General features: G+C 66.9%; 105 protein-coding genes, 2 tRNA genes and 1 pseudogene (1 of these 108 only partly in view). 77 read left to right on the top strand and 31 right to left on the bottom strand.

Annotated elements, in window-relative coordinates:
• The 4 genes in view from allB to AWC12_RS12970 are tightly spaced (each overlapping or abutting the next) and all read left to right on the top strand, a layout consistent with a single transcriptional unit that may run on beyond the window.
• A protein-coding gene (allB, locus tag AWC12_RS12985) for an allantoinase AllB (protein WP_085174770.1) crosses the window boundary here: on the top strand, positions 1-690 show its 3' end. Its footprint begins 705 nt before the window's first position; 690 of the gene's 1,395 nt are visible here — the last part of the coding sequence; its start codon lies beyond the left edge, outside the window; its stop codon occupies positions 688-690.
• Positions 620-1,642 (top strand): allantoicase, encoded by a 1,023-nt coding sequence (gene alc / locus AWC12_RS12980; protein ID WP_085174768.1) that lies wholly within the window; start codon positions 620-622, stop codon positions 1,640-1,642. Before allB ends, alc begins: the two co-directional genes overlap by 71 nt.
• Positions 1,639-2,160, top strand: coding sequence for a hypothetical protein (locus AWC12_RS12975; protein ID WP_085174932.1), 522 nt, complete (start codon positions 1,639-1,641; stop codon positions 2,158-2,160). Before alc ends, AWC12_RS12975 begins: the two co-directional genes overlap by 4 nt.
• A complete protein-coding gene (locus AWC12_RS12970) occupies positions 2,157-3,212 on the top strand; it encodes an isopenicillin N synthase family dioxygenase (protein WP_085174766.1) in 1,056 nt (351 codons plus the stop codon). Before AWC12_RS12975 ends, AWC12_RS12970 begins: the two co-directional genes overlap by 4 nt.
• On the opposite strand, the gene AWC12_RS12965 is transcribed toward AWC12_RS12970, so the two are convergent.
• Complete coding sequence (locus AWC12_RS12965) at positions 3,205-4,347, bottom strand: iron-siderophore ABC transporter substrate-binding protein (protein ID WP_234813991.1); 1,143 nt, start codon at positions 4,345-4,347, stop codon at positions 3,205-3,207. The two genes, AWC12_RS12970 and AWC12_RS12965, sit on opposite strands and share 8 nt — an antisense overlap.
• Before the next feature lie 195 nt (positions 4,348-4,542).
• On the opposite strand from AWC12_RS12965, the gene ctaD reads away from it, so the two are divergent.
• Entirely contained in the window at positions 4,543-6,288 is a 1,746-nt protein-coding gene (gene ctaD, locus AWC12_RS12960; RefSeq protein WP_024446629.1) for an aa3-type cytochrome oxidase subunit I, read from the top strand.
• Between the two features lie 19 nt (positions 6,289-6,307).
• Positions 6,308-7,537: a phosphoserine phosphatase SerB gene (gene serB, locus AWC12_RS12955; protein ID WP_024446630.1), complete on the top strand. Its 1,230-nt coding sequence runs from the start codon at positions 6,308-6,310 to the stop codon at positions 7,535-7,537.
• Positions 7,538-7,612: 75 nt separating this feature from the next.
• On the opposite strand, the gene yczR is transcribed toward serB, so the two are convergent.
• The gene (yczR, locus tag AWC12_RS12950) at positions 7,613-9,055 is read right to left on the bottom strand and encodes a MocR-like transcription factor YczR (RefSeq protein WP_085174762.1); all 1,443 of its coding nucleotides are present in this window, start codon (positions 9,053-9,055) and stop codon (positions 7,613-7,615) included.
• A 63-nt stretch (positions 9,056-9,118) separates the two neighbouring features.
• Between yczR and AWC12_RS31090 the strand changes: the two genes are divergently transcribed.
• Positions 9,119-9,271, top strand: a complete 153-nt coding sequence (locus tag AWC12_RS31090; RefSeq protein WP_165762804.1) for a hypothetical protein — start codon at positions 9,119-9,121, stop codon at positions 9,269-9,271.
• A 60-nt stretch (positions 9,272-9,331) separates the two neighbouring features.
• Positions 9,332-10,015 carry a membrane protein YczE gene (yczE, locus tag AWC12_RS12945; RefSeq protein WP_234814000.1) on the top strand — a complete coding sequence of 228 codons (684 nt, stop codon included), beginning with the start codon at positions 9,332-9,334 and terminating at the stop codon, positions 10,013-10,015.
• Here the strand turns inward: yczE and AWC12_RS12940 are convergent.
• Positions 9,989-11,110: pseudogene (locus AWC12_RS12940) on the bottom strand (ROK family transcriptional regulator); the annotation flags it as partial. The gene yczE and the pseudogene AWC12_RS12940 sit on opposite strands and share 27 nt — an antisense overlap.
• A 129-nt stretch (positions 11,111-11,239) precedes the next feature.
• Here AWC12_RS12940 and AWC12_RS12935 point away from each other — a divergent pair.
• The 11 genes from AWC12_RS12935 to AWC12_RS12885 all read left to right on the top strand — a co-directional run bounded on the left by AWC12_RS12935 (position 11,240) and on the right by AWC12_RS12885 (position 21,211).
• A complete protein-coding gene (locus tag AWC12_RS12935) occupies positions 11,240-12,265 on the top strand; it encodes a substrate-binding domain-containing protein (protein ID WP_085174758.1) in 1,026 nt (341 codons plus the stop codon).
• Positions 12,262-13,251, top strand: a complete 990-nt coding sequence (locus tag AWC12_RS12930; RefSeq protein WP_085174756.1) for an ABC transporter permease — start codon at positions 12,262-12,264, stop codon at positions 13,249-13,251. The genes AWC12_RS12935 and AWC12_RS12930 overlap by 4 nt, the downstream gene beginning before the upstream one ends.
• A complete protein-coding gene (locus AWC12_RS12925; RefSeq protein WP_085174754.1) occupies positions 13,248-14,069 on the top strand; it encodes an ATP-binding cassette domain-containing protein in 822 nt (273 codons plus the stop codon). Before AWC12_RS12930 ends, AWC12_RS12925 begins: the two co-directional genes overlap by 4 nt.
• On the top strand, positions 14,066-14,965 hold the full coding sequence (locus AWC12_RS12920; RefSeq protein ID WP_085174752.1) for a sugar phosphate isomerase/epimerase family protein: 900 nt from the start codon (positions 14,066-14,068) through the stop codon (positions 14,963-14,965). Before AWC12_RS12925 ends, AWC12_RS12920 begins: the two co-directional genes overlap by 4 nt.
• A complete protein-coding gene (locus tag AWC12_RS12915; protein WP_085174750.1) occupies positions 14,962-15,627 on the top strand; it encodes a nucleoside/nucleotide kinase family protein in 666 nt (221 codons plus the stop codon). The genes AWC12_RS12920 and AWC12_RS12915 overlap by 4 nt, the downstream gene beginning before the upstream one ends.
• 46 nt (positions 15,628-15,673) lie before the next feature.
• On the top strand, positions 15,674-16,516 hold the full coding sequence (locus tag AWC12_RS12910; protein ID WP_085174748.1) for an ABC transporter ATP-binding protein: 843 nt from the start codon (positions 15,674-15,676) through the stop codon (positions 16,514-16,516).
• 159 nt (positions 16,517-16,675) lie between these two features.
• Positions 16,676-17,506: an NUDIX hydrolase gene (locus tag AWC12_RS12905; protein WP_085174746.1), complete on the top strand. Its 831-nt coding sequence runs from the start codon at positions 16,676-16,678 to the stop codon at positions 17,504-17,506.
• Complete coding sequence (locus AWC12_RS12900; RefSeq protein ID WP_024448997.1) at positions 17,503-18,180, top strand: enoyl-CoA hydratase; 678 nt, start codon at positions 17,503-17,505, stop codon at positions 18,178-18,180. Before AWC12_RS12905 ends, AWC12_RS12900 begins: the two co-directional genes overlap by 4 nt.
• Positions 18,181-18,189: 9 nt before the next feature.
• Positions 18,190-19,227: a class I SAM-dependent methyltransferase gene (locus AWC12_RS12895; RefSeq protein WP_085174744.1), complete on the top strand. Its 1,038-nt coding sequence runs from the start codon at positions 18,190-18,192 to the stop codon at positions 19,225-19,227.
• 26 nt (positions 19,228-19,253) lie between these two features.
• Complete coding sequence (locus AWC12_RS12890) at positions 19,254-20,399, top strand: THUMP-like domain-containing protein (protein WP_207576432.1); 1,146 nt, start codon at positions 19,254-19,256, stop codon at positions 20,397-20,399.
• Between the two features lie 83 nt (positions 20,400-20,482).
• Entirely contained in the window at positions 20,483-21,211 is a 729-nt protein-coding gene (locus AWC12_RS12885; RefSeq protein WP_024447833.1) for an esterase, read from the top strand.
• On the opposite strand, the gene AWC12_RS12880 is transcribed toward AWC12_RS12885, so the two are convergent.
• Both AWC12_RS12880 and AWC12_RS12875 read right to left on the bottom strand, forming a co-directional pair.
• Positions 21,201-22,748, bottom strand: coding sequence for an alanine/glycine:cation symporter family protein (locus AWC12_RS12880; protein WP_024447834.1), 1,548 nt, complete (start codon positions 22,746-22,748; stop codon positions 21,201-21,203). The two genes, AWC12_RS12885 and AWC12_RS12880, sit on opposite strands and share 11 nt — an antisense overlap.
• Before the next feature lie 115 nt (positions 22,749-22,863).
• Positions 22,864-24,150, bottom strand: a complete 1,287-nt coding sequence (locus AWC12_RS12875; RefSeq protein WP_024447835.1) for a BamB-related PQQ repeat family beta-propellar protein — start codon at positions 24,148-24,150, stop codon at positions 22,864-22,866.
• A gap of 84 nt (positions 24,151-24,234) precedes the next feature.
• Between AWC12_RS12875 and AWC12_RS12870 the strand changes: the two genes are divergently transcribed.
• On the top strand, positions 24,235-24,972 hold the full coding sequence (locus AWC12_RS12870) for an acyltransferase (protein ID WP_085174740.1): 738 nt from the start codon (positions 24,235-24,237) through the stop codon (positions 24,970-24,972).
• Positions 24,973-25,150: 178 nt separating this feature from the next.
• Positions 25,151-26,695 carry a glucose-6-phosphate dehydrogenase gene (gene zwf / locus AWC12_RS12865; protein WP_085174738.1) on the top strand — a complete coding sequence of 515 codons (1,545 nt, stop codon included), beginning with the start codon at positions 25,151-25,153 and terminating at the stop codon, positions 26,693-26,695.
• A gap of 32 nt (positions 26,696-26,727) precedes the next feature.
• Here zwf and AWC12_RS12860 read toward each other — a convergent pair whose 3' ends face one another.
• From AWC12_RS12860 to AWC12_RS12850, 3 genes are read right to left on the bottom strand one after another with little or no spacing between them, the layout of a single operon-like run.
• Entirely contained in the window at positions 26,728-27,954 is a 1,227-nt protein-coding gene (locus AWC12_RS12860) for a glycosyltransferase family 4 protein (RefSeq protein ID WP_110808634.1), read from the bottom strand.
• A gap of 2 nt (positions 27,955-27,956) precedes the next feature.
• The gene (locus AWC12_RS12855; RefSeq protein ID WP_085174734.1) at positions 27,957-29,525 is read right to left on the bottom strand and encodes a 1,4-alpha-glucan branching protein domain-containing protein; all 1,569 of its coding nucleotides are present in this window, start codon (positions 29,523-29,525) and stop codon (positions 27,957-27,959) included.
• On the bottom strand, positions 29,522-30,307 hold the full coding sequence (locus tag AWC12_RS12850; protein ID WP_085174732.1) for a class I SAM-dependent methyltransferase: 786 nt from the start codon (positions 30,305-30,307) through the stop codon (positions 29,522-29,524). The genes AWC12_RS12855 and AWC12_RS12850 overlap by 4 nt, the downstream gene beginning before the upstream one ends.
• A 196-nt stretch (positions 30,308-30,503) precedes the next feature.
• Between AWC12_RS12850 and AWC12_RS12845 the strand changes: the two genes are divergently transcribed.
• From AWC12_RS12845 to mnmA, 6 genes are all read left to right on the top strand, one after another.
• The gene (locus AWC12_RS12845; RefSeq protein ID WP_085174731.1) at positions 30,504-31,295 is read left to right on the top strand and encodes an electron transfer flavoprotein subunit beta/FixA family protein; all 792 of its coding nucleotides are present in this window, start codon (positions 30,504-30,506) and stop codon (positions 31,293-31,295) included.
• A 40-nt stretch (positions 31,296-31,335) separates the two neighbouring features.
• Positions 31,336-32,292, top strand: a complete 957-nt coding sequence (locus AWC12_RS12840; RefSeq protein WP_085174729.1) for an electron transfer flavoprotein subunit alpha/FixB family protein — start codon at positions 31,336-31,338, stop codon at positions 32,290-32,292.
• A gap of 186 nt (positions 32,293-32,478) precedes the next feature.
• On the top strand, positions 32,479-33,342 hold the full coding sequence (locus tag AWC12_RS12835) for a GNAT family N-acetyltransferase (RefSeq protein ID WP_024447843.1): 864 nt from the start codon (positions 32,479-32,481) through the stop codon (positions 33,340-33,342).
• On the top strand, positions 33,339-34,196 hold the full coding sequence (locus tag AWC12_RS12830) for a lysophospholipid acyltransferase family protein (RefSeq protein WP_085174727.1): 858 nt from the start codon (positions 33,339-33,341) through the stop codon (positions 34,194-34,196). Before AWC12_RS12835 ends, AWC12_RS12830 begins: the two co-directional genes overlap by 4 nt.
• 46 nt (positions 34,197-34,242) lie before the next feature.
• Positions 34,243-35,448: a cysteine desulfurase family protein gene (locus AWC12_RS12825; RefSeq protein WP_207576431.1), complete on the top strand. Its 1,206-nt coding sequence runs from the start codon at positions 34,243-34,245 to the stop codon at positions 35,446-35,448.
• A 2-nt stretch (positions 35,449-35,450) separates the two neighbouring features.
• Entirely contained in the window at positions 35,451-36,524 is a 1,074-nt protein-coding gene (mnmA, locus tag AWC12_RS12820) for a tRNA 2-thiouridine(34) synthase MnmA (protein ID WP_085174725.1), read from the top strand.
• Here mnmA and AWC12_RS12815 read toward each other — a convergent pair.
• Positions 36,521-37,168, bottom strand: a complete 648-nt coding sequence (locus AWC12_RS12815; RefSeq protein ID WP_085174723.1) for a sensor domain-containing protein — start codon at positions 37,166-37,168, stop codon at positions 36,521-36,523. The two genes, mnmA and AWC12_RS12815, sit on opposite strands and share 4 nt — an antisense overlap.
• 35 nt (positions 37,169-37,203) lie before the next feature.
• Here AWC12_RS12815 and AWC12_RS12810 point away from each other — a divergent pair, with 35 nt between their 5' ends.
• Positions 37,204-38,214 (top strand): uroporphyrinogen decarboxylase/cobalamine-independent methonine synthase family protein, encoded by a 1,011-nt coding sequence (locus AWC12_RS12810; protein WP_085174721.1) that lies wholly within the window; start codon positions 37,204-37,206, stop codon positions 38,212-38,214.
• 38 nt (positions 38,215-38,252) lie between these two features.
• Here AWC12_RS12810 and AWC12_RS12805 read toward each other — a convergent pair whose 3' ends face one another.
• Positions 38,253-39,869: a 4-coumarate--CoA ligase family protein gene (locus tag AWC12_RS12805; RefSeq protein WP_085174720.1), complete on the bottom strand. Its 1,617-nt coding sequence runs from the start codon at positions 39,867-39,869 to the stop codon at positions 38,253-38,255.
• A 37-nt stretch (positions 39,870-39,906) separates the two neighbouring features.
• The gene (locus tag AWC12_RS12800; protein WP_024447850.1) at positions 39,907-40,308 is read right to left on the bottom strand and encodes an MmcQ/YjbR family DNA-binding protein; all 402 of its coding nucleotides are present in this window, start codon (positions 40,306-40,308) and stop codon (positions 39,907-39,909) included.
• A gap of 203 nt (positions 40,309-40,511) precedes the next feature.
• On the opposite strand from AWC12_RS12800, the gene ligA reads away from it, so the two are divergent.
• The gene (ligA, locus tag AWC12_RS12795) at positions 40,512-42,629 is read left to right on the top strand and encodes an NAD-dependent DNA ligase LigA (RefSeq protein WP_085174718.1); all 2,118 of its coding nucleotides are present in this window, start codon (positions 40,512-40,514) and stop codon (positions 42,627-42,629) included.
• 3 nt (positions 42,630-42,632) lie between these two features.
• On the opposite strand, the gene AWC12_RS12790 is transcribed toward ligA, so the two are convergent.
• Entirely contained in the window at positions 42,633-43,301 is a 669-nt protein-coding gene (locus AWC12_RS12790) for an ACT domain-containing protein (protein WP_207576430.1), read from the bottom strand.
• 173 nt (positions 43,302-43,474) lie between these two features.
• Here AWC12_RS12790 and gatC point away from each other — a divergent pair, with 173 nt between their 5' ends.
• From gatC to AWC12_RS12765, 5 genes are all read left to right on the top strand, one after another.
• Positions 43,475-43,774 (top strand): Asp-tRNA(Asn)/Glu-tRNA(Gln) amidotransferase subunit GatC, encoded by a 300-nt coding sequence (gene gatC, locus AWC12_RS12785; protein ID WP_085174926.1) that lies wholly within the window; start codon positions 43,475-43,477, stop codon positions 43,772-43,774.
• Positions 43,771-45,255 carry an Asp-tRNA(Asn)/Glu-tRNA(Gln) amidotransferase subunit GatA gene (gene gatA / locus AWC12_RS12780; RefSeq protein WP_085174716.1) on the top strand — a complete coding sequence of 495 codons (1,485 nt, stop codon included), beginning with the start codon at positions 43,771-43,773 and terminating at the stop codon, positions 45,253-45,255. The genes gatC and gatA overlap by 4 nt, the downstream gene beginning before the upstream one ends.
• A gap of 18 nt (positions 45,256-45,273) precedes the next feature.
• Entirely contained in the window at positions 45,274-46,305 is a 1,032-nt protein-coding gene (locus AWC12_RS12775; protein WP_024447855.1) for an ATP-dependent 6-phosphofructokinase, read from the top strand.
• Positions 46,306-46,428: 123 nt separating this feature from the next.
• Positions 46,429-47,940 carry an Asp-tRNA(Asn)/Glu-tRNA(Gln) amidotransferase subunit GatB gene (gatB, locus tag AWC12_RS12770; RefSeq protein WP_024447856.1) on the top strand — a complete coding sequence of 504 codons (1,512 nt, stop codon included), beginning with the start codon at positions 46,429-46,431 and terminating at the stop codon, positions 47,938-47,940.
• Between the two features lie 18 nt (positions 47,941-47,958).
• A complete protein-coding gene (locus tag AWC12_RS12765) occupies positions 47,959-49,323 on the top strand; it encodes a sensor histidine kinase (RefSeq protein ID WP_024447857.1) in 1,365 nt (454 codons plus the stop codon).
• Between the two features lie 110 nt (positions 49,324-49,433).
• Here the strand turns inward: AWC12_RS12765 and AWC12_RS12760 are convergent, their stop codons facing one another.
• Positions 49,434-50,555, bottom strand: a complete 1,122-nt coding sequence (locus AWC12_RS12760; protein WP_085174714.1) for a PQQ-dependent sugar dehydrogenase — start codon at positions 50,553-50,555, stop codon at positions 49,434-49,436.
• Positions 50,556-50,703: 148 nt separating this feature from the next.
• Here AWC12_RS12760 and AWC12_RS12755 point away from each other — a divergent pair, with 148 nt between their 5' ends.
• On the top strand, positions 50,704-51,537 hold the full coding sequence (locus tag AWC12_RS12755; RefSeq protein ID WP_207576429.1) for a DoxX family protein: 834 nt from the start codon (positions 50,704-50,706) through the stop codon (positions 51,535-51,537).
• A gap of 3 nt (positions 51,538-51,540) precedes the next feature.
• Here the strand turns inward: AWC12_RS12755 and AWC12_RS12750 are convergent, their stop codons facing one another.
• Positions 51,541-51,939, bottom strand: coding sequence for a PH domain-containing protein (locus AWC12_RS12750; protein ID WP_207576428.1), 399 nt, complete (start codon positions 51,937-51,939; stop codon positions 51,541-51,543).
• Between the two features lie 246 nt (positions 51,940-52,185).
• Between AWC12_RS12750 and AWC12_RS12745 the strand changes: the two genes are divergently transcribed.
• The 4 genes from AWC12_RS12745 to AWC12_RS12730 all read left to right on the top strand — a co-directional run bounded on the left by AWC12_RS12745 (position 52,186) and on the right by AWC12_RS12730 (position 56,359).
• Positions 52,186-54,057 (top strand): acetolactate synthase large subunit, encoded by a 1,872-nt coding sequence (locus AWC12_RS12745; protein WP_024447861.1) that lies wholly within the window; start codon positions 52,186-52,188, stop codon positions 54,055-54,057.
• Positions 54,057-54,557, top strand: coding sequence for an acetolactate synthase small subunit (ilvN, locus tag AWC12_RS12740; RefSeq protein WP_085174710.1), 501 nt, complete (start codon positions 54,057-54,059; stop codon positions 54,555-54,557). The genes AWC12_RS12745 and ilvN overlap by 1 nt, the downstream gene beginning before the upstream one ends.
• A gap of 83 nt (positions 54,558-54,640) precedes the next feature.
• The gene (gene ilvC / locus AWC12_RS12735; RefSeq protein ID WP_200865017.1) at positions 54,641-55,642 is read left to right on the top strand and encodes a ketol-acid reductoisomerase; all 1,002 of its coding nucleotides are present in this window, start codon (positions 54,641-54,643) and stop codon (positions 55,640-55,642) included.
• A gap of 90 nt (positions 55,643-55,732) precedes the next feature.
• Positions 55,733-56,359, top strand: a complete 627-nt coding sequence (locus AWC12_RS12730) for a DUF3159 domain-containing protein (RefSeq protein WP_085174708.1) — start codon at positions 55,733-55,735, stop codon at positions 56,357-56,359.
• Here the strand turns inward: AWC12_RS12730 and wrbA are convergent.
• Together wrbA and AWC12_RS12720 are read right to left on the bottom strand one after the other, a co-directional pair.
• Positions 56,356-56,952, bottom strand: a complete 597-nt coding sequence (gene wrbA, locus AWC12_RS12725) for an NAD(P)H:quinone oxidoreductase (RefSeq protein WP_024449108.1) — start codon at positions 56,950-56,952, stop codon at positions 56,356-56,358. The genes AWC12_RS12730 and wrbA overlap by 4 nt on opposite strands.
• A gap of 32 nt (positions 56,953-56,984) precedes the next feature.
• Positions 56,985-58,415 (bottom strand): phytoene desaturase family protein, encoded by a 1,431-nt coding sequence (locus tag AWC12_RS12720; protein WP_207576427.1) that lies wholly within the window; start codon positions 58,413-58,415, stop codon positions 56,985-56,987.
• Between the two features lie 32 nt (positions 58,416-58,447).
• Here AWC12_RS12720 and serA point away from each other — a divergent pair, with 32 nt between their 5' ends.
• Genes serA through AWC12_RS12705 form a run of 3 tightly spaced genes read left to right on the top strand, consistent with a single transcriptional unit; the run spans position 58,448 to position 61,643 of the window.
• Positions 58,448-60,034 (top strand): phosphoglycerate dehydrogenase, encoded by a 1,587-nt coding sequence (serA, locus tag AWC12_RS12715; protein WP_085174704.1) that lies wholly within the window; start codon positions 58,448-58,450, stop codon positions 60,032-60,034.
• A complete protein-coding gene (locus AWC12_RS12710) occupies positions 60,031-61,041 on the top strand; it encodes a 3-isopropylmalate dehydrogenase (protein ID WP_085174702.1) in 1,011 nt (336 codons plus the stop codon). Before serA ends, AWC12_RS12710 begins: the two co-directional genes overlap by 4 nt.
• 38 nt (positions 61,042-61,079) lie before the next feature.
• Entirely contained in the window at positions 61,080-61,643 is a 564-nt protein-coding gene (locus AWC12_RS12705) for a YrhK family protein (RefSeq protein WP_207576426.1), read from the top strand.
• Here AWC12_RS12705 and AWC12_RS12700 read toward each other — a convergent pair.
• On the bottom strand, positions 61,640-62,851 hold the full coding sequence (locus AWC12_RS12700) for an MFS transporter (RefSeq protein ID WP_085174698.1): 1,212 nt from the start codon (positions 62,849-62,851) through the stop codon (positions 61,640-61,642). The genes AWC12_RS12705 and AWC12_RS12700 overlap by 4 nt on opposite strands.
• A 118-nt stretch (positions 62,852-62,969) precedes the next feature.
• Between AWC12_RS12700 and AWC12_RS12695 the strand changes: the two genes are divergently transcribed.
• The 4 genes from AWC12_RS12695 (at position 62,970) to AWC12_RS12680 (ending at position 65,592) form a co-directional block, all read left to right on the top strand.
• Positions 62,970-63,758, top strand: coding sequence for a fumarylacetoacetate hydrolase family protein (locus tag AWC12_RS12695; protein ID WP_024449114.1), 789 nt, complete (start codon positions 62,970-62,972; stop codon positions 63,756-63,758).
• Positions 63,755-65,239, top strand: a complete 1,485-nt coding sequence (gene gltX / locus AWC12_RS12690; protein WP_085174696.1) for a glutamate--tRNA ligase — start codon at positions 63,755-63,757, stop codon at positions 65,237-65,239. Before AWC12_RS12695 ends, gltX begins: the two co-directional genes overlap by 4 nt.
• Before the next feature lie 143 nt (positions 65,240-65,382).
• Positions 65,383-65,457: transfer RNA gene (locus AWC12_RS12685), tRNA-Gln, on the top strand.
• 62 nt (positions 65,458-65,519) lie between these two features.
• A tRNA-Glu gene (locus AWC12_RS12680) sits at positions 65,520-65,592 on the top strand.
• Positions 65,593-65,673: 81 nt separating this feature from the next.
• On the opposite strand, the gene AWC12_RS12675 is transcribed toward AWC12_RS12680, so the two are convergent.
• A complete protein-coding gene (locus tag AWC12_RS12675) occupies positions 65,674-66,375 on the bottom strand; it encodes an IclR family transcriptional regulator (protein WP_085174694.1) in 702 nt (233 codons plus the stop codon).
• Positions 66,376-66,413: 38 nt separating this feature from the next.
• Between AWC12_RS12675 and leuC the strand changes: the two genes are divergently transcribed.
• From leuC to AWC12_RS12660, 3 genes are all read left to right on the top strand, one after another.
• The gene (leuC, locus tag AWC12_RS12670) at positions 66,414-67,856 is read left to right on the top strand and encodes a 3-isopropylmalate dehydratase large subunit (RefSeq protein WP_085174692.1); all 1,443 of its coding nucleotides are present in this window, start codon (positions 66,414-66,416) and stop codon (positions 67,854-67,856) included.
• 21 nt (positions 67,857-67,877) lie between these two features.
• The gene (leuD, locus tag AWC12_RS12665; protein ID WP_085174690.1) at positions 67,878-68,471 is read left to right on the top strand and encodes a 3-isopropylmalate dehydratase small subunit; all 594 of its coding nucleotides are present in this window, start codon (positions 67,878-67,880) and stop codon (positions 68,469-68,471) included.
• Between the two features lie 201 nt (positions 68,472-68,672).
• The gene (locus tag AWC12_RS12660; RefSeq protein WP_024449119.1) at positions 68,673-69,326 is read left to right on the top strand and encodes an HU family DNA-binding protein; all 654 of its coding nucleotides are present in this window, start codon (positions 68,673-68,675) and stop codon (positions 69,324-69,326) included.
• Between the two features lie 87 nt (positions 69,327-69,413).
• Here the strand turns inward: AWC12_RS12660 and mutT1 are convergent, their stop codons facing one another.
• The 3 genes from mutT1 to cofC form a co-directional block, all read right to left on the bottom strand.
• Positions 69,414-70,316 carry an 8-oxo-(d)GTP phosphatase MutT1 gene (mutT1, locus tag AWC12_RS12655; RefSeq protein ID WP_085174688.1) on the bottom strand — a complete coding sequence of 301 codons (903 nt, stop codon included), beginning with the start codon at positions 70,314-70,316 and terminating at the stop codon, positions 69,414-69,416.
• A gap of 105 nt (positions 70,317-70,421) precedes the next feature.
• Positions 70,422-72,602, bottom strand: coding sequence for an RNA degradosome polyphosphate kinase (locus AWC12_RS12650; protein ID WP_024449121.1), 2,181 nt, complete (start codon positions 72,600-72,602; stop codon positions 70,422-70,424).
• A 63-nt stretch (positions 72,603-72,665) separates the two neighbouring features.
• A complete protein-coding gene (gene cofC, locus AWC12_RS12645; protein ID WP_024449122.1) occupies positions 72,666-73,313 on the bottom strand; it encodes a 2-phospho-L-lactate guanylyltransferase in 648 nt (215 codons plus the stop codon).
• A gap of 53 nt (positions 73,314-73,366) precedes the next feature.
• Between cofC and AWC12_RS12640 the strand changes: the two genes are divergently transcribed.
• The 3 genes from AWC12_RS12640 to AWC12_RS12630 are packed head-to-tail and all read left to right on the top strand — an operon-like array spanning position 73,367 to position 76,608.
• Entirely contained in the window at positions 73,367-74,362 is a 996-nt protein-coding gene (locus AWC12_RS12640; RefSeq protein ID WP_024449123.1) for an NAD(P)H-dependent glycerol-3-phosphate dehydrogenase, read from the top strand.
• 3 nt (positions 74,363-74,365) lie between these two features.
• Positions 74,366-75,475 (top strand): cystathionine gamma-lyase, encoded by a 1,110-nt coding sequence (locus AWC12_RS12635; RefSeq protein WP_024449124.1) that lies wholly within the window; start codon positions 74,366-74,368, stop codon positions 75,473-75,475.
• Positions 75,476-75,504: 29 nt separating this feature from the next.
• A complete protein-coding gene (locus tag AWC12_RS12630; protein ID WP_024449125.1) occupies positions 75,505-76,608 on the top strand; it encodes a D-alanine--D-alanine ligase family protein in 1,104 nt (367 codons plus the stop codon).
• 63 nt (positions 76,609-76,671) lie between these two features.
• Here the strand turns inward: AWC12_RS12630 and AWC12_RS12625 are convergent, their stop codons facing one another.
• Together AWC12_RS12625 and AWC12_RS12620 are read right to left on the bottom strand one after the other, a co-directional pair.
• Complete coding sequence (locus AWC12_RS12625) at positions 76,672-77,253, bottom strand: DUF3515 domain-containing protein (RefSeq protein WP_024449126.1); 582 nt, start codon at positions 77,251-77,253, stop codon at positions 76,672-76,674.
• Positions 77,254-77,263: 10 nt separating this feature from the next.
• Entirely contained in the window at positions 77,264-77,506 is a 243-nt protein-coding gene (locus AWC12_RS12620) for an Lrp/AsnC ligand binding domain-containing protein (protein WP_085174686.1), read from the bottom strand.
• Positions 77,507-77,581: 75 nt separating this feature from the next.
• Between AWC12_RS12620 and AWC12_RS12615 the strand changes: the two genes are divergently transcribed.
• Together AWC12_RS12615 and AWC12_RS12610 are read left to right on the top strand one after the other, a co-directional pair.
• On the top strand, positions 77,582-78,538 hold the full coding sequence (locus AWC12_RS12615) for a thiamine-phosphate kinase (protein WP_085174684.1): 957 nt from the start codon (positions 77,582-77,584) through the stop codon (positions 78,536-78,538).
• Between the two features lie 28 nt (positions 78,539-78,566).
• Complete coding sequence (locus AWC12_RS12610; protein WP_085174682.1) at positions 78,567-79,244, top strand: uracil-DNA glycosylase; 678 nt, start codon at positions 78,567-78,569, stop codon at positions 79,242-79,244.
• Between the two features lie 12 nt (positions 79,245-79,256).
• Here the strand turns inward: AWC12_RS12610 and rpmB are convergent, their stop codons facing one another.
• Entirely contained in the window at positions 79,257-79,451 is a 195-nt protein-coding gene (gene rpmB, locus AWC12_RS12605) for a 50S ribosomal protein L28 (protein WP_024449130.1), read from the bottom strand.
• Between the two features lie 207 nt (positions 79,452-79,658).
• Between rpmB and AWC12_RS12600 the strand changes: the two genes are divergently transcribed.
• From AWC12_RS12600 to AWC12_RS31345, 5 genes are all read left to right on the top strand, one after another.
• The gene (locus AWC12_RS12600; RefSeq protein WP_085174680.1) at positions 79,659-81,320 is read left to right on the top strand and encodes a fatty acid kinase ATP-binding subunit FakA; all 1,662 of its coding nucleotides are present in this window, start codon (positions 79,659-79,661) and stop codon (positions 81,318-81,320) included.
• A gap of 1 nt (position 81,321) precedes the next feature.
• Positions 81,322-83,583: an ATP-dependent DNA helicase RecG gene (gene recG / locus AWC12_RS12595; protein ID WP_085174678.1), complete on the top strand. Its 2,262-nt coding sequence runs from the start codon at positions 81,322-81,324 to the stop codon at positions 83,581-83,583.
• Positions 83,580-84,287, top strand: coding sequence for an HNH endonuclease family protein (locus tag AWC12_RS12590; RefSeq protein WP_085174676.1), 708 nt, complete (start codon positions 83,580-83,582; stop codon positions 84,285-84,287). The genes recG and AWC12_RS12590 overlap by 4 nt, the downstream gene beginning before the upstream one ends.
• Positions 84,288-84,451: 164 nt before the next feature.
• Complete coding sequence (locus AWC12_RS31350) at positions 84,452-85,096, top strand: hypothetical protein (RefSeq protein ID WP_207576425.1); 645 nt, start codon at positions 84,452-84,454, stop codon at positions 85,094-85,096.
• 65 nt (positions 85,097-85,161) lie between these two features.
• Positions 85,162-85,674 (top strand): hypothetical protein, encoded by a 513-nt coding sequence (locus AWC12_RS31345; RefSeq protein ID WP_207576424.1) that lies wholly within the window; start codon positions 85,162-85,164, stop codon positions 85,672-85,674.
• A 3-nt stretch (positions 85,675-85,677) separates the two neighbouring features.
• Here AWC12_RS31345 and AWC12_RS12575 read toward each other — a convergent pair whose 3' ends face one another.
• The 5 genes from AWC12_RS12575 to AWC12_RS12555 form a co-directional block, all read right to left on the bottom strand.
• Positions 85,678-86,874 (bottom strand): Dyp-type peroxidase, encoded by a 1,197-nt coding sequence (locus tag AWC12_RS12575; protein ID WP_085174674.1) that lies wholly within the window; start codon positions 86,872-86,874, stop codon positions 85,678-85,680.
• Entirely contained in the window at positions 86,867-87,367 is a 501-nt protein-coding gene (locus AWC12_RS12570; protein WP_085174672.1) for a copper chaperone PCu(A)C, read from the bottom strand. The genes AWC12_RS12575 and AWC12_RS12570 overlap by 8 nt, the downstream gene beginning before the upstream one ends.
• The gene (locus tag AWC12_RS12565; protein ID WP_085174670.1) at positions 87,360-88,781 is read right to left on the bottom strand and encodes a PepSY-associated TM helix domain-containing protein; all 1,422 of its coding nucleotides are present in this window, start codon (positions 88,779-88,781) and stop codon (positions 87,360-87,362) included. Before AWC12_RS12565 ends, AWC12_RS12570 begins: the two co-directional genes overlap by 8 nt.
• A 133-nt stretch (positions 88,782-88,914) precedes the next feature.
• Complete coding sequence (locus tag AWC12_RS12560; protein WP_085174668.1) at positions 88,915-89,451, bottom strand: hypothetical protein; 537 nt, start codon at positions 89,449-89,451, stop codon at positions 88,915-88,917.
• Between the two features lie 47 nt (positions 89,452-89,498).
• Complete coding sequence (locus AWC12_RS12555; protein WP_024449138.1) at positions 89,499-90,338, bottom strand: aldo/keto reductase; 840 nt, start codon at positions 90,336-90,338, stop codon at positions 89,499-89,501.
• A 147-nt stretch (positions 90,339-90,485) separates the two neighbouring features.
• Here AWC12_RS12555 and AWC12_RS12550 point away from each other — a divergent pair, with 147 nt between their 5' ends.
• The 14 genes from AWC12_RS12550 to smc all read left to right on the top strand — a co-directional run bounded on the left by AWC12_RS12550 (position 90,486) and on the right by smc (position 106,573).
• On the top strand, positions 90,486-91,601 hold the full coding sequence (locus AWC12_RS12550; RefSeq protein WP_085174666.1) for an alpha/beta hydrolase: 1,116 nt from the start codon (positions 90,486-90,488) through the stop codon (positions 91,599-91,601).
• 32 nt (positions 91,602-91,633) lie between these two features.
• Entirely contained in the window at positions 91,634-92,407 is a 774-nt protein-coding gene (locus AWC12_RS12545) for a DsbA family protein (RefSeq protein ID WP_085174665.1), read from the top strand.
• A complete protein-coding gene (locus AWC12_RS12540) occupies positions 92,404-93,039 on the top strand; it encodes a vitamin K epoxide reductase family protein (RefSeq protein ID WP_024449141.1) in 636 nt (211 codons plus the stop codon). Before AWC12_RS12545 ends, AWC12_RS12540 begins: the two co-directional genes overlap by 4 nt.
• Positions 93,040-93,107: 68 nt before the next feature.
• The gene (locus AWC12_RS12535) at positions 93,108-96,545 is read left to right on the top strand and encodes a pyruvate carboxylase (RefSeq protein WP_085174663.1); all 3,438 of its coding nucleotides are present in this window, start codon (positions 93,108-93,110) and stop codon (positions 96,543-96,545) included.
• Entirely contained in the window at positions 96,542-97,111 is a 570-nt protein-coding gene (gene rsmD / locus AWC12_RS12530; protein WP_085174661.1) for a 16S rRNA (guanine(966)-N(2))-methyltransferase RsmD, read from the top strand. The genes AWC12_RS12535 and rsmD overlap by 4 nt, the downstream gene beginning before the upstream one ends.
• A gap of 53 nt (positions 97,112-97,164) precedes the next feature.
• The gene (locus AWC12_RS12525; RefSeq protein ID WP_085174659.1) at positions 97,165-98,547 is read left to right on the top strand and encodes a cytochrome P450; all 1,383 of its coding nucleotides are present in this window, start codon (positions 97,165-97,167) and stop codon (positions 98,545-98,547) included.
• A 31-nt stretch (positions 98,548-98,578) separates the two neighbouring features.
• Positions 98,579-99,061, top strand: a complete 483-nt coding sequence (gene coaD, locus AWC12_RS12520) for a pantetheine-phosphate adenylyltransferase (protein WP_024449145.1) — start codon at positions 98,579-98,581, stop codon at positions 99,059-99,061.
• Positions 99,062-99,198: 137 nt separating this feature from the next.
• Complete coding sequence (gene sepIVA, locus AWC12_RS12515; protein WP_024449146.1) at positions 99,199-99,936, top strand: cell division protein SepIVA; 738 nt, start codon at positions 99,199-99,201, stop codon at positions 99,934-99,936.
• 65 nt (positions 99,937-100,001) lie between these two features.
• Entirely contained in the window at positions 100,002-100,619 is a 618-nt protein-coding gene (locus AWC12_RS12510; RefSeq protein ID WP_085174657.1) for a YceD family protein, read from the top strand.
• A complete protein-coding gene (gene rnc / locus AWC12_RS12505; protein ID WP_024449148.1) occupies positions 100,616-101,317 on the top strand; it encodes a ribonuclease III in 702 nt (233 codons plus the stop codon). The genes AWC12_RS12510 and rnc overlap by 4 nt, the downstream gene beginning before the upstream one ends.
• Positions 101,310-102,185, top strand: a complete 876-nt coding sequence (gene mutM / locus AWC12_RS12500) for a bifunctional DNA-formamidopyrimidine glycosylase/DNA-(apurinic or apyrimidinic site) lyase (protein WP_085174655.1) — start codon at positions 101,310-101,312, stop codon at positions 102,183-102,185. Before rnc ends, mutM begins: the two co-directional genes overlap by 8 nt.
• An 83-nt stretch (positions 102,186-102,268) precedes the next feature.
• Positions 102,269-102,694, top strand: coding sequence for an OsmC family protein (locus AWC12_RS12495; protein WP_024449150.1), 426 nt, complete (start codon positions 102,269-102,271; stop codon positions 102,692-102,694).
• Positions 102,678-102,962 carry an acylphosphatase gene (locus AWC12_RS12490; RefSeq protein ID WP_024449151.1) on the top strand — a complete coding sequence of 95 codons (285 nt, stop codon included), beginning with the start codon at positions 102,678-102,680 and terminating at the stop codon, positions 102,960-102,962. Before AWC12_RS12495 ends, AWC12_RS12490 begins: the two co-directional genes overlap by 17 nt.
• A 26-nt stretch (positions 102,963-102,988) precedes the next feature.
• Positions 102,989-106,573, top strand: a complete 3,585-nt coding sequence (gene smc / locus AWC12_RS12485) for a chromosome segregation protein SMC (RefSeq protein WP_085174653.1) — start codon at positions 102,989-102,991, stop codon at positions 106,571-106,573.
• A gap of 85 nt (positions 106,574-106,658) precedes the next feature.
• Here the strand turns inward: smc and fni are convergent, their stop codons facing one another.
• The gene (fni, locus tag AWC12_RS12480) at positions 106,659-107,684 is read right to left on the bottom strand and encodes a type 2 isopentenyl-diphosphate Delta-isomerase (RefSeq protein WP_085174651.1); all 1,026 of its coding nucleotides are present in this window, start codon (positions 107,682-107,684) and stop codon (positions 106,659-106,661) included.
• Positions 107,685-107,712: 28 nt separating this feature from the next.
• Here fni and ftsY point away from each other — a divergent pair, with 28 nt between their 5' ends.
• The 4 genes from ftsY (at position 107,713) to AWC12_RS12460 (ending at position 113,630) form a co-directional block, all read left to right on the top strand.
• Positions 107,713-109,143, top strand: coding sequence for a signal recognition particle-docking protein FtsY (ftsY, locus tag AWC12_RS12475; protein WP_085174649.1), 1,431 nt, complete (start codon positions 107,713-107,715; stop codon positions 109,141-109,143).
• 186 nt (positions 109,144-109,329) lie between these two features.
• Positions 109,330-110,703, top strand: a complete 1,374-nt coding sequence (locus AWC12_RS12470) for an ammonium transporter (protein ID WP_036466080.1) — start codon at positions 109,330-109,332, stop codon at positions 110,701-110,703.
• A gap of 35 nt (positions 110,704-110,738) precedes the next feature.
• Positions 110,739-111,077, top strand: a complete 339-nt coding sequence (locus AWC12_RS12465) for a P-II family nitrogen regulator (protein WP_011779408.1) — start codon at positions 110,739-110,741, stop codon at positions 111,075-111,077.
• 81 nt (positions 111,078-111,158) lie between these two features.
• Positions 111,159-113,630: a [protein-PII] uridylyltransferase gene (locus AWC12_RS12460; protein WP_085174647.1), complete on the top strand. Its 2,472-nt coding sequence runs from the start codon at positions 111,159-111,161 to the stop codon at positions 113,628-113,630.
• 19 nt (positions 113,631-113,649) lie between these two features.
• On the opposite strand, the gene AWC12_RS12455 is transcribed toward AWC12_RS12460, so the two are convergent.
• The coding region (locus tag AWC12_RS12455; RefSeq protein ID WP_133057333.1) for an HNH endonuclease signature motif containing protein at positions 113,650-114,765 on the bottom strand (1,116 nt) is incomplete at its 5' end.

Below are 114,765 nucleotides of genomic sequence, written 5' to 3'. Positions count from 1 at the left end.
GTCTCGAGCGCCCGCGTACTGCCGATCATCGCGGATGCCAGAGCATCCGGCGTGACCGTCACCGCCGAGACCTGTCCTCACTACCTCACGTTCACCGCAGAGGACGTCCCCGACGGCGGCACCGAGTTCGCGTCGTGCCCGCCGATCCGCCCCGCGAACAACCGCGACCTGCTGTGGGACGGACTTTCCGAGGGGACGCTCGACATGGTGGTGTCAGACCACTCGCCGTGCGCACCCGAACTCAAAGGCGGCGGCGACTTCGGCGCCGCGTTCGGCGGCATCAGCTCGCTGCAGCTCGGCCCTCGTGTGCTGTGGACTCAGGCGCAGGCCCGCGGGTTCGGCCTGCCCGATCTCAGCCGCTGGATGTCTGCGCGGCCTGCTGCGCTGGCCGGTTTCACCGACCGGGGCGCCATCCGCGCCGGGATGCGCGCCGACCTGTGCACGTTCGAGCCCGACACGCACGAGATGGTGCGCGGGAGCGACCTGCTCCACCGGCATGACGTCACGACTTATGAAGGAATGCCGTTGCGCGGCAGGGTCCTCCAGACCTGGGTGCGGGTCGGAGCGTATACGAACACCGCAGCCACTGGCCGATCTTGCCCGCGCTGGGGCCGATCTCATGACGCCGACAGCCGGCGTCGATCTCGCGTCCCGCATGCTCGGCGGCAGCGTCGTCGCGGCAAGCGATGAATCGTTCGGGTTCAAGGAGCGACTCGTCGACCCGGCCGAACCGGCGTTCGTTCCCGGCACCTACGACCTTCGCGGTGAGGTCGTCGACGGGTGGGAGACCCGCAGACATGCCGGACCCGACGGTGACTGGGTGATCGTGCGCCTGGGCGCGCCCGGACGGATCACCGCCGTAGACGTCGACACCCGGTTCTTCTCGGGGAACCAGCCGACGGCATGCCGCGTGGAGGCATGCGTCCTCGACCGCACTACGACACCCTGCGGGCCGGGTGTCGAATGGACCGAACTCGTTGGTAACGCGGCGCTGAAAGACAACGCGCACAATGTTTTCGAGGTGGACGACAGGCGCCGCTGGACCCATGTCCGGTTGCGGCTGGCCTCCGACGGCGGCGTGGCGCGCCTGCGTGTCTACGGCACGGTGGTCCCTGACCCGGCGGACTGGGAGGACGTCACCGTCGAGGTGTCCGGGCTCGAACAGGGCGGCCGGGTCGAATGGTGCAGCGACAGCTTCTTTTCGCACGCGTGCTCGGTGATCTCGCCCGACCGGCCGCGCAACATGGGCGATGGCTGGGAGACACGCAGACGCCGTGACATCGGCCCCGACACCCACGATGCGGTCATCATCTCCTTCGGCGTACCCGCCGACCTGCTGCGGATCGAGGTCGACACGTCCTACTTCGTGTTCAATTCCTCGCTCGCGGTGTCTGTGCTCGGGAGCCGATGCCATCCCGACGGCCGGCACGGCTGGGCGATGGTGCCGTTCGATGTTCCGATACTGGAGAAGACGACACTGGTGGCCGATGCCCGCCAACTGTTCCGGGTGAACGCCACCGGCATCACGGCGCTCAGGGTCGCGGCGTATCCGGACGGGGGCATCGCGCGGATACGGGCGTTGGGCAGGCCGACGGCCGAGGGCGTCGCGCTGATGCAGCGCCGGTGGAGGCGGTCCACATGACGGTACGAGCGTCGGACTGCGTCGGTTTGTGGCGCCGCACCCTCCTGGTAGAGGCGGACGGCTCCCGGGACACCGGAACCGACGTGACGTGGTTGCAGGGCGTCACGGCGTTCGTCGACTCACGCGGCTTCGCCGGCACATTGCGCGACGACGGCGGCGTCTTCGAGTGGCGACGCACCATCGACCTCACACCGGCCACCGAGCCGGACATCGGTGAGATGCGCTGGGAACAAGGCACTCTGGTGGAGACAGGGGTGCACGCCGATTACGTCGAGCACTGGGTCCGCGACGGTGCGGAGCGCAGGCCCTGCTGGGCCGTTTTCCTGACCGCGCCTGATGGTGGGCCCGGCCTGTTGTTGCGTGTGGGTGCGCGATTCGGGTTCGCCGGTGCAGGCGCGGTGGTAGTGGGCGAAGTCGGCGGGCGCGAATGGGATGGCATCGACGCCGCAGCCGATACTGTGCGCGCCAACGGTGTGCTCTGGACAGTCGACAGACGCGAGGGAGTCGCGGAACCATGAGTGGCGCAACATCTTTCACTTCTATTCCGGTGATCGACATCAGCGGTCTCCGCTCGGCGGTGGCCACCGACCGTGATCGGGTCGCCGAGGAGATCGGACGTGCGGCGCGGGACGTCGGCTTCTTCTACGTCAGCGGCACCGGGATCGACGACGGTCTGTTCGAACAGCTGCTGGACGCGACGAAGCGGTTCTTCGCGCTGCCGCTGGAAGAGAAGATGCGGACATACATCGGGCTGTCGCGATGCCACCGCGGGTACGTTCCCGTCGGTGAGGAGGGTGTCGAGACCGGAACCCCGGACGTCAAAGAAGCCTTCGACACGGCGCTGGACCTGCCCGCCGACGACCCCGACCATCTCGCGGGCAATCCGATGCTCGGCCCGAACACCTGGCCGGACCTGCCCGGTTTCGCCGACGCGGTCACGGCCTACTACCACGCCGTGCTCGACGTCGGTCATCAGCTGCTGCGCGCGTTCGCGGTGGCGCTCGGCGAGGACCCCGACGTGTTCTCCCGGCACGCCACCAAGACACCGAGCCAATTGCGGCTCGTCCACTATCCGTACAACCCCGACGCCGAAGATGTCCTGGGCATCGGCGCCCACACCGATTACGAGTGCTTCACGTTGCTCAAACCGACCGCCCCCGGATTGGAGGTCCTCAACGGGTCGGGGGAGTGGATCGACGTGCCGCCCGTCGAGGGCACCTACGTCGTCAACATCGGTGACCTGCTCGAGCTGTGGACCAACGGGACGTTCGTTGCGACGAGCCACCGCGTCCGCAAGGTCGTCGAGGAGCGTTACTCGTTCCCGCTGTTCTTCAACGTCGACTACGACACCGAGGTCAGACCGCTGCCGCAGTTCGTCCCCGCCGGTGCACCGCGACGTCCCGCCTTGCGCGCCGGGGAGCATCTGTTCGCTCAGACCGCGCAGACGTTCCGCTATCTACGCGACCGCGTCGAGTCCGGCGAACTCGTCCTGCCCGACGGCTCGCTGCAGACCGGCCAGTTCGGTCAGCAAGCAATCCATGGTGTCGTGGGTGGCGACCGCGTCAGTTGATCGGGGAGTTCAACCAGCGCAGGTCGGCGAGAATGCCCCTGGCGGCGACGATTCCCTCACCGGTCTGCCACACCTCGTTGTTCATCGCGAACACGCGATCGTCGCGGGTGGCCGACAACTTCTTCCATGCGTCGCTGTCCATCACCTTGGGCGCGCGCTCGCGCGCGGCCGCGGTCGCGAACGACACGTACACGATGTCGCCCTCGGCCGCCGAGAAGTCGGGGGAGTCGCCCAGGTCTTCGTCGGAGATGCCGATCTCGATATAGGGCTTGTCGGTGAATCGTTGTGCGAAAGGACGATCGACGCCCACATCGGCGAGGACACTCCCGGCGAAGTTGTCGGTACCGAATACCCGCATCGTGGTGTCGGTGAGTTGCACGACCGACGCCTGGAAGTGAGTTGCGTCGTTGTCCACCCCGGTCCTGTCGGCAGCACGGTCGAATTCCTCGATCAGCGCATCGGCGGCCTCCCGCCGACCGGTGGCCTCGCCGACCGTGCGCAGGTTGTCTTTCCACCCAGCCCCCGGCGCACCGCCGAACACGGTCGGGGCGATCTCCGACAGGGCCGGATACTGCTCGGGCGTCAGCGTCACCGAACCGAGGATGAGGTCGGGGTCGGCTTCGCGGATCGCCTGGAGGTCGGGATCGGTCCGGCTGCCGGCTGAGGGCAGCTCGTGCACGACGCCGCCCAGATAGGACGGCTGCGCGTCGGAGCCGTCGGGGACGGCGGCGGCGACGATGCGCGACTGAAGACCGAGCGCGCACAGGGCGTCCACCTGGTCGCCGGAGAGCGCCACGATCCGCTGCGGATCGGCACGAACCGTCGCCGTCTCCGGGATGGGCGGTGAGACCCCGTGACCGGTCGCATTGCGCACGGTGCGGTCGGGTGGTCCGTCATCGAGCCGCGCGGGCTCGGGCGCACACGATTCGTCGGGCCTGCGGTCGTTGCCGAGCACGCCGGCGCCTGCAATGCGCGTCGTACTGGTGATGACCGAACCGCCGCCGGAGCCCGAACCGGGGGCGTCCGCAGAGGAGCCGCAACCGTTGAGGGCGATGACGAGGACAGCGGTGCCAAGCGCTGCCGATCCTGCAGACCGGGAGATCCGATGGCCCGCCCGCGCTCCCCTGAACAGCACGCGCCGACCGTAACATCCTGTCGCTTCGCAGCAGCTCAACGCGTGTCGTGACATCACGCCGGCATCAATTACGACAGTTTGTAGGACCACCGCGACCTGAGGTAGATCAGGGGGCTAGGATTCAAAGGAACTCGTCGGCTCGTCGACGGCTCAATCCGGGTAACCGGTCAGTGTTACGGAAGGTTGGAGGACCAGTTGGTAGCCGAAGCGCCCCCAATCGGTGAGCTCGAAGCCCGTCGCCCCTTCCCGGCGCGGATCGGCCCCAAGGGCAACCTGATCTACAAGCTGATCACCACGACCGATCACAAGCTGATCGGCATCATGTACTGCGTCGCCTGCTTCGCCTTCTTCCTGATCGGCGGGCTGATGGCGCTGTTCATCAGGACCGAGCTGGCCGCGCCGGGCCTGCAGTTCCTGTCCAACGAGCAGTACAACCAGCTGTTCACCATGCACGGCACGGTGATGCTGCTGTTCTATGCCACCCCCATCGTCTTCGGATTCGCGAACCTGGTGCTGCCGCTGCAGATCGGCGCCCCCGACGTCGCGTTCCCGCGCCTCAACGCATTCTCGTTCTGGCTCTTCCTCTTCGGCGCGCTCATCGCCACCGCCGGCTTCATCACTCCGGGCGGCGCCGCCGACTTCGGCTGGACGGCCTACTCACCGCTGACCGACGCGATCCACTCGCCCGGCCCCGGCGGCGACCTGTGGATCATGGGTCTGGCCGTCGGTGGTCTCGGCACCATCCTTGGCGGCGTCAACATGATCACCACCGTGGTCTGCATGCGCGCACCCGGTATGACGATGTTCCGGATGCCGATCTTCACCTGGAACATCCTGGTGACCTCGATCCTGGTGCTGCTGGCCTTCCCGCTGCTGACCGCCGCCCTGTTCGGCCTGGCTGCCGACCGCCACCTCGGTGCGCACGTCTATGACCCCGCGAACGGCGGTGTGCTGCTGTGGCAGCACTTGTTCTGGTTCTTCGGGCACCCCGAGGTGTACATCATCGCGCTGCCGTTCTTCGGCATCGTCTCGGAGATCTTCCCGGTGTTCAGCCGCAAGCCGATCTTCGGCTACACCACGCTGATCTACGCCACCCTCGGCATCGCGGCGCTGTCGGTCGCGGTGTGGGCGCACCACATGTACGCCACCGGTGCGGTTCTGCTGCCCTTCTTCAGTTTCATGACGTTCCTGATCGCCGTCCCGACCGGCATCAAGTTCTTCAACTGGATCGGCACGATGTGGAAAGGCCAGTTGACGTTCGAGACACCGATGTTGTTCTCGGTCGGCTTCATCGCGACGTTCCTGCTCGGTGGCCTGTCGGGCGTGCTGCTGGCCAGCCCGCCGCTGGATTTCCACGTCACCGACAGCTACTTCGTCATCGCGCACTTCCACTACGTGCTGTTCGGCACCATCGTGTTCGCCACCTACGCGGGCATCTACTTCTGGTTCCCGAAGATGACGGGCCGCCTGCTCGACGAGCGCCTCGGCAAGGTGCACTTCTGGCTGACCTTCATCGGCTTCCACACCACCTTCCTGGTGCAGCACTGGCTCGGTGACGAAGGCATGCCGCGCCGCTATGCGGACTACCTGCCCAGCGACGGGTTCACGACACTCAACGTGATCTCGACGGTCGGTGCGTTCATCCTCGGCGTCTCGACACTGCCGTTCCTGTGGAACGTGTTCAAGAGCTGGCGCTACGGCGAGGTCGTCACGGTCGACGACCCGTGGGGCTACGGCAACTCGCTGGAGTGGGCCACCAGTTGCCCGCCGCCGCGGCACAACTTCACCGAGCTGCCTCGCATCCGTTCGGAGCGGCCCGCGTTCGAACTGCACTATCCCCACATGGTCGAGCGGATGCGCCGCGAGGCCCACGTGGGTCGTGCCCACGGTCCCGAAGACGGCGACGTGACACGGCTCGACGACGAGAACGTCCGCACCTGACGCCGGGCGGTTCACGGGGGTGACAACGTCGAGGGTGTCGGTTCTGATCACCGTCACCGGTCGCGATAAGCCAGGTGTCACGTCTGCCCTCTTCGAGGTGCTCGCGGGCCACGACGTGGAACTTCTCAACGTCGAACAGGTCGTCGTTCGTGGCCGGCTGACGCTCGGAGTCCTCGTCGCAGGCCCCGCCGGGGTCGCAGGCGGCACCGCACTGCGCGACGAAGTGCAGAAGGCGATCTGGAACGTCGGCCTCGACGTGACCATCGAGGGCAGCGATCACCTACCGGTGCTCCGAGATCCGTCCACGCACACCATCGTCGTGTTGGGCAGGCCGATCACCGCCGGCGCGTTCGGAGTGGTCGCGCGGGAAGCCGCAAAGCTGGGCGTCAACATCGACACCATCCGCGGGGTCTCCGACTATCCGGTGACCGGCCTGGAGCTCCGGGTGTCCGTTCCCCCGGGTGTTTACCGCGAGCTGCAGGCAATACTCGCGCGGGTCGCCGTCGAGGAAAGCGTCGACATCGCGGTCGAGGACTACAGCCTGTCACGGCGAGCCAAGCGGCTCATTGTCTTCGATGTCGACTCCACGCTGATCCAGGGCGAGGTGATCGAGATGCTGGCCGCGCACGCCGGCGCCGAGGCCGCCGTCGCCGAGGTGACCGAGGCCGCGATGCGCGGCGAACTCGACTTCGCCGAGTCGCTGCACCGCCGCGTGGCGACCCTCGAAGGCCTGCCCGCCGAGGTCGTCGACGAGGTGGCCGACCAGGTGGAGCTGACCCCGGGTGCGCGTACGACCATCCGGACCCTGCGGCGTCTGGGCTATCACTGCGGCGTGGTCTCCGGCGGTTTCCGGCAGGTGATCCAGCCGCTGGCCGAAGACCTCATGCTCGACTACGTCGCCGCGAACCACCTCGAGATCGTCGACGGCAAGCTGACGGGACGGGTGGTCGGACCGATCATCGACCGGCCCGGAAAAGCCAAGGCCCTCCGCGATTTCGCGGCTCAGGTGGGGGTGCCGATGGAGCAGACGGTGGCCGTCGGCGACGGCGCCAACGACATCGACATGCTCGCCGCGGCGGGACTGGGGGTGGCGTTCAACGCCAAGCCCGCGCTGCGCGAAGTGGCGGATGCCTCGCTGAGCCACCCGTACCTGGACACCGTGCTGTTCATCCTCGGGGTGACGCGTGGCGAGATCGAGGCGGCCGACGCGCTCGACGGTGTCGTGCGTCGAGTCGACATCCCGGACTGATCTCCCGCCGAAACTGCATTCCGCGCGGTGTTTTCGCGGGGTGGGCCGCGTGGAATGCAGTTTCGGCGGAGGTTGTCACACGACGACGGTGGTTGGTTCCGGGGCGGTGAGGCCCGTGACGCTGCGCCACGCGCGCGCGAGCAGTTCGATGGCTTCGACGAGCCGATCGTCGGGCAGCGTGAACGGCACCCGGATGAAGCGCTCGAGTGTTCCGTCGAGTCCGAACCGCGGGCCGGGCGGGATCTCCAAGCCCATCCGGGACGCGGCAGCCGACAACGCAGAGCTCATCGGCGCAGGCAGCCGCACCCACAGCGACAGCCCGCCCTTGCCGGGCACGGGCTCCCAGTCCGGCAGATGCTGATCCAACAGTCGCAGCAGCAGAGCACGTCGCGATCGCAGAATGTCGCGCCGTTCGGGCAACACCTCGTCTTCCGCGGCGAGAAGGCTTGCGGCAGCGATCTGTTCGACGATGGGGGTGCCCATGTCTATCGCCGGTCGCAGCGCACCGATCGTCGCCAGCGTGCTGCGGTCCGCACGGATCCAGCCGATCCGCAACCCGCCCCAGAAGGACTTCGACATCGAGCCCACCGTCATCACGAGGTCCCGCCGTGCCGTCACGACCGATGCGAACGGTGGCGGCACCTCCTCGTCGAGCCACATGTCGGTGATGGTCTCGTCGACGATGGTGCGGGTGCGGTTCTCACTGATGATCTGCGCCAACCGTTTCCGGTCCGCAACCGGCATCGTCATCCCGGTCGGGTTGTGATTGTCGGGAATCAGATAGGCCAGATTGGGCGTGAGCTGACGGATGGCGGCTTCCACCGCGTCGATCTCCCAACCGTCGGGGGCCAGCGCCACAGGCACGGGTCGAACGCCGCGGTTGGCCATCGCGGCGAGCGCGCCGTGATAGGTGGGCTGTTCGACGAGCACCCTGTCGTCGGGCTGGGTGTAAGTCGCCAGGATCAGCCCGATCGCGTGCAGCGCGCCCGTCGTCACCATGATCTCGTCAGGGTCCGTGGGAAGGCCACGCGCACAATATCTTTCCGCGATGGCCGAGCGCAGTGCGGGAACGCCGGTCAGCTCGATGCCGATATCGTGAAGATACGGCGTGACCTGTTCGGCGGCGTCGGCGAACGAGCGCGCGAGCGCAGCCGCGGGTCCGGCCAGGGTGGCGGCGGCGAGATTGGCCGCGGTGGACGTGAGGCGGACGGGCGCCACCGGCGCGACGGGCAGCGCGGTTGTGCTGCGCGCGCCGCGGCGGGCGTTGAGATATCCGTCGTCGCGTAATTGCGTGTAGGCGGCGGTGACGGTGGTGCGGGACACCCGCAGCGCGTCGGCGAGCGCGCGCTCGCTCGGCAGCCGCGCGCCCACGGGCAGCCGCCCGTCGATGATCAACAGGCGGATCGCATCGGAGAGGCCGATGTAGGCGGGCCCGCTGCGACTGGACGTCCGCCAGTTGCCGAGCTCGCGGACCATAAGGTCCACATCGAGCGATCTGGTAGCCAGTGCTTCGGTCATTGCGGCCAGTATCGCCCAACTGGATATTGAAGGGCAAGCCACTTCGAGAAGATCATTGGCTTTATGAGTCACTGGATATCTCGATTGGCACACCGACTGGCCGATCTCTACTACATGCCGCCAATGGGCGGCATGCTCGACGACCGCGACGCCGACGCCCGCCGCGTGCGCAGCGAGCTCGACGCCATCCGCATGCACTTCCCGGATCACGCGTAATTGTCCGGGCTGACGCGCACACTGGCGCTGCTTACCGGACTCTCGGGATATGGCCTGTCGATGGCGATGATGGTCCGAAGTGGCCTGGGACTGGACCCATGGGACGTCTTCCATCAAGGCCTGGCGCTGAGGACCGGGATGACGATCGGACTGGCCTCCGCGGTGGTCGGCGTAGCAGTCCTGCTGGCCTGGATCCCGTTGCGGAACCGGCCCGGCATCGGCACCGTTGCCAACGTCGTCGTCATCGCGGTCACCGTCGATCTTGCGCTGTGGCTTCTGCCCACGCCGGCATCCATGACGGTGCGAATCGCGCTGATGCTGGGCGCGGTGGTGCTGAATGCGTTCAGCACGGTCCTCTACATCGGCGCCGGCCTCGGCCCGGGGCCACGCGACGGGCTGATGACCGGGCTGGTCGTGCGCACCGGAAGGTCGGTTCGGTTGGTGCGCACCACGATCGAGGTCTCGGTACTCACCGTGGGCTGGCTCCTCGGCGGGACGGTCGGCATCGGCACGGTCGTGTATGCGTTCGGCATCGGGCCGCTGGTGCAGTTGTTCGTCCGGCTGACGCCCGACCGACTACTCGCGGTGAGTGGATGGGCCCGCGTGGATTCAGCCCAGCGAGGCGTCGATGCGGCGTGCGTCGAAGATGTGATCGGTCAGCATGCTCGTGAGCCCCACCGTGCCGGATCGGTCACCCAGTCGTGCGGGGACGATCTGCAGGCGACGGGTGGCCAGGGGCAGTGACCTCGCATAAACACTCTCGCGAATGCCCGCCATCAAGGTGGGAGTGCGCGCGGCCAGTTCGCCGCCCACGACCACGACAGACGGATTGAGCAGGCTCACCGCGTCGGACAGGGCGACGCCGATGAATCGGCCGGCCCGCCGAACGAGGCTGACCGCCAACGGATCTCCCGATTCGATGAGCCGCGCGACATCAGCGACGGCAGAGACCTCGCGGCCGCCGGCGCGGAGGTCGCGCATGAGTGCCCAGCCGCCGCCGTAAGCCTCGATGCATCCGGTGTTGCCGCAACGGCAGACCGGCTGCGGCTCGACGGTCTCCTCCGGCGGACTGATCTGGATGTGCCCGATATCGCCGGCCGCTCCGTCCGCGCCCCGGTAGATGAGTCCCTGCGCGATGATGCCCGCGCCGATGCCGGTGGCGACCTTGACCATGACCAGGGAGTCGCTGTCGGCGAAGTGGGCCGTGTGCTCGCCCAGCGTCATCGCGTTGGCGTCATTGTCCACGAGAACCGGACAGCCGAACTTCCCGGCGAACCAGGACCGGATGGGGTAGCCGTCCCAGCCGGTCATGATGGGCGGGCTCACCACTGTTGCGCTGGCGAAATCGACCGGGCCCGGCAGCGCGATCCCGATGCCGCGCACGAAATCCGCGGTGATGTCCGCCGCGTCCAGAAGTTCGGTGAACAAATTCTCGACGGCGCGCAACCATGGCTCCGGCCCGATGGTGATGTCGAGCACTTCACGAGCTTCCCGGGAGACCTGACCGCGCAGATCGGTGACCGCGACGCGCACCCCGGTCGCGCCCGCGTCGGCCAACAGCAGCGCGCCCTGGTCTGCGCGAAAGTAGAAGTGGCTCGGCGGGCGGCCGCGGGCCGATGTCGTCTGGCCGCTGGAGATCCATCCGGCCGCCTGCAGGGTGTCGAGCCTGGCGGCCACAGTGCTGCGGGATAGACGTGTCTTGTCGATGATGTCGGCCCTGCTCAAGCCTCCGGCGCGCCGGATGAGGTTCAGGACGTCGCCCACCGATCCGGTGCCCGGTGCGGAATCGTGCGACCCGGCTTCTGCCTCGACGGAACCCGTCTTGAGCACGCCATCCATGCCTCGTCCCTCCTCGTGGGACTCCTTTTTACCAGAAACCTTCCTCTTTTTGCTTGACAATAGACATATATATGAACTTCACTAGTCCGAAATAGAGACCACGTCGGTCTGCTCGCAGAGGAGAGGCACATGTCACATTCCATTTCCAAGGGTCGCGGAGCCGTCCTGGTGGCAACGGCCGGCGTGATGGCGCTGACTCTCGGCGCGTGTTCGGGCTCCACATCGAGCAGCGGTGGGTCGGGTCAGTTCGCCGCCGTGGTCAAGGGTCTGGACAATCCGTTCTTCCAGAGCATGGAATCCGGGATCAACGATCAGGCCTCCGACAGTGGAGTCGAGGTCACGGTTCAGGCCGCCACCTCCATCACCGACACCACCGGTCAGGCGGACAAGCTCAACGGGCTTGCGGGACAGAACTTCTCGTGCTTCATTGTCAACCCCATCACCGGCACCAACCTGGTGCAGGGCATTGCTTCGCTGTCGGCCAAGAACATCCCGATCGTCAACATCGACAGCCCGATCGACGCCGACGCCGCCACGGCAGCCAACGCCAAGATCGCGACCTACATCGGCACCGACAACAACGACGCGGGGGCGCAAGCCGCGGCCGAAATGGGCAAGCTGCTTCCGGGCGGAGGCACCGTCGCGCTGATCGGCGGCACGTCGGGGGACGTCACCTCCGCCGCGCGTCTCGACGGATTCACCGCAGCGGTGCCCCCAAACATCACCATCGTCGCAACGGTGGCCGCCGACTGGGAGCGCCAGATGGCCCTGACCCGGGCCACCGACCTGATGACCGCCAATCCGACGCTCAGCGCGTTCTTCGTCGCCAACGACGACATGGGGCTCGGCGTGGCGCAGGCGATCGCCAACAAGGGCATGACCGGCAAAATCAAGGTGATCAGCGTCGACGGCAACAAGGAAGCCTTCGAGGCTGTCAAGACCGGCGGCATCGACGCGGTCGTGGCGCAATTCCCCTACGTCATCGGCGCCATGGGCGTGGAGGCCTGCAAGGCTGCAGCCGCCGGAAAGGAATTGCCGGCCAACGTCAAAGCCCCGGTTCAGGTCGTCACCAAGGCCAACGTGGACGACGCACTGGCTTCGGCGCCCAAGCCGGCCGCACCGTACGACGATCCGTTCGCGGAGCTGGCCAAGTGACCGCCGCGGTCGTCGCCGATCCGCAGACCTCCGGCCGCAGCGGCAGGGAGCGTGCCGGCTGGCGAGCCGTCCTTGACCCGTCCAACCTCGCCACCTGGGCAGCACCCATCGCGCTGCTCGTCCTGGCCGTCGTGTTCCAGATCCTCAACCCGACATTCCTGAGCCTGGGCAACCTGCAGTCGATGCTGACCTCGGCGGCCATTCTCATCGTGCTCGCGATAGGGCAGACCTTCGTCGTCGCCACCGCAGGCATCGACCTGTCGATCGCATCGGCGATGACGCTGTCGGCGGTGGTGTTCGGGGTGGTGTTCGACACCGGACTTCTGGCCGCCGTGGTGGCTGCCGTCCTGACGGGCGTCGCGGTCGGTGCCATCAACGGTCTGCTCGTATCCCGCGGCAGGATAACCGATTTCATCGTCACCCTCGGCATGCTGTCGGCAGCCTCGGGCGCGGCGCTGATTCTCGCCGACGGCAAACCCAAGACGATCATCAGCGGACCGCTGCTGCAGCTGTCGACCGGCACCGTCTGGATCTTCGGCTACAGCTTCCTCATCGCCATCGCGTTGGCAGCTCTGGCGCACGTGGTGCTGTTCCACACGCGATTCGGCACCCACGTGCTGGCCACCGGCGGCAACACCGAAGCGGCCGCCGCGACCGGCGTGGCGACGGCGCGGATCAAGACGGCGGTCTACATCGTCGCCGGCAGCTCGGCAGGGATCGCCGCTGTGCTTCTGGTAGCCAGGGTCGGTGCCGCCGAACCGGCATCCAACACATCATTTCTGCTGAATTCGGTGGCCGCAGTGGTGCTCGGTGGGGTGAGCCTGTTCGGGGGGCGGGCCACCATAGCCGGTCCGGTGGTGGGCGCGCTCCTGCTGACCGCTCTGGTCAACGGCCTGACGCTGATGGGTGTCGCCCAGTTCTATCAACCGCTGTCGGTCGGCATCGTCGTGGTCGCCGCAGCCTTCCTGACGAGGTTCCAGAAATGACACAGGCCGCCGCGCGGCGTCCGCTCGCCGAGGACGTCCCCGACGACGCCCTGCTGAAAATCGTTGATGTGACATTGTCTTTCGGTCAGGTGCGCGCTCTTCGTGGGGTGACCGTGCATGCTCGCCGAGGCGAGGTGACAGCCATTGTCGGCGACAACGGCGCCGGAAAGTCGACGTTGATCCGTTGCGTGAGCGGTGTGCACACCCCCGACTCGGGCACCATCACCTTCGACGGCCAAACGGTGAACTTCCGCTCTCCACACGACGCCCGCGAGGCGGGCATCGAGACCGTGCATCAGAACCTGGCCCTCGTGGAAGACCTCACGGTGTGGCAGAACCTGTTCCTCAACCGCGAAATCATAAGGAAGCTAGGGCCTTTCGGCATTCTCAACCGACGCGCGATGCGCGCCGAGGCCGACCGCATGGTGTCCGGCCTCGCGGTCAACGTCCCTGCTGTCGAATCCCGGGTGCGACGACTCTCCGGCGGACAGCGGCAGGCCGTATCGATTTGCCGGGCAGCGGGATTCACCTCGAAGTTGATCATCATGGACGAGCCGACCGCCGCGCTGGGTGTGCAGGAGACCGCGAAGGTGGAGGAGCTGATCACCCGGCTGCGCGGCGAAGGCCACGCCATCGTGCTGATCAGCCACAACTTCGACCAGGTGCTGCGGCTGTCCGACGCGGTATGGATCATGCGTGCCGGCCACTGTGTGGCGGGACGGCGCACCGCCGACACCAACGGCGACGAGATCGTCGGGCTGATCACCGGCGCACGACCTGGCGATCATTCCCCGGCTTTGCAAGGAGAGAATCGATGACCCCGACCACCGACGTTCCCAACCCGATCGGCGTCCATGCGCTGGTATGGGTGGGCGACACCGGACCTGCCAGCGTGCAGACCGCGATCGAGCAGACCGTCAAAGCGGGCTACGACCTGTTGGAGTTCTCGCTGCACGACGCCGTCAGCATCGACCGGTCCAAGACCCGGGAACTGTTGACGGCCAACGGAATATCGGCCGCCTGCTCGCGTGGACTCGCGAAGGACGCCGACATTTCCAGCGAAGACCCCCAGGTGGTTGCGCGCGGAGCGGCGCTGCTGCGCGAGTCTCTCGCGGTCACCCGCGACATCGGCGCCACAGTGTTGACCGGGGCGCTCTACAGCGCCTTCGGCAAGGCGACGCAGCCGCTGACCGCTCGGGGCCGCGCCAACATCGTTGCTGTGCTTCGCGATCTGGCCGCCGAAGCCGAGCCGACGGGCGTCACGTTGGGACTGGAGATCTGCAACCGCTACGAGACCAACGTCGTCAACACCGCCCGCGACTGCCTGCGGCTCGCCGATGACATCGGCGCCGACAACGTCGTCGTCCACCTCGACACCTATCACATGAACATCGAGGAGGACGATTTCGCGACCCCGGTGCGCGAGTGCGGCGACCGCCTCGGCTATGTCCACATCGGGGAAAGCCACCGTGGCTACCTCGGTTCCGGAAACATCGACTTCGACGAGTTTTTCGGGGCGCTTGCCGACATCGGCTACCGCGGACCGGTGACCTTCGAGTCGTTCTCCTCGGCTGTGGTGGCCCCCGGGTTGTCCAACGACCTCGCGATCTGGCGCAATCTCTGGGACGACGGCGAAGACCTGGCCGCCCACGCCCGGCGGTTCGTGCACGACGGCCTCAGAAATGCGCAGGCCCTCACCGGCGCGCGGGGATGAGCGCAGAGGACACGCTCGATCGCCTCGTTGACGACGCCATCGCGCTGGCCGACCGTGCCCCACGCGCAGTTCTCGGAATCGCGGGGAGCCCGGGAACGGGCAAGTCCACGCTCGTCGAATGCCTGTTGGCGCGCATCGCGCAGCGCAGGGGTTCGGGATGGGCGGCCCACGTGCCGATGGACGGATTTCACCTGGCCGACGCCCAGCTGCGCCGTCTGGGCACGCTCGACCGTAAGGGCGCGCCGGAGACGTTCGACCCGGCGGGATATGCACACCTGCTGGAACGGGTGCGGGACGAGACCCAGACCGAGGTCTACGTCCCCGGCTTCGATCGCGACCTGGAGCAGCCGCTGGCCGCCGCACTGGTGGTGCTCCCCGGCGTCCGCCTGGTGATCACCGAGGGCAATTACCTGCTGCTCGACACCGAACCGTGGGCGCGGGCGCGGCGCGCGATGGATCGCGTGTGGTTCGTGGAGTCCGCCGAGTCGTTGCGCCTGGACCGCCTCGTCGCTCGTCACGTCGAATTCGGCAAACCTCCCGGCGCCGCACGAGCGTGGGTGGCCGACGTCGACCAGGTCAACGCGGCTCTGGTGTCGCCGACGGCGCGGGCCGCCGACCGAGTGATCCTCAACGGCGCGGCAGGCTGGGCGATTTCAGGGTGAACGAGCGCGGGGGTGCCCGCCGAACCCGGCTGACTACGATGGGCGGGTGCCTGTCGAGGAAGAAGAAGCAGCCGACCCCGACCTGCTGATCGACTTCGCGAAGGTCAGTCTGCGCCGCAACGGCCGGGTCCTTGTCGGACCCGTGACATGGTCGGTCGAACTCGACGAGCGCTGGGTGGTGATCGGTCCCAACGGGGCGGGCAAGACCTCGCTGCTGCGCATGGCCGCGGCCATGGAACATCCGTCGTCGGGCACTGCCTACGTGCTCGGTGAACGGCTCGGCCGGGTCGACATGTCCGAGTTGCGGTCCCGTGTCGGCCTGAGTAGCGCCGCCCTATCGCAGCGCGTTCCCGACGACGAGGTGGTGCGCGACCTCGTCGTGTCCGCCGGCTACGCCGTGATGGGCCGCTGGCGGGAGCGCTACGACGACGTCGACTACGAGCAGGCGATCGACATGCTGGAAAGCGTCGGAGCCGAACACCTCGCCGAGCGCACCTACGGCACCCTGTCCGAGGGTGAACGCAAGCGGGTGCTGATCGCGCGATCCCTGATGACCGATCCCGAGTTGCTGCTGCTCGACGAACCCGCGGCCGGCCTCGACCTGGGTGGCCGCGAAGAGCTCGTCGCCCGCATGAGCGACCTCGCCGCCGACCCGGACGCGCCGGCCCTGGTGCTGGTCACTCACCACGTCGAAGAGATTCCGCCGGGGTTCTCCCACTGCCTGATCCTGTCGGAGGGCAGGGTGGTCGACGCCGGTCTCCTGACCGATGTGCTCACCGCCGAGAATCTCTCCACGGCTTTCGGTCAGTCCATCGCCCTCGATGTGCTCGACGGACGCTACTTCGCGCGGCGGGTCCGAAGCCGCGCGGCGCACAGGAGGCGTGCATGACCACCGACGAGCGCTTGCGCGAGGAGCAGATATGACCGACGAGCGCTTGCGCGAGGAGCCGACATGACCGACGAGCGCTTGCGCGAGGAGCAGATATGACCGACGAGCGCTTGCGCGAGGAGCAGACATGACCGACGAGCGCTTGCGCGAGGAGCAGACATGACCGCAGATCCCCTGGTTCCGCGGCCCGCTGCGACTGTGATGCTGGTGCGCGATACGCCAGAAGGCATCAAGGTCTTCCTGATGCGCAGGCACGCGGCGATGGACTTCGTCGCCGGCGTCATGGTCTTCCCCGGTGGAGGCGTCGACGACCGTGACCGCAACGCCGACGTCGCCTGGCACGGACCCGACCGGACGTGGTGGGCGCAACGCTTCGGTGTCGACGAAGAACTCGCCGAGGCGCTGGTGTGCGCCGCAGCCAGGGAGACCTTCGAGGAGTCAGGCGTGCTGTTCGCAGGCCCGGCCGACGACCCGGACCTGCTGGTCGACGACGCATCGGTGTACCGCGAGCAGCGCGCCGCGCTGGAGAACAAATCGCTGTCCTTCGGGGAGTTCCTGCGCTCGGAGAAGCTCGTGTTGCGGACGGACCTGCTGCGGCCCTGGGCGAATTGGGTGACCCCGAAAGAGGAGCGCACCCGGCGCTACGACACGTATTTCTTCGTGGGTGCGCTGCCGCAGGGGCAGCGGGCCGACGGGGACAACACCGAGACCGACAAGGCCGACTGGGTGACCCCGCAAGCCGCGCTCGATGACTTCGCCGAGGGCCGCAGCTTCCTGTTGCCTCCGACGTGGACCCAGCTCGACGCACTCAACGGACGCACCGTCGCCGAGGTACTGGCGGTGGAACGCAAGATTGTGGCGATCGAACCGTCCCTGGAGGCCAAGAACGGCGGCAACTGGGAGATCGAGTTCTTCAACAGCGACCGCTACAACGAGGCGCGCGACAGGCGCGCGCCACAGGGATACACCGACGGGGCTCCGCTCACGTGAGGGAGTTCGTCGCCGTCATTGTCAATGAGGAAGGCGTCCACCCCGAGGTCAGTGCCGGGCGCGGTGTCGCAACACTGCTCCTGTCGCGGCCGCCCACCAACACCCTGACCCGTCAGGTTTACCGCGAGCTCACCGAGGCGGCGGCCGAGATCGGCGCCCGCGACGACATCGCCGCCGTCATCGTGTTCGGTGGTCACGAGATCTTCTCTGCAGGCGAGGACATGCCTGAGCTGCAGACCCTCACGCCCGACGAGGCCGCGGTGGCGGCGCGCGCCTGTCAGGAAGCGATCCAGGCGTTGACGGATATCCCGAAGCCCACCGTCGCCGCGATCACCGGCTACGCGCTCGGCGCAGGCCTGACGCTGGCCCTGTCCGCCGACTGGCGGGTCAGCGGCGACAACGTCAAGTTCGGCGCGACAGAGATCCTTGCGGGTTTGGCGCCGGTGGGTGACGGGGCGGGCCGGCTGGCCGATGTCGTCGGTGAGAGCAAAGCCAAGGACCTGGTGTTCAGCGGACGGTTCGTCGACGCGCGGGAGGCCCTGGAGCTCGGACTGATCGACGAGATGGTGGCTCCCGACGGTGTATACGACGCCGCGCTCGCCTGGGCGAAGCGCTTCGTGGACTATCCGCCGCAGGTGCTGGCTGCGGCGAAAGCATCGTTTGCAAGACGTTAGGCTGCCCTGATGACGGAAACGAAGGAACCAGGCGTCCACCCTGATGTCGCCGTCCCGGCTCCGAACCCTGATGTCGCCGTCCCGGCTCCGACGCCGCACGCGACCAAGGAACAGGTTGAAGCCGCGATGCACGACACGAAGCTGGCCCAGGTCCTCTATCACGACTGGGAGGCCGAGACCTACGACGAGAAGTGGTCGATCTCCTACGACCAGCGCTGCGTCGACTACGCCCGTGGACGATTCGACGCCGCGGTGCCCGACGAGGTCCAGCGTGAGCTGCCCTACGACCGGGCGCTGGAGCTCGGGTGCGGCACTGGCTTCTTTCTGCTCAACCTCATCCAGGCCGGCGTCGCCCGGCGGGGTTCGGTGACCGACCTGTCGCCGGGCATGGTCAAGGTGGCTACCCGCAACGGTCAATCGCTGGGGCTGGACATCGACGGTCGCGTCGCCGACGCCGAGGGCATCCCCTACGAGGACAACGCGTTCGACCTCGTGGTCGGCCATGCGGTCCTGCACCACATCCCCGATGTCGAACTGTCGTTGCGTGAGGTCGTGCGGGTGCTCAAGCCGGGCGGTCGCTTCGTGTTCGCCGGTGAACCGACGACGGTCGGAAACCGCTACGCCCGTGAGCTTTCCACCCTGACGTGGCATGCGGCGACCAACATCACGAAACTGCCACTGCTGGCCGACTGGCGCCGCCCGCAAGCCGAGCTCGACGAATCGTCGCGCGCCGCTGCTCTGGAGGCGGTCGTCGATCTGCACACGTTCGATCCCGCCGACCTCGAGAGAATGGCGAGCAACGCGGGCGCCATCGAGGTGCGCACCGCCAGCGAGGAATTCACCGCGGCGATGCTGGGCTGGCCGATCCGCACGTTCGAGGCGGCTGTTCCGCCGGGACGATTGGGTTGGGGCTGGGCGAAATTCGCGTTCGGCAGCTGGATGACGCTGTCGTGGGTGGACGCCAACGTCTTGCGCCGGGTGGTCCCGAAGGGCTGGTTTTACAACGTGATGGTGACGGGGGTCAAGCCGGAGGCTGAGAAGTCGTAGCCTTCGGCCTCGACGATGTCGGGTACCTGCGCAGCGATGCGGGCCGTCTGGCGTTGGCCGAGGTCGCGCGTTACGGCCTGACCGACTCCTCGCTGATCTCGGACATCGCTTCGGCGAGAACGTATTTCGGTAATCGCACCGCGATTCTCGTGGAGACCGTCAAGCTGCGTCGCAAGGCGGCGGCGAAATTCGCCCACGCTGCGGACTGGCTGTTCACCGATGACGCATTGCAGCAGGCGACAGCAGAACCGGTGGCCAGGCATCGCGCCAGACGTCTCGCCGGCGCCGTCGTCCATGACGCCACGTGCTCCATTGGCACCGAGCTTGCGGCGCTTCGTCATTCGGCCAGTTTCACCCTGGGCAGCGATACCGACCCGGTGCGGCTGGCGATGGCCGGCCACAACCTCGGACTCGACGGCCCTGCCGTTGCGCTCTGCCGGGCGGACGCGCTGCGGCCCGTGACCGGCAACGCGGTCGTCCTCGTCGATCCCGCCCGCCGCAGCGGAACACGTCGCCGCTTCGACCCGCGCGCCTACCTACCACCGCTCGACGAGCTTCTCGACGTGCTGCGTCACCGCGAGTTCGCCGTGAAGTGCGCTCCGGGAATCGATTTCACGATCGTCGGGCAGATGGGTTTCGACGGTGAGATCGAGGTGACGTCGCTAGGTGGCAGCGTCCGGGAGGCGTGCCTGTGGTCGCGCGGACTCGGAGGCGGGGGAGTGCGCCGGCGGGCCACGATGCTCGACACCGGGGAACAGATCGACAACACCGCGCCCGACGACTGCGGCGTCGCCGCCGCCGGACGCTGGATCGTCGATCCCGACGGGGCTGTCGTGCGCGCCGGTCTGGTCCGCCACTATGCCGTCCGGCACGGTCTGTGGCAGCTCGATCCCGACATCGCCTATCTGTCCGGCGATCACCTGCCCGACGGCGTTCGTGGCTTCGAGGTGCTGGAGATTCTGGCCTTCAGCGAACGTCACCTCCGCCAGGCGCTTTCCGCCCGCGACGTCGGGTCGGTCGAAATTCTGGTCCGCGGTGTCGACGTCGACCCCGACGCCCTGCGCGCACGGATGCGCCTGCGCGGCTCCATGCAGGCGACGGTCGTCATCACCCGGCTGGGCGCCGGTGCGGCAAGCCGGGCAACGGCATTCCTATGTCGTCCATCACGTTGAAAGCTCACGTACCCTGGCCGTAACGGCGCTGACACCAGCACCGAAATCTTGTGTATAGCCCCCCAATCCTGAGGACGTCGACGATGCGCATTCTCGCTGCTGCTCTGACAGTGGCCGGTCTCTCGGTCGGTTTGTCGACCGCGCCCACGGCGCTCGCCCAGCCGGTCGTTGCCGCCGACCCGTCGGCGTGCGTCGAACTGGGTGGCCTGGTCGACGCCGACCAGATCTGTCGCGTGCATACCGAAAACCCCACCTACCGGCTGGATTACACGTTCCCCGCCGACTATCCCGACCAGCAGGCGCTCACCGCATACCTCAAGCAGACGCGGGACGGTTTCGTCAACGTCTCCGAGATGCCCGGGTCGTGGAACCTGCCGTACGTTCTCGACGGTCGAGGAACCGGGTACCGCACCGGCCCCGAGGACGGCGGCACCCGCAGTGTGGTGTTCGAGATGTACGAGAACGTGGGCGGTGCGCATCCGCAGACGTGGTTCAAATCGTTCAACTGGGACGTCGCCAAAAAGGCGCCCATCACCTTCGACACGCTGTTCACACCGGGCGCTGAGCCGTTGAACGTCATCTTCCCGATAGTGCAGGCCGACATCTCGCGCCAGCTCGGCGTCGATGCTCCTATCTCACCGTCAGCAGGCCTCGACCCGGCCAAGTACACCGAGTTCGCCATCACCGACGACTCGGTGATCTTCTACTTCGGCCAGGGCGAGATCATGGCCGGCGCGGGCGGTGCACTGCAGGCCACCGTCCCGCGCTCGGCCATCGCGTCGATGCTGACGCTGCCCCCGGCTACGTCTTAGCCCGCTCCCGGTCTTTGCCGGTGGCAGGATCGTAGTTCTCCCAGAACGTCGCGTTCTGGATCCCGAGCGCCAGCGGGTCGAACACCGGATCCAGGCCGTCCCTCTTCTGCCTCTCGTAATCCCACAGGGCTTTGTAGGCGGGCTGCTGCAGGATCAAGATCCCGATGATGTTGAGCCACGCCATCAGCCCCACGCCGATGTCGCCGAGGGTCCACGCATCCGAGGCGGTCGACACCGCTCCCAGGGTGACCGAAACCAGGATCAGCGCCTGCAGCAGCATCGTCATGGTGGTGCCCAACGAGCCGGGCAAGAAGCGGGCATTCACCGTCGCGAAGCGACCCAGCATGAAGCGCAGGTTGGTTTCTGCCATGTAGTAGTAGGCCACGATCGTCGTGAAGCAGAAGAAAGCCAGCGAGATCGCGATGAAGCTGGATCCGGCGCCGCTCCACAACGTGTCGAAGCCGGTCTGAGCGAACGCGGGCCCGACCTCGGCGTCAGCGGGCAGGATGGTGCCGCCCTCGCGGATCACCGCGCCGTCGGCGGTTCCGCCTTCGAAAACCCGGTAAGCACCGGTGGACAGAATGAGAAAGCCGGTCGCCGAACAGACGAACAAGGTGTCCACGTACACCGCGAACGCCTGCACCAGCCCCTGCTTGGCGGGATGCGACACCTCTGCAGCGGCCGCCGCGTGCGGGCCGGTGCCCTGACCGGCCTCATTGGAGTAGATGCCACGCTTGACGCCCCACATCACCGCGAGCCCGATGATGGCCCCGAAGGCCGAGTCGATGCCGAAGGCGCTGGAGAAGATCAACGAGAGGATGGCCGGGATCTCCGAGGCGTTGAACAGAACGACCACCAGCGCCAGCACGATGTACACGACGGCCATGAAGGGCACGACGATCGAGGCGAACGTCGCGATGCGCTTGACGCCGCCGATGATCACGAACGCCAGCACGATCACCGTGCCGACCGCCACCCACCACTTGGAGAAACCCCATGCCGAACTCATTGCCGATGCCATCGAGTTCGACTGCACGCCCGGCAGCAGCAAACCCATTGCCAGCAGGGTGACCGCGGCGAATACGTATCCGTAGATCTTCATGGCTCCGGCTGCCGCTGTGTGGGAGAGCGCAGTGCTGAAGTAGTACGCCGGCCCGCCGCGGTACTCGCCGGTCAGTTTGTCGCGGTCTTTGTAGATCTGACCGAGGGTGCATTCCACAAACGAGGTCGACGCTCCCAGGAAGGCCACCGTCCACATCCAGAACAGCGCACCCGGTCCACCGAATGCGATGGCCGTCGCCACACCGGCGATGTTGCCGGTGCCGACCCGGCCGGCCAGCGACATGGTCAGGGCCTGAAAGCTGGAGACTCCGGAGGGCGACTTCTCGCCCTTGAGCATGAGCCGCACCATTTCAGGGATCTGGCGCACCTGGACAAAACGAGATCGAATGGAGAAGTACACGCCCGCGGCCAAGCAGAGGTACACCAGTGTCTCGTGCCAAACCAGGCCGTTGACGGTACTGAGGAAGTCAGACAATTCGCATCCTTCGTCATCGCATCGAGTGGAACTACCGCACGCATGCTCGCAGAGTCGGGCACGGCCGGTGTTGCATTACTGTGAAATCGCTGTTATCGGACCGGTCATTTTCCGGTCATTCCGGCGCGAAGCCGTAAATCTGGCCGTCGCTGGTCGCCGCGACCACGCGCCGGTCGTGCCCGATCGACACCCCGACCGGCCACCCACTGGCGTTCGGAAGCCGATAGGTGTTGAGGGTGCTGCCGTCGCCGAGGCTGAACACGAGGAGCGCCAAGCCCTCCGGGTCACTCTCGTCGCGCACGACGGCGTATCCGACCTCGGCGAGACTCGACGTCGTCAGCGGAGATGTGTCCTGTTGAGTCCAGACCTCTTCACCTTCCTCGGCGGTGTCGCGAATCGCGGTCAACCGCGAACCGGGTCCGCCGCCGGCGATGACCAAGCCGTCCGGGGTCACCGACGGGGGGGTCTGCGCGAGATAGTTCAGCGGCACCGCCCACTTCTCGGTGCCGTCGGCGCTGTTGATGGCCCACAGGTGCTCGTCACGGCCGTTGACGTAGACCGTCGTACCGTCCGCCGATAAGACCGGGCTGGCCAGCGGGCCGCCACCGACGACGTCGCTGGTCCATTCGCGCGTCAGCTCAGGGGTCTGGCCCTGCTGATAGCGCAGGCCGACCAGCACCGGCTTTTCGGCATCGGGCTCCCACAGCGTCAGCACGATCATGCCGGTGGCTTCCGAATAGGCCGGGGCCGCGGCCACCGGGCAACCTGGCCGGGCCAGCCGGCAGTCTGCAAGTCCGCGTTCGGAGTCGGTGGGGTCCAGCCCGTTGACCAGATCCAGCGACGTGCCCGCCACAGTGCCGCGGTGCGCGTCGAACACCAGCACCTGACCGAGATGGGTGACCACGAGCAGTCGGCCTGGAGCGACCATCCGGGTCGTCAGCGGCAGCCCGATCACCTGGGTGCGCCACCGCACCCACTGGGTCGAGGGGAAGGACTGCAGCAGACCCGGCTGACCGATGTAGAGATTATCGAAACCGTCGAACAGCGGGCTGGCGATGCCGCCGCCCTGTACGAGCCGAGTGCACCACCGCTGTCGGGCCCGGTTGTTGACCTCCCAGACCATCAGCGAGCAGCCCGCCTCGGTCTGCCCGTTGACGGCCAGGTAGTTGCCCGACCCGAGTGCGGCCTGAGCGGCGAGACTGCCTTTGACCGACCGACCCCACTCCAGCCGCAGATTCTCTGCCCCCGCGACCGGGGCGGAACTCGTGTTCGCGGCGTCGGCGTACTGCGCCGACCACCCAGTGGCCGCGCGAGCGTCGACCCAGGAATCGGTGTCGCCGCAGCCGGTGAGCACACCGGTCGTCAGCGCCGTGACAGCCACCGCGGTGATTCGCCGGAGCACGAGATCCCTTCTGATCGCGTTGTAGTTCGAGCCCACGTGAGGGTAACCGCTGCACCGTGCCATGGGCGCGTAGGCTGTCCGGCCATGACGACGATGTGGGGCGCACCGCTGCACAAGCGCTGGCGAGGCTCGCGATTGAAGGATCCTCGTCAAGCCAAGTTTCTGACGATCGCGTCGTTGAGATGGGTCATCGCCAACCGCGCCTACACGCCGTGGTATCTCGTCCGATACTTCCGTCTGCTCAAGTTCAAGCTCGCGAATCCGCACATCATCACCCGCGGCATGGTTTTTCTCGGCAAGGGCGTCGAGATCCAGGCGACACCGGAGCTGTCGCAGATGGAGATCGGGCGGTGGGTGCACATCGGCGACAAGAACACCATCCGCTGCCACGAGGGCTCCCTGCGTATCGGCGACAAAGTGGTGCTCGGTCGCGACAACGTCATCAACACCTACCTCGACATCGAGCTCGGCGATTCGGTGCTGATGGCCGACTGGTGCTACATCTGCGATTTCGACCACAAGATGGACAGCATCGAGTTGCCGATAAAAGACCAGGGAATCGTCAAGGGCCCGGTGCGGATCGGGCCAGACACCTGGGTCGGGGTGAAGGTCAGCGTTCTGCGCAATACGACGATCGGCCGCGGCTGTGTGCTCGGATCTCACGCGGTGGTCCGCGGGGACATCCCGGACTACTCGATCGCCGTCGGCGCCCCGGCCAAGGTCGTGAAAAACCGCAAGCTGTCCTGGGAGACGTCGGCTACCGAGCGCGCCGAGCTGGCTGCCGCGCTGGCCGACATCGAACGCAAGAAGGCGGCGCGCTGACGACTCGGCCGAGGGACGAGGCCGACAAGGAAGAAACAGGCGCTGACGACTCGGCCGAGGGACGAGGCCGACAAGGAAGAAACAGACGCTGACGACTCGGCCGAGGGACGAGGCCGACAAGGAAGAAACAGACGCTGACGACGCGAGGCGATTCCGGGCGGGTCGTTCGCGCCAAGGAATGCATCGGCGCGGCACAGGTGACAGCATTTCCCCGGTGACCATAAGGACGCCCCAGACGATCTCCTATCCCGCTCCAGGCGCTCGGCCCTACCGCAGGGACGAGGAGCCGTTGGCGCCTCACGTCATCGTGCTGTTCGGTGCGACGGGTGATCTCGCGAAGCGCAAGCTGATCCCGGGTATGGCCTACCTGGACCAATCTGAACTGGCCCCGCACGTTCAGGTCGTCGGGACGTCGTTGGAGGACCTCACCGACGACGAGTTTCGGGCCCTGGCCAAGGAGTCCATCGACAAGTACGGCACCCACAAGCTCACCGATGAGCAATGGGAGAACTTCGCGAAGATCCTGACCTACGTGCCGCAGTCCGCGGGACCTGAGGCGCTCGCCAGTGCGGTGGCGGAGGCCGAGCAGCGGCTCGCCGTCGACGACACCACGGAAGTGCATCGGCTGCACTATCTGTCGGTGCCTCCGAAAGCGGCGCGGGCCGTGATCACGATGCTGCGCGAGGCTGATCTGGTGACGCGCTCGCGGGTGGTGATGGAGAAGCCGTTCGGCACCGACCTGGCCACTGCCGTCGCGCTCAACGACTTCGTGCACCAGACGTTCCGGGAGCGGCAGATCTTCCGGATCGACCATTTCCTCGGCAAGGAGGCGGCGCAGAACATCCTGGCGTTCCGCTTCGCCAATGGCCTTTTCGAGCCGATCTGGAACCGCAACTTCATCGACCACATCCAGATCGACATTCCCGAGACGCTAGGCCTCGACGAGCGGGCCAACTTCTACGAGAGCACCGGCGCGTACAAGGATATGGTCGTCACCCACCTTTTCCAGGTGATGGCGTTCGTTGTGATGGAACCGCCCACCGCGCTGGAGCCCAGGGCGATCAGCGAGGAGAAGAACAAGGTGTTCCGCTCCATGCTGCCGATCGAAAGTCGCGATGTGGTCCGCGGACAGTTCGTTGGCTACCGCGAACTTGACGGTGTGGCAAGGGATTCCGATACGGAGACGTTCATCGCGCTTAAGGTCGGTATCGACAACTGGCGCTGGGCCGGGGTGCCGATCTACCTGCGTACAGGCAAACAGATGGCCGAGGGCATGCGCATCATCTCGATCGCGTTCAAGGAGGCCCCGCGCACCATGTTCCCTTCCGGGTCGGGGGTCGGCTCGCAGGGCCCTGACCACCTGACTTTCGATCTCGCCGACGCCTCGAAGGTCTCGCTGTCGTTCTATGGCAAGCGGCCCGGACCGGGAATGAAGTTGGAGAAGATGTCGATGCAGTTCTCCACCCAGGAGACCGAGCAACTCGGCGACGTGCTCGAAGCGTACGAACGCCTGATCCTCGACGCCATGCGCGGCGACCACACGCTGTTCACCACCGCCGAGGGCATCGAATCCCTGTGGGAGCGTTCGATGGACCTACTGAACGACCCACCAGCGGTGAAGAGCTATCAGCCGGGAACCTGGGGGCCCAACTCCATTCATCAGTTGATCGCGCCCAATGCTTGGCGGCTGCCGTTCGAACGAGCCTGGCGGGAGAAGAAGTAGGCCTGACCGGGGCCTCCTCGTCGCGCGAGCGCTCACCGGTCCGGCAGGGGGCGCTCCTCGATCGGCCGCCTCGGCTGCGGCCGACGCACGGCGCGTTTTGCCGCCAGATACACCTGGGCCGTCTCGGCAGCGACCGTCTCCCAGGCGAAGTCTGAGGTCAGCCGGTCGCGCGCGGCGATCGCTCGCTGCTGGGCGGCAGCGGGGGAGTCGAGCACCGTGCGGACCGCATCGGCCAGAGCACCGATGTTGCTCGGCGGGTAGGAGATGCCGGTGACGCCGTTGATGACCGCCTCGCCGAGCCCGCCCGCCGTCGACGTGACCAGGGGCGTGCCGGTGGCTGCGGCTTCCAGCGCGACGATCCCGAAAGGCTCGTAGTGCGACGGCAGCACCGCCACATCGGCGCGGTGCAGGTGCTCGAGAAGCTGCGAGTGGTCAACGCGGCCAACGAAATTGGTCGCTTTGAGCACCTTGTGTTTACGTGCCTGCTCGCGAAGGAAGTCCAGTTGTGTTCCGTCGCCTGCGATCGTCAGGGTGGTGCCGGGGTGGGTGCGCCGGATCCTGGGCAGGGCGGCGATCGCGTCGTGTACCCCCTTCTCGTACTCCAGGCGGCCGAAATACAGCAGCTCGGCGGGCCCCGAATGCCGTCGCCTGTGGGCGAACGGCCACCCTTCGGTGTCGATCCCGTTCGGAATCACCGCGGTCTCGGCGATCTCCGGCCCGAACAGTGTGCTGATCTCATCACGCATGGACGCCGAACATGTGATCAGGGAATCGGAATCACGCACCAGCCATGACTCCAGCGCATGCACCTGACGGCTCACCGCACCGGAGACCCAGCCCGAATGACGACCTGCCTCGGTCGCGTGGATGGTGGAAACCAGTGGAACGTCGAAGAATTGGGCCAACGCAACGGCGGGCTGGGCGACGAGCCAGTCGTGCGCGTGCACGATGTCGGGCCGCCAGTCGGCGAGTACCAGTCCGGCGCGAATCATCGCGTGCCCCATCGCGAGCGTCCACGCCATCATGTCGGTGCCGAACGTGAACTCGTGCGGATCCTCTGCCGCCGCGATCACCCGCACGCCCTCGTGCACCTCGTCGGTGGTCGGATGCGTCTGCGGATCGGTGGCGGTGGGGCGCCGGCTGAGCACGACGACCTCGTGGCCCGCCATCGCGAGTTCGGTCGCCAGGTGATGGACGTGACGGCCGAGCCCGCCGATCACCACCGGTGGGTACTCCCAAGACACCAGAAGGATTTTCAGCTTCACGGGGCGGGTAGCCTTCGCGCGTCGAGCGCGCCGAACAGCCCGTCGGCGCGGTTCCACCCCTGGGCCAGCCGCTGCGCCTGTTCGTGGCGGCCGGAAGCTACCGCCGCGGCGATCTCTCGGGTCGCGTGCGCGTGCAGATGCGCCCGGTAGCGCGCATAGTCGGCCGCCGAGTCCTTGCTGACCATGAAAGGCCAGTCGCTGGAGACGGTCAGCAGCGTTTCGCGCAGAATTTGGTCGGCCACGAAATCCCTTGATACGGGCGAACCCAACGATGCGCCGTGCGCGAGGGCCTTGTCGACGGTGCTCAACGCCGACTCGACGACCTCGCTGTTGAGCTGCACCAGGTCGGCGACCTTCTCGCCCGACCACACCTGCCAGTCCTTACCCGAACCCCAGGAGCTGGGCGGCAATTCGACAGGTGAGCCGACGTAGCCGTCGCTGATTGCGTCGGAGAGCGTACCGACGCGGATTCCCGCGGCGGGCAGCGCGCGCAGCACCCGCTCCAGCCACAGCGGTCCCTCGTACCACCAATGGCCGAACAGTTCGGTGTCGAATGCGGCGACCACATGTGCGGGCCTGCCGATGCGCGCACTCTCGGCGGACAACCTCTGGCGAACCGTTTCGACAAAATCGGCCACGTGGACGTCCACCGCGGCGTCGGCGCGCGCGGGGTCGTAGGGTGCTTTGTCGTCGGAGGGCACGTTGCGGCCGGTCACTCTCGCGGGTTTGAGGCCGGTGGCGTGGTCGTAGGTGTGGAAGTCGCGGTAGGCGGCATGGCCGGGGTAGCCGGATCTCGGAGACCACACGCGGTAGCTGACCTGCAGGTCGCGGCCGAACGCCACGACGTCGGAATCGGCGACCGGCCGTCCCAGCGCGGTGTCACCGCGCAGTGAGGGGCCGTCCACCATGAAGTGACCCACCCCGGCGGCGGCGTAGCCGGCCTCCATCCCAGGTGCGTATGCGCACTCGGGCGCCCAGATTCCAGTGGGTGTGTGGGCGAACCGCGCTTGTGCGTCAGCGAGACCCTCCCGCAGCGCGAACTCGCGCAGCCGCGGATTAAGCAGCGGCTGGAAGGGGTGGGCAAGCGGCCCGCCCAGCAACTCGATGACCTCGCCGTCGAGCAGCTCGCGCACCAACGGACTCGCTCCGTGCCGCCACAGCGTGTCGAATTCGCCGAGTTCGCGGTCTGCCTCGGCGTACTCGCGGGTCCCGAACTGCCGCAACGCTTTCGGTTCTGATGCCGGTGATGTGCCGGAGGCGACGCGGGTCGACGCGGCCTCGAGGGCCCGGAGCTGCCAGTTCCCCAGCCAGTGATGCATGCCCTGCAAGCAGTACGGATCATCCAGTTGCGCAGCCACTACGGGTGTGATGCCGAGGGTGATCAGATGCCTGCGGTTCTCGGCGGCCAGCGTGCGCAGTACCCGGATCAGCGGGAGGTAGGAGGCAGACCAGGACTGGTAGAGCCACTCTTCGCCCACCGGCCATCGCCCGTGATGCGCAAGCCACGGCAGATGCGTGTGCAGGACGAGGGTGAACAGCCCGGGTACGGGCGGCGGATCGCTCACGCGCGTACCGCGATCGCGACCAGGTCCAGGCTGTCGTCGATGTTGCGCGCCGACGCGGCCATGAGATCGAAATCGTCGATCGTGACGGCTTCCACGTCGGCGAGTAGCTGCGCGGGCCACGGCGCGTCGGCCAGTGCGCGCGCTATCTGCGCGTCGATGATCGAGCCCCCGTGTCTGGTGTCCATCTCGGCAAGGCGAGCGCCATGAAAGATGCCGTAAAGCCCTTCGATGTCGAATCCGGCGGATTCGAGGAGCTCGGTCATCTCGGCGGCGTTGAGCTCCCGGGTGTGGAACGGATTGACGGGAGTGTCGCGGCCCGGTGAGAAGGTGATGCGGTTCGGTGTCGACATCAGAAGGACTCCGCCGGGGCGCAGCACCCGGGCGCATTCGGAGACGAACTGGCCCTGATCCCACAGGTGCTCGATCACCTGGAAGTTGACGACGACATCGACAGAGCCGTCCGGCAGCGGCAAATTCGCCAGGTTCCCGTGCCGCATGTCGACGCGGGGATACCTGGCGCGGACGTGTGCCACCGCGGATTCGTCGTAGTCCAGGCCGATGACGCTGGAGGCAACGTCGGCAATCAGGTCGGCGCCGTAGCCCTCGCCGCAGCCGGCTTCCAGCACGTCGCGGCCGCGGCAGCGCTCCAGCAGCCGCCGGTACACCACCTCGTGACGGCGAAACCAGTAGTTCTCCTCGGCCAGGCCAGGCACGGTCCGCTCACCGGTCAACGCCATGGGGACGTCGTCCCCACGCGTGCCGTTGCTCACAGTTGCGCTCATTGCAAGGCAGGCTAACCCCTAACGGACAGATGGCGAACTCTTCGCTTGCCACGGGCGCAACGGAACGCAAACTTCGACCAGCTATGGTGTTTCTGCGAACCCCCTCAAGTTACCCACGGGTAATATGGGGGTGATTGCTTCGAACGTGGTAATGCAGGCCGGTTGGCGGCCTCATCGAGGAGGACGAACCAGAGTCATGACGAACATCGTGGTCCTGATCAAACAGGTTCCTGACACGTGGTCCGAGCGCAAGTTGTCGGAGGGTGATTGGACCCTCGACCGGGAGGCAGCGGACGCCGTGCTGGACGAGATCAACGAGCGCGCCGTCGAGGAGGCGCTGCTGATCAAGGAGAAGGGGGGGGGCGACAGTACCGTCACGGTCCTGACAGCCGGTCCCGAGCGCGCCACCGAGGCGATCCGCAAGGCGCTGTCCATGGGGGCCGACAAGGCCGTTCACCTGGTCGACGAGGGCCTGCACGGCTCCGACATGGTGCAGACCGGCTGGGCTCTGGCCCGCGCGCTGGGCACCATTGAGGGCACCGAGCTGGTCATCGCGGGCAACGAGGCCACTGACGGCACCGGCGGCGCCGTGCCGGCCATCATCGCCGAGTACCTCGGCCTGCCGCAGCTGACGCACGTGCGCAAACTGACCGTGGAGAACGGCAAGGTCACCGCCGAGCGTGAGACCGACGACGGCGTATTCACTCTCGAAGCGAGCCTGCCGGCCGTGGTGAGCGTGAACGAGAAGATCAACGAGCCTCGCTTCCCGTCCTTCAAGGGCATCATGGCCGCCAAGAAGAAGGAAGTGACGAAGCTGACGCTCGCCGAGATCGGCGTCGAGGCCGACGAGGTCGGCGTCGCCAATGCCGGCTCCAAGGTGCTGTCCTCGACGCCGAAGCCGCCGAAGACCGCGGGCGAGAAGGTCACCGACGAGGGTGAGGGCGGCAAGAAGATCGCCGAGTACCTGGTCGGTCAGAAGATCATCTAGCAGACCATTCCTTTCGGACCTGAGAAACGAGACAAACCCCATGGCTGAAGTACTTGTGCTCGTCGAGCACGCCGAAGGCGCGTTGAAGAAAGTCACCGCCGAACTGATCACCGCCGCCCGCGTCCTGGGCGAGCCCGCCGCCGTCGTCGTCGGCAAGCCCGGCACCGCCGAGGGCCTTGTCGACGGGCTGAAGTCCGCCGGCGCCGCCAAGATCTACGTCGCCGAGTCTGACGACGCAGAGAACTACCTGATCACCCCGTTCGTGGATGTGCTGGCCTCGTTGGCCGAATCAGCCACCCCGGCAGGCGTTCTGCTCGCCGCCTCCGCGGACGGCAAGGAGATCGCCGGACGTCTGGCCGCCCGTATCGGATCCGGCATCCTGAGCGACGTTGTCGAGGTGAAGGAAGGCGGTAAGGGCATTCACTCGATCTTCGGTGGCGCCTACACCGTCGAGGCCGAGGCCGTCGGTGACACCCCGGTCATCACCGTGCGTCCCGGCTCGATCGAGGCCGAGCCCGCCGACGGCACGGGTGAGGTCGTCAACGTCGAGGTACCCGCTGCCGCCGAGAACGCGACGAAGATCACGTCGCGTGAGCCCGCCGTCGCGGGCGACCGCCCCGAGCTGACCGAGGCGACCGTCGTCGTCTCCGGTGGCCGCGGGGTCGGTAGCGAGGAGAACTTCAAGATCGTCGAAGATCTCGCGGATTCCCTCGGTGGTGCCGTCGGCGCTTCGCGCGCGGCCGTCGACTCCGGCTACTACCCGGGTCAGTTCCAGGTCGGCCAGACCGGCAAGACGGTGTCCCCGCAGCTCTACATCGCGCTGGGCATCTCCGGAGCTATCCAGCACCGGGCCGGCATGCAGACGTCCAAGACGATCGTCGCGGTCAACAAGGACGAAGAGGCGCCGATCTTCGAGATCGCCGATCTCGGCATCGTCGGCGACCTCTTCAAGGTCACACCGCAGCTGACCGACGCCGTCAAGGCGCGGAAGGGTTAATTCCCGCAGCTCAACCGTTCGAGAGTGGCCCCCATCCCCAGCCGGGATGGGGGCCACTGTCGTCGGGGACCTTTCGGACGGATGTCAACGGTGTCGATCTTGACGAACCCCAACCGTCACCCAGCGCTCACGAACACGTCACGTATCGATTGCCATCGCGCCGAACACCTGCGCGACCGTGCAGGCATGAGCACTGCCTCTGTACTCATCCCAAGCGACACATCTGCTCCAGCGGACGATTCGACGCGCCACCCGCGTTACGCGTTGCTGCTGTGCACCGACACCGATTCCATCGAAGCCGCCCAGCGTCTCCGTCATGACGTGTTCACCTCCGAGCCCGGCTTCGCGCTGCAGGACAGCAGCCAATCCGGCAGCAGCACGGCAGGCCTGGACGCCGACCGGTTCGACGAGTACTGCGACCACCTCCTCGTGCGCGATGACGACACCGGCGAACTCGTCGGCTGCTACCGCATGCTTCCCCCGCCGGGAGCCATCGCCGCCGGCGGGCTCTACACCGCCACCGAATTCAATGTGACCGCCCTCGATGCGCTCCGTCCGTCGCTCGTCGAGATGGGCCGCGCGGTCGTGCGTCACGACCACCGCAACGGAGCCGTCGTGCTGCTGATGTGGGCCGGGATCCTCGCCTACCTGGATCGCAGCGGATACGACTACGTCACCGGCTGCGTCTCAGTCCCCGTCGAGGACCCGCAGGGCCGCAACGCGCCGGGCAGCCAACTGCGCGGCGTCCGCGACTTCGTCATGCGCCGCAATGCCGCGCCCGCCGAGTACACCGTGTACCCGTATCGCCCCGTGGTCGTCGACGGTCACGGTCTCGACCACATCGACCCGCCCGACCGGGTAACCGTGCCGCCGCTGATGCGCGGTTATCTGCGTCTGGGCGCGCAGATCTGTGGCGAACCCGCCCACGACCCGGACTTCGGGGTCGGCGACTTCCCAGCGCTTCTCGACAAGCGCCGTGCCGACGTCCGCTACCTGAAACGGCTGCGGTCGGTGGGTGCCGCGGCGGATGCGGTCGGATCGCCGTCATGACGATCACCGACGAACACGCTTGGCTGCAGCGTGCGACCTGTGGCGCAGGTTGTGTGCACGCCGGCGCCGACGGCCCGGGCCGCCAGTGGGTGATCGCGCTACGCACCTCACTGCGCGTCTGTGCCGCGGTGGCGCTCTTCGCCGGGGTGTGGCTGCTGGCCATCCCGCTGCCGGGCCGGTCGCACCTGCAGCGCGGCTACTGCCGCCTGATGTTGCGTGCCCTCGGCGTGCGGATGGCGGTCTCCGGCGGACCGATCCGCAACTTGCGGGGAGTGCTCGTCGTCAGCGGGCACGTGTCCTGGTTGGACGTGTTCGCTATCGGCACCGTGCTGCCGGGCTCGTTCGTCGCCCGCGCCGACCTCACTGACTGGCCGGCCCTGGGTCCGATCGTGCGGATCATGAAGGTCATCCCGATCGACCGCGCGCGTCTGCGCAGGCTGCCCGTCGTGGTGGCCGCCGTCGCCGACCGGCTGCGGTCCGGTCACACCGTGGTGGCGTTCCCGGAAGGCACCACGTGGTGCGGTCTGGGGTACGGACGGTTCCGACCGGCCATGTTCCAGGCCGCCGTCGACGCCGGACGGCCGGTCCAGCCGCTTCGCCTGACGTATCGGCACAAGGATGGGCGACCGTCCACCGTGCCGGCATTTGTCGGCGACGACACACTGCTGACATCGATCAAGCGGGTCATCACCGCCCGGCGCACCGTCTGCCACATCCATGTCGAATCGCTGCAGCTGCCCGGGCAGGACCGTCGTGAGCTGGCGGCACGGTGCGAGGCCGCCGTGCGCGGCGAGCAGCGATCGGCGCAGGTGAGGAATTCGGCTTCCGGCGAGGGTCACGCGCTGGTCGCCTGAGTGCGATAGGGGAAAGCCGCAGCCCGACGGCTATCCTGGAACGGCTATGTCTGCGTCCGTGCCCGCTGCCAGGCCGGTCTACCTCGACCACGCCGCCACCACCCCGATGCGCCCCGCTGCCATCGAGGCGATGGCCGCCGCCATGGCAACGGTGGGAAATGCGTCCTCGCTGCACGGCTCCGGCCGGCTGGCTCGCCGTCGGCTCGAGGAATCGCGGGAGACGCTGGCCCATCTGCTGGGTGCGCGCCCCTCGGAGGTGATCTTCACCGCGGGCGGCACCGAGAGTGACAATCTGGCCGTCAAAGGAATCTACTGGGCCCGTCGCAGTGAGTCGCCGGAACGTCGTCGAATCGTGACCACGCCCGTCGAGCATCACGCGGTCCTCGACGCCGTCCAGTGGCTCGTCGATCATGAAGGCGCTGAGGTGACGTGGCTGCCGGTCGATCAATACGGCGCCGTCAGCGCCGCCGACCTGCGGGCCGCCCTGACTGGGGCCGCGGACGTCGCATTGGTGTCGGTCATGTGGGCCAACAACGAGGTCGGGACGATCATGCCGATCGCCGAACTTGCCTCCGTAGCAGCCGAATTCGGAGTTCCCATGCACAGCGACGCAATCCAGGCGATCGGAGCGCTTCCCGTCGACTTCGCCGCGAGCGGCCTGTCGGCGATGAGCGTCGCCGCGCACAAGTTCGGCGGCCCCACCGGTGTGGGTGCGCTGTTGCTGCGCCGCGACGTCGCGTGCGTGCCCCAGCTGCACGGCGGCGGGCAGGAACGCGACGTACGTTCGGGCACACAGGATGTCGCAGGAGTCGTCGGTATGGCGGCCGCGGCGCGTGCCGCGGTGGAAGCCATGGACGCCGGCGCCGCCCGCATGCGCGAATTGCGAGACAGACTCATCGACGGAGTGCTCGGCGCGATCGACGATGTCGCGGTCAACGGCGCGGCGGGCGCGGGCAGACTGCCCGGCAACGCGCACTTCACCTTCCGCGGATGTGAAGGTGACTCGCTGCTGATGCTGTTGGACGCCAAGGGAATCGAATGCTCCACAGGGTCAGCGTGTACCGCGGGCGTTGCGCAACCCTCCCATGTGTTGACGGCGATGGGTGCCGACCCGGCAAGCGCGCGCGGCTCCCTGAGGATGTCGTTGGGGCACACCAGCACCGACGCTGACATCGAGGCGGTCCTCGAGGTGCTGCCCGCTGCCGTGGAGCGCGCCCGGCAAGCAGCCCTGGCCAGTTCGGGACGGCACTAGCGATGCGGGTACTGGTCGCCATGAGCGGCGGCGTGGACTCCTCGGTGGCCGCCGCCAGAATGGTCGACGCCGGACACGACGTCGTCGGTGTACATCTGGCGCTGTCGTCAGCGCCGGGTACCTTGCGCACTGGATCGCGGGGATGTTGCTCGAAAGAGGACGCCGGTGATGCGCGCCGGGTGGCCGATGTTCTCAACATCCCTTTTTACGTCTGGGATTTCGCAGACCGTTTCAAAGAGGACGTCATCGACGACTTCGTGGAGTCGTACGCGCGCGGCGAGACCCCCAATCCGTGTGTGCGCTGCAACGAGCGAATCAAGTTCTCCGCGTTGTCCGCTCGCGCGCTCGCGCTCGGTTTCGATGCGCTGGCCACCGGCCATTACGCCCGGCTGTCCGACGGCCGGCTGCGCCGTGCCGTGGACGCGGACAAAGACCAGTCTTATGTGCTGGCGGTCCTGACTGCCGAGCAGCTGCGCCACGCGGTGTTCCCGATCGGGGACACGCCGAAGCCGCAGATTCGCGAGGAGGCCGCACAGCGCGGTCTTGCCGTGGCCGACAAGGCCGACAGCCACGACATCTGCTTCATCCCGTCCGGCGACACCAAGGCTTTTCTCGGCGCCCGGATCGGCGTGCGCCGAGGCAACGTCGTCGACGCGACGGGCACGGTGCTCGCCGAGCACGACGGAGTGCACGGCTTCACGATCGGCCAGCGCAAGGGTCTGGGCATTCCCGGCCCGGGTCCCGACGGCCGCCCGAGGTACGTGACCGGCATCGATGCGCAGACCGGCACCGTCCACGTCGGTGACCGCGCCGATCTCGAAGTCGGCCGCCTGCTCGGTGACGCTCCGGTGTTCACGTCCGGCGTCGCGCCCGCAGGTCCGGTCGAATGTGTGGTGCAGGTCCGCGCCCACGGCGGAATCACCGATGCCGTCGCCGAACTGCATGCCGACACGCTCGAGGTCACGTTGCGCAGCCCGCTACGGGGTGTCGCTGCCGGCCAGACGCTGGTGCTCTACCGACCGGATCCAGACGGCGACGAAGTACTGGGCAGCGCCACCATCCGCGCTGCGAACTAACCCGGCACGTTCGCCAAGATGTTCGTCATCACGATGTCGGGCACCGAGTCGGGGAACGCGCAGAAAGTGACCTCCACAAGGACCGCGGATTTCACCCGGTAGTCGCGACCGCAGGTGCCGGGCCGGGTATGAACGGAGTTCTCCGACGCCGTCACCTCGCCCACCATTGCCGTTCCCGAGTCGGTGGCCTCACACTGCTCGATCTGCGCGACCATCGCGTCGAATGCCCGCTCGGCCGTCGCGGCGTCGCGGTATCCCGCGGCCGCCTGCGAGATGAGGCCGCCGTCGGGCGGGTTCTGGTAGGTGGTTTTGTGGAACTCCTCGACCTCCGAACCGAACACCTGCGTCTCGGCGTAAATCCAATCGCATTCGGGTGCAATGTCATTGGCCAGATAGCCGGGGATGTCGATGTCCACCGGGTACTTGCTCTCCGTTCCCGGGATCGCGGTCAGATCCGCGCCCGCGCCGGTCACGGCCTGCATCTGCGCACGGTCGAGCAGCACGCTGTCGACGTCGATCGGTGAGCGCGAGTTCTCGTCGATGGCCGGCGGCGGCCGGACGGCCGAGCCGCTCACCGTCTGACTGCAGCCCGCCCCGAGGATCGCCGCGGCGCACATCAGCGCCGTGAATACGCGGCCCGTCATACCAGGACTCTAGTGCGTCGAATATCGTCGGGCGAGTGAGTGTTTTCGCCACCGCGACGGGCGTCGGATCCTGGCCGGGCATCTCCGCAAGGGAGGCGGCCGAGGTGGTGGTCGGCGAGCTCCACCGCCTGCCGCATCTCGTGGAGCTGCCGGCCCGCGGGCTCGGTGCCGACATGATCGGGCGTGCCGGGGCTCTGCTCGTCGACATCGCGATCGACACTGTGCCGCGTGGTTACCGCATCGCGGGCGGGCGCAGCTCGGTGACGCGCCGCGCCGCGAGCCTGCTCGACGAAGACCTCGACGCGCTGGAGGAAGCGTGGGAGAAGGCCGGTCTGCGCGGCGGTGAGCGTGTCGTCAAGGTGCAGGCGCCAGGCCCGGTCACCCTCGCGGCTGCGCTGGAGCTGCCCGGCGGGCACCGTGCCATCACCGACTCCGGTGCCGTTCGAGACCTGACGGCTTCACTCGCAGAAGGCGTTGCTGCGCATCGGCAACAGCTCGAACGCAGGCTGGAAAGCACGGTCGTGGTGCAGTTCGACGAGCCGTCGCTTCCCGCGGCGCTGGCCGGAAGGCTGACCGGGGTGACCAGCCTGAACCCCGTACACCCGGTCGACGAATCGGTCGTCACCGCGCTGCTCGACGAGTGCGCCGGCGCCGTGGGTGGCGAGGTCGCACTACACAGCTGCGCGTCGGGTCTGCCGTGGAAGTTGTTGCAGCGCAGCATGATCAGCGCAGTGTCGGTAGATGTCGAGACGCTGACCGCTGCCGACCTGGACGGGATCGGAGAGTTCGTGGACTCCGGCAGGACTGTGCTACTCGGTGCTGTCCCCGCTAGACCGGCGGGCCCGAAGCCGTCTCCGCAGCAGATCGCCGCATCCGTTGCGGGCATCACCGATCGGCTGGGCTTCGCCCGTGCCGTCCTGCGGGACCGCATCGGTATCAGCCCCGCGTGTGGGCTGGCTGCGGCAACGGCGGCGTGGGCGCGCGCAGCGATCGAGTTGGCGCAGAAGGCTGTCGACGGCATGGCCGAGGATCCCGACGGAATCTGACACGTGATCCGCCAGGGCCGAAACCAGTTGGCTGTGCTCTAGTTCCGCAGATCCTTCCGCAGAATTTTGCCCGAGGCCGATTTCGGGATGGCGTCGATGAACTGCACCTGGCGGACCTTTTTGTACGGGGCGACATTGCTCGCGACGAACTCGATGACCTGTGCGTCGGTCAGCTCGGCGCCCTCTTGCTTGACGACGAACGCCTTCGGCACCTCCTCGCCCTCTTCGTCGCGGACACCGATCACCGCGGCGTCGGCGATGTCGGGGTGGGAGAGCAGCACTGCTTCGAGTTCGGCGGGCGGAACCTGGTAGCCCTTGTATTTGATCAACTCCTTGAGCCGATCGACGATGTACACCAACCCTTTGTGGTCGACCTGAGCGAGATCGCCGGTGTGCAGCCAGCCGTCGTCGTCGATGGTCTCCTTGGTCGCGGTCTCGTTGTTGAGGTAGCCGGCCATCACGTTGGGGCCCTTGAACCACAACTCACCGGTCTGGCTCAAACCCTCTTCCGGAATCTCGATCTCTTTGCCGGTTTCCGGGTCGACCAGTTTCGACGCGGCGTTGGACACCGTCCAGCCGACGGAGCTCAGCGGTGCCTCCTCATGCATGTTCACCCGCCCGCCGTCGAACGGTGTGATGTGGCTGACGGGGCTGAGCTCACTCATGCCATATCCCTGAACCACCTTGCAGCTCAGGCGTTTTGCAACCGCATGGCCGAGGTCGGCGTCGAGCGGCGCCGCCCCGGACATGACGACGTTGAGGGAGGACAGGTCGTGCTCATCGACAAGGGGATGCTTGGCCAGGGCTACCGCGACGGGTGGTGCGATGAAAGCGATCGTGCATTTGTGTTCGGCGATGTTGCCGAGGAACTCGCCGAGGTCGAAGCTCGGCATGATGACCAGCCGGGCCCGCGCATGCAGAGCCGCGTTGAGCAGCACGGTCATGCCGTAGATGTGGAAGAACGGCAGCACCGCCAGCACCACGTCGTCGGGTTGCATTCCGTGCAGCGGGCGGATCTGGGCAACGTTGGCGACCAGGTTGCGGTGGGTGAGCATGACGCCCTTGGGGTTGCCGGTCGTCCCCGAGCTGTACGGCAGCGCCGCCAGATGGGACGACGGCGCGAAATTGACCTGGGGCGCAGCCGTTCCCGACGCCAGCAGATCCGCAGCGTTGGGGTGGCCCGCCCCATCGCCTGTGCCGTCACGACCCGCACCGTCGAGCACGAAGAGGTTGTCGGGGGACAGGCCCGCCAGCGTCGCTCCCTCCTTGGCCTGGGCCAGCAGCGGCGTCACCGTGATCAGCATCTTGGCTTTCGAATCGGTCAGCTGCTTGGCGATGTCCTTGGCCGTGAACAGCGCATTGATCGTTGTCGCGGTCGCGCCGGCGCGCAGGATTCCGTGGAACGAGACGGCGAATGCCGAGCTGTTGGGCGCGAGCAGGCCGACCACATCACCGACGCCGACACCGCGGGCAGCCAGGGCCCCGGCGAACGAATCGATGCGCGCGACCATCTCGCGGTAGGTGGTCTGGCGGCCCGACTTCGCGTCGATCAGCGCGACGGTGTCGAGCTCGGCGTCGGAGATCCGCTCGAATAGATAGTCGTAGACGCTGGAGGTGGGGATGTCGACTTCGGGGAAGGGGCTGGCGAAGCTCATGGAGTCTCCGATCGAGTCTGGCGTGTGCTGCGGCGGGTCAACGTTGGTCGAGCTGCTGGATCAATTTCCTGGCGGCCACCATGCGAAACGATGCATCGGCCAATTCGGCAACCTCCTTCCAGTCCACCTTCGCGGCAGTGAAGTCCAGGCCGAGCCAGCCGTAGGGGCCCATGTAGGCCGGGAAGAAGAAGCGGCGGTCCTGGTCAAGCGCGGCCCTGTCGCTGTCGTCGACCTTCACCAGGATCGAGTGCGGGTACTGAATGTGTTCGCCCTTGCTGTCCGCCTTCGCGCTGCCGCCATAGATGACGAACATCTTCGGCGCGCAGAAAACGGGGCGACCGTGGGACACCTTCTCGAACGCCCCCGGGAAACCCAGCGCGATCTCGCGCACCTCGGCCAGGCCCATGTCGTCGTCGCGGAACATGACCGGATGCGGCATGGCTGCAGCCTACGCAGGCGGCCGGAGTCGGTCCGGCAATCTGTGTCACTGGGCTTCGATAGCCTGCGAGGGTGAGTGCGAAGGCGACGCCCCGGGCGAGCGGAGCGACGGGAAATGGACCCGGGCGAGCGGAGCGACGGGAAATGGATCCCGGGCGAGCGGAGCGACGGGAAATGGATCCCGGGCGAGCGGAGCGACGGGAAATGGATACCGATGCTCAGTCGGTGCTGGCCGAGCAGGCGGGCGAGGCTCCCGATGCCGATCTACGCCGCAGTTGGCAGGAACTCGCCGACGAAGTGCGCGAGCACCAGTTCCGCTACTACGTCCGGGATTCACCGATCATCACCGACGCCGAGTTCGACGCGCTTCTGCGCAAGTTGGAGGCGTTGGAGGACGCGCATCCGGAGTTGCGCACCCCCGATTCGCCGACCCAGCTCGTCGGCGGCGCGGGCTTTGCCACCGATTTCACCTCCGCCGACCATCTCGAACGCATGCTCAGCCTCGACAACGTGTTCGACCCCGACGAACTGGCTGCGTGGGCGGCCCGGATCAAGAACGAGATCGGCGCGAACGCCCAATATCTGTGCGAGCTGAAAATCGACGGGGTCGCGCTGGCGCTGGTGTATCGCGACGGCCGGCTGGTGCGCGCGGCCACCCGCGGCGACGGTCGCACCGGCGAGGATGTCACCCTCAATGCCCGAACCATCGACGATATTCCTGAAAAGCTCACTGCTGCAGAGGAATTCCCTCTTCCAAGAGTGCTCGAGGTGCGTGGTGAGGTGTTCTTCCGGGTTGCCGACTTCGAGGATCTCAACGCCGGATTGGTGGCCGAAGGCAAGCCGCCGTTCGCCAACCCCCGCAACAGTGCGGCGGGCTCGCTGCGTCAGAAGAATCCGGCGGTCACGGCCAGGCGCCGGTTGCGGATGATCTGTCACGGCCTCGGCCACATCGAGAGTCCGGGAGGGTTTCCGTTCGTCTCGCTCCACGACGCCTACCGCGCGCTCAAGGCGTGGGGCCTGCCGGTCTCCGACCACACCGCCCAGGTGAAGGGCCTCGACGCGGTCACCGAGCGCATCGCGTACTGGGGTGAGCACCGCCACGATGTCGAACACGAAATCGACGGCGTGGTGGTCAAAGTCGACGACGTCGCGTTGCAGCGGCGTCTCGGCGCGACATCGCGCGCACCTCGCTGGGCGGTCGCCTACAAGTACCCACCGGAGGAGGCGCAGACCAAGCTGCTCGACATCCGCGTCAACGTGGGCCGCACCGGCCGTGTGACACCGTTCGCCTACATGGAGCCGGTCAAGGTTGCCGGTTCCACCGTCGGACTGGCCACGCTGCACAACGCGTCCGAGGTCAAGCGCAAGGGTGTTCTGATCGGCGACACCGTGGTGATCCGCAAGGCCGGCGACGTAATCCCCGAGGTGCTCGGACCGGTCGTCGACCTGCGCGACGGCACCGAGCGCGAATTCGAGTTCCCCACCCACTGTCCGGAATGCGGTACCGAACTCAAGCCCGCCAAGGAAGGTGACGCCGACATCCGCTGCCCGAATTCGCGCAGCTGCCCAGCGCAGTTGCGCGAACGCGTCTTTCACGTCGCGGGCCGCGGCGCGTTCGACATCGAAGGTCTCGGTTACGAGGCCGCCATCGCCCTTCTGCAGGCCGGGGTGATCACCGATGAAGGCGACCTGTTCGGTCTGACCACCGACGACCTCTTGCGCACCGAGCTGTTCACGACGAAGGCCGGCGAGGTGTCGGCCAACGGCAAGCGCCTGCTGGCCAATCTCGGAAAGGCCAAAGCGCAACCGCTGTGGCGCGTGCTGGTTGCGCTGTCGATCCGCCACGTCGGACCAACCGCAGCCAGGGCGCTGGCGACCGAGTTCGGCAGTCTGGACGCGATCATGGCTGCCTCAGAGGAGCAGTTGGCGGATACGGAGGGTGTCGGTCCGACGATCGCGGCGGCCGTCATCGACTGGTTCACCGTCGATTGGCACCGCGCGATAGTCGACAAATGGCGCGAGGCCGGCGTACGGATGGCCGACGAACGCGACGCCAGCATCGAGCGCACGCTGGAGGGGCTGTCGATCGTGGTGACCGGTTCGCTCACGGGGTTCAGCAGGGACGAGGCGAAGGAAGCGATCATCGCGCGCGGCGGGAAAGCGGCCAGTTCGGTGTCAAAGAGGACCGCCTATGTGGTGGCCGGTGACTCGCCGGGTTCGAAGTACGACAAAGCAATCGAACTGGGGGTGCCGGTTCTCGACGAGAACGGTTTCCGAGCTCTGCTGGAAAACGGGCCGGCCGCCGAGGATTCGCCGCAGTAGTCCTCAGCCGATGATCGTGGCGATGATCCCGGCCAGGTAGCCGAGCCGAGCGACTTCGCTCGGCCGGAACGCGGGGCCGCCGGGGCGCCCCAGCATCACGGCGGTTCGTGGTGAGCCAAGGGGTGCCGCGGCGAGCGTGGTGTCCATGTCGCGCCACACCTGCGGAACCCAGCGGGCCGTCGCGTTCAGCGCATCGGCCCGCTCGAGAGGCAGCCACGGCAACTCCGAGGCCTGCGTCTCAGGCGCTCCCGAGCTGCCTACGACGCGTGCGGCACCCGCCTCCGTGAGCTCGACGACCATGCTCCATCCGACGCGCAGCACTCGGGGCGCCTCGTCGACGAGCACTTGAAGCCGGGTGAGCTTGCCGGCGGCGGCGGCGACGTGATCGATGAGTTCGAGCTCCCGATGCGCCTCGAGCAGGCCGGTGTGCGGACGGATGCTGTCGACGTAGACGCCGTGCAGGTTCTCCGCTGCCGTGATGAGCATGTCGGGCATCGCACCGGGCGGCAGCTCGACGACGAGGTCGTCGATCGCATACCCGGCAGCCCGTTCCACCACGTCGAGGGACAAGATGTCGGCGCCCACCGAGCCCAGCGCCACGGCAAGAGAGCCGAGGCTGCCGGGCCGGTCCTCAAGCTGGACCCGCAGCAGATAGGAAGGCACGGCTGACACTGTGTCACGGAGGGCCCGACGCGGGCGACTCGAAGGAAAGCCGGCGGTACTGGTTAGGGCGGCTCGCCGCGGTGCTGGTTGGGGCGGCTCGCCGCGGTGCTGGTTGGGGCGGCTCGCCGCGGTGCTGGTTGGGGCGGCTCGCCGCCGAAAAGCCTCGACTAGGCTTCGTGGTCGTGTCACAGATCTCCCGAGACGAGGTTGCGCACCTCGCGCGCCTCGCGCGACTCGCCCTGACCGACAGTGAGCTGGACGGCTTCGCCGGGCAACTGGACGCCATTCTCGGCCACGTCAGCCAGATCCAGGCGGTCGACGTCACCGGCGTCGAGGCCACCGGCAACCCCCTGAAGGATGTCAACGTTTTCCGTCCGGACGCACCGCAGCCGTGCCTCACCCAGGAGCAGGCGTTGTCGGGGGCCCCGGATGCCGCCGAGGGTCGCTTCGCTGTGCCGCGGATTCTGGGAGAGGCTGAATGAGCGAGCTGATCACGCTGGACGCCGCCACCTTGGCCGCCAAGATCGCCGCCAAAGAGGTGTCCTCGACCGAGGCGACGCAGGCGCACCTCGACCAGATCGCCGCGACGGACAGCAGATACAACGCGTTCCTGCACGTCGCCGCGGACAGGGCGCTGGAGGCCGCTGCCGCGGTGGACAGCGCCGTCGCGGCAGGCGAGGATCCTGCCTCTGCGCTGGCAGGCGTCCCGTTGGCGCTCAAAGACGTCTTCACGACGACGGACATGCCAACGACCTGCGGCTCGAAGATCCTCGAGGGCTGGATGTCGCCGTACGACGCGACGGTCACCGCGCGGCTGCGCGCCGCAGGCATCCCGATCCTGGGCAAGACCAACATGGACGAGTTCGCGATGGGCAGCTCGACCGAGAACTCGGCCTACGGTCCGACGCGCAACCCGTGGAACGTCGATCGGGTGCCCGGCGGGTCCGGCGGCGGTAGCGCCGCAGCGCTCGCTGCGCTGCAGGCCCCGCTGGCCATCGGTTCCGATACCGGCGGCTCGATCCGCCAGCCCGCGGCGCTGACCGCGACCGTCGGCGTCAAGCCCACCTACGGCACGGTGTCGCGCTACGGGCTTATCGCCTGCGCGTCGTCGCTGGACCAGGGCGGGCCGTGTGCGCGGACTGTGCTCGACACCGCGCTGCTGCACGCGATCATCGCCGGTCACGACCCGCGGGATTCGACGTCGGTGGATGCGCCGGTGCCCGACGTCGTCGCCGCGGCCAGGGCGGGCGCCGAGGGCGACCTCAGGGGCGTTCGAGTCGGCGTGGTCAAGCAGCTGCGCAGCGGTGAGGGCTATCAGCCGGGTGTGCTGACCTCGTTCACCGCGGCCGTCGACCAGCTCACCGCGCTCGGTGCCGAAGTGACCGAAGTCGACTGTCCGCACTTCGACTACTCGCTGCCTGCCTACTACCTGATCCTGCCGTCAGAGGTGTCGTCGAACCTCGCGAAATTCGACGGCATGCGCTACGGCCTGCGCGTCGGCGACGATGGCACCCACAGTGCCGAGGAGGTCATGGCGCTGACGCGTGCCGCGGGCTTCGGCCCGGAAGTCAAGCGCCGCATCATGATCGGCGCGTACGCGCTGTCGGCCGGCTATTACGACGCCTACTACAACCAGGCGCAGAAGGTTCGCACACTGATCGCGCGAGATCTCGACGAGGCTTACAAGAGTGTCGACGTACTGGTGTCGCCCGCAACTCCGAGCACCGCGTTCCCGCTCGGCGAGAAGGTCGACGATCCGCTGGCGATGTACCTGTTCGACCTGTGCACGCTGCCGCTGAACCTGGCCGGGCACTGCGGCATGTCGGTGCCGTCGGGTCTCTCGGCCGACGACAATCTGCCGGTCGGCCTGCAGATTATGGCGCCTGCCCTCGCCGACGATCGGCTCTACCGGGTGGGGGCGGCCTACGAAAGGGCGCGCGGTCCACTGCCAACTGCGCTGTAACAGGGGAGGATGCAGAGCATGCGCATCGGAGTACTGACCGGCGGCGGCGACTGTCCTGGCCTTAACGCGGTGATCAGGGCGGTCGTGCGCACCTGCGACGCCCGGTACGGATCGTCGGTGGTCGGCTTCCTCGACGGCTGGCGCGGCCTGCTGGAGGATCGCCGCATTCAGCTGGCCAATGACGATCGCAACGATCGCCTGCTGGCCAAGGGCGGCACGATGCTGGGCACCGCCCGCACCAATCCCGACAAACTGCGTGCCGGACTGGACCAGATCAAGCAGACGCTCGAAGACAACGGCATCGACGTGCTGATCCCGATCGGGGGAGAGGGCACCCTCACCGCGGCGCACTGGCTCTCCGAAGAGGGGGTGCCCGTTGTCGGTGTGCCGAAGACGATCGACAACGACATCGACTGCACGGACGTGACTTTCGGCCATGACACGGCGCTGACGATCGCGACCGAGGCCATCGACAGGCTGCACAGCACCGCGGAATCCCACCAGCGGGTGATGCTCGTCGAGGTGATGGGCCGCCACGCCGGCTGGATCGCGCTGAACGCCGGAATGGCGTCCGGTGCGCACATGACGCTGATCCCGGAGCAGCCCTTCGACGTAGAGGAGGTGTGCCGGCTGGTCAAGCGACGGTTCCAGCGCGGCGACGCGCACTTCATCTGCGTGGTCGCCGAGGGAGCCAAGCCCGCCGAGGGGTCGATGCAGCTGCGCCAAGGCGGCATGGACGAATTCGGGCACGAGAAGTTCACCGGTGTCGCCCAGCAGCTTGCGATCGAGGTGGAAAAGCGCATCAAGAAGGAGGTGCGCGTCACGGTTCTCGGACATGTGCAGCGCGGCGGCACCCCCACCGCCTACGACCGCGTCCTGGCGACCCGCTTCGGGGTCAACGCCGCCGACGCCGCGCACGCTGGTGAGTACGGGATGATGGTGTCCGCCCGCGGCACGGAGATCGGGCGGGTTCCGCTCGCCGATGCCGTCAAACAGCTCAAGCTCGTCCCGCAGAGCCGCTACGACGACGCCGCCGAGTTCTTCGGCTGAGGTTCCTCCCGCGAGCTGGGGGCACCTCCGGCTTGCGGGGGATGCAAACTCGCTCGAATCGCCGCCGAACGTGCGAGTTTGCGTCTGCTCGGCGGCCGAGGGCGACCCATTAGGATCGAGAACATGACTTCAGTGACCTCGGCTGCCGTACCACTGCTCGATTACGACGAAGTCATCGCCAAGTACGAGCCGGTGCTGGGCCTTGAAGTTCACGTCGAGCTGTCGACGGCCACCAAGATGTTCTGCGGTTGTGCCAACAGGTTCGGTGCCGAGCCCAACACGCAGGTCTGCCCGGTCTGCCTCGGTCTGCCGGGCTCGCTGCCCGTCCTCAACGAGACCGCGGTCGAGTCCGCGATCCGCATCGGGTTGGCGCTGAACTGCGACATCGCCCCGTGGGGCCGGTTCGCCCGAAAGAACTACTTCTATCCCGATCAGCCGAAGAATTATCAGATCTCCCAGTACGACGAGCCGATCGCGATCAACGGTCACCTTGAGGTGCCTCTCGATGACGGCACCACATGGCGCATCGAGATCGAGCGTGCCCACATGGAGGAGGACACCGGGAAGCTGACCCACCTCGGCAGCGATACCGGACGCATCGCGGGGGCGACGACGTCGCTCGCCGACTACAACCGTTCCGGCGTGCCGCTGATCGAGATCGTCACCAAGCCGATCGAGGGTACGGGCGCACGTGCGCCGGAGATCGCCCGCGCCTACGTGACCGCGCTGCGGGATCTGTTGCGCGCCTTGGGCGTCAGTGATGTCCGGATGGACCAGGGCTCCATGCGCTGCGATTCGAACGTATCCATCAAGCCGATCGGCCAGGCCGAGTTCGGCACCCGCACCGAGACCAAGAACGTCAACTCGCTCAAAAGCGTGGAGGTCGCTGTTCGGTACGAGATGCGAAGGCAGGCAGCGGTTCTGGAAGCTGGTGGCTCCATCGTGCAGGAGACGCGGCACTTCCACGAGGACGGACACACCTCACCGGGCCGCAGCAAGGAAACCGCACAGGACTACCGGTACTTTCCCGAGCCCGACCTCGAGCCGGTGGCGCCGAGTGCCGAGCTGGTCGAACGTTTGCGAACCACCATCCCTGAGCTTCCTTGGTTGTCGCGTAAGCGAATTCAACAGGAATGGGGGATCGCTGACGAGGTGATGCGTGACCTCGTCAACATCGGCGCGCTCGACCTGATCGCCGCCACCGTCGAGCACGGCGCGTCCAGCGACGCGGCACGGGCCTGGTGGGGGAACTTCCTGGTGCAGAAGGCCAACGAATCCGGGGTCGACCTGGAGGCGCTGCCTATCACGCCCGCGCAGGTCGCTGCCGTCGTCAAGCTCGTCGACGACGGGAAGCTGTCCAACAAGCTGGCACGCCAGGTCGTAGAAGGCGTGCTGGCCGGCGAAGGAGAGCCGGAGCAGGTGATGAACGACCGCGGGCTGGTCGTGGTCCGCGACGATTCGCTCATCCAGGCTGCCGTCGATGAGGCGTTGGCCGCCAATCCCGATGTCGCCGAGAAGATCCGCGGCGGCAAGGTACAGGCCGCAGGAGCGATCGTCGGCGCGGTGATGAAGGCGACGAAAGGACAGGCCGACGCCGCGCGGGTGCGCGAACTTGTCATGGCCGCCTGCAGTTAGCCCTTAAAGTCGAACGCGATGACCCGCATTCAGGACCTGGTCTTCCGCGTCCTTGCACACCCACTGCGGTGGCTGTCGCTGCGCTCGATCGTCATCCTGTCCCAGTTGGGCGTGACGATCCTGGTGCTGACCCTGGGTGTCTGGGTGTGGGTGGGCGTCACCAACGACCAGTACGACCAGCTCGACCGTCGGCTGGATTCGCTGTCGAGCCTCGGCGATGTGAACACCCTGCTGCGCAGCGCGCAGGAAGGCGTCGGGCCAGAGCCCACCGAGGGCGGCCTGGTCCGTACGGCCCGCTTCGGCGGCACGACGGTCTCGATTCCCGCCGACATCGTGTTGCCCGAGCTGGACAGCGGTTACGCCGACGCCACGATCGGGGGCGTGGAGTATCGGGTCCGCACCATCAAGACCGGTAACGCGTCGATCGCGCTGGGCGCACCGCTGGCCGAAACCCAGGCCCGCATCGATTCCCTGCACTGGCGCGTCTTCTGGATCTGTTCCGGGGTCATCCTGATCACCATGCTCGTGGGCTGGTTGATCTCCCTGATCATGGTCAACCCGTTCCGCCTGCTCGCGCAGCAGGCTCGGGCCATCAACGCGCAGTCCAATCCGGACGAAGTGCAGGTGCGCGGGGTGTGGGAGGCCGTCGAGATCTCCGAGGCCGTCGAGGGCATGCTCGCCAGGATCGGCGACGAGCAGCAGCGCACCAGGGCGGCACTGGAATCCGCGCGCGACTTCGCCGCCGTCGCCTCCCATGAGCTACGCACCCCGCTCACCGCGATGCGGACCAACCTCGAGGTGCTCGCCACCCTCGATCTGGGGGCCGAACAGCGCGAGGAGGTCATCGGCGACGTCATCCGTACCCAGTCCCGCATCGAGGCGACGCTGACCGCACTGGAGCGTCTCGCGCAGGGCGAGCTCACGACCGTGGACGACTTCGTGCCGGTGGACGTCGCCGAGCTGCTCGATCGTGCCGCCCACGACGCGATGCACCACTATCCGGGTCTGGACGTGTCGCTCGCGTCCTCGACGACCGTGCTGATGTTGGGGATGCCGGCCGGCCTGCGGCTCGTTATCGACAATGCCATCGCCAATGCGGTCAAACACGGCGGGGCGACCCAGATCCGCTTAAGCGTGGTCTCCTCGCACGAGGGCGTGGAGATCGCCGTCGACGACAACGGTTCGGGAGTGCCGGAAGAGGAGCGCTCCGAGGTGTTCGCGCGATTCCACCGCGGCACCACGGCGTCGCGTTCAGGCTCGGGGCTCGGCTTGGCGTTGGTCGCGCAGCAAGCCGAAATACACGGCGGCACAGCGTCATTGGAGGACAGCCCGCAAGGCGGAACACGGTTGATGCTGCGGCTACCCGGATCCGGGCCGAGCTAACCGCGCCGACGCGCTGACCCTCCCGAGCGTGCATCCAGGGCGAGAATTTCGGTCAGGTGCCACCACCGGCGCACGCTCGGCGGTTACTGCAGGTGCGGACTTGGCGCCGATCAGGTGTTGTCGGCGTTGGTGCGCGGGAACCCGCCACCCTGCGGGAAGAGCGGGAATACGACGTCGTCGAGATTCATCGCATCCCCGGTGGTCTTGTTGACGGTGGCGCCCCACACGTTGCCGTCCGGCGAAACCTGAAGCGCCCACGCGTGACCGTGCTGATCCTGACGGACCACCTCCGGGTCCCCGGTCACCGCCCCGGTTTCGGGTGCCATGCGCACCGCCACCGTCTGCTTGGTGTTGACGAGATTGACCAGCACCGTGCCGTCCAGCGCGGCGCACCCCGCCACCCCTGGGCGGTCCGGCCACGTCCACACGGTCGACACCTGCGAGTCTTTGGTGATCCGCTGCAGCCGGTCGGCGGTCGGTGTGCGGTCGGTGACGTAGAGCGACTGGTCAGCCGGATCGATGCACATGCCCCCACCCGGGCCCAAGCCCGACAGCGCGGTCGTGGTCGGTGCCTGGTTGACCGTCGTCGGCTGCTCGATGCGCAACAACTTGCCCGCCAACGAACCCGGATCGGCGGCCTGGGCGGGATTCCCGGCGTCGCCGGTCTGCACCACCAGCGTGGTCGGACTCGTGAAGATCAGCGAGCCGGTGTTCCCGGTGGCGCCCCTGGGGATGCCGGTCAGGATCGGCTTGGGCGGATCACCCTCGGCGATGCGCACCACCCGATTGTCCGACGGAGTGCTGATGTAGGCGTACATCAGTCGGTCCTGCGCATAGGTGGGGGACAGCACTATGTCCATCAGCCCACCGTCGCCGCTCGCGTCGACGGGAATCTGCATCTTCTGGATCGGCTCGGCTTTCACCGACACCTGCTTGACGTTGCCGGTGAGACGTTCGGCGACCAGGGCCGACTGGCTGTCGGGCAACATGATCAAACCGCTGGTGCTGCCCAGGCAGCCCTGCATGACGCCCGGTGCCGGGCATTCCTTCGGGAACGGCTTGGCAGGCAGCGGGGGAGGTGGCGGCGGTGTCGACGTCGGCCCGGGAGCCAGTTCGGGTTCGGTGGTGAAAGGCTGCGACTGCGCCGAGTCGAACCGCGCGCAGCCGGCACCGGCCAGCAGTGACGCGCACAGCAGCGCGACAAGAGCCCCCGACGACCGACTTACGTTCATGCACGCCAGGTTACGGATCGTTGGGAACTGCTCGCCACGTGGTCGGTCGCGGCCACCCGCCCGGACCTGCGGTCCTACGGAAAAACACGTGCTCAACGCGCCGCGCCAATTCCCGGCGAGGGCTGCAGTTGCACTTACCCTGGCTGTCGTGACCAGTCCCCATGACCCACGCCCCTGGCAACGGCCCGACGACTCGGCTGGCCGGCCCGCGTCGGCGAGCCTGGTGGACCCCGAGGACGATCTCCCCTCCTCGAACTACGGCGGCGACTTCGAGACCACCGCGATTCCCCGGTACGACTCCGCCAAGCCTGCCGAGCCGCAGCCCTTCGCGCTGCTCAACGACCCGGAACCACTGCCGTACGTGCAGCCCACCACGGGCCTGGCCGCGGGTGCATACGGGGCGACGCCGGCCGCGCCCACCGAGGTCGGAGTGGATCCGGACCGCGTCGGTGACGACCGCAGGGGCACCCAGGATCTCGGACTGCTGCTGCTGCGCGTCGCCGTCGGAGCGCTGCTGATCGGACATGGCCTGCAGAAGGTGTTCGGTTGGTGGGGTGGTCCCGGCCTCGGAGGCTTCCGCGACCAGCTGGCCGATGTCGGCTTCCGCAACGCCGACATCCTGTCCTATGTGGCCGCGGGCGGCCAGATCGCCGCGGGTGTGCTGTTGGTGATCGGCCTCTTCACGCCGATCGCGGCAGCAGGCGCGCTGGGTTACCTCGTCACCGCGACGCTGGCGGAAGCCACTATCGCGCACAACGACGCCAGGCTTGCGGAATTTCTCACCGACGGCCACGAATACCAGCTCGTCCTGCTCTTCGCGGTGGCGGCGATCATCCTGGTCGGGCCAGGCAAGTACGGCCTCGACGCCGGTCGTGGATGGGCCCGGCGACCTTTCGTCGGTTCGTTCGCGGCACTCATTCTCGGTGTCGGTGCGGGCGTGGCGATCTGGGTCCTGCTCAACGGCGCGAACCCTCTCGGCTAGGTCCTACTGCTCATACGGGTTCGGCACCCGTCCGCCGCTGGCCTCGGTCAACACCGGCAGCGTCGAGAACGTCACCGCGGGCAGCGTGAACTCGCTTCCGTCACGGCGCCGCGCCACCGCCCACGCCTTTCGTCCGAAACGAAGTCCGTCGATGTCGTCCCACGGCACCGTCCGACGACCGAACAACGTGCGCGCGGTGACGGCCTCCCGATCAGCGAGGGTCCGGTAGCGCGCGATCACGATCGAGAGCATCACCGGAATCACCAGCAGCACCACAAACCAGGGCGGCCTGGCGAACACGAGGGCCGAGAGCCCCAGCGTGAGGAATCCGACGGCAATATGCGCCATCGGCGAGATCCTGATGACCACGGGGGACGACTCCGGTGCCGAGGGTTTACCCATGTCGCCATCATGGCATCGTGGTCGGAGATTTGACCTTCACCCAGTTCGGAGGCTACCGTCGTCTGCTATGCAGACCATGCTCGTAGTAATTGGGTTGCGCGTTGATGCCGCGCTAGCCCTCGTTCGGGCATAGCACAACAGCATCGACGCGCAACCCTCGTACAGCCGCTGAGCTGACGGGGGTTTTTTGTTGCCCCAGCACCGATTTGAGAAGATCGCACCAACCGAGAAGGACCAGAGGACACCGTGAGCGCACCCACCACGCGACCGCCCGAGCAGTCGGCGACCCCGACTAACGGGACAGCGACCGCCGCGAAGCACAACTCCGCGACGGCCCAGGCGCAAGCCGATCGCCAACCGAATACTGTTGCCCCGCATCAACTCACCGGTGCGCAAGCGGTCATCCGCTCGCTCGAGGAGCTCGGTGTCGACATCATCTTCGGTATCCCCGGCGGCGCCGTGCTGCCGGTGTACGACCCACTGTTCGACTCGCAGAAGCTTCGCCACGTGCTGGTGCGCCACGAGCAGGGCGGCGGCCACGCGGCCAGCGGCTACGCCCATGCGACTGGTCGGGTCGGGGTCTGCATGGCGACCTCGGGTCCCGGAGCGACCAACCTGGTGACACCCCTGGCCGACGCCTACATGGACTCCATCCCGGTGGTGGCGATCACCGGCCAGGTCGGCCGGTCCCTCATCGGCACCGACGCGTTCCAGGAAGCCGACATCTCCGGAATCACGATGCCGGTGACCAAGCACAACTTCCTGGTCCGCGACGGCGACGACATCGCGCGCGTCATCGCCGAGGCATTCCACATCGCCCAGAGCGGCCGGCCCGGGCCGGTGCTCGTCGACATCCCCAAGGACGTGCTGCAGGGCGAGTGCACCTTCGCCTGGCCGCCGCAGTTCGAGCTGCCCGGCTACAAGCCCAACACCAAGCCCCACAACCGGCAGATCCGCGAAGCCGCCAAGCTCATCGCGGAGGCGCGCAAGCCGGTGCTCTACGTCGGTGGCGGTGTCATCCGCGGCGAGGCTTCCGAGCAGCTGCTCGAGCTGGCCGAGCTGACCGGCATTCCGGTAGTCACCACGTTGATGGCGCGGGGTGCGTTCCCCGACAGCCATCCGCAGAACCTCGGTATGCCCGGCATGCACGGCACCGTGGCCGCGGTGGCGGCGCTGCAGCGCAGTGACCTGCTGATCGCGCTGGGTACCCGGTTCGACGACCGGGTGACGGGCAAGCTGGATTCGTTCGCGCCGGAAGCCAAGGTCATCCACGCCGACATCGATCCGGCTGAGATCGGCAAGAACCGGCACGCCGACGTGCCGATCGTGGGCGACGTCAAGAACGTGATCACCGACCTGGTCGAGGCGTTGCGCCGCGATGGTACGACCGTCGATGTCGACGGCTGGCGGGAGTACCTGCGCGGCATCCAGTCGACGTATCCACTGAGCTACGGACCGCAGAGCGACGGCAGCCTGAGCCCGGAGTACGTGATCGAGACGCTGGGCAAGATCGCCGGCCCGGACGCGGTGTACGTCGCCGGTGTCGGGCAGCACCAGATGTGGGCGGCGCAGTTCATCTCCTACGAGAAGCCGAAGACGTGGCTGAACTCCGGTGGCCTCGGCACGATGGGCTTCGCGGTGCCCGCCGCGCTAGGCGCCAAGATGGGTCGTCCTGAGGCCGAGGTGTGGGCCATCGACGGCGACGGCTGCTTCCAGATGACCAACCAGGAGCTGGCGACCTGCGCCATCGAGGGTGTGCCGATCAAGGTCGCACTGATAAACAACGGCAACCTGGGCATGGTCCGGCAGTGGCAGACGCTGTTCTACGAAGAGCGATACAGCCAAACGGATCTGGCCACGCACACCCGTCGCATCCCCGACTTCGTGAAGCTGTCGGAGGCGCTGGGATGCGTCGGATTGCGTTGCGAGCGTGCTGAAGACGTCGCCGACGTCATCGCGCAGGCGCGCGCCATCAACGACCGTCCCGTGGTGATCGAGTTCGTGGTCGGCGCCGATGCCCAGGTGTGGCCGATGGTGGCCGCAGGCACCAGCAATGATGAAATTCAAGCGGCACGCGGTATCCGTCCGCTGTTCGACAACGAAGAGGGACACGCCTAATGGCCACCACGCACACCCTGTCGGTGCTCGTCGAGGACAAACCCGGCGTCCTCGCCCGCGTGGCGTCACTGTTCTCCCGGCGCGGATACAACATCCAGTCGCTGGCCGTCGGAGCCACCGAACACAAGGACCTCTCGCGGATGACCATCGTGGTCGATGTCGAGGAGTCCCCGCTGGAGCAGATCACCAAGCAGCTGAACAAGCTGATCAACGTGATCAAGATCGTCGAGCAGGACGAGGAGAATTCCGTCTCCCGTGAACTCGCGCTGATCAAGGTCCGCACCGATGCCACCACCCGTGGCCAGGTCATCGAGGCGGTCAACCTCTTCCGCGCCAAGGTCGTCGACGTCTCCACCGAGTCACTGACCGTCGAGGCGACTGGCACACCTGAAAAGATCGAGGCGCTGCTGCGTGTTCTCGAGCCTTACGGTATCCGCGAGATCGTCCAGTCCGGTGTGGTGTCGCTGTCTCGCGGACCGCGCGGGATCAGCACCAAGTAGTAAGCCGAAGAGCTCGGTCATCGAAAAGCTCGGTAATCGAAAAGCAAACAGAAGAAGGAAGTTTCACGAAGATGGCAGTTGAGATGTTTTATGACGACGACGCGGACCTGTCGGTAATCCAGGGTCGCAAAGTCGGCGTCATCGGCTACGGCAGCCAGGGCCACGCGCACTCGCTTAGCCTGCGCGACTCGGGCGTACAGGTGAAGGTAGGCCTCAAGGAGGGTTCGAAGTCACGCGAGAAGGTCGAGGAGCAGGGCCTCGAGGTCGACACTCCCGCCGCGGTGGCCAAGTGGGCCGACGTGATCATGGTGCTCGCGCCCGACACCGCCCAGGCCGAAATCTTCACCAACGACATCGAGCCCAATCTCAACGACGGCGACGCGCTGCTCTTCGGGCACGGCCTCAACATCCACTTCGGTCTCATCAAGCCGCCCGCCAACGTCACCGTCGGCATGGTCGCCCCCAAGGGGCCCGGCCACCTGGTGCGCCGCCAGTTCGTCGACGGCAAGGGCGTGCCCTGCCTGGTCGCCGTTGAGCAGGACCCCAAGGGTGAGGGTCTGGCCCTGGTGCTGTCGTACGCGAAGGGCATCGGCGGCGCCCGCGCCGGCGTCATCAAGACGACCTTCAAGGACGAGACCGAGACCGACCTGTTCGGTGAGCAGGCCGTGCTGTGCGGTGGCACCGAGGAGCTGGTCAAGGCCGGGTTCGACACCATGGTCGAGGCGGGCTACGCGCCCGAGCTCGCCTACTTCGAGGTGCTGCACGAGCTCAAGCTGATCGTCGACCTGATGTACGAGGGCGGCATCGCGCGGATGAACTACTCGGTGTCCGACACCGCGGAGTTCGGCGGCTACCTGTCGGGTCCGCGTGTCATCGACGCCGACACCAAGAAGCGGATGAAGCAGATCCTGACCGAGATTCAGGACGGCACCTTCGTGAAGCGCTTGGTCGCCAACGTCGAGGGCGGCAACAAGGAGCTCGAGGGCCTGCGCAAGCAGAACGCCGAGCACCCCATCGAGGTCACCGGCAAGAAGCTGCGCGACCTGATGAGTTGGGTCGACCGGCCGATCACCGAGACCGCCTAGCACTTTCGCCGGAATAGCATTCCCGGTCGTGATCGCGCCGCGATTCACGACCGGGAATTCTATTCCGCGGGGCCGGTACGCTCGGATTTCATGACGGGCACTAATACGCCGGGCGACGCTCTGCTGGCGCGTGCGGGCGGCATTCGCGGGCTGGTGTATTCGGCCCTTCCGGTGATTGTCTTCGCGGCGCTCAATGCGATCGCTGGTTTGACGCCGGCGCTCATCGCGGCCGTGGGCGTCGGGGCGCTCGTGCTCACATGGCAGCTGGTGCGGCATGAGTCGACCCGGCCGGCACTCTTCGGTTTCGCGGGCATCGCGGTCGGCGCGGGCTTCGCCCTGGTCACCGGGCAGGCCAAAGACTTCTATCTGCCAGGCATCTGGATGTATCTCGCGATGTCTGTCGTTTTCACGGCGTCAGTGGTGGTGGGGCGCCCGCTGATCGGTGTGGTCTGGGCCTGGATGACGGACCGCGACGACACCTGGCGGCGAACCAGGCGAGTTCGGATGGCGTTCGACCTCGTCACGCTGATGATGGCCGCGGTGTCGGCGACGCGGTTCGCGGTGCAGTTCTACCTGTACGACACCGACCAGGAAGGCATGCTGGCGGTGGCGCGGATCGCCATGGGGTGGCCCATTTTTCTGGTGACGTCGACGTTCATCTATCTGGCGATCCGCACCGCGATGCGCACCCTGCCGCGCGGTGGCGATCCCGCCTAATCGAGGCGGTCGGCCACGCTGACGACGCGCCGGGCCAAGTGGTCGAGGGCCGCCAGCGTCGCGTCGTCGAGTTCGTTGCGATTCTCGGATCCGGTGACATGGCCGACGCCGTAGGGGTTTCCGTCGGCGAACTTCACACCGTCGGTGTAGCCGGGCGCCACGATGATGCCGCCGAAATGCATGAGGGAGATATAGAGGGTGAGCAGCGTGGTCTCCTGGCCGCCGTGCGCGGTCTGTGAGGACGTGAAGCCCGCGTAAACCTTGTCCGCCAGCTGGCCTTTGGCCCACAGCCCGCCCAGGGAGTCGATGAAGTTGCGGAACTGCGAGGCGGTGTTGCCGAATCGGGTGGGGGAGCCGAAAATCACCGCGTCCGCCCACACGATGTCGTCTCCCGTGGCAGCCGGAAGATCCTTGGTCGCTTCGTAATTGGCCGTCCACGCCGAATTGCTCGCGAACGACTCGGGGTCACGCGTCTCCGCGATGTGGCGCACCCGCACCTCAGCCCCCGCGTCCTCTGCTGCCGAGGCGACGCGTGTCGCCATCGCTGTGCCGTGTCCTGTTGCCGAGTAGTAGATGACCGCCAGTTTCGTCATACGGGCAGCCTACGTGGCGGTTCAGGGCCGAATCAGGGAAAGAGCGGTGGCAGATCCTTGATTCCGAATTCCCGCTTGAGCACTGTGCGGGCAGCGTAGAAGCCGGCCATCCCGTGGACTCCGCCGCCGGGCGGCGTCGCCGAGGAGCACAGGTAGGCCTTCGGGATCGGGGTGGCCCACGGATTCCACCGCAGCGCCGGCCCCGTCAGCGCGCTGAACATGTTGTTGCCGCCGACGCCGATGTCACCGCCGACGAGGTTGGCGTTGTGGTCCGACAACCGGGCGGCGGGCACGCTGCGCACGCCCACCACGATGTCCCGGAAGCCAGGGGCGAAGCGTTCGAAGAGTCCGATGACGGTCTCGGACATGTCCACCGTCGACCCCGCGGGAACATGGGCGTAGGTCCACAGCGGGCGCCGTCCTTGCGCGTCCACGCGGGTCGGATCGGCGAGGTGGGGGAGTGCGGCGAGCACCATCGGCCAGTCAGGGTGGCGGCCTTGTGCGATCTCGTCCTCGGCGAAGGCCATCGTCTTTCGATCCCCACCGAGATGCAGGGTCGGTGCCTGCGCCAAACGTGCGTCACGCCAGGGGATTTCGTCGGACAGCACGAAGTCGACCTTCGCCACGCCGGGGCCGTAGCGATAGCGGCGCAGGGTTTTCGCGTAGCGGGCCGGCAATCGGTCGCCGTAGATGCGCAACAACGCCGTCGGAGCGATGTCATAGAGAACCACGCCCGAGGGCGGCGTTGTCACTTCCTCGCCGCACACCAATTCGCCACCGTGGGCGCGCAGGTCGGCCGCCAGCGCGTCCGGGATCGCCTGCGAGCCCCCGACGGGGATGGGCCAGCCGACCGCGTGCGCCAGCGTGGCCAGCATGGTGCCCGCGCCTGCGGACACCAGCGACGGCATACGCGAAATCGTATGCGCCGCAACTCCAGTGAAGAGGGCGCGGGCATCCTCGCCTTTGAGGGTGCCCCATGCCGGGCTGCCCTGCGCCAGCAACCGCGGAGCCACCCGCAGCGCCGCGGGGATGCTGGGCGGGATCGAGCGTTTGTCGCCCAAGAGCAGCCCGACGACGCCGTCGCAGTCAGCCGCGAGCGGCCCCAACAGCCTGCGCCAGGACTCGCCGTCGGTGAGCTCGTCGCACGTGCGCTCGAGGTCGCGGTAGCCGATCGCCGACCGGCCGCCCGGGAGCGGGTTCGCGTACGAGATCTCCGGGACCGTCAGCTCCACACCTCGCGCCCGCAGGTCGAAGGCGGCAAAGAACGGCGAAGCCAGCGCCAGGGGGTGAACCGCCGAGCAAATGTCGTGGGAAACCCCGGCGAACTCCGGGTCCGGCAGGGTTCGCGCCCCGCCACCGAAGGTGGGCTGCGCCTCGATGACACGCACCGAAACACCTGCTCGGGCGCAGATCACTGCGGCCGACAACCCGTTGGGTCCACTTCCTACGACGGTCAATTCCACGTGGCCATTAGAGCCCATTAGGCTGAGGCCTCGTGAGTCTTCCTGTTGTACTGATCGCCGACAAGCTGGCCCAATCGACGGTGGAAGCCCTGGGCGACCAGGTGGAGGTGCGCTGGGTCGACGGCCCGGACCGAGAAAAGCTGCTCGCCGCGGTGGTCGACGCCGATGCGCTGCTCGTGCGCTCAGCCACGACAGTCGACGCCGAGGTGCTCGCCGCGGCTCCGAAGCTCAAGATCGTGGCGCGCGCAGGCGTCGGGCTGGACAACGTCGATGTCGACGCCGCCACTGCGCGCGGCGTTCTGGTGGTCAACGCACCCACGTCGAACATCCACAGCGCGGCCGAGCATGCGCTGGCGCTGCTGTTGTCCACGGCCCGTCAGATCCCTGCGGCCGACGCCACGCTGCGTGAGCACACCTGGAAGAGGTCCTCGTTCTCGGGTACCGAGATCTTCGGCAAGACGGTCGGCGTGGTAGGCCTGGGCCGCATCGGCCAGCTGGTCGCTCAGCGGCTGGCCGCCTTCGGTGCCCACATCACCGCGTATGACCCCTACGTCTCCCACGCACGCGCCGCCCAGCTGGGTATCGAGCTGCTGACGCTCGATGAGCTCCTCGGCCGCGCGGACTTCATCTCGGTGCACCTGCCCAAAACCAAGGAGACCGCCGGCCTCATCGGCAAGGAGGCGCTGGCCAAGACCAAGCCGGGCGTCATCATCGTCAACGCCGCCCGTGGTGGCCTGATCGACGAGGCCGCGCTTGCGGACGCAATCACCAGCGGCCATGTGCGCGGCGCAGGTCTGGACGTCTTCTCCACCGAGCCGTGCACCGACAGCCCGCTCTTCGAGCTGCCCCAGGTCGTCGTCACACCGCATCTGGGCGCCTCGACCGCCGAGGCTCAGGACCGTGCCGGAACCGATGTTGCCGCGAGCGTGAAACTCGCGCTGGCAGGGGAGTTCGTGCCCGACGCGGTCAACGTGGGTGGCGGCGTCGTGGGCGAGGAAGTGGCGCCCTGGCTCGACCTGGTGCGCAAGCTCGGGCTGCTCGTCGGAGCACTGTCTGCGGAGCTGCCCACCAATCTCTGTGTGCAGGTCCGCGGTGAGCTGGCCTCCGAAGAGGTGGAGGTGCTGCGCCTTTCGGCACTTCGCGGCCTCTTCTCCGCCGTCATCGAAGATCAGGTGACGTTCGTCAACGCGCCGGCGCTGGCGGCCGAGCGCGGCGTCGAGGCCTCGATCGACAGCGAGTCCGAGAGCCCCAATCACCGCAGCGTCGTCGACGTCCGAGCGGTGGCGGCCGACGGTTCCACGGTCAACGTCTCCGGCACGCTGTCGGGTCCGCAACTGGTGGAGAAGATCGTCCAGATCAACGGCCGCAACCTGGATCTGCGTGCCGAGGGCGTCAACCTCATCATCAATTACGACGATCAGCCGGGCGCACTGGGCAAGATCGGCACTCTCCTCGGCGGCGCGGCTGTCAACATCCTCGCCGCGCAGCTGAGCCAGGACGCCGACGGCGAGGGCGCGACAATCATGCTGCGGCTGGACCGCGAGGTACCCCAGGACGTGCTCGCCGCGATCGGTCGCGATGTCAATGCCCTGACCCTGGAATTGGTTGACCTCTCATGAAACTCGCAGTCATCGCCGGTGACGGCATAGGACCCGAAGTCATCGGCGAAGCGCTGAAGGTGCTCGACGCCGTCCTGCCGGGTGTCGAGAAGAACGAATACGACCTCGGCGCCCGCCAATATCACAAGACCGGTGAGGTGCTCCCGGACTCGGTGCTCGAGGAGTTGAAGGGTTACGACGCGATCCTGCTCGGTGCCATTGGTGATCCGTCGGTGCCCAGCGGGCTGCTGGAGCGGGGCTTGTTGCTGCGCATCCGGTTCGAACTCGACCACCACATCAATCTGCGTCCCGGTCGGCTGTATCGGGGGGTCCAGAGCCCGCTCGCCGGCAATCCGGAGATCGATTTCGTTGTCGTCCGTGAGGGTACCGAGGGGCCTTACACCGGCAATGGCGGCGCGATCCGCGTCGGCACGCCGCACGAAATCGCCACCGAGGTCAGCGTTAACACGGCCTACGGCGTGCGCCGCGTGGTGCAGGACGCATTCGGCAGGGCGTTGCAGCGGCGCAAGCATCTGACTCTGGTGCACAAGAACAATGTGCTGACCAATGCCGGTTCGCTGTGGTGGCGCACGGTTCAGGCGGTCGGTGCCGAATACCCGGACGTCGAGATCGCCTACCAGCACGTCGATGCAGCGACCATCCACATGGTCACCGACCCGGGCCGGTTCGACGTCATCGTGACCGACAACCTGTTCGGGGACATCATCACCGATCTCGCCGCCGCCGTGTGCGGCGGCATCGGACTGGCGGCCAGCGGCAACATCGATGCCACGCTGACGAATCCGTCGATGTTCGAGCCGGTGCACGGCAGCGCCCCCGACATTGCGGGCCAAGGCATCGCCGATCCGACCGCCGCGATCATGTCGGTGTCGCTGCTGTTGGCGCACATGGCTGAGTTCGACGCGGCGGCACGGGTGGACAGGGCGGTCGCCGAGCACCTCGCCACCCGGGGCGACACAAAGCTGTCGACTGTGCAGGTCGGCGAGCGGATTCTCGGGAAGCTGTAGTCATCGCGGCGCTCGCGTCCCTGACGCGGCAGTGCTGGTTGTTCGCGGTCGGCTCGACTCTCTTCGCGCTCGCCACCGCACCTGGCTTCCCCGCCTGGGCCGGTGCCGGCACAGCGACTCTGCTGTGTTTCGCGGGTTCATGGTTCTTCACGACGGCGGCGTGGATGCAGCTCGTCCTGTCCGAGCGGACGAAGCGCTTCGAATGGTATTCGGCTGCAGTGCAATTCGCGGGGACGCTGTTGTTCAACGTCAGCACGGGCGCTGCCGTGTGGGCGCACGCCGTGAACGAGGAGCGGCGCTACGTCTGGGTTCCCGACGTGACCGGGTCGGTGTTCTTCCTCGTCAGCGGTGCGCTCGCGATGATGGCGGTCACCGCCGTCACCGGGCTTCTCGAGCTCCGGTCCCGCGACTGGCTTGCCGGAGCCGTCAACCTGATCGGCTGTGTGGCGTTCGGGGTTTCCGCTGTCGCGGCCTTCATCCGCACCAATGGTGTGACTGAAGATGAGGTGCTCGCCAACCTCGGCACGTTCGTCGGCGCCCTGTGCTTTCTGACCGCGTCGCTGCTCGAGCTGCCGCGCACCGAATCGGCCGGCAGAGGCTAGGGATCCGGGTCGACCGTCAGCGGCACGGCCGGAATGGCCAACAGTGGGAAGAGTGCGCAGACCGCAAACGCCACCGGATAACCCGCCATTGCAATCAAACCGCCGAACAGCGGCGGAGCGACGCCCTGCGCGAAAAGCTGGCTCGTATTCTGCGTGCCCATTGCGCGTCCGCTCCAGAACGGCCCGGAGTACTCGGCGATCAGCGTGAACGCCAACCCGTTGTCGGACACCGTGATCACCGACGCGGCGATCATCACGGCGATGCTGAGCGGGGAGTCGAACCAGTCCGTGACGGCGAGCAACGCCATCGCTACCGCAGCCGCCACTGCGATGATGCGGATCGGGCGCAGCCGGGACGCGACGACGTCACCGGAACGGGTGAGGTAGAAATCCGACCACCGTCCCGCGGCGATACGACCGGCGGCACCGAGGATCTGGGCCGACATCACGAGGACGCCGGCCGATTGGGGAGACCACCGGTGCTCGGAGATCAACCACACCAACGTGAACGTCCAGACGAATACCTGTGGGATGACCAGCAGGACAGACGTGAGGTGGATCCGCCATAGCATCGCCGATCGGCGGTACGGATTGGCCAGGTCGGTGTCGGTGGCCTCCGCACGCGCAGGCCGGGGCGGGTCGATCACCGCGACGGCGCAGAGAAGTGCCGAGGCCGCGCACACGGCGGCCGGAAAGAGCAGAGCGCCTGTCACACCGCCGAACTCGGCGATGCGCGGGATTACCAGTGCGCCGACCCCGACGCCGAGCGGTTGGGCGGTCTGGCGGATTCCCATCACCAGTCCGCGTCGCTCGGCGTCGAACCAGCCGACCACGAGCCGGCCGCTGGCGGTGTTGCTGCTCGCGGCTGCCATGCCGCCGACGAACAGGAACACGCCGGTGAGGAGTAGTGAATCCGCCGCGGCGGCAGCGAACGCCGCCGCCGCGGTCAACGCTGATCCGAGCACGAGCACGAGACGTTCCCCGACCCGGTCGACGACGTAGCCCCAGGCGATCAGCGTCACCACCATCCCCAGGCTGGGCAGCGAGGACATCAAGGCTGACGCGGCGAGGTCGAGGTCGCGCTCGGCGTGCAACGTCGGGATGAGGAACGCCACACCGTTGATGAACACGTTGGCGCACAGCGTTGCCAACAGCCCGATCGCCAGCATCGACCAGCGCCTCAACGGACTGATCTGGGTGGCGGCCACCCCGCCATGCTTCCATAGCTGTCCCAATATGCCGAACATAATTCCCAAATAATGAGACATGCTTGCTGGCGCAGCCGCGGTCACCGCGGCGGGCAGTGCGGGCACTAGGCTGAACCCCATGCGTCTCGGTCGAATCGCCAGTCCAGATGGAGTCGCCTTCGTCGCTATCGAAGGCCCGCCCGACGATCCGGCCGAGGCGATCGCCCGCGAGATCGCCGAGCACCCATTCGGAACCCCGACGTTCACCGGTAGGCAGTGGCCGCTGGCAGATGTCCGCCTTCTCGCACCGATCCTGGCGAGCAAAGTGGTGTGCATGGGCAAGAACTACGCCGCGCACATCGAAGAGATGGGTGGCGGCACCTTCGAAGATCCGATCATCTTCCTCAAGCCCAACACGGCGATCATCGGGCCCGGCATTCCGATCCAATTGCCGGCCGACGCCAACCCGGTGCACTTCGAAGGCGAGCTGGCGGCCGTGATCGGACGTCCGTGCAAGGACGTTCCGGCGTCGCGTGCGGCGGAGAACATCCTCGGCTACACGATCGCCAACGACGTATCTGCGCGCGATCAGCAGAAGAAAGACGGCCAGTGGATGAGGGCGAAGGGGCACGACACGTTCTGTCCCGTCGGCCCGTGGATCGTCACCGATGTGGATCCGGCGGACCTGGAGATCCGCACGGAGGTCAACGGAGAGATCAAGCAGCGCAGCCGCACCTCGCTGATGATTCATGACATCGGCGCGATCGTCGAATGGATCTCAGCTGTGATGACGCTGCTCCCCGGCGACCTCATCTTGACGGGCACCCCCGAAGGCGTGGGCCCGCTCGAACACGGTGACACCGTGGCGATCACCGTCGAGGGAATCGGCACGTTGACCAATCCCGTTGTGCGCAAGGGCAAGTCATGAGCGCGTCGGCTGTGCGCGTCAGGTTCTGCCCGTCGCCGACCGGCACCCCGCACGTCGGGCTGATCCGTACCGCGCTGTTCAACTGGGCGTATGCGCGACACACCGGCGGCGCATTCGTGTTTCGGATCGAGGACACCGACGCCCAGCGCGACAGCGAGGAGAGCTACCTTGCACTCCTCGACGCGTTGCGGTGGCTCGGCATGGACTGGGACGAGGGGCCGGAAGTCGGAGGTCCCTACGGCCCGTACCGCCAATCGCTGCGCCGCGAAATCTACGCCGATGTGATCGAGCGTCTGCTGGCGGCGGGGGAGGCCTACGAGGCCTTCTCGACGGCGCAGGAGGTGGAAGCGCGTCATGTCGCGGCGGGCCGCAACCCGAAGCTGGGGTACGACAATTTCGACCGCGACCTGACCGACGAGCAGCGCGCCGCCTTCCGGGCCGAGGGTCGCCAGCCCGTGGTGCGTCTCCGTATGCCCGACACGGACCTGACCTGGGTGGATCTCGTCCGCGGCGAGACGACGTTCCCGGCTGGATCGGTGCCCGATTTCGCGCTGACCCGCGGCAGCGGAGATCCTTTGTACACGTTGGTCAATCCGGTCGACGACGCACTGATGAAGATCACCCACGTGCTGCGCGGTGAGGATTTGTTGCCGTCGACGCCGCGGCAGCTCGCCCTGTACGCGGCCCTGATTCGCATCGGTGTGGCCGAGATGACACCGCAGTTCGCGCACCTGCCCCCTGTCCTCGGTGACGGCAACAAGAAGCTGTCGAAGCGTGATCCGCAGTCCAATCTGTTCCTGCACCGCGACCGGGGGTTCATCCCCGAGGGGCTGCTGAACTACCTTGCACTGCTGGGATGGTCGATCGCCGATGACAGGGACATCTTCAGCCTCGACGAGATGGTCGCGTCCTTTGACGTCGCCAACGTCAACTCCAATCCGGCCCGTTTCGACCAGAAGAAGGCCGACGCGCTCAACGCCGAGCACATCCGGATGCTCGACGAGGCCGAGTTCACCCGGCGGCTGGCAGAGTACTTCGCGACGCACGGCCATCGAACCGGCCTCGACGACGCGCAGTTCGCCGCGGCCGCGGCGCTGGTGCAGACGCGCATCGTCGTGCTCGGTGATGCGTGGGACCTGCTCAAGTTCTTCAACGACTCCTCTTTCGCCCTCGACGAGAAATCGGCGGGCAAGGAATTGCGCCCCGAGGCGGTTCCGGTGCTCACGGCCGCGGTGGCGGCGCTGGAGGACATCGCAGAGTGGAGCACCTCGCAGATCGAGGACGCGCTCAAGACGGCGCTCATCGACGGCCTGGAACTGAAGCCGCGGAAGGCGTTCGGCCCGGTGCGCGTCGCTGCCACGGGATCGACGGTGAGCCCCCCGTTGTTCGAGTCGCTCGAACTGCTCGGCCGCGACCGCAGCCTGGACCGGCTGCGGGCTGGGCGCGATCACGCGGCAGCGGCCGCGACTTCGGAGGCGTGAGAGGGCAGCCGTGGAAAAAGCAGCCCGAAATCTTTGGTAGTCTGCTCGTCGGCTCGCGAGTAAGTTCGCACCGGCTCGAGACGATCGAGCTGAGGCGAGCAGGGCCGAAAAACGGCTTGTGACCAGCGGTTACAGGCAGCCAATGGGGTATGGTGTAATTGGCAACACAGCTGATTCTGGTTCAGCCATTCTAGGTTCGAGTCCTGGTACCCCAGCCAACGGCAGCGATTAGGTCAGCATTCGTGCCTGAGCTATGCTGACCAACCGGAAAGTAGTTCTAGCCCCCGTCGTCTAGCGGCCTAGGACGCCGCCCTCTCACGGCGGTAGCGTGGGTTCGAATCCCATCGGGGGTACAACCAGACTCCGGGCCTCACCGAGGGCCCGGAGTTTTTTTGTCGTCACGGGCCGAGCGGCGACGGTGCCCTGGCCGGGTCTCAGAGCCGGCGCGTCAGCGCGTCGGCGGCCGCGACGAGGTCGGCGGCCCAGCGCGCTCCGGGCCGCCGGCCCATTCGGTCGATCGGCCCGGACACCGACACCGCGGCGATCACCGAACCCCTGCCGTCGCGCACCGGAGCGGAGACGCTGGCCACGCCCGGCTCGCGTTCGGCGGCGCTCTGGGCCCAGCCGCGCTTGCGAACCTCGGCGAGCGTGCGGTCGGTGAACGAGGCGCCGGGGAGCACTGCCTGTTGGGTGGCCGCGTCGGCATAGGCGAGCAGAACCTTGGCCCCTGATCCTGCCGTCATCGGCAGGCGAGTGCCGACGGGAACCGTATCGCGAAGTCCGGCAGGGGGTTCCAGTGCCGCGATGCAGATGCGCGTGGTGCCTTCCCTGCGGTAGAGCTGCACGCTCTCGCCCGTCAGTTCGCGCAGGCGGGGCAGCACCACAGTGCCGGCCGACAGCAGCGGATCGTTGACTTGTCCGGCCAGTTCGGTGAGCGCCGGGCCGAGGCGCCACTGCCCGTCGGCCTCCCTGGCCAGAAACCGATGCACCTCGAGCCCTACCGCCAGGCGGTGCGCCGTGGCCCGCGGCAGGCCCGTCCGTTCGCAGAGATCAGCCAGCCCGCATGGGGACTCGGCTACCGCATGCAACACGGTGACCGCTTTGTCCAGAACGCCGATGCCGCTATCCTGTCTCACAAGGAGATACTAGCTTCCCAGATTGTGAGATAGTCAAGATGGCCATCGCGAACAAGCCCCGCACTCTTGCCGAGAAAGTCTGGGACGACCACGTCGTCGTCCCCGGAACCGGTGAGGGCGCCGCGCGCCAGCCCGACCTGATCTACATCGACCTCCATCTCGTCCACGAGGTCACCAGCCCGCAGGCTTTCGACGGATTGCGATTGGCCGGACGGACGGTGCGCAGGCCCGACCTGACGATCGCCACCGAGGACCACAACGTGCCGACGATCGACATCGACCAGCCGATCGCAGACCCCGTCTCGCGCACGCAGGTGGAGACACTGCGCCGCAACTGTGAGGAATTCGGCATCAGACTGCACCCGATGGGCGACACCGAGCAGGGCATCGTCCACATCATCGGGCCGCAGCTGGGGTTGACCCAGCCGGGGATGACCATAGTCTGTGGCGACAGCCATACCTCGACGCACGGCGCCTTCGGGTCGATCGCCATGGGCATCGGCACATCTGAGGTCGAACACGTGATGGCCACCCAGACGCTGCCGCTCAAACCCTTCAAGACGATGGCCGTCAACGTGGACGGTGAACTTCCGCCCGGCGTCAGCGCCAAGGACATCATCCTCGCCGTCATCGCGAAGATCGGAACCGGTGGCGGGCAGGGACACGTCATCGAATACCGCGGCAGCGCCATCGAATCGCTGTCGATGGAAGGTCGGATGACGGTCTGCAACATGAGCATCGAGGCCGGGGCGCGAGCCGGCATGGTCGCTCCCGACGAGACGACGTTCGAGTTCCTCAAAGGGCGTCCGCACGCACCGCAGGGCGCAGATTGGGACGCCGCTGTCGAGGCCTGGCGTCAACTCCGCACCGACGAGGGAGCCACCTTCGACACCGAGGTCTACATCGACGCCTCGACGCTGAGCCCCTTCGTCACCTGGGGAACCAACCCCGGCCAGGGCGTGCCGCTGTCGGGCTCCGTGCCCGACCCGGAGCTGATCTTCGACGAGGCTGAGCGGCTTGCCGCCGAAAAGGCATTGACCTACATGGACCTTCGCGCCGGCACCCCGATGCGTGATGTTTCGGTCGACACGGTGTTCGTCGGCTCATGCACCAACGGCCGGATCGAGGATCTGCGTGTCGTCGCCGATGTGCTGCGCGGCCGCAAGGTCGCCGAAGGCGTGCGGATGCTTGTTGTCCCCGGATCGATGCGGGTGCGCGCGCAGGCCGAATCTGAGGGCCTCGGTGAGATCTTCACTGCCGCAGGAGCGGAATGGCGTCAGGCCGGCTGCTCGATGTGTCTCGGAATGAACCCCGACCAGCTCTCTCCTGGGCAGCGTTGCGCATCGACGTCCAACCGCAATTTCGAGGGCAGGCAAGGCAAGGGTGGTCGTACGCATTTGGTGTCACCGGCAGTCGCCGCCGCCACCGCCGTCCGCGGCAGGCTCGCATCGCCGGCCGACCTCGCCGAGACAAGCCACTGAACCCGACAGGAGATTGCAGATATGGAAGCCTTCCGCACCCACACCGGGATCGGCGTGCCCCTGCGCCGATCGAACGTCGACACTGATCAGATCATCCCGGCGGTGTACCTGAAGCGGGTCACACGAACGGGATTCGAGGACGGGCTGTTCGCCGCGTGGCGCACCGATCCGTCTTTCGTCCTCAATCTGGCGCCCTTCGACAAGGGCTCGGTCTTGGTCGCCGGGGCTGATTTCGGCACCGGGTCGTCACGCGAGCATGCGGTCTGGGCACTGATGGACTTCGGATTCCGGGTAGTGATCTCGCCCCGATTCGCCGATATCTTCCGGGGCAACGCCGGCAAGGCCGGTCTGCTGGCGGCCGAAGTTTCACAAGATGATGTGGAATTGTTGTGGAAGCTGATCGAGCAGCACCCCGGGACGGAAATCACTGTAAATCTTCAAGATCGGTCGATCACCGCCGGAACCATGATGGTGCCGTTCACGATTGACGACTACACCGCGTGGCGCCTCCTCGAAGGGCTCGACGATATAGGCCTTACGCTGCGGAAACTCCCTGAGATTGAAGAATTCGAGGGTCGTCGGCCGCGGTGGAAACCGCGCACTCTGCCCGCGTGATTCGCGGTCGAAATCTCTGAAATCCCGCGCCTGTAACCCCCTTTTCGCGGGCTCTCCCAGGAGGGTAAGGGGGCCAACCGGATTGAAAAATATTCGCTGTGCGGGCCTGAAATTGCGCGTGGCTCTTGGAAATCAGCAGGCAAAAGGTTTACCGTGTGCACTAGTCGGCCCAAGGAGGGCCACTGGTTTCGGAGGTTTTGCATGAATAAAGCAGAGCTCATCGACGTACTCACGGAGAAATTGGGCTCGGATCGTCGGCAAGCGACCGCCGCGGTGGAGAACGTCGTTGACACCATCGTCCGCGCGGTGCACAAGGGTGAGAGCGTCACCATCACCGGCTTCGGTGTTTTCGAGCAGCGTCGCCGCGCGGCCCGTGTGGCCCGCAATCCGCGCACTGGCGAAACGGTGAAGGTTAAGCCCACCTCCGTTCCGGCATTCCGCCCCGGCGCTCAGTTCAAGGCCGTTGTGGCTGGCGCGCAGAAGCTTCCGGCCGACGGCCCCGCAGTCAAGCGCGGCGTCGCCGCGGCGAGCACCGCCCGCAAGGCAGCTGCCAAGAAGGCTCCGGCCAAGAAGGCCGCAGTGAAGAAGGCCGCTCCCGCCAAGAAGGCACCTGCTGCCAAGAAGGCTGCGACCAAGGCTCCGGCCAAGAAGGCCGCAGTGAAGAAGGCCGCTCCCGCCAAGAAGGCACCCGCTGCCAAGAAGGCTCCGGCCAAGAAGGCGCCTGCTGCCAAGAAGGCTGCGCCCGCCAAGAAGGCTCCGGCCAAGAAGGCCGCGACCAAGGCTCCCGCCAAGAAGGCTGCGCCCGCCAAGAAGGCGTCCGCCAAGAAGGCTCCGGCCAAGCGCGGACGCAAGTAGTCACGCTCCAACGATTACGCCGCGGATCCCCAGAGATCCGCGGCGTTTTCGTGTGGGCGTGGCCCTAACTTGAATTCAATTGCGGCGTCACTTCTTCGGCGGTAGCGGGCTGTCGATGTGGTCGGCGGCGAGCAACTTGCCACCGGCCAGTGACATCACCCAGGTGCTGCCTTTGCGGTTGCGGGACTTGTCCGGCCGCACCCCGTCTCGTTCGCACCACCAGTCGATCAGGTCCGGAATCACCTTTCCCTGAGTACAGATCACCGGCATCTGCGCGGTGTCGGCAATCTCGAGAATCCGCTGGCGCGCGGCCTTGCGGTCCTCGGCGTAAGCCTCCTCCGTCAGCGTCGGCTCGTTGTGGATCGTGGCGCCCAGTTCCTCGGCGAGCGGCTCCAAGGTCTGATGGCAGCGCGTTCGATCGGCCGCGAACAAGTCCCTGGCGCCGAAGGCGAGCAGCTGACCGACCAGTGACTCGGCCTGGGCGCGGCCGCGCTTGTCCAGCGGCCGTTTTCGGTCGTCACCGCGATACCTCTTTTTGTCACCCGCGGTGCCGTGCCGAACGATGAGAACTGTTCGGCTCTCGGCGGGAAGCTTGAGGAATCGGCGGAGGACCTTGCGGTCGTGAGGGTAGATCAGCTCGGACATCGCCTGCTTCGGCGGGAGCCATTTGAGTTCGTCGACTTCGTCGTTGGCGGAGAATTCTCCGCCGACAACGCGAGCCGCCCAGTACCGCACCCTCTTGACGCCGTTGTCGACCGGATACGCGACCGAGGGCAGCCGCCGACCGAGGTGTGACCGAAATCCGGTCTCCTCCTCGATTTCCCGGACGGCCGCGACGGCCTCGGTCTCGCCGTCGTCGAGCTTGCCCTTGGGCAGAGACCAGTCGTCATAGCGTGGACGATGAATGATCGCGACCTCTGGTTCGCCCGTGCCGTCCTGCGGACGCCACAGGACCGCGCCGGCGGCCAGGATCGGAGACTTCTTCACCACAGCTGCATCCGGTCTTTCTCCTTCGGCACCTCAACTCCTGCGTGTCTACGGGGGTCCAGAAGATCCGCGGGCTCTCAATCCTGGCCCCGTGGCGCATCGCCGCGGTCAGTGATGCCGGTGGCGTTCCATCAGCGACATCTGGTGATCACGCACGGTGTGTCCCTCCTGGGGGCGCGCCGTCCAGTGGCCGTCGGGGCTAAGTTCCCAGCAACGGGTGCTGGGATCGACCGCCGAATCGAAGATGTCATTCAGTTCTGCGGTCAATCGTGGATCCTTAACCTGCGCCATCACTTCCACGCGCCGGTCGAGATTACGATGCATCATGTCGGCGCTGCCGATCCAGTATTCGTCGATGGCACGGAAATGAATGATCCGTGAATGCTCAAGAAATCGGCCGAGGATCGACCGGACCACGATGTTCTCGGAGAAGGCCGGATCTCCCGGGAGTAGCGCGCAGATGCCGCGGACCACGACCTCGACGCGCACGCCGGCCTGGGACGCGCGGTAGAGCGCATCGATGACCTGCTCGTCGACCAAAGCGTTGGCCTTCAAACGAATCCGGCCGTCCGCGCCGTCCCGGGTCGCGGCGATCTCGCGTTCGATCCGTTCGATGATGCCGCGACGGACGCCGTACGGCGCGACCAGCAGGTTGCGGTAGGACTCCTTGCGGGAGTACCCGGTCAGCGAATTGAAGAGATCGGTGAGGTCCGCGCCGATGTCGGGGGCGGCAGTGAGCAGGCCGACATCTTCATAGAGCCGCGCGGTTTTCGGGTTGTAGTTGCCGGTGCCGATGTGGCAGTACCGCCGGATCGTCGAACCTTCGCGCCGCACCACAAGACATGTCTTGCAATGTGTCTTCAATCCGATCAGGCCGTAAACCACGTGCACGCCCGCCTGTTCCAGCGCACGCGCCCACTTGATGTTGGCCTGTTCATCGAATCGCGCCTTGATCTCGACGAGCGCCACCACCTGCTTGCCCGCCTCGGCAGCATCGATGAGGGCGTTGACGATCGGCGAATCGCCCGAGGTGCGGTAGAGCGTCTGCTTGATCGCCAGCACATTGGGATCGGCCGCGGCCTGCTCGATGAAGCGCTGCACTGTCGTGGAGAAGGAGTCGTAGGGGTGGTGAACCAGGACGTCGCCGTCGCGCAGCGCCGCAAAGATGCTTTTGGGGGTCTCTCGCTCGCCGAACGCCGAAGGGGTCGCGGGCACGAAGGGCGGATCCTTGAGCGCCGGTCGATCCACGCCGTAGATCTGCCACAGCGACGAGAGGTCCAGTAGTCCCGGCACTTCGATGACGTCGCCGGGCGCGACATCGAGTTCGCGCAGCAGCAGCTCGAGCATGCTCTCGGTCATGTCGTTGGAGACTTCGAGCCGCACCGGCGAACCGAAACGCCTGCGGGCCAGCTCGCGCTCGAGCGCCTGCAGCAGATCCTCGTCGCGGTCCTCCTCGACCTCGAAGTCGGCGTTACGGGTGATCCGGAAGGCGTGGTGCTCCACGATTTCCAGGCCGGGGAACAGCACCGGCAGGAACGCGGCGATCAACTCCTCCATCGGGAGGAACCGGACCACACCCGGGGAGGCGTCGCGTGCGCTGAGTTCGACGAACCGGTCGACGTTGTCGGGCACCTTGATTCGCGCGAAATGCTGACCGCCGTCATCGGGATGTTTGACGGTGATGGCGAGATTGAGGCTCAGGCCGCTCACGAACGGGAAGGGGTGTGCTGGGTCGACGGCCAGCGGCGTCAGAACCGGGAAGACCTGCTCGTGGAAATAGGTCGACAGCCGCCCGCGTTCTGCGTCGTCGAGTTCGGCCCACGTGACGATGATGATGCCTTCGTCGGCCAGTGCGGGGCGCACCGAATCGAGGAACACTGTGGCGTGCCTGCTGGCGATCTGCTGTGTGCGCTCGCTGATCCGGCGGAGCTGTTCGCGCGGAGACAAGCCGTCCGCCGAACGAACGGAAAGCCCCATCTCGTCACGCCGCTTGAGGCCGGCGACGCGGACCATGTAGAACTCGTCGAGGTTGGACGCAAAGATTGCCAGGAACTTCGCGCGCTCCAGCAGCGGCAGCGAGGGGTCGGCGGCGAGCGCGAGGACGCGGGCGTTGAAGTCCAGCCAACTCAGCTCGCGGTTGAGATAGCGCTTTTCGGGAAGCGGGTTCTCGACGGCGGGGGACGTCGCGGCCGGGGGCGCTTCCGGCGCCGAATCCGCAGATCCCGTCGTCGGCGCGCTCGCGGCTTCTGACGACTCCGTCTGATCAGGTCGGGTCTGGGCTTCGGTCATGCGTCCGATGATTCCTTATCCGCTGGTGCTCATGCCACCGAGTCAGGCAAGCGGTAAGCGAATTCATCCGGCACGGGCGACGGCCTGCGCGGTCGCCGGGCCGATGCCCAGTGCGCGCGCCGCGGCGAGGTCTTCGGGGGTGTCGATGTCAGACCGCAGGCCCGGCCAGGCACCTGTCAATTCGACGGCGCCGGACTGCCGATGGCGTTGGGCGGAGCCTGCGCCGAAGCGCGGATCGAGCGCCACGCCGAACGAGAACAGGGCGGCCGTGCCGGTGCGCTGCTGGTCGGCGACGAAGCTACGGGGATGAGCCCGCGCCGCCTCGATCGCCTCGGCGAGCTCCGCCGGTTTGAGTGCCGGTAGATCCCCTTGCAACACAACGATATTGGGGCTCTCTCGGCGGGCGGCTGCCTCGGCGGCGGTCAGGGCGTTGTTGAGGGGGTCGGGGTGGCCTGCCGGTGTCGGATCAGCCAGCGCCTGCGCGCCCAGCCGGCGCGCCGCAGTCGCGGCCACGTCGTCGGGGGTGACCACCAACACCGAGCGCAATACCGGAACCGCCAGCGCCGCTGTGATCGTGTCCACGAGCATGGCCAGGACGACGTCCCCGCGCGCCGGCGCCGAAAGAACCGGAGCCAGCCGCGTCTTGGCGGCGGTGAGCCGTTTGACGGCGATCACCAGTGCAATGTCGGCGTCCGGATGGGAGTTCCTCATGCCGGTCACGAGCGTCATCCTGCCAGCCCATTATTCCCGGCTACGCTGAAGTCGTGGTTGAGGCGGCGGTGATGGGTGCCGGAGCGTGGGGCACAGCGTTGGCCAAAGTGTTGGCGGACGCCGGTAACAACGTCACGCTGTGGGTTCGGCGACCCGAACTCGCCGACGAGATCAACGCATCTCATCGCAATGCGAACTACCTGGGCGTTGCGCTGCCGGAATCGATCCGCGCCACCAGCGACTACGCCGAAGCGCTGTCGGACGCATGCACGGTGCTGCTCGCGGTCCCGTCTCAGACGCTTCGGGCGAACCTGGAGCAGTGGAAGGGCCACATCGGCCCCGACACCACGCTGGTGAGCCTTGCCAAAGGCATCGAACTGGACTCCCTGATGCGGATGAGCCAGGTCATCGCGCAGGTCACCGGTGCCGACCCGGCCCGGATAGCAGTGGTCACCGGCCCCAATCTGGCCAGTGAGATCGGTCAAGAACAGCCCGCAGCCACCGTCGTCGCCTGCAGCGACTCCGGTCGCGCGGTGGCGCTGCAGCGCGCGCTGGCCACCGGTTACTTCCGGCCCTACACCAACGCAGACGTCATCGGCGCCGAAGTCGGCGGCGCCTGCAAGAACGTGATCGCGCTCGCAAGCGGCATGGCCGCCGGCGTCGGGCTGGGGGAGAACACCGCCGCCGCGATCATCACCAGGGGGCTGGCGGAAATCATGAGGCTGGGAATTGCTTTGGGAGCCAAGCCCGCCACGTTGGCCGGACTCGCCGGAATCGGGGACTTGGTCGCAACCTGCACCTCACCGCATTCCCGGAACCGGTCCTTCGGCGAACGGTTGGGCAAGGGCGGAACGATGCAGGCGGCCCTCGATGCGACCGGCGGGCATGTGGCCGAAGGGGTCACCTCGTGTCGATCGGTGTTGGCGCTGGCGTCGAGCTACGACGTAGAGATGCCACTGACCGAAGCAGTGCATCGCGTGTGTCACAGGGGTTTGTCGGTCGACGAGGCAGTGGCCCTGCTCCTGGGCCGCTCGACCAAGCCGGAGTGATATATGGCGGGCACCTACGGTGATTCCACGCGCAGCGTCAAAGCCGTTTCGTCCGAACCCATTCCGGGCGGGCCTGTCTCGCCTCCGCCCGTACCGGCCTCCGCCTACCATCTTCCCCCCGATGAGGATGACGGCCTCGACAGCTACGGCCGCAGGTCCAACCCCACATGGCGGCAATTGGAGGCCGCGCTGGCTCAGCTCGAAGGTGCTTCTGCCGCGCTGACTTTCGGATCCGGAATGGCCGCGCTGACTGCCGTTCTGCGGGTGGTCGCCCTGCCCGGGCACACTCTCGTCGTTCCCGCCGACGGCTACTACCAGGTGCGCGCCTACGCCGGTGAATTCCTGGCCGGTCGCGGTGTCACCGTCGCGGAGGCGCGGTGCGACGAGATGTGCGATGCGGCCCGCGGCGCGGATGTGGTGCTGGCCGAGACCCCGTCCAATCCGTCGCTGGACGTGGTGGACCTCCATCGGCTCGCAATGATCTGCCGATCACAGCGCACGCTTCTGGTCGTCGACAACACCACCGCGTCCCCGCTGGGGCAGCAACCCTTGTCGCTGGGCGCCGACCTGGTCGTGGCCAGTGCCACCAAGGCGCTGTCCGGACACAGCGATCTGCTGGCCGGTTACGTCGCGGGCAGCCATGCGGAACTGATGGACCGCGTGGAACGGGAGCGACTACTCGCCGGGCCCATCCTCGGTGCATTCGAGGCGTGGCTGGTGTTGCGCAGCCTCGGTACTGCCGGGCTCCGGCTTGAGCGGCAATGTCAGAACGCCGCCGCCGCGGCCCTCATGCTGCGCTCTCATCCCGCCGTGCGGGCGGTCCGGTACCCGGGTCTGCCCGAGGATCCGTCTCATGCCGTGGCCGCAGCCCAGATGCGCCGCTTCGGTGGCATCGTCTCTGTCGAGCTCGCCGATGCGGCCGCGGTCCACGACCTCGTTCGCCGCAGCGAGCTGCTGGTCGCCTCGACCAGCTTCGGCGGCATTCACACCTCCGTGGACCGGCGAGCCCGGTGGGGCGACCCCGTCGCGCCCGGATTCGCCCGGATCTCGATGGGCATCGAGGACACCGACGACCTGCTCAACGACCTCGGGCAGGCACTCGGACCGGGGTGAAGCGCCTCAGACGGTAGCGTCTCCAGGTTGTGAGTGGCCGCATCCGCGTCGCCGTCGTGTACGGCGGACGTAGCTCCGAACACGCGATCTCCTGCGTTTCCGCAGGCAGCATACTGCGCAACCTCGATCCGGAACGGTTCGAGGTGACCGCCGTCGGCATTACGCCGACCGGCTCGTGGATGCTGACCGACGGACGGCCGGAGACGCTCGCGATCACCGACGGAAAGCTCCCCGGAGTCACCGGGGAATCCGGCACCGAACTGGCATTGGCCGCCGATCCGGCTCGCCGCGGTCAACTGCTGTCCCTGGGTAAGACCGCCGGCGATGTGCTCGCCGCCGTCGACGTCGTCTTCCCGGTCCTGCACGGCCCGTACGGCGAGGACGGCACGATCCAGGGCCTGCTCGAGCTCGCCGGCGTGCCCTACGTCGGCGCCGGCGTACTGGCCAGCGCCGCCGGCATGGACAAGGAGTTCACCAAGAAGCTGCTCGCCGCCGCGGGGCTGCCGATCGGCGATCAGGTGGTGCTGCGCCCCCGTGACGACTCCCTGTCGCTGGAAGACCGCGAACGCCTCGGCTTGCCGGTTTTCGTCAAACCCGCCCGCGGCGGCTCGTCGATCGGCGTCAGCCGTGTCGCCCGCTGGGACCAGCTGCCTTCGGCCATCGAACTGGCCCGCCGTCACGATCCGAAGGTGATCGTCGAAGCCGCGGTACCTGGACGTGAGCTTGAGTGCGGCGTCCTGGAATTCCCCGACGGCCACCTCGAGGCGAGCACGGTCGGCGAGATCCGTGTCGCCGGGGTGCGCGGACGAGAGGACGGGTTCTACGATTTCGAGACGAAATATCTCGACGACGGTGCCGAACTCGACGTCCCCGCCAAGGTGGACGACGCCGTCGCCGAAGAGATCCGCGCATTGTCGATCCGAGCGTTCCAGGCCATCGACTGCCAGGGCCTGGCGCGGGTCGACTTCTTCCTAACCGAGGACGGTCCTGTGATCAACGAGCTCAACACGATGCCGGGGTTCACCACCATTTCGATGTACCCGCGGATGTGGGCGGCCAGCGGCGTCGACTATCCGACACTGCTCGCCACGATGGTCGAGACCGCCGTCGCCCGTGGCACCGGACTGCGCTAACGGCCACCGAGCGTGCGCTGAGGGCGGCTCCGGGACCGATTCGTCACCCTGAACGCACGCTCGTCAACTCAGCGGCGCCGGTTCGGGCCGCCGCACCTGAAGCGTTTCGGCGATGGTCTTCGACAGCGTCTGGATCGCCGTGGGTCCGGACCCGGGAGGCAGCGTCAGCGCCACATACACCGGCCGGTCCACCGCGAACCAGGTGCTGCGCCCGCCATCAGCGGGGTCCTCCACCCGGTCATTTCCCGCCCCTGCTTCGCCCACCCGAAACCACGAGACCGCGTCGACCACCTGCAGCGGCGCCCCCACCACGAACTCGGCCGGCCGATCGAGGCCACACCGCAGGATCAGTGCGTCGCCGCCCGGCTCATCCGGCTGCCATGCCGCGGCGCCCTGGGGTGCAGGATCGATCAGCGCAGCCCGTCGGTAGCCACCCAGCTCTTGGGGTAGGGCATCGAGCAGCGAGCGGCATTCCGGGCTGTCAGCCTGTGGGGCGGGCACGCTGGTGACCGCGACCGGCTCCTGGGCAGGAGAACGCTGCATCACCGCGGCCACCACCAGAACGCCGACGATGCCCGCGACGGCAACCGCCAACGCGGCGATCAGAACGGCGCGCGGCGGGCCGTCCCCGGTCTGGCTGTTCACACACCAAACACTAGGGCTGCACTCCGCCGTCGATCGGGCAGGTCAGCGTGCGGGTGATACCGACGACCTGTTGCACGCTGGGCACCACCGTCGCCTTCAGCTCGTCCAGAGACGGGGCGCTGACACGTGCCACGACGTCATAGGGACCGGTGACGTACTCCGACGACAGCACACCGGTGAGTGCGGCCAGTTGTTTGGCGATCACCTCGGCGCGGCCGACCTCGGTCTGGATGAGAACAAAAGCCTCGACCACGCCGAAATCCCTCCATCTGGCTGCATAGACTCCACGCCGCAGGGACCAAACGTACCGTAGGTGAAAGGAACTGACATGACGGCCGAGGACGCCGACGCAACGCTGTCGGGGTTGGGTGAGTTCGCCGTCATCGACCGGCTGGTCGCCGGACGTCGTCAACCGCCGTTCGTGACGCTCGGCCCCGGCGACGACGCGGCCGTCGTCGCCGCAGCGGATGGCAGGACGGTGGTGTGCACCGACATGCTCATCGAGAATCGGCACTTTCGGCTCGACTGGTCCACACCGCATGACGTCGGCCGAAAAGCCATCGCGCAGAACGCCGCTGACATCGAAGCGATGGGCGGCAGGTCCACAGCCTTCGTCGTCAGCTTCGGAGCGCCCGGCGACACCGCGACAGCACGCGCCGTCGAACTCGCCGACGGCATGTGGCACGAGGCTGATCTGCTAGGTGCAGGAATCGTCGGCGGTGACACCGTCCAGGCGCCGCAGTGGGTGATTTCCGTCGCAGCGCTGGGCGACCTCGGCGGCCGGGATCCAGTCCGCCGAGGCGGTGCACGACCGGGTGATCTCGTCGCGGTCGCTGGTGAACTCGGCCGCTCGGAGGCGGGATACAGATTGTGGGACCGCGGAATTCGCGACTTCGACGAGCTGCGAAAACGTCACCTCGTCCCGCAGCCGCCGTACGGGCAGGGTGCGGTCGCCGCTAGCGCGGGCGCGACCGCGATGACCGACGTCTCCGACGGACTGCTGGCTGACCTCGGACACATCGCGACGGCCTCCGGGGTCCACATCGACATCACCCGCGACGCCCTGGCTCCCGACGTCGACACGCTGACCGCCGCGGCCGCCGAGATTCGTGCCGATCCACTGCAATGGGTGCTCGGGGGTGGCGAAGACCACGCGCTCGTGGCGACGTTCCCCGCGACGGCGCCGCCGGGTTGGCGCGTCCTCGGAAGCGTGGCCGCCGGCCCGGCTCGGGTGACGGTCGACGGCGACACGTGGCAGGGCAACACGGGCTGGCAGTCGTTCTGATCGACGACGCCCGCTATGTTGGCCTCTCGTGACTATACGTCCCCTCAACGAGTTGGTCGACGAAGGTTGGGCCTGTGCCCTCGCACCCGTCGAATCCCAGGTGAGGCAGATGGGTGAATTCCTGCGCGCCGAACTGTCCGCCGGACACCGCTACCTACCCGCAGGGCCGAACGTGTTGCGCGCGTTCACGTTTCCGCTCGACAAGGTCAAGGTGCTGATTGTCGGCCAAGATCCCTATCCGACACCGGGACACGCGGTGGGGCTGAGCTTCTCGGTGGCCCCCGACGTGCGCCCACTGCCGCGCAGCCTCGACAACATCTTCAAGGAGTATCGCGACGACCTCGGCTACCCGGCACCGTCCACCGGCGATCTGACACCGTGGTGCGAACAGGGAGTGATGCTGCTCAACAGAGTCCTCACCGTGCGGCCGGGAACACCGGCGTCGCACCGCGGAAAGGGCTGGGAAGCGGTGACCGAGTGCGCCATCCGAGCGCTCGCTGCGCGCCGCCAACCCTTGGTGGCGGTGCTGTGGGGTAGGGATGCGTCGACACTGAAGCCAATGCTCGAAGACACGGCGGTCATCGAATCGCCGCATCCGTCGCCGCTGTCGGCGTCGCGGGGATTCTTCGGGTCCAAGCCGTTCAGCCGTGCCAACGAGCTACTGACACAGCGAGGCGCCGAGCCGATCGACTGGCGCCTGCCGTAAAGAACGTCGCGGTCAGCCGCGCGCGACCTTGCCGGCCTTCAGGCACGACGTGCACACGTTGACGCGGTGCTTGTTGCCGCCCGGGGTCGACACGGCGCGCACGGACTGGATGTTCGGGTTCCACCGACGGCTGGTCCGGCGATGGGAGTGCGACACCGACTTACCGAAGCCGGGGCCCTTCCCGCAGATCTCGCACACGGCAGCCATAGTGAGAACTCCTTGTTAAGTCAGTACTGGGGGCCAACGACCGGTACGCGACCGGGTGACCCGACAACCTGATCAGGATACCGGGCCCCGCAGGGATCGCAAAAACGCGGTGATTCCGGCTGTCCACAGATGCTGACACACGGTCTTCGGCGTTGTCCGTGGCACTGACTAGGCTGACGCCGGCGGGGGCGGAAGTGTGGAGGTGGGATGGCGGCTCGACGGCTGGACGGTTCCGGCCTTCGGCACTGGGCGCATACGGCCGTCGCCGACCTGATCAGCCACACCGAAGAGATCAACCAACTCAACGTGTTCCCCGTCGCCGACGCCGATACCGGCACAAACATGCTGTTCACGATGCGTGCCGCGTGGGCTCAGGCCGATGCCGCAGATACCGGCGACGACGTCACCGCGGTGGCTGCGGCGCTCGCCGACGGGGCATTGCGCGGCGCCCGAGGGAACTCCGGTGTGATCCTGTCCCAGATCTTGAGGGCCATCGCCGAGGTCACCGCCGCGGCTGCCGACGATCGCGCCGGTGTCCTCAGCGACATCAGCGGGCCACTGTTCAGCACCGCGCTGCGACACGCCGTGACCCTCGTCGTCGCCTCGATGGGGCAAGCAGTGCCCGGCACCATCGTGTCGGTGCTTCATGACGCCGCCGCTGCGGCCGAGGATGCCGCCGCCGAACAGGCCGACCTCGCCGAGGTGGTCGCGACGAGCACCCGGGCCGCAGCATCCGCTCTCGACCGCACCCCCACCCAACTCGACGTCCTCGCCGAAGCCGGCGTCGTCGACGCAGGCGGGCGAGGTCTGCTGGTCCTGCTCGACGCCCTCTCGGCGACGCTGACCGGTCACACCACCCGGCGTGCCGTCTATCAGCCGGCGCCCAAGACCGCGCCGTTCGAGACGACGCCGTCGGCGAGCAGAACCTCTCCCAGCTTCGAAGTCATGTACCTGCTCAGTGACTGCGAGGCTCACAACGTCGAGCGTCTGCGTGCCCGTCTCGACGAACTGGGTGACTCCGTCGCGATCGCCGCGTCGGGATTCGGTGAGTCCGGCGAAGCGAGCGCCGGCTGTTACTCGGTTCACGTCCACGCCGACGACGCCGGCGCCGCGGTCGAGGCGGGGCTGGCGGTGGGCACGCTGAGCCGCATCCAGATCACCGCGCTCAGCGGTGGCGCCGACCGGCTCCCCGTCGGCAGCTGGAGCAGGCAGCGCGCGGTGCTGGCCGTCGTGGACGGCGACGGCGCCGAGAGCTTGTTCACCGGGGAGGGCGCCGATGTTCTGCGCCCGGTCTCCGATGCGGCGGTCAGCGCGCAACAGCTGTTGCACGCGCTGCTCAACACGGGCGCCGCGCAAGTGATGGTGTTGCCCAACGGATATGTCGCCGCCGAGGAGATCGTCGCCGGTTCTGCGGTCGCCGCAGACTGGGGGATCGACATGGTCCCGGTGCCCACGGGGTCGATGGTGCAAGGGCTTGCGGCGTTGGCCGTTCACGACCCCGACCGCCGCCTCGTCGACGACGGCTACACGATGGCCAGGGCTGCGGCCGGCGCGCGATTCGGGTCGGTGCGGGTGGCGGCCGAAGAAGCCCTCACCTGGGCTGGCACCTGCAAACCCGGCGACGGGCTCGGTGTCGCCGGTGACGAAGTTGTCATAGTAGGCGACGACATCGCCTCCGCCGCAGCCGGATTGATCGACCTTCTACTCGCCGCCGGCGGAGAATTAGTGACTGTGCTGACCGGTGACGGTGTAGGGCCCGACGTCGCTGCGGCACTTGCCGATCACGTGCACCGCAAGCATCCCGGCACGGAGATGGTGACGTTCCACGCCGGCCACCGCGCCGACGCACTGCTCATCGGGGTGGAGTGACGTGGCGACACTGGATGACCGCCTGGACTTCGTGATCGGCAAGAAGGCCGCCGATCCTCTGGAAGAGCACCTCGGTCTGCGCACCGTCGGTGAGCTGCTGCGTTATTTTCCCCGCAAGTACAGCGACGCAATGACGGTTCGTGGCGAAGGGGAAGATCTCGATGTCGAAGAGGGCGAACACGTCACGTTCGTCGACGTGATCGCCAAGGCCGAACTGAAACAGGTCCGGAATCAGCCGTCGCGCCAGTATCTCGTCGTAACCCTGAGGGATCGTCGACCGAAGGTGACGGCGACCTTCTTCAATCCTCGCTGGATCAAGAAAACACTCGTCGAAGGCGCCGAGGTGATGCTCTCGGGAGAGGTCGGATTCTTTCGCGGCACGATGCAGCTCACCCATCCCGCGTTCATGGTGCTGAATGCGAAGTCAGGCAAGGCCGTCGGCACGAAATCGCTCACCTCGATCGCGTCGACCACCGGCGCGACCGGCGACGAACTTCTCGCCGAGTTCGAGAAGGACTATTTCCCGATCTACGCCGCCACGTCGAAGGTGCAGACGTGGGAGATCTACGCGTGTATTCAACAGACCCTCGCCGTCCTGGACCCCGTCCCCGAAACGTTGCCGGATTGGTTTGTGCGCGAACACAACCTGATGTCCGAAGACGAGGCCATCCGCGCAGTCCACATCAGTGACCATGCAGAGGACCGCGCCCGGGCCATCGAGCGGTTGACTTTCGACGAGGCTGTCGGGCTCCAGTGGGGTCTGGTCGGCCGCAGGCACAGTGAGCTCGGCGCCTCCGGACCTCCGGCACCCCGCCGTCACGACGGCCTGGTCACCGCGATGTTGGCGCAGATGCCGTTCGAATTGACTACGGGGCAGCGAGAAGTCCTCGAGGTGGTCTCAGAGGAGCTCGGCGCACCACGTCCGATGAACCGGATGTTGCAGGGCGAGGTCGGCTCGGGCAAGACTGTCGTGGCGTTGCTGGCGATGCTGCAGATGATCGACGCCGGGTACCAGTGCGCGTTGCTGGCGCCGACGGAAGTCCTTGCCGCACAACATGCTTTGTCGATCCGTGCGATGCTTGGACCGTTGGGGAGCGCCGGTGAGCTCGGGGGTGCCGAGCAAGGGACCAGGGTGGCGCTGCTGACCGGGTCGATGACAGCGCAGCAAAAGCGCGACGCCCGCCGCGAGATCTCCTCGGGTGAGGCGGGAATCGTGATCGGCACCCACGCCCTGCTGCAGGATGCCGTCGAGTTCGACCGCCTGGGCATGGTCGTCGTCGACGAGCAGCACCGATTCGGTGTCGAGCAGCGGGACCGGTTGCGCGCCAAGGCTCCTGACGGGATTACCCCGCATCTGCTGGTGATGACGGCGACACCCATCCCGAGGACGGTGGCGCTGACCTACTACGGGGATCTGGAAACCTCCACACTTCGCGAATTGCCCCGCGGTCGTCAGCCCATCACGACGAAGACGATCTTCGAGACAGAACACCCGAGGTGGCTTGCCCGAGCGTGGGAGCGCATCGCCGAGGAGGTGGCCGCCGGCCGCCAGGCCTACGTCGTCGCCTCGCGCATCGACGAGGACGATGCCCCGGCAGAGGACAAGAAGGGTGCCGCCAAAGCCGCGAAGCGGAAAGAGGACACCTCCGAGAAGGGCCCGCCGCCGGTAACCGTCGTCGAGCTACTTGCCCGGCTGCAGCGGGGACCGTTGGCGGGTCTGCGTCTCGGGCTCATGCACGGGCGGCTGCCCAGCGACGAGAAGGATGCGGTGATGTCCGCCTTCCGGGCGGGCGACATCGACGTGCTGGTGTGCACCACGGTGATCGAGGTCGGGGTCGATGTGCCCAACGCCACGGTCATGGTGGTGATGGACGGTGACCGCTTCGGGATCAGTCAGCTACACCAGCTGCGCGGCCGCATCGGCCGCGGCGAACACCCGAGCCTGTGCCTCCTGGTCACCAAGCTGCCCGAATCCTCCAAAGCGGGGCAGCGACTGACGGCCGTGGCCGGCACACAGGACGGATTCAAGCTCGCGGATCTCGACCTTTGGGAGCGCAGCGAGGGTGACGTGCTGGGGTTCCACCAGTCTGGACGCCCGATCACCCTGCAGTTCCTGTCGCTGGCCCATCACCTCGACATCATCCTGGCGGCCAAGGAAGTCTGCGAGACGGTCTACGAGTCCGACCCGCTCGACCGTGGCATGGCGGTGCTCTCGGCGCCGTTCATCGACGCCGACAAGGTGCAGTTCCTGGACATGTCGTGAGCCGCAAGCAGACGTTGTGGCTCGCCGTGGCCGTCGCGCTGGCGGTGGTCGTCGCTTATCAGGTGAGTGCGACCTCGGGTGGCCCGTCACGCTACATCGCCGAAGCCGACATTCCGACACTGGCTCCCGGTGCCGACGCGCTGGCCGGAATCGCCGAAGTTCCCGCCAGGATGCGCGGAAACGATTATCGCAGAGACGCTTTCGGCGAGGCGTGGACCGACGATACGACCGCTCCCGGGGGCTACAACGGCTGCGACACCCGAAACGACATCCTCGACAGAGATCTGATCGACAAAACCTACGTGGCGATTTCGCGCTGCCCGACCGCCGTCGCGACCGGCAAGCTGCTCGACCCGTACACCAACGCCGAGGTGGCGTTCACCCGTGGCAACCAGACGGGTGCGTCAGTACAGATCGACCACATTGTGCCGCTCGCGCTGGCGTGGGATCTCGGTGCCCGCGACTGGACTGACGACATGCGGGTGCGCTTCGCCAACGATCCAGCCAATCTGCTGGCAGTTTCCGGCGGAGCGAACCAAGACAAAGGCGACAAGCAGCCGTCGCTGTGGATGCCGCCGAACGCGGCCTTCCACTGTCAGTACGCCATGCAGTACCTCGAAGTGCTGCGCGGCTACAGGCTGCCCGTCGATGCACCGTCGGTGCCGGTGTTGCGTGAGGCGACTCGGACCTGTCCCGTCGGTTGAGGGCCGATGTGTGCGCTGTCGGCACGAGGATATTGACGCCCTTAGCTAATTCCTGATCATAAATCTGTAATTTCTTTCCTGCCCATTACGTGCAACTATGAGAATGTATTACTGAGTGCAGCAAATCTCCGGGGCAGGTTCGGGGTGCCCCTGAGGGGTGGTGGATGAACACGAAGGCGTCGGCGGCAGCCGGCTCGGTGACGAGAACACTGGTTGCTGTGGCGCTGACCGGAATCGTGGCGGCGGCCCTGGCTGCGCCCGCAGCCGCGTCGCCCGATTCCGGCGCTCCAACTGGCCCGGGTGATCCGCGCTGCATCACGATGCCGACCGACCCGGTGTGCCACGGCGGCCCCTATGCGCCGCCGGCGGTGCCGTCGCCCGGTGTGCCTCCGCTGCCCACCGGCCCCTTGGACCCTGGGTGCATGACCAACCCAGCAGATGCTGCATGTGTCGGTAGTCCGTACCTGCCGCCACCGCCACCAGCAGTTCCTCAGGCGTCACCACCACCGGTGGCGCCGCCGGCTGTCGCTCCGCCGGCCCATCCTCCGGTGGCTCCACCGCCGGTCGCTCCGCCGGCTCACCCGCCGATCGCTCCGCCTCCGATGGCACCCATCTCTCCGCCGCCGGTATCGCCTTTCGGCGGACTGGGCGGTATGCATATCGGGGTGCCGGGCGGGATGGGTGCGGGATTGCACATGGGTACCGGTATGCACGGCATCGGCGGACACATGGGCATGGGAGGGATGGGCGGACACATGGGCATGGGGGGCATGGGCGGACACATGGGCGGCCCGCCCGGCCACGCGTAATTCTAACGGGGGCAACCGAACGGATCTCGTTCTCGTTCCTCAGATGTGCAGAAGAGGAGTCCTTGATGGGTAGCACGGCGATGACAAGTGTGGTGACCCGGACGGTCCTGGCATTCGCGCTCGGCGCCATGGTCGCGGCGATCGGCGGATCGCCGGCATCGGCTGCGCCGGATCCGGGTGGCCCCACGGGCCCGTCCGATCCGCGCTGCATTTCTATGCCGACCGACCCGGTGTGCCAAGGCGGTCCCTACGCGGTCCCTGCGGGGCCGAGCGCTCCTACCGGCCCGCTCGACCCGAGTTGCATGTCCAACCCCGCCGATGCCGCGTGTGCGGGAAGCCCCTATCTGCCCGCCGCAGCGCCACCGCCGCCTCCGCCGCCACCTGTGGCGCCGCCGCCGGTGATCGCGCCGCCTCCCATCGCGCCGCCGCCGGTGATCGCGCCGCCTCCCATCACGCCGCCACCGGTGATCGCACCCCCTCCCATCGCGCCGCCGCCCGTCATCACGGCGCCCACCATTGCGACGCCGTCGATCTCACCCACGATGTCCGGTGGCGCGGGCATGCCGTCGACCATGTGACGGTCACTCCACAAGGGTCTGGCCGAGATAGCCATCTTCGGTTGCGCCGGGAAGTATCGCGAACACCCCAGACCCAATCGTGGTGATCCACGGGTTCAGTGCGTCGGATTCTGCCAGTCGCCGCTGTACCGGAACGAACTGCCGCAACGGATCTCGTTGAAAGGACGCGAAGATCAGCCCGGCTTCGGTGACGGTGCCGGTCGGCGCGTCGTCATAGTTGTACGCTCGCCGCAAAAACCGCTCGTCCTCGGAGCGGTGCCGGGCCAGTGCGACATGCGAGTTCGGCGGGATGATCGGAATGCCGTTCTTCGCGGCCGCCAGATCGGGTTCGTCGAACTCGTCGGTGCCCGTCAACGGCGCCCCCGTGTCGAGGCGGCGTCCTACAGTCAATTCTTTGCTGGTGCGGTCGAGTTCGTCCCAGGTGTCGAGTTCGGCGCGAATCCGTCGCAGTATCAGCACCGTACCGCCGGCGAACCATGGCTGCCGAGACCCGTCGTCCCACACATGGCGTTCGAGCTCTGCAGGCTCGCGCAGATTGGCGGTGCCGTCGAGCTGACCCATCAGATTGCGCATCGTCGCGCCCGAACCGTCGGCTCCACGCGCGGTCCGAAAGCCACGCTGCCGCCACCGCTCCGCCGTCAACGTCCGTACGTTCTTGAGCAGAACGCGGGCCGTGTGAGCGACGACGACCGCGTCGTCGGCACAGATCTGCAGCAAAAGATCACCCCCTGACCACCGCGGGTCGAGTCGGTCAGTGCCGAAGGCGGGTAGGTCCGCCACGGACTCCGGGCGGCGGTGTGGAAGGCCGATCCGATCGAAGACGTGTGGCCCGATGCCCACCGTGATCGTCAACCGGGCGGGCCGGTGCGCGAGTTCGGGTTCAGTGTCGGCAAGCGCCGGCCGACCCTGAGTCAGTCTCGCCGCATCGGCACTCCACAGCTTCAGCACGGCCGTCAACGCCTCACGCGGTTCCCGCGGACCGGGTGTCAGGTCGACGGCGACGAACAATGCATGCGCCTGAGGTGACGTGCCGATGCCCGATTGGTGGGGGCCGTGGAACGGTTCCATCTCCGATCCGAAACCGGTGACATTGCCAGCTGATTCGGCGGTGGCACAGCGGGTCAGAGTCGCTGCGGCCGCTACGGCGGCGCCCCCGGTGAAGAGGCGCCGCCGGCTCACGGCCCAGTGGTGGTCAGCCATGTTGGTGCCCGCCGGGGGAGTATTCCTCGTTTCCTCCGGCGAAGTCGCGAACCTGGGCGTTGACGGGAAGCGTCGAGCCGTCTTCGAACGTCAGGGTCACCGCGACGTCAGTTCCCGGCTGCAACGCTTGCCTGAGATCCATCAACATGAGGTGATCACCGCCAGGCGCCAGTTCGTGTGTGCCGCCTGCGGCGATCATGATTCCTCCCTCTTTGGGCCGCATCACACTGGCACCGTTGTCGGTGGCGATCTCGTGAATCTCGACGTGACCTGCTGCGGGGGAGTCGCCGCCGACAAGGCGCACATCGCGGTCACCTGTGTTGGCGAGCGTTCCGAACACCGCCGTCATTCCCATTTCCGCGGCACGGGCCCACGGATCCTCGAAGGCCACCGCCGACGCCATCGGAGACGCTTCAGGGGTTTCCGGCGACGCACACCCCGACGCCAATACGGCCGCGATTGCCAGCAGCGCCGTGATCCTCCGGTCAGACATCGGATCCCGCCTTTCGGCGCTTCAGCGCTCCGACAACGACGTCGACGACGAGGAAACCCAGCAGCGAGAGGCCCAGTAGTGGCAGGAACCATCCGACGGCCACCGCGGCCACGGCGACAACACCGATCGCGAGGGGGGAGAGTCGTCGCATGCCGCCACGTACGGGCGGCCTGCCGACCGCCCAGCGCGAGCCGCGAGTCGGCCTGCGTTGCCACCACATTCGATATCCGCGGACGATGACCGTCAACAGCCCGGCGGCGATCCCGAGGAGAACAATTTGGTTCAGCAGGCCGAAAAGGAAACCCATATGGGCCCGGATGCCCCAGTCGGCGAGCTTGGCTATCAGCGAGTAATCACGCCAATAGTCGATTGTGCCCGTCACCGTCATTGCGGTCGGATCAACCGACGCAGAATTGGTTGTCCACCGGTAAGGCTTGTCGATCTCGGTCACGGTGATTCCTTGCCCCTGCTCGGAGGGCAACGTCAGTTCGACGGGGCGTCGCACCCCCGCGACATCAGCGGCGTCGAGGACCGCGGCGTAGTCCACGGTGGCCGGGTCAGCCCCTTCGTGCCCCGCCGCATGACCGCCATGGCCGGCGTGCGCATCGGCGAGGAGATTCGTATTTAATTGCGGCCGTTGCCAATTGAAAGCTGTACGAATGTCGCTCACGTGTGCGCCGGCATAAGTGGACCAGGTGATCCCGGTGGCGGACAGGAATAGCAACCCTGCGAGCAGCCAGACTCCGGTAGCCCCGTGCCAGTTCAGGGTGCGTGACCTTCCCGAGACCGAGCGATCCACCGACAGGATGCGGCCGCTGCGGCCCCGGCGGCGGTCACCGGCAGTCTTGACGAGCCACAGGTACAGGCCGCCCAGGGCGACCACCCACAGCCAGGATGCCGCGATCTCGCTGTAGATCCGGCCGGGCTCCCCGAGGTTGAGGTGGCGGTGCAAACCGTCCAACCACGTGCTCAGCGGCAGATACCCCAGCCAGGTGTTCTCATCACCGAGAACCCTTCCGGTGTAGGGGTCAACGAACACCGCGCGCAGAAGGTCCTCGCCGAGTTCGGGATCGGCGAAGTAGACGCGGGTGGACTCGTCCGGTGCTGACGGTGGGCGCAAACCGGTCATCGCCAACCCGGGGTGAGCCGACTGCGCTGCGGCTACCTGGTCCGCCAAGGGCAGCGGTCGGTCCGCCGCCTCGACTGTCAAAACATCGCGATAGACGAACTTCTCGAGGGTCGGCGCCAGGGCATACGCGCCACCGGTGAGAGCGGCGACGACGAGGAACGGGCCCACGAGAACCCCGGCATAGAAATGAAGTCGGACGACGAGCGCTCGCCAGCGGTGCGGCGGAATCGCTTGGGGTGGTTGGGTAGTGGAAGTGGGTTCGAGGGTGTCATCAGGAATGGTCATGTAGGGGCCTTGTCGGTCGTTGCGACGCAGGGTCGCCGTCGGCGCACAGAGGCGCTACGGCAGCATTCGCCAACCGCGGATCGCGGCGGCGCAAAAGGAATGCGAAAAAGACTGGAAAGGAGGAAGGAGACCGTCAGACGGCGAGGGCGGACGGGGGAGCGCGCATCCCCAGCCCGGTGACCAGAACCGGCCGTACGGCAACGACTTTGGTGGCGCGACGCCGAACGCGGGGCACGGGCCGTGGCGTGTGACCTGCGAACAGGCGCAGCCAGCACAGCACCGACGAGCAGACGATGTAGAGGTATTCGGCCGCCGAGATTGCCAACCCGAGAATCACCGCCGCGACCGCGTGGGCCGCGATCATCGACGGTGCGGGTACCGCCTCAAAGCCGCCCGGGTGATGACCGGCGACCGAAAGCGTCATATGCCCGAGAAATTGTGCGGCGCCGAGAGCCGCGGTGGTCGCTACCCAGCGGGCCGCCCGCCCCTCGACGCGGATGCTGCCGGCCAGGGCTCCGATGGTGGCGCACAGCAGCAGGGTCAGAACAAGCGCGCTTCCGTGGGGCAAACCGGCCCCTGCTCCGGCGTGCGCGCCGACAGTCATGACAGCCGAAGATGCCCCGACCAGGGCGCCGCGAGCCCAACCGGCCCGCGCCTTCGGCGTACGCATGGGCGAACCTTACCGCCGAAGTACTACATCACCTAGTAGAGCCTTCGTCAGGGGCCCGTATAGGTTTCGGGATCCGGGCGGAACCGGGTGCCGTCGCTGAGCCCGTTGAGGGTCGACATCTGATCGTCGGTGAGTTCGAACCCGAACACGTCGAGGTTCGACGCGATGCGTTCCGGCGACGAGGAGCGCGGGATGACGATGTTGCCCAACTGAACGCTCCAGCGGATCAGCACCTGCGCCGGGGTCTTGCCGTGCGCCTCTGCGACTGAGGTGACCGCGGCATTGTCGAGAAGGGCGCCGACGCCCAGCGGGCCGTACGCCTCGGTCGCGATGCCGTGCTCGGCGTTGACCGCCCGCAGTTCTACCTGGTTGAGCAGCGGGTGCAACTCGATCTGGTTGACCGCAGGCGTGAAGAACGACAGGGAGATCAGGTCGTCGAGATGATGTTCGTTGAAATTGCAGACACCGATGGAGCGAGCGAGCCCGACCTCCTTGGACTTCATGAGTCCACCCCAGCTGTCGATGTGCTTGCCCTCGGACTCGGCGGGCCAGTGAATCAGGTATAGGTCCACATAGTCGAGGCCGAGGCGTTCCAGGCTGGCTTTGATGGCGTCCTGCGACGACTGGAAACCCTGCTCGGCGGTCGCGAGCTTGGTCGTGATGAACAAGTCCTCGCGCGGCACGCCCGATGCGGCGACGGCACGACCCACAGCGGCCTCATTGCCGTATACCGCGGCAGTGTCGATGAGCCGATAGCCCGCCTCCAACGCAGCCAGCACCGACCGCTCGGTTTCGGCGTCCGACAACTCGCCCACACCGAGGCCGATGACGGGCATGGTGTTGTCGTCGTTGAGTGTGACGGTGGGGATCGAAGCCGCCGACGTCATGTCACCTTCTTTTCTGAAGTGGATTGCTGGCGACGACTATATTGCCGTCGACTGTGTCTCCCTATACCGGCCTGGCATGCCCAATCGGGTACACCACGCCGTAGGCTGACGCCGAATTCGCGGTGACGACCACCATCAGGAGTTGCCATGACCGATATCGCCACCCCGCGCCTGCCTGCGGCCGCACCTGCCCGCCGCTCGGTGAGCAGGGCCGAAAAGGCTGCCACCAAGGCCGCCGGTGTGACCCTGCGCGGGCTGCCCCGCATCCCGGATGCCGTGAAGCGGCTGATGCTCGGCGGACGGTCGATCACGGTGGACGGCAATACTCTGGACCCCACCCTCCATCTCATGCTGGCCGGCCAGCGTGCGCTCGGCCTCGACGGACTCGTCGGCGACGACGACATCGTCACCGCGCGAGCCCAGTTGGAGCTCTTGTCGGCCAGTTTCAAACAGCACATCCCGGTGGCGTCGGTGACGGATCTCACCATTCCCGGTCCGGCAGGGCCGATCGCCGCCCGTCACTATCGCACGGAGTACCCGGACGCCCCGCTCCTAGTCTTCTTCCACGGCGGCGGTCACGCGATGGGCAGCATTGAAACCCACGACGACCTGTGCCGCGAGATCTGTCGGAGCGCCCGCCTGCACGTCCTGTCCGTCGACTACCGCCTCGCGCCCGAACACAAGGCGCCCGCGGGATGCGACGACGCGTACACCGCCTACCTCTGGGCCCTCCAAAACGCGGCCGCGCTCGGCGCCGACCCGGCACGCGTCGCGGTCGGCGGTGACAGCGCGGGCGGCAACCTGTCGGCGCTGGTCACACAGCGGGCGCGCGACGACAGAGCGCCGCTGCCGGCGCTGCAGGTCCTGATCTACCCGGGAACGAACGCCGCCGCGCAGACCCGCTCCATGACGCTGTTCGCCAACGGGTTCTTCCTGACCAGACGCGACATCGAGTGGTTCAAGGCCACCCACCTCGACGGCACCGGAATCGGCGCCGATGATGCGCGGGTGTCGCCGATGCACGCCGATGACCTGTCCGGCTTGTCACCGGCGCTGATCATCACCGCGGGCTTCGACCCATTGCGCGACGAGGGCCGGCAGTACGCAGACGCCTTGCGCGCGGCGGGCACGCCCGTCGACTACCGCGAATACGGCACCGTCGTTCACGGCTTCGCCAATTTCTTCGCCCTCGGCGGGGACAGCGCGACCGCCACCGCCGACTTCATCTCCGCAATCCGCGCACATCTGACGCGCGTCGGCTAACCCCGCTGTGTGACGCCGGTACTCTGTGACCCGTGGCCACCAAACCCAAGAAGAACGCGCGCTACGACCTGAAGGCAGCAGACCGTAAGCGCAACATGCTCGTCCAGATCGGTCTGACCGCCGTCGTCGTCATCTTCGCGGTCACCTTGGTGCTCTACATCGTGCTGTCAGCCGACGACAAGCCCACCGCGGGCGAGTCGCGCGCGATCCGGGTGGAGTCGGCCAGCCTGATCAAGAAGGAAGGCACCGACGAGCCCAAGGCCGTCGTGAGCATGTACGAGGACTTCCTGTGCCCGCACTGCGGCGCCTTCGAGCAGCAGTTCGGCCCCACCATCAACAAGCTCGTCGACGCAGGCGCGATCGCGGCCGACTACTACATGGTGGCCATTCTGGACCGGCCGCAGAACCAGAACTACCCGGCACGCGCCGGTGCTGCGGCCTACTGCGTCGCCGACGAATCCACGGACGCCTTCCGCCGTTTCCATGCCGCGCTCTATGCTCAGCAGCCCGGCGAGACCGGCTCCACCTACCCCGACAACGCTCGCCTTGTCGAGGTGGCCCGCCAGTCCGGTGCGGCAGGCGCGGTGCCCGACTGCATCAACAACGGCACCTACGTCGACATGGTCAGCGGTCTGGCCGCGGCGACGGGAATCCAGTCGACGCCCACGATCCGGATCAACGGCGAGGACTACCAATACAGCACGCCCGATGCGTTGGTCGCCAAGATCAAGGAGATCGTCGGCGACGTGCCCGGCCTCGAAGCTGCTCCGCCCGCACCCGCCCCGCAGCCCGCGCCCGCCTCATGACCGTGACCGCGACCAGCTCGGCCGAGCACACCGACCCGGCGGCGGATGAGCCGGCGCAGGTCGCGGTTTCCCGCAGCAGCGCGCTCTGGGTGCTGATCGCCGGCGTCGTCGGACTTGCCTCCGCGATGACGTTGACGATCGAGAAGATCGAGCTTCTCATCAACCCGGATTACATCCCGTCGTGCAGTATCAACCCCGTTCTGTCGTGTGGCTCGGTGATGATCACGCCGCAGGCATCCCTGTTCGGTTTTCCCAATCCCCTGATCGGCATCGTGTCGTTCGCCGTCGTCGTGGTCACCGGTGTGCTCGCACTGGCGAAGGTGAACCTGCCTCGCTGGTATTGGGCCGGCCTGGCCGCAGGCACGCTGCTGGGCGCGGTGTTCGTGCACTGGCTGATCTTTCAAAGCCTCTACCGCATCGGCGCGCTGTGCCCCTACTGCATGGTCGTGTGGGCCGTGACGATTCCGCTGCTGGTGGTCGTCACGTCGATTGCCGCACAGCCGCAGCGCAGTGGCAATGCGGTACTGCGGACTCTGTACACGTGGCGCTGGTCTCTGGTCACCCTGTGGTTCACCGGAGTGCTGCTGCTGATCCTCGAGCGCTTCTGGAACTACTGGTCCACGCTTATCTGATCGACATATCGCCGATCACAGCGCTCAGTCCGCCTCTGTGAGATCAACCAGCAAGGTTAAGGTGAACCGTGGCTGGTCGGATAACAAAGGTTCTTGTCGCCAACCGTGGTGAAATCGCGATCCGTGCGTTTCGCGCCGCCTACGAGATGGGCATCGCGACGGTGGCGGTGTACCCGCACGAGGACCGCAACTCGCTGCACCGCTTGAAAGCCGACGAGTCCTATCAAATCGGTGACGTCGGCCATCCCGTCCGGGCGTATCTGTCGGTCGACGAGATCATGCGTGTGGCCCTGGAGGCGGGTTGTGATGCCGTGTATCCCGGATACGGCTTCCTGTCCGAGAATCCGGAGCTGGCGGCCGCATGCGCGGCGGCGGGCATCACCTTCGTCGGGCCGAGCTCACATGTGCTGGAACTGACCGGCAACAAGGCGCGCGCGATCGCGGCGGCCCGCTCAGCGGGCCTGCCGGTGCTGACGTCTTCGGAGCCCTCGGCGTCGGTGGACGAACTGGTCGCCGTCGCCGAGTCGATGGAATTTCCGCTGTTCGTCAAGGCGGTTTCCGGCGGCGGCGGACGCGGCATGCGCCGCGTGGCCGAGCGCGCCGCCCTGGCCGAGGCGATCGAAGCCGCCAGCCGCGAAGCGGAGTCGGCATTCGGCGATGCGACGGTCTATCTGGAGCAGGCGGTGCTCAACCCGCGCCACATCGAGGTCCAGATCCTGGCCGACGGCGACGGCAACGTCATGCACCTGTTCGAGCGCGACTGCAGCGTGCAGCGCAGGCACCAGAAGGTCATCGAGCTGGCCCCGGCGCCGAACCTGTCGGAGGAGCTGCGGCAGAAGATCTGCGCAGACGCCGTGGCTTTCGCGCGCGAGATCGACTACACCTGCGCAGGCACGGTCGAATTCCTGCTCGACGAACGCGGGCATCACGTGTTCATCGAATGCAATCCGCGCATCCAGGTGGAGCACACCGTCACCGAGGAGATCACCGACGTCGACCTGGTCGCCAGCCAGCTGCGTATCGCGTCTGGGGAGACGCTCGCCGACCTCGGCCTGAATCAGGACGACCTGATCATCCGCGGTGCCGCGATGCAGTGCCGGATCACCACCGAGGACCCGGCTAACGGTTTCCGGCCCGACACAGGACGGATCACGGCTTACCGCTCACCCGGCGGTGCCGGTATCCGGCTGGACGGCGGCGCGGTGCTCGGAGCCGAGATCGGTGCCCACTTCGACTCGATGTTGGTCAAACTCACTTGTCGCGGAAGGGATTTCGCGACAGCGGTGGCGCGCGCCCACCGCGCGCTCGCCGAATTCCGAGTACGCGGCGTCTCGACGAACATCCCGTTCCTGCAGGCGGTCATCGACGATCCGGACTTCCGGGCCGGCCGAATCAGCACGTCGTTCATCGACGAACGGCCACAGCTGCTGACCTCCTACACGCCGGCCGACCGCGGCACCAAGATCCTGAACTACCTGGCCGACGTCACGGTGAACCAGCCGCACGGTCCCCGCATGTCGACGGTCTACCCGCAGGACAAGCTGCCCGACATCGACCTCAACTCGATGCCGCCGCGGGGCAGCAAGCACTTGCTGTCGGAGGTGGGGCCCGAAGCCTTCGCGCGGTGGATGCGCGAGTCGAAGTCGGTAGGGGTCACCGACACCACATTCCGCGATGCCCACCAGTCGTTGCTGGCCACGCGGATCCGTACCTCAGGGCTGCTGATGGTCGCGCCGTACATCGCGCGGATGACACCCCAGCTGCTCTCAATCGAATGTTGGGGCGGCGCAACGTATGACGTCGCGCTGCGCTTCCTCAAGGAGGATCCGTGGGATCGGCTGGCCGCGCTGCGCGAGGCCGTGCCCAACATCTGTCTGCAGATGCTGCTACGCGGCCGTAACACGGTCGGATACACGCCGTACCCGGAGTCGGTGACCCACGCCTTCGTCCAAGAAGCCACAGCCACGGGCATCGACATCTACCGCATCTTCGACGCCCTCAACAACGTCGATTCGATGCGCCCGGCGATCGACGCCGTGCGCGAAACCGGAACTGCCGTCGCCGAAGTCGCGATGTCCTACACCGGTGACCTGTCAGATCCGGGAGAGAACCTCTACACGCTCGATTACTACCTCAAGCTCGCCGAGCAGATCGTCGACGCAGGCGCACACGTGCTGGGCATCAAGGACATGGCGGGCCTGTTGCGACCCCAGGCGGCCGACATGCTCGTGCGCGCGCTGCGCAGCCGCTTCGATCTTCCCGTCCACGTGCACACCCACGACACGCCGGGTGGGCAGCTGGCGACGTACTTGGCAGCGTGGCAGGCCGGTGCGAGTGCGGTTGACGGCGCCTCATCGCCACTGGCGGGGACGACGAGCCAGCCTGCGCTGAGTTCGATCGTCGCGGCCACCGCGCACACCGAGTACGACACGGGGTTGTCGTTGTCGGCTGTGTGCGACCTCGAGCCCTACTGGGAAGCGCTACGAAAGGTGTACGCGCCCTTCGATGTAGCGTTGGCTGGACCGACGACGCCGACCGGCCGGGTGTATCACCACGAGATCCCCGGCGGGCAGCTGTCGAACCTTCGGCAGCAGGCCATCGCGCTCGGTCTCGGAGACCGCTTCGAGGAGATCGAAGCCAGCTACGCGGCAGCTGACCGCATCCTCGGACGTCTGGTCAAGGTCACTCCGTCGTCAAAGGTCGTCGGCGATCTGGCGCTGGCTCTGGTCGGTGCAGGTGTGTCAGCCGACGAATTCGCCGCTGACCCTGAACGTTTCGACATCCCGGATTCGGTGATCGGGTTCTTGCGCGGCGAGTTGGGAGACCCGCCGGGCGGTTGGCCGGAGCCCCTGCGGACCAAGGCGCTGGCCGGACGTGCGCCCGCCAAACCGCAGGAGGATCTGTCCGCCGAGGACTCCGCGGCGCTCGCCGAGGCGGGCCCGAAGCGGCAGGCGACGCTGAACAGGTTGTTGTTCCCCGGCCCGACCAAGGAATTCGAGGCACATCGCGAGCTCTACGGCGACACCTCGACCCTGTCGGCCAACCAGTTCTTCTACGGGCTGCGTCACGGCGACGAACATCGCGTCCAGCTGGAACGAGGCGTGGAGTTACTCATCGGTCTGGAAGCCATCTCCGACCCTGACGAGCGGGGCATGCGCACCGTGATGTGCATCCTGAACGGGCAGCTGCGGCCGGTTGTCGTCCGCGACCGCAGCGTCGCCAGCGACGTGCCCGCCGCCGAGAAGGCGGATCGCACCAACTCCGACCACGTCGCGGCGCCGTTCGCGGGTGTCGTCACGGTGAGCGTGGCTGAAGGTGACCGCGTCGAAGCCGGCCAGACGATTGCGACCATCGAGGCGATGAAGATGGAGGCTGCGATCACCGCGCCCAAGGGCGGCACCGTGGGTCGGGTGGCCGTCGCGGCCACCGCACAGGTCGAGGGAGGAGATCTGCTGGTGGTGATCGGCTCTCCCGGCGGCGGCGAGTCGTCCGGAGAATCGTCCTGACCCGTATCGTCGCGGGGGCCTTCGGGGGCCGCCGGATTGCGGTACCGCAGCAGAAGCAGGGTCGAGGCACCCGCCCCACAACCGATCGGGTGCGTGAAGCCCTGTTCAACCTGCTGTCCGCGCGCATTGATTTCACCGGCATCAGCGTGCTCGACCTCTACGCGGGCTCGGGTGCGCTCGGTCTCGAGGCGCTGTCGCGCGGAGCAGACTCAGCGTTGTTGGTGGAATCCGATTCGCGCGCGGCGGCGGTGATCGAGCAGAACATCGCATCGCTTGGGGCAACCGGTGCGGTGGTACGCAGGGGCAACGTAGCGACAGTGCTGGCTGCCGGTGCGCCGAGACCCGCCGACCTGATCCTGGCCGATCCGCCCTACGAGCTCGGCGACGCACAGGTCGCCGAGGTCGTGTCGGCGCTCGTGACCGGCGGGTGGGCCGCCCCGGGCACGGTCGCCGTCGTCGAACGGCCCGTCTCGGGTAAGGAGATCGACTGGCCGGACAACTGGTCGGCATGGAAGTCCCGCAAATATGGCGACACCCGGATCGAGATGGCCTCGATCAGCGACTGATCTCATCCGTTCGGTTGAGGACGCACACGACGAGACGATGTTGGCTGTCGCCTATGGCGAGTACGACAACTGTTCAGGAGTCGGCAGTGGACTCACTGCCGCCGGTGCCTCTCAATCCGCTGCCGCGGCAGCGTCAGGCGGCGGCGCTGCGCAACTTCCACACGGGCCCAGAGGTCCTCCGCGATGCCGGAGGCCCGGTGACCCAGCTCAAACTCGCTCCGCGGTGGCTGATGCCACCCGTGGTGGTGGCCACCTCGCCGCGCGGCATACGTGACATCCTCGGTCGCCCCGGCGCGCTGGTCGACAAGACGCTCGTGCATGCGGAAATGCGACACCTGTTGGGCAACAACCTGTTCGATCTGCAACACGACGAATGGCTGCCACGGCGACGAGCTTTGCAGTCGGTTTTCACGAAGAAGCGAGTGGAAGAGTTCGGAAGCCACATGGCTGCGGCGGCGGAGACGATCTCTGACGGTTGGGCCGACGGTGCCCAGATCGATCTCGACGGTCAATGCCGCCGACTCACACTGCGCGCGCTCGGACGGTCGGTGCTGGGCGTCGATCTCGATGAGAAGGCCGATTCGATCGCGGCGCCGATCGAGGTCGCACTGTCCTATGTGGCCAACCGAACCGCTTCCCCGGTCAAAGCTCCGCGCTGGCTGGTGACGCCGGCGCGGCGCCGCGCACGTGCCGCCGGTGCGGTTCTGCGCACGCTGGCGATCGAGATCGTTCAGGCGTGCCGAACGGATCCGTCGCACGACGCACCGTTGGTGCGCGCCATGATCGACACCGTCGACCCCGACACCGGGCAACCTCTGTCCGACCACGAGATCGCCGACGATCTGATGGCCTTCATGATCGCCGGCCACGACACGACTGCAACGACACTCGCCTACGCCCTGTGGCAGTTGGGTAGGCATCCGGAGTTGCAGGATAAGGTGCTGGCCGAGGCTGTCGCGGTGGGGGATCGCGGCAGCCTCGGCCCAGCCGACGTGGGACAGCTCGGCTACACGGTGGCGGTACTGCGCGAGGCTTTGCGGCTCTGTCCGCCGGCACCGTCCACAAGCCGGGTGGCAGTGCAGGACATCGCGATTGACGGCCACCGTGTCGAAGCGGGCACCATGCTCGTCGTCGGCATCTACGCGGTGCAGCGTGATCCGACACTGTGGGACGCGCCGCTGACGTTTGATCCCGGCCGCTTTGCCGATGGTGCGACGAAGGGGCGGGATCGCTGGCAGTACCTACCCTTCGGCGCGGGACAACGGTCGTGCATCGGAGATCACTTCGCCATGCTCGAAGCGACCTTGGCCTTGGCCACCATTGTCCGTGACACCGAGATCACCTCCATCACAGACGATTTCCCGGTCAAGGTGCCGTTCACCATGGTCGCGGGGGCGCCGATCCGCGCGGTGATGCGGCGACGTCGGACAACCTAGCGCACCACAATGCCTGCTACGGTCAGACGTCATGAGCGGTGCGGTGTGCCCTGGATCCTTCGATCCCGTGACCCTCGGCCACGTCGACATCTTCGAACGGGCGGCCGCACAGTTCGACGAGCTCGTCGTCGCCGTCATGGTGAACCCGAACAAGACGGGGATGTTCACTCTCGACGAGCGGATCGGGTTGATCGAGGAGTCCACCACCCACCTGTCGAACGTGCGGGTCGAATCGGGGCAGGGCCTGATCGTCGACTTTGTGCGGGAGCGTGGGCTCACCGCCATTGTCAAAGGACTGCGCACCGGCACGGACTTCGAGTACGAACTGCAGATGGCGCAGATGAACAAACACATCGCGGGCGTCGACACGTTCTTCGTCGCGACCACGCCGCAGTACTCGTTTGTGTCGTCATCGTTGGCCAAGGAGGTCGCCACGCTCGGCGGCGACGTGTCGGCGCTGCTGCCGGCGCCGGTCAACGATCGCCTCATGGTCAAGCTGGCCAAGCGCGGCTGAGGCGTTCCCGAGGGCTCGGCCACCCGACAATCGACCCTTCTGCGCGATCCGAAGGCGACACACCGACCGGAAAATCGAGTCACACGCGTAACACCAGGCACACTAGTCACTGTCAACTATGCCTGGAGGGTGTCGCCGTGTACCGAGTTTTTGAAGCTCTCGATGAATTGGGTGCGATCGTCGAAGAAGCCCGCGGCGTGCCGATGACGGCAGGCTGCGTGGTGCCCCGCGGTGATGTCCTCGAATTGATCGACGACATCAAGGACGCCATTCCTGGCGAACTCGACGACGCACAGGACGTCCTCGATGCGCGCGACTCGGTGCTGCGTGAAGCCAAGGACCATGCGGATTCGATGGTGTCCACGGCCAACGCCGAGGCCGATTCGATGGTCAACCATGCCAGGGCCGAGGCCGACCGCCTGCTCGCCGACGCCAAGTCTCAGGCCGACCGGATGGTCGCCGAGGCGCGCCAGCACAGCGAGCGCATGGTGAGCGAGGCGCGCGAGGAAGCGGCCCGGCTCACCGCGACGGCCAAGCGTGAGTACGAGGCCAGCACGGGACGCGCGAAGTCCGAGGCCGACCGGCTCATCGAGAGCGGGAACCTGGCCTACGAGAAGGCCGTCCAGGAGGGCATCAAGGAGCAGCAGCGGCTGGTGTCACAGACCGAGGTGGTCGCGACGGCCACCGCGGAGGCCACCCGGATGATCGATTCGGCGCACGCCGAAGCCGACCGGCTGCGCGGCGAATGCGACATCTATGTCGACAGCAAACTGGCGGAGTTCGAGGACTTCCTCAACGGCACGATCCGTTCGGTCGGGCGCGGGCGCCACCAGCTGCGCACATCGGCGGGAATGCACGATTACGCAGCAAGGTAGCCCTCTGCGATCTCAAGACAGGCACGCCCAGGAATTCGCCACTGAGCCCACCGTACGATACGGGCATGGCGACGCACGTTAACGCGGCGGCGCACCGAAAATCACGGTCGCCCCTGGTGATCGACATCTCCCGGCTGGGCCGACGTCCGGGTTCGATGATCACCGTCGAGTCCACCGTCCCCAGTCCTGCGCGCATCGGGCTCGAGTTGATCGCCATCGACGAAGGCGCCCCGATGAATCTGAACCTGCGCATGGAGTCTGTCTCGGAAGGTGTGCTGGTCACCGGAACCGTCTCGGCGCCCACGTCCGGCGAATGTGCACGCTGCCTCAGGCCTGTCACCGGTGAGGTGGAAATCGACCTCACCGAGCTTTTCGCGTATCCGGACAGCACTACCGACGAGACGACCGAGACCGACGAGGTTCCCCGTGTCGGCCGTGACGGCGGTGCCGAGACCGTCGACCTTGAGCAATCGATCATCGACGCCGTCGGGCTCGCCCTGCCGTTCTCGCCGTTGTGCGATCCAGACTGTGCGGGGCTGTGCGCCGACTGCGGTGTGGCGCTGGCCGACGCGGAACCCGGTCACCACCACGAGAAGATCGATCCGCGATGGGCGAAGCTGGCCGAACTGCGCGAGCCGACCACCGAGCTTCGCGAGCAGAGCGCCGACGAGGGCGAGTCGTGACGGTGGACCGCGCGCTTCTGCTCGAAGCGCTCGGCGTCGAACTGCCCGAGGAGCTGCTGACCACCGCGCTGACCCATCGCAGCTACTCCTATGAGAACGGCGGCGTGCCCACCAACGAACGCCTGGAGTTTCTCGGGGATTCGGTGCTGGGGCTGACGATCACCGAGGAGCTCTACCACCGGCACCCCGACCGCTCCGAAGGTGACTTGGCCAAGCTGCGCGCCAGCATCGTCAACACCCAGGCGCTCGCGGACGTCGGTCGCAATTTGTCGCCCCACGGCCTGGGTGCCTATCTGCTTCTCGGCCGGGGAGAGGAGAACTCGGGCGGCGCGGGCAAGTCCAGCATCCTGGCCGATGGCGTCGAATCACTCTTGGGCGCAATCTATTTGGAACACGGGGTGGAGGTTGCGAGGCAGGTCATCCTGCGACTGTTCGCCGACCTGCTCGACACCGCACCCACCCTCGGCGCCGGACTGGACTGGAAGAGCAGCCTGCAGGAGCTGACCGCGTCGCGGGGGCTCGGTGCACCTGCCTACCTGGTGACGTCGACGGGACCCGACCACGACAAGGAATTCACCGCCATCGTCCTGATCGGCGAGAAGGAGTGCGGCCGGGGCGTCGGCAGGACGAAGAAAGAAGCAGAGCTCAAAGCCGCGGCGGCCGCGTGGAACGCGCTGATGTCGGAACCGGATGCCTGAACTTCCCGAAGTCGAGGTCGTGCGTCGGGGGCTGGCCGCGCACGTCACCGACAAGACGATCACCGCTGTGCGCGTTCATCATCCGCGTGCGGTGCGGCGCCACGAGGCCGGGCCCGCCGACCTGACCGCGCGTCTGCTCAACACCACGATCACCGGGACAGGCAGGCGTGGAAAGTACTTGTGGCTGACGCTCTCGGATCACAGCGCTCTGGTGGTCCACCTCGGGATGAGTGGCCAGATGCTGCTCGGGCCACGCACGCAAGGAGCAGAAGGCGCTTCGGTGCCCAACGAGAATCATCTGCGCATCGCCGCGCTACTGGACGACGGCACCACTCTGAGCTTCGTCGACCAGCGCACCTTCGGCGGCTGGATGCTGGCCGACCTCGTCGACGTCGACGGCACCGAGGTTCCCACCCCCGTCGCCCATATCGCCCGCGATCCGCTGGATCCGCTGTTCGACCGCAACAGCGTGGTGGATGTGTTGCGGCGCAAGCACTCCGAGATCAAGCGCCAGCTCCTCGACCAGACGGTGGTCTCCGGCATCGGCAACATCTACGCCGACGAGTCGTTGTGGCGGGCGAAGATCAACGGCGCACGGCTGGCCTCGGGAATCTCGAAGGCCAAGCTCGCCGCGTTGCTCGACGCGGCCGCCGACGTGATGACCGACGCGCTGGGTCAGGGCGGCACGTCGTTCGATTCGCTCTATGTGAACGTCAACGGGGAGTCCGGCTACTTCGATCGTTCGCTGGACGCCTATGGCCGCGAGGGCGAACCGTGCCGGCGCTGCGGCGCAATCATGCGTCGCGACAAATTCATGAACCGCTCGTCGTTCTACTGCCCGCGCTGCCAGCCCCGACCCCGCGTCTGACCGCGGAATAGCATTCCTGGCTGTGGTCGGGCCCGCGGGCACAGCCAGGAATGCTATTCCGCGGGACGTTGTAGAAATAGGGCGTGACCGAACTATGGGTGGAGCGCACCGGCGTGCGCCGCTATACGGGACGTAGCACGCGCGGCGCCGAGGTGCTGGTGGGTTCTGAGGATGTCGAGGGCGTGTTCACCCCCGGCGAGCTGATGAAGATCGCGCTGGCGGCCTGTAGCGGGATGTCGAGCGATCAACCGTTGCGCCGGCGCCTGGGCGACGACTACGAGGCGACGATCCGGGTATCCGGGGCCGCTGATCGCGAGCAAGAGCGCTACCCGCTGCTCGAAGAGATGCTCGAAGTCGACCTGTCGGGACTCGGCGACGAGGAGAAGGCGCGGTTGCTGACTGTCGTCGAGCGGGCCATCGACACCGTGTGCACCGTGGGGCGGACGTTAAAGGCCGGGACTGAAGTGACATTTGGGGTTACTGAGGTGAAAAATGTTGGGGGAAAGTGACGTTCGGCTCACCGCTTGGGTGCACGGTCATGTGCAGGGGGTGGGTTTCCGCTGGTGGACGCGGTCGCGCGCGCTCGAACTGGGGTTGACCGGCTACGCGGCGAACAAGGCCGACGGACGCGTGCAGGTCGTCGCTCAGGGCCCTCGGGACGCCTGTGAAAGGCTGCTTGACCTGCTCGAAGGTGGCAACACCCCCGGTCAGGTCGACAAGGTGATCTCCGACTGGTCGGAACCGGCCGACGCGATTGCGGGCTTCACCGAGAGGTGACGTTGTCGACGGTAGGGTAACGCGTCATGCATCTGAAGAGTCTGACGCTGAAGGGCTTCAAATCCTTCGCTTCGCCGACGACTCTGCGGTTCGAGCCGGGCATCACGTGCGTCGTCGGTCCCAACGGGTCCGGTAAGTCCAACGTCGTCGACGCCCTCACCTGGGTGATGGGCGAGCAGGGTGCCAAGACGCTGCGCGGCGGGAAGATGGAGGACGTCATCTTTGCGGGGACGTCCTCGAGGGCGCCGTTGGGCCGCGCCGAGGTGACGTTGACGATCGACAACTCCGACAATGCGTTGCCGATCGAATACTCCGAGGTGTCAATCACCCGCCGGATGTTCCGTGACGGTGCCGGTGAGTACGAGATCAACGGCAGCCGTTGTCGTTTGGCGGATGTGCAGGAGTTGCTCAGCGACTCCGGCATCGGCCGCGAAATGCACGTCATCGTCGGTCAGGGAAAGCTCTCGGAGATTTTGGAGTCCCGGCCGGAAGATCGCCGCGCCTTCATCGAGGAAGCGGCGGGCGTGCTCAAGCACCGCAAGCGCAAGGAAAAGGCGGTCCGCAAGCTCGACTCGATGTCGGCCAACCTTGCCCGACTCACCGACCTGACCACCGAGCTGCGCCGTCAGCTCAAACCCCTCGGGCGACAGGCCGAGATGGCGCGCCGCGCCCAGACGATCCAGGCCGACCTTCGCGACTCCCGGTTGCGGCTGGCCGCCGACGACCTGGTCACCCGGAAGGCCGAGTTCGACGACACCAACCAGGCCGAGACGACATTGCGCCGCGAGCATGACGAGCTCAGCGAGCAGTTGGAGGCCAGGGCCCTCGAACTCGAGGCCCACGAGAGCGCGGTCGAGGACCTGAGCGAGCGCGCGGACTCCGCCCAACAACGATGGTTTCGGCTCTCGGCTTTGGCCGAGCGGGTGAGCGCGACGGTACGCATCGCCAGCGAGCGGGCCCAGCACCTCGACGCCGAACCCGATTTCTCCGCCGGGCCCGACCCGGACGAGCTGGAATCCCAGGCCGAGGCCGTCGCCGAGCAGGAGCGCGAGCTTCTCGCAGAGCTGGCCGAATCCCAGGCCAGGCTTGAATCGACGCGTGTCGAGCTGTCCGAACGCGAGCAGGCGGCTGCCGAGGCCGAACGGGCCCACATGGCTGCCGCCCGTGCAGAGGCCGATCGCCGCGAGGGCCTGGCGCGGCTTTCCGGGCAGGTTGACACCATGCGCACCCGCGTCGAGTCGGTCGACGAGACAGTGGCGCGGTTGACCGCGAACATCGACGAGGCAGCGGCCCGCGCCCAGCAGACGCAGGCGGAGTTCGAGACCGTGCAGAGCCGCGTCGGCGAACTCGACGCGGGCGAGGTCGGCCTCGACGAACACCACGATCGCACCGTCAGTGCGCTGCGTCTGGCCGACGAACGCGTGGCCGAGCTGCAGTCGGCCGAAAGGGCTGCCGAACGGCAGGTCGCTTCCCTTCAGGCGCGCATCGACGCACTGTCGGTCGGTCTCGACCGCAAGGACGGTGCCGCCTGGCTTCAGGAAAATCACGGTGGCGCAGGGCTTTTCGGATTCATTGCCGACCTGGTCAAGGTGCGCTCCGGGCACGAGGTGGCGATCGCCGCGGTGCTCGGTGCTGCCGCCGACGCTCTTGCGGCAGAGAACGCCGGTGCAGCGCGGGCCGCGGTGGCGGCACTGAAGGAATCCGACGGCGGCCGCGCCGCGATCGTCTTGGGAGACTGGCCATCTCAGGCCCCGGTGTCGGGTCAGCTGCCCGCAGGTGCGTTGTGGGCGGTGGATCTGGTTGAGCCCGCGCCCCGCGTGCAGGGTGCTGTCACAGCCATGCTGGCCGGTGTGGCCGTGGTGCCCGACCTCGCCTCGGCTTTGGAACTTGTTGCCGCACAACCACAGTTGCGTGCCGTCACCGCCGACGGTGACCTGGTGGGGGCGGGCTGGGTCAGTGGTGGTTCGGATCGCAAGCCCAGCACACTGGAGATCGCCTCCGAAGTCGACAAGGCGCGCAACGAGCTCGCCGACGCCGAACGGCAGGTCAGGGAGCTGTCAGCGGCGCTGTCCGGTGCCGTGGCCGAGCAGTCGTCGCGCCAGGACGCCGCTGAGCAGGCGCTGGCCGCCCTGAATGAGTCCGACGCCGCAATCTCGTCCATCTACGAGCAGCTCGGAAGGCTCGGGCAGGATGCGCGCGCCGCCGACGACGAATGGCAGCGGCTGATCAAACAGCGCGACGAGCTGGAGGCGAGCCGTAACCGCACGGTGCAGGAACTCGCCGAGCTCGAAACGCGGCTGCACAACGCTCAGCAGGAGCCGACCTTCGACGTGGAGGTCGTCGACCGCACGGAGTCGACAGCCGCCGCGGAGGCGGCACGGTCGGCGGAGGTCGAGGCGCGTCTGGCGGTTCGCACCGCCGAAGAGCGTGCCAATGCCGTTCGCGGACGGGCTGATTCGTTGCGTCGGGCCGCGGTGGCGGAGCGCGAGGCGCGGGCGCGGGCGCAGCGGGCGCGAGAGGCACGCGTGCGTGCGGCCGAGATGGCCGCCGCCGTGGCCGAATCAGGCAGGATCGTCGCGCAACGCCTGGGCCAAGCGGTGGCCGTGGCGTCGCGCATCCGCGACGAGGTTGCCGCCGAGCGTCAAGTCCGCGCCGGCGCACTGACCAAAGCCCGCGAAGAGGTCACCGAGCTCACCTCGCGGATCACAGCGCTCACTGACTCGCTGCACCGCGATGAAGTAGCCAAAGCGCAGGCGGCACTGCGCATCGAGCAACTCGAACAACAGGTACTCGAACAGTTCGGCATGGCGGTGGCCGACCTGATCTCCGAGTACGGACCCGACGTCCCGTTGCCGCCGTCCGAGCTCGAGATGGCCGAGTACGAGCAGGCCAAGGAACGCGGTGAACAGGTCACCGCACCCGCGCCGATGCCCTATGACCGGCCGACGCAGGAGCGGCGGGCCAAGCGCGCCGAGAAGGAGCTGCGAGAGCTCGGCCGCGTGAACCCCCTTGCCCTGGAGGAGTTTGCGGCGCTGGAAGAGCGCTATAACTTCCTTTCGACTCAGCTCGAGGACGTCAAGGCGGCCCGCAAGGACCTTCTTGACGTCATCGCCGACGTCGACACGCGCATCCTTCAGGTCTTCACCGAGGCCTACATGGATGTGGAACGCGAATTCACCCAGGTGTTCTCGACGTTGTTCCCCGGCGGCGAAGGCAGGCTGCTGCTGACCAATCCGAGCGACATGCTGACCACCGGCATCGAGGTCGAGGCCCGCCCGCCGGGGAAGAAGATCAAACGGCTTTCGCTGTTGTCCGGCGGCGAGAAGTCACTGACCGCGGTGGCGATGCTCGTCGCGATCTTCCGGGCGCGCCCCTCGCCGTTCTATGTGATGGACGAGGTCGAGGCCGCGCTCGACGACGTGAACCTGCGCCGCCTGATCAGTCTGTTCGAGCAGCTGCGCGAGCGCTCGCAGCTCATCGTCATCACCCACCAGAAGCCGACGATGGAGGTCGCCGACGCGCTGTACGGGGTGACGATGCGCGGCGACGGCATCACAACGGTCATCTCGCAGCGCATGCGTGGCCAGGAGCTCGTCGCCAGCCCGTCCTGACCGACGGAAGCCTTCGCCGAGTGTGCGTCCAGGGCGAACATTCGGCTCATTTTCGGCCCTCAACGCACATTCGTCGTCTGGCCGCTCAGGCCGGAGTCACCCCGTGTTCGCGCAGCGCCTTGAGGTTGCCGGCCCCGCACCCGTGCAGGCACACGAGCAATTCCTCGATGAAACCTTGCAGCCAATCTGCTACGGCAGCAGCCGATTCGACTGCGGGCGCAAGCAGCGGCCGGGCAATCGCCACCACCTCGGCGCCCATCGCAAGCGCTTTCGCGGCGTCCATGCCGGTGCGAATACCGCCGGAGGCGACGAGCGGGACGTCGGGGAGCAGCGCCTTGACCTCGGTGAGTGCCTGCGCGGTGGGGATGCCCCACTCGGCGAGTTCCGGATAGCGGACCTCGCCGTATCGGACGAACTGCTCGATGCGCGCCCATGACGTCCCGCCCGCACCGGCGACGTCGATCGCGGCGACAGGGCAGTCGGCGAGTTGGGCGGCGGCAGCAGCTCCGATTCCGTGGCCGACCTCTTTGAGCATCACGGGATAGCCGATCGAGCCCGCCACCTCGCGCAGGCGCGCCATTGACCCCGAGAAGTCGGTGTCACCGTTGTGCTGCATCGCCTCCTGGAGCGGGTTGGCATGCACCGCAAGAGCATTGGCGCCGACACGGTCCAGCACCTTCGCAAGCACCGATGCCGGCGACGTCTGCAGCTGTGCCATGCCGATGTTGCCGACCAGCAGCACGTCGGGTGCCACGCCGCGGACGTCGAAGCTCGCGGCGGCGACGGCGTCGTCGATCATGACGCGCTGCGAGCCGAGCATCATGCCGACGCCAAGTTGCTGAGCCGCTGCCGCGAGATTGCGGTTGATGATGCCGGACAGCTCCGCGCCGCCGGTCATGGCTCCGATGAGGACCGGCGCGCTCAAGCGCGACCCGAGAAACTCGGTGCTGAGGTCCACGGCGTCGAGATCGGTCTGGGTCAACGCGTTGTACGGCAGCCGATAGCGCTCGAATCCGGTGGTCAGCGTTTGGTAATCGACCGGTTCGGTGAGGCAGACGTCGATGTGGCGGCGCTTGCGGTGCCGCATCACGGACCCGGGGTCAGGCGTCACGGGTTATGCCCCCTGAGACAATGGCACGGTGAGTGAGGGTCTCTGGATCGCGATTGCGGTCATCGCCGTTCTGCTTGTCGCCGCGCTCGTCGTGGGCCTGGTGCGATACCGCCGCCGCAGGATCAGCCTGTCGGAACCGGACACTGCTACTCCCATCGATCGCTCTGGCGGCTACACCGCCACGTCCAGCATCACTTTTACACAGTCGGCGCCCCCCAAAGCCCCGGTGACCCCGCCCGAAGCGCCCGAGCGCCCTCAGCGACTGGATACCAGCGGCCTACCTGCCGTCGGCGATGATGCCACCATCCCGCGCGACGCGCCCAAACGGCCCATCGCCGACGTCAGGCTGCCCGAACCGCCCGTTGTGGAGCGCGAACCCGTCGCCGCGCCCGAGCCTCCGGTCGAGGAAGTCGACGTTGCGCCGGTCGAGACGCCCGAACCGGTCACTGAGGTCACTGACGTCACTGAGGTCACCGAACCCGTCGCCGAACCTGTCACCGAAGTGGCGGCGCCCGCCGCCCCGCAGATCGACACCATCGCACCTACGGAAGGCCGCCTGGATCGCCTACGCAGTCGGCTCTCCAAGTCCCAGAACACGCTGGGGCGCAGCATGCTGGGACTGCTCGGCGGCGGCGACCTCGACGAGGACTCCTGGGAAGAGGTCGAGGACACCCTGCTGATCGCCGACCTCGGGCCGGTGGTCACCGAGTCCGTGATCACCTCGCTGCGGGCCAAGATGGCGAGCAGTCGGGTGCGCACCGAGGCCGATGCGCGCGCGGTGCTGCGGGAGGTGCTCATCGCCGAACTCCAGCCCGCCCTGGAGCGTTCGATCCGGGCCCTGCCGCACGCCGACAAGCCCTCTGTCCTGCTCGTCGTCGGAGTCAACGGCACCGGAAAGACGACGACCGTGGGCAAGCTCGCCCGCGTCCTGGTGGCAGACGGACGTCGCGTCGTGCTCGGTGCGGCCGACACCTTCCGTGCCGCGGCCGCCGATCAGCTTCAGTCCTGGGCGTCGCGCGTGGGCGCACAGGTGGTGCGAGGACCCGAAGGCGCCGATCCCGCGTCGGTGGCCTTCGACGCCGTCGACACGGGGATAGCCACGGGCGCCGATGTCGTCGTTGTCGACACCGCGGGCCGGTTGCACACCAAGACCGGCCTGATGGATGAGCTTGGCAAGGTCAAACGGGTGGTCAGCAAGCGCGCCGAGGTCGACGAGGTGCTCCTGGTGCTCGACGCGACGATCGGCCAGAACAGCCTGCCGCAGGCGCGCGTGTTCGCCGAAGTCGTCGACATCACCGGTGTGGTTCTGACCAAGCTGGACGGGACTGCCAAGGGCGGCATCGTGTTCCGCGTGCAACAGGAACTCGGGGTGCCGGTCAAGCTCGTCGGCCTGGGGGAGGGACCGGACGATCTGGCGCCGTTCGAGCCGGCCGCATTCGTCGATGCTCTGCTCGGTTAAACACCGAATTTCGGTGTGCGGGCGTGAATTTTTGCTGTTCACGCCTGATGAAACATGAGCGTAACGGCGTAGGCGTGTCCGTTCACCTGCGTGAAACACAACAGAATCACAGGTGAAACGCTTGCAAAAGAGTCTCTTCGGGAGGCCGATCACGGTCGGCCGCCATCCCAAGGAGGTTCACACAAAGTGGCATTCGGCTTACACGACGCGGTCCTAGCCATACCGGACGAGAATTTTCTGCCCTTCGCGGAGGGCGGCCTCAGTGCCGGTGACACGGCCTGGGTGCTGACGTCAGCCGCACTGGTGTTGTTCATGACACCGGGGCTCGCGTTCTTCTACGGCGGTCTGTCCCGCCAGAAGTCCGTCCTCAACATGATGATGATGTCGTTCGGATCGATCGGTGTCGTCAGCGTCATCTATGTGCTGTGGGGCTACTCGATGTCCTTCGCCTCCGCGCACACCGGCGAGAGCGACTTCTTCGGCGTCTTCGACAATCCGTTCTCCTTGTTCGGCCTCAGTCAGTTGACAGAGGTTCGTGAAATCGACGGCGTCGACACCTTCGTCTCCGGTGGCTTCGGGACGGTGCCCGCCATCGTCTGGGTGGCGTTCCAACTCACCTTCGCGGTGATCACCGTCGCACTCATCAGCGGCGCAGTCGCAGAGCGCATGAAGTTCGGCACCTGGCTGTTGTTCGGCGGAATCTGGGTCACCCTGGTGTACTTCCCGCTGTCGCACATGGTTTGGGGTGGCGGTCTGCTGTCGGGAGCCGAAGACGGTATCGCTGCCAAGCTGTTCGGCGTCGACGAAGAAGGCGCGGCCAACGTGTCGCCGATCGACTTCGCCGGCGGCACCGTGGTGCACATCAACGCCGGTATGGCGGCGCTGGTGTTGGCGATCCTGCTGGGCAAGCGCGCCGGGTTCGGCAAGACCGCCTACCGTCCGCACAACATCCCGTTCGTGATGCTGGGTGCCGCCATCCTGTGGTTCGGATGGTTCGGCTTCAACGTGGGGTCTGAGGGCGCTGCCGACATGCTCGCCGGCGCGGTGTGGGTCAACACGACCGCTGCCACGGCGGCCGCGATGCTGGGCTGGCTTCTGGTGGAACGTATCCGCGACGGTCACGCCACCAGCGTCGGCGCCGCATCGGGCATCGTGGCGGGATTGGTTGCGATCACCCCGGCCTGCGGTTCGCTCAGTGCGATCGGCTCGTTGATCCTCGGTGCTATCGCCGGTGTGCTGTCAGCGCTTGCCATCGCTCTGAAGTACAAGTTCGGCTACGACGATTCGCTCGACGTCGTCGGTGTTCACCTCGTCGCCGGCTTGTGGGGCACCATCGGTATCGGCTTCCTGGCCACCGAAACCGGCCTGTTCTATGGGGGCGGGGTCCAGCAACTGGTCGTGCAGGTGGTGATCGCGCTGGTAGCCGTCATCTTCACCGCCGTGATGACCGCCATCATCGCGTTCGTCGTCAAGCCGCTGGGTTGGCGGGTGTCCAGGGAGGACGAGGACACTGGTATTGATGAGACCGAACACGCCGAAACGGCTTACGAGCTCGCCTGACCGGCGACAATTTCATCGGAAGGGATCATCTACACATGAAGCTGATAACAGCGATCGTCAAGCCGTTCACGCTGGAAGATGTCAAGACCGGTCTTGAGCAGACAGGCATTCTCGGAATGACCGTCAGCGAGGTTCAGGGCTACGGGCGGCAGAAGGGGCACACCGAGGTCTACCGCGGCGCGGAGTATTCGGTCGACTTCGTGCCCAAGGTCCGGGTGGAGGTCGTCGTGGACGACGCCGCTGTGGACAAAGTGGTGGACGTCATCGTCCAGGCCGCGCGTACGGGAAAGATCGGCGACGGCAAGGTCTGGGTGAGCCCGGTCGAAACCGTTGTCCGGGTGCGTACCGGCGAGCGCGGGGCTGATGCCCTTTGATCCGTATCGTGGAATGAGAGGTCGTCTCCCGGCAGTTGCGCCGTGTGAGTACTGGATCGTCAAGTGCCGGGAGGACAACTCGTGAAGAATTCGAAATCGCAGCCCGCCGCCGGCGCTTCCCGTTGGGAGCGTCCGGCGGCGGTCTCGTCACGTCCGGCAACCGATCTCGTCGCCGCCGCGGAACAGTTGTTGGCGGGCAGCGCACGCCAACTCGACTCGGCGGCGTTGCGCGATGCGCTCCTGGACCTGCACGACTTCTGGCTCAACACCAAGGCAACCGAAATCGGGATCACCGCCACGAGTGGTTTTGCGATCGTCGCCACGGGCAGTCTGGGCCGCGGTGAACTGCTGCCATACTCCGATCTGGACCTCATGCTGTTGCACGACAACATGCCTGACGAGATCGTCGGCGAGGTCGCCGAACTGCTCTGGTACCCGTTGTGGGACGCCAACATTCGCATCGACCACAGTGTGCGAACTGTGCCGGAGGCGCTTCGCGTCGCCGGGGAGGACATCTCAGCCGGACTGGCCATGCTCGAAGCCAGGCACATCGCCGGAGACGGCGACCTGTCCGCGTTGCTCATCGGCGGCGCGCGTCGCCAGTGGCGGACCGGAATCGCGTCGCGATTCGACGAACTGGTGGAACACACCAGGGCGCGGTGGCAGCGCAGCGGGCAGATCGCACACCGCGCCGAGCCCGACCTCAAGTGCGGCAGAGGCGGTCTGCGTGACGTTCAGCTTCTCAACGCGTTGGCGATCGCGCAGCTCGCCGACGTCTACCCGAGCCGCTCCCTGGCCTCGCCGACCGAAACCCTTGGCGAAGCGCACCTTTCGCTGCTGAATGTGCGAACCGAATTGCACCGCGTCGCCGGCCGCGATCGGGAATTGCTGCTGGCGCAGCATGCCGACGAGATCGGCGCCGCGCTTCGCATCGGGGACCGCTTCGACCTCGCGCGTGCGCTGTCCGATGCGGCACGCACCGTCAGCTTCTACGTTGACGCCGGAATCCGAACGGCGGCCAACGCATTGCCGCGTCGGGGGCTGTCCGCACTTCGCAGGCCGGTGCGCCGTCCGCTGGACGAGGGTGTCGTCGAGTTCGCCGGAGAGGTCATCCTCGCGCGGGACGCCCGGCCGGAACGCGATCCCGGTCTGATCCTGCGCGTGGCGGCCGCATCTGCCACCACCGGGCTGCCGATTGCGGCGTCGACGCTGAGCCGTCTGGTCGAGGCCGCCCCCGAACTGCGCACCCCGTGGCCGAGGCAGGCGCTCAAGGACCTCTTGGTCATGCTCGCCGCGGGACCGTCCGCGGTCAGCACGATCGAAGCGCTCGACCGCACCGGACTATGGGGCAGACTTTTCCCTGAGTGGGGCGCGGTCCGCGACCTCCCGCCTCGCGATGTGGTGCACATCTGGACGGTGGACCGGCATCTGGTCGAAACAGTCTCGCGGGCAAGCGCGTTCACCACCAGGGTGTCCCGGCCCGACCTGTTGCTGCTGGGCGCGCTGGTACACGACATCGGGAAGGGCCGCGGCGGCGATCACAGCATCATCGGCGCCGAGCTGGCCCAGCAGATCGGCAGCCGCCTCGGTCTGTGGCCCTCCGACATCAAAGTCCTGTCTCAGGTGGTACGGCACCATCTGCTGTTGCCGCACACCGCCACTCGGCGCGACCTCCAGGATCCCGCCACCATCGCCGCGGTGGTTGACGCGCTCGACGGAGATCTCGTCGTCCTCGAATTGCTGCACGTACTGGCCGAGGCGGATTCGCTGGCGACCGGTCCCGGCGTGTGGGGCGACTGGAAGGCATCGCTGATCGGTGACCTGGTCCGCCGCTGCCGGCTGGTGATGGCCGGCGAGCCGCTGCCTCAACCCGATCCCGTGGAGCCGCGGTTCCTATCGCTCGCGGGTGACGGCGTGCACGTCGAGCTGACACCCGCCGACACCGCGCACATCTTCAATGTGACCATGATCGCGCCCGACAGCCGCGGGCTGTTGTCGAAAGCCGCCGGGGTGTTGGCGCTCAACTCACTACGCGTGCACTCGGCATCGGTCAACGGGTATCAGGGCTCCGCCATCAACACCTTCGTGGTGTCACCGCATTTCGGGTCGCCGCCCGCGGCCGAATTATTGCGCCAGCAACTGATTCTCGCGATCGAGGGCGACCTTGATGTCATGGGAGCGCTGGAGAAGAAGGAGAAGGAGAGCGCGAATACGGGCCGCGCCGGCGAGATTCGGGCCGCTGTCCCCATCAACGCTCCCGCCGCGCCGCCCCGGGTGCTGTGGCACGAGGGGGCCGTCGAGGGGCGAGCGGTCGCCGAGATCCGTGCCACCGATCGCGCCGGGTTGCTCGCGGTGCTCACAGGTGTCTTCGAACGTGCGGGAGCCGATATCGAATGGGCGAAGGTGACGACGCTGGGATCGTCGGTGGTTGACGCTTTCGGAATTGTCCTGCCCGAGGCGGACACCGAGGTGAGGCGAAAGATTGAGCGGGAGTTGTTCGAGGTGCTGCCCGCGCCACCGGCACAGCCGAAGCCGGTCGAGGAAGCCAGCTAAGTCTGGGTCGGCGGACCCGTCAGAATGGTGGTGGTTTGTTGCGTTCGGCGACGTAGGCGTCGTTGAGTGCGCGTTCGGCTTTGATGCGGTAGCGGATTGTTTTGGCGCGGTTGCGTTGTCGCCGCGTGGGCATGGTGCGGATCTTGTGCGCGCTGGTGGGTGGTTGGGCGGGGAGGTTGACGGGGGCGCTGGTGGTGTTGACGGTGGGGAACAGCAGCGCGCTGCCGGGTCGGGTGGTGTAGGTGCGTCCTGCCGGGGTGGTCCAGATGATGGTGCCGTCGGGATGCTGGACCTCTGACCAGCCCGCCCAGAAGGTTTTGGCGAGGTGGTGTTGGCGGCACAGCAGTTTGCCCGCTGAGGCGTGGGTGGGGCCGACCGGCCAGGGGGTGGTGTGGTCGAAATCGGCGTAGGCGGCGGGGCGATCACATTGCGGGAAGCGGCAGGTCAGATCCCGCGCCCGAACCCATTCGTCGAGGGCGGTGCTCGGTCGGTATCGGTTCTGGGGGTTGATTCCCGGCGGGGTCAGATGTCTGAGGGTGGCCCCGGTGGCGATGCGGGCGGCGATTTCTTCGGCGGGCACATGACCGAAGCCGACGATGACTCCCGGCGGGGGCCGTAGGAACGCGGCACGCCGATCGGGTTCATCGGTCACCTCGCTGCCCTCGGCGCTGGGCTGCGCAGAACTGCCTTCAGGAGCGTCACCGTGCTCGGCCTCATCCCCGTGTTCAGGGGTGTCGCTGCCCTCGGCGGCATCCTTCATCGCGGCGTTGTTGAGGGCGCGGCATTGGGGGTCTTCGCCGTTGGTGAGCGGGTCGGGCTGGGCGGTGAGGGCGGCGTGTTCGGTGTAGATGTGGACCACCACCGCCGAGCCGCGGCCGTCATCCACCGCTGCGGGGCAGTCAGGGGTGCCGCATTCACAGGCCAGATGAAAGAACCCGGCCCCGATCGCGCCGTGGGCGTCAGCGCGGCGCTGATCCAGCGTGCGCGGATCCTGCGGGCATACGCCGTGGGCCATCACGGTGAGGCGGCGCCAGTACAGGGCGGCATCAGGGCCTTTGAGGCGGGCGATGATCTCGGTGACGCCCTCTGTGCTTTCGGTGATGCTCACCCCGCGGTCGCGGACCCGGGCCCGGGT

The organism is Mycolicibacterium iranicum (genome assembly GCF_002101705.1).
In the GTDB taxonomy this organism is placed as follows: Bacteria; Actinomycetota; Actinomycetes; order Mycobacteriales; family Mycobacteriaceae; genus Mycobacterium; species Mycobacterium iranicum.
This window is presented reverse-complemented; position numbering and strand designations above follow the sequence as displayed.

Bases quoted from the DNA above. Each gene is read 5' to 3' on its own strand.
- AWC12_RS12845 (WP_085174731.1), top strand. From the start codon at position 30,504: ATGACGAACATCGTGGTCCTGATCAAACAGGTTCCTGACACGTGGTCC.
- AWC12_RS12570 (WP_085174672.1), bottom strand. From the start codon at position 87,367: ATGTCTGACCGGAGGATCACGGCGCTGCTGGCAATCGCGGCCGTATTG.
- mutM (WP_085174655.1), top strand. From the start codon at position 101,310: ATGCCTGAACTTCCCGAAGTCGAGGTCGTGCGTCGGGGGCTGGCCGCG.
- leuC (WP_085174692.1), top strand. From the start codon at position 66,414: ATGGCCATCGCGAACAAGCCCCGCACTCTTGCCGAGAAAGTCTGGGAC.
- AWC12_RS12750 (WP_207576428.1), bottom strand. From the start codon at position 51,939: ATGGGTAAACCCTCGGCACCGGAGTCGTCCCCCGTGGTCATCAGGATC.
- AWC12_RS12510 (WP_085174657.1), top strand. From the start codon at position 100,002: ATGGCGACGCACGTTAACGCGGCGGCGCACCGAAAATCACGGTCGCCC.
- coaD (WP_024449145.1), top strand. From the start codon at position 98,579: ATGAGCGGTGCGGTGTGCCCTGGATCCTTCGATCCCGTGACCCTCGGC.
- AWC12_RS12895 (WP_085174744.1), top strand. From the start codon at position 18,190: ATGACGGAAACGAAGGAACCAGGCGTCCACCCTGATGTCGCCGTCCCG.
- AWC12_RS12885 (WP_024447833.1), top strand. From the start codon at position 20,483: ATGCGCATTCTCGCTGCTGCTCTGACAGTGGCCGGTCTCTCGGTCGGT.
- AWC12_RS12825 (WP_207576431.1), top strand. From the start codon at position 34,243: ATGTCTGCGTCCGTGCCCGCTGCCAGGCCGGTCTACCTCGACCACGCC.
- AWC12_RS12550 (WP_085174666.1), top strand. From the start codon at position 90,486: ATGACCGATATCGCCACCCCGCGCCTGCCTGCGGCCGCACCTGCCCGC.
- AWC12_RS31345 (WP_207576424.1), top strand. From the start codon at position 85,162: ATGGGTAGCACGGCGATGACAAGTGTGGTGACCCGGACGGTCCTGGCA.
- AWC12_RS12800 (WP_024447850.1), bottom strand. From the start codon at position 40,308: ATGCCGCATCCGGTCATGTTCCGCGACGACGACATGGGCCTGGCCGAG.
- AWC12_RS12660 (WP_024449119.1), top strand. From the start codon at position 68,673: ATGAATAAAGCAGAGCTCATCGACGTACTCACGGAGAAATTGGGCTCG.
- AWC12_RS12970 (WP_085174766.1), top strand. From the start codon at position 2,157: ATGAGTGGCGCAACATCTTTCACTTCTATTCCGGTGATCGACATCAGC.
- AWC12_RS12695 (WP_024449114.1), top strand. From the start codon at position 62,970: ATGCGTCTCGGTCGAATCGCCAGTCCAGATGGAGTCGCCTTCGTCGCT.
- AWC12_RS12920 (WP_085174752.1), top strand. From the start codon at position 14,066: ATGACCCCGACCACCGACGTTCCCAACCCGATCGGCGTCCATGCGCTG.
- AWC12_RS12525 (WP_085174659.1), top strand. From the start codon at position 97,165: ATGGCGAGTACGACAACTGTTCAGGAGTCGGCAGTGGACTCACTGCCG.
- AWC12_RS12840 (WP_085174729.1), top strand. From the start codon at position 31,336: ATGGCTGAAGTACTTGTGCTCGTCGAGCACGCCGAAGGCGCGTTGAAG.
- AWC12_RS12615 (WP_085174684.1), top strand. From the start codon at position 77,582: ATGACGGCCGAGGACGCCGACGCAACGCTGTCGGGGTTGGGTGAGTTC.
- AWC12_RS12835 (WP_024447843.1), top strand. From the start codon at position 32,479: ATGAGCACTGCCTCTGTACTCATCCCAAGCGACACATCTGCTCCAGCG.
- AWC12_RS12540 (WP_024449141.1), top strand. From the start codon at position 92,404: ATGACCGTGACCGCGACCAGCTCGGCCGAGCACACCGACCCGGCGGCG.
- AWC12_RS12915 (WP_085174750.1), top strand. From the start codon at position 14,962: ATGAGCGCAGAGGACACGCTCGATCGCCTCGTTGACGACGCCATCGCG.
- AWC12_RS12775 (WP_024447855.1), top strand. From the start codon at position 45,274: ATGCGCATCGGAGTACTGACCGGCGGCGGCGACTGTCCTGGCCTTAAC.
- AWC12_RS12850 (WP_085174732.1), bottom strand. From the start codon at position 30,307: ATGAGCGCAACTGTGAGCAACGGCACGCGTGGGGACGACGTCCCCATG.
- alc (WP_085174768.1), top strand. From the start codon at position 620: ATGACGCCGACAGCCGGCGTCGATCTCGCGTCCCGCATGCTCGGCGGC.
- mnmA (WP_085174725.1), top strand. From the start codon at position 35,451: ATGCGGGTACTGGTCGCCATGAGCGGCGGCGTGGACTCCTCGGTGGCC.
- rpmB (WP_024449130.1), bottom strand. From the start codon at position 79,451: ATGGCTGCCGTGTGCGAGATCTGCGGGAAGGGCCCCGGCTTCGGTAAG.
- AWC12_RS12600 (WP_085174680.1), top strand. From the start codon at position 79,659: ATGGCGGCTCGACGGCTGGACGGTTCCGGCCTTCGGCACTGGGCGCAT.
- wrbA (WP_024449108.1), bottom strand. From the start codon at position 56,952: ATGACGAAACTGGCGGTCATCTACTACTCGGCAACAGGACACGGCACA.
- AWC12_RS12805 (WP_085174720.1), bottom strand. From the start codon at position 39,869: ATGAGCTTCGCCAGCCCCTTCCCCGAAGTCGACATCCCCACCTCCAGC.
- AWC12_RS12490 (WP_024449151.1), top strand. From the start codon at position 102,678: ATGTTGGGGGAAAGTGACGTTCGGCTCACCGCTTGGGTGCACGGTCAT.
- AWC12_RS12730 (WP_085174708.1), top strand. From the start codon at position 55,733: ATGACGGGCACTAATACGCCGGGCGACGCTCTGCTGGCGCGTGCGGGC.
- AWC12_RS12565 (WP_085174670.1), bottom strand. From the start codon at position 88,781: ATGACCATTCCTGATGACACCCTCGAACCCACTTCCACTACCCAACCA.
- AWC12_RS12830 (WP_085174727.1), top strand. From the start codon at position 33,339: ATGACGATCACCGACGAACACGCTTGGCTGCAGCGTGCGACCTGTGGC.
- AWC12_RS12870 (WP_085174740.1), top strand. From the start codon at position 24,235: ATGACGACGATGTGGGGCGCACCGCTGCACAAGCGCTGGCGAGGCTCG.
- smc (WP_085174653.1), top strand. From the start codon at position 102,989: ATGCATCTGAAGAGTCTGACGCTGAAGGGCTTCAAATCCTTCGCTTCG.
- AWC12_RS12925 (WP_085174754.1), top strand. From the start codon at position 13,248: ATGACACAGGCCGCCGCGCGGCGTCCGCTCGCCGAGGACGTCCCCGAC.
- gatA (WP_085174716.1), top strand. From the start codon at position 43,771: ATGAGCGAGCTGATCACGCTGGACGCCGCCACCTTGGCCGCCAAGATC.
- AWC12_RS12815 (WP_085174723.1), bottom strand. From the start codon at position 37,168: ATGACGGGCCGCGTATTCACGGCGCTGATGTGCGCCGCGGCGATCCTC.
- AWC12_RS12465 (WP_011779408.1), top strand. From the start codon at position 110,739: ATGAAGCTGATAACAGCGATCGTCAAGCCGTTCACGCTGGAAGATGTC.
- AWC12_RS12555 (WP_024449138.1), bottom strand. From the start codon at position 90,338: ATGACGTCGGCGGCTTCGATCCCCACCGTCACACTCAACGACGACAAC.
- AWC12_RS12765 (WP_024447857.1), top strand. From the start codon at position 47,959: ATGACCCGCATTCAGGACCTGGTCTTCCGCGTCCTTGCACACCCACTG.
- zwf (WP_085174738.1), top strand. From the start codon at position 25,151: ATGCATCGGCGCGGCACAGGTGACAGCATTTCCCCGGTGACCATAAGG.
- AWC12_RS12710 (WP_085174702.1), top strand. From the start codon at position 60,031: ATGAAACTCGCAGTCATCGCCGGTGACGGCATAGGACCCGAAGTCATC.
- AWC12_RS12975 (WP_085174932.1), top strand. From the start codon at position 1,639: ATGACGGTACGAGCGTCGGACTGCGTCGGTTTGTGGCGCCGCACCCTC.
- ilvN (WP_085174710.1), top strand. From the start codon at position 54,057: ATGGCCACCACGCACACCCTGTCGGTGCTCGTCGAGGACAAACCCGGC.
- AWC12_RS31090 (WP_165762804.1), top strand. From the start codon at position 9,119: ATGAGTCACTGGATATCTCGATTGGCACACCGACTGGCCGATCTCTAC.
- gatB (WP_024447856.1), top strand. From the start codon at position 46,429: ATGACTTCAGTGACCTCGGCTGCCGTACCACTGCTCGATTACGACGAA.
- AWC12_RS12635 (WP_024449124.1), top strand. From the start codon at position 74,366: ATGGCGGGCACCTACGGTGATTCCACGCGCAGCGTCAAAGCCGTTTCG.
- ilvC (WP_200865017.1), top strand. From the start codon at position 54,641: ATGTTTTATGACGACGACGCGGACCTGTCGGTAATCCAGGGTCGCAAA.
- cofC (WP_024449122.1), bottom strand. From the start codon at position 73,313: ATGAGGAACTCCCATCCGGACGCCGACATTGCACTGGTGATCGCCGTC.
- AWC12_RS12760 (WP_085174714.1), bottom strand. From the start codon at position 50,555: ATGAACGTAAGTCGGTCGTCGGGGGCTCTTGTCGCGCTGCTGTGCGCG.
- AWC12_RS12650 (WP_024449121.1), bottom strand. From the start codon at position 72,602: ATGACCGAAGCCCAGACCCGACCTGATCAGACGGAGTCGTCAGAAGCC.
- leuD (WP_085174690.1), top strand. From the start codon at position 67,878: ATGGAAGCCTTCCGCACCCACACCGGGATCGGCGTGCCCCTGCGCCGA.
- AWC12_RS12905 (WP_085174746.1), top strand. From the start codon at position 16,676: ATGACCGCAGATCCCCTGGTTCCGCGGCCCGCTGCGACTGTGATGCTG.
- AWC12_RS12560 (WP_085174668.1), bottom strand. From the start codon at position 89,451: ATGCGTACGCCGAAGGCGCGGGCCGGTTGGGCTCGCGGCGCCCTGGTC.
- AWC12_RS12935 (WP_085174758.1), top strand. From the start codon at position 11,240: ATGTCACATTCCATTTCCAAGGGTCGCGGAGCCGTCCTGGTGGCAACG.
- yczR (WP_085174762.1), bottom strand. From the start codon at position 9,055: ATGACCGAAGCACTGGCTACCAGATCGCTCGATGTGGACCTTATGGTC.
- ligA (WP_085174718.1), top strand. From the start codon at position 40,512: ATGGATACCGATGCTCAGTCGGTGCTGGCCGAGCAGGCGGGCGAGGCT.
- gltX (WP_085174696.1), top strand. From the start codon at position 63,755: ATGAGCGCGTCGGCTGTGCGCGTCAGGTTCTGCCCGTCGCCGACCGGC.
- AWC12_RS12575 (WP_085174674.1), bottom strand. From the start codon at position 86,874: ATGGCTGACCACCACTGGGCCGTGAGCCGGCGGCGCCTCTTCACCGGG.
- AWC12_RS31350 (WP_207576425.1), top strand. From the start codon at position 84,452: ATGAACACGAAGGCGTCGGCGGCAGCCGGCTCGGTGACGAGAACACTG.
- yczE (WP_234814000.1), top strand. From the start codon at position 9,332: ATGGCGATGATGGTCCGAAGTGGCCTGGGACTGGACCCATGGGACGTC.